The 115,343-nt window shown below is 42.0% G+C and carries 90 protein-coding genes and 1 pseudogene (2 of these 91 only partly in view); 60 read left to right on the top strand and 31 right to left on the bottom strand.

From position 1 onward, the window contains the following. The 4 genes in view from mobC to RT138_RS04195 are tightly spaced (at most 21 nt apart) and all read right to left on the bottom strand, a layout consistent with a single transcriptional unit that may run on beyond the window. Positions 1-1,456: the 5' portion of a conjugal transfer protein MobC gene (gene mobC, locus RT138_RS04210; protein WP_313189673.1), read on the bottom strand. 518 nt of this gene lie to the left of the window's left edge; only the first 1,456 of its 1,974 coding nucleotides appear in the window; its start codon is at positions 1,454-1,456; its stop codon lies beyond the left edge, outside the window. 21 nt (positions 1,457-1,477) lie between these two features. Beyond that, entirely contained in the window at positions 1,478-2,572 is a 1,095-nt protein-coding gene (locus RT138_RS04205) for a relaxase/mobilization nuclease domain-containing protein (protein WP_313189672.1), read from the bottom strand. Then, positions 2,560-2,913, bottom strand: coding sequence for a hypothetical protein (locus RT138_RS04200; RefSeq protein ID WP_313189671.1), 354 nt, complete (start codon positions 2,911-2,913; stop codon positions 2,560-2,562). The genes RT138_RS04205 and RT138_RS04200 overlap by 13 nt, the downstream gene beginning before the upstream one ends. 18 nt (positions 2,914-2,931) lie before the next feature. Then, the gene (locus tag RT138_RS04195) at positions 2,932-3,795 is read right to left on the bottom strand and encodes a toprim domain-containing protein (protein WP_313189670.1); all 864 of its coding nucleotides are present in this window, start codon (positions 3,793-3,795) and stop codon (positions 2,932-2,934) included. Positions 3,796-4,222: 427 nt separating this feature from the next. Between RT138_RS04195 and RT138_RS04190 the strand changes: the two genes are divergently transcribed. From RT138_RS04190 to RT138_RS04125, 15 genes are all read left to right on the top strand, one after another. After that, complete coding sequence (locus RT138_RS04190; RefSeq protein ID WP_313189669.1) at positions 4,223-4,663, top strand: hypothetical protein; 441 nt, start codon at positions 4,223-4,225, stop codon at positions 4,661-4,663. Between the two features lie 191 nt (positions 4,664-4,854). Then, positions 4,855-5,136 carry a DUF4134 domain-containing protein gene (locus tag RT138_RS04185; RefSeq protein WP_313189855.1) on the top strand — a complete coding sequence of 94 codons (282 nt, stop codon included), beginning with the start codon at positions 4,855-4,857 and terminating at the stop codon, positions 5,134-5,136. After that, the gene (locus RT138_RS18850; RefSeq protein ID WP_409529444.1) at positions 5,025-5,471 is read left to right on the top strand and encodes a DUF4133 domain-containing protein; all 447 of its coding nucleotides are present in this window, start codon (positions 5,025-5,027) and stop codon (positions 5,469-5,471) included. The genes RT138_RS04185 and RT138_RS18850 overlap by 112 nt, the downstream gene beginning before the upstream one ends. Next, positions 5,471-7,948, top strand: coding sequence for a TraG family conjugative transposon ATPase (locus tag RT138_RS04180; protein WP_313189854.1), 2,478 nt, complete (start codon positions 5,471-5,473; stop codon positions 7,946-7,948). The genes RT138_RS18850 and RT138_RS04180 overlap by 1 nt, the downstream gene beginning before the upstream one ends. Positions 7,949-7,952: 4 nt before the next feature. Next, on the top strand, positions 7,953-8,645 hold the full coding sequence (locus RT138_RS04175) for a conjugal transfer protein TraI (RefSeq protein ID WP_313189668.1): 693 nt from the start codon (positions 7,953-7,955) through the stop codon (positions 8,643-8,645). Continuing rightward, positions 8,642-9,307 (top strand): hypothetical protein, encoded by a 666-nt coding sequence (locus RT138_RS04170; RefSeq protein ID WP_313189667.1) that lies wholly within the window; start codon positions 8,642-8,644, stop codon positions 9,305-9,307. The genes RT138_RS04175 and RT138_RS04170 overlap by 4 nt, the downstream gene beginning before the upstream one ends. Continuing rightward, positions 9,304-9,954, top strand: coding sequence for a TerB family tellurite resistance protein (locus tag RT138_RS04165; protein WP_313189666.1), 651 nt, complete (start codon positions 9,304-9,306; stop codon positions 9,952-9,954). Before RT138_RS04170 ends, RT138_RS04165 begins: the two co-directional genes overlap by 4 nt. A gap of 12 nt (positions 9,955-9,966) precedes the next feature. After that, positions 9,967-11,166, top strand: a complete 1,200-nt coding sequence (gene traJ, locus RT138_RS04160; protein WP_313189665.1) for a conjugative transposon protein TraJ — start codon at positions 9,967-9,969, stop codon at positions 11,164-11,166. Positions 11,167-11,195: 29 nt separating this feature from the next. Further along, complete coding sequence (gene traK, locus RT138_RS04155) at positions 11,196-11,804, top strand: conjugative transposon protein TraK (protein WP_313189664.1); 609 nt, start codon at positions 11,196-11,198, stop codon at positions 11,802-11,804. 530 nt (positions 11,805-12,334) lie between these two features. Continuing rightward, positions 12,335-13,495 (top strand): conjugative transposon protein TraM, encoded by a 1,161-nt coding sequence (gene traM / locus RT138_RS04150; protein WP_313189663.1) that lies wholly within the window; start codon positions 12,335-12,337, stop codon positions 13,493-13,495. A gap of 21 nt (positions 13,496-13,516) precedes the next feature. Further along, positions 13,517-14,356 carry a conjugative transposon protein TraN gene (gene traN / locus RT138_RS04145; RefSeq protein ID WP_313189662.1) on the top strand — a complete coding sequence of 280 codons (840 nt, stop codon included), beginning with the start codon at positions 13,517-13,519 and terminating at the stop codon, positions 14,354-14,356. A gap of 98 nt (positions 14,357-14,454) precedes the next feature. After that, positions 14,455-15,132 (top strand): hypothetical protein, encoded by a 678-nt coding sequence (locus RT138_RS04140; RefSeq protein ID WP_313189661.1) that lies wholly within the window; start codon positions 14,455-14,457, stop codon positions 15,130-15,132. After that, positions 15,129-15,452, top strand: coding sequence for a hypothetical protein (locus tag RT138_RS04135; RefSeq protein ID WP_313189660.1), 324 nt, complete (start codon positions 15,129-15,131; stop codon positions 15,450-15,452). Before RT138_RS04140 ends, RT138_RS04135 begins: the two co-directional genes overlap by 4 nt. 545 nt (positions 15,453-15,997) lie before the next feature. Continuing rightward, positions 15,998-17,032, top strand: a complete 1,035-nt coding sequence (locus tag RT138_RS04130) for an ATP-binding protein (protein ID WP_313189659.1) — start codon at positions 15,998-16,000, stop codon at positions 17,030-17,032. Positions 17,033-18,297: 1,265 nt separating this feature from the next. After that, positions 18,298-19,596: a hypothetical protein gene (locus RT138_RS04125; protein WP_313189658.1), complete on the top strand. Its 1,299-nt coding sequence runs from the start codon at positions 18,298-18,300 to the stop codon at positions 19,594-19,596. Between the two features lie 89 nt (positions 19,597-19,685). Here RT138_RS04125 and RT138_RS04120 read toward each other — a convergent pair whose 3' ends face one another. From RT138_RS04120 to RT138_RS04110, 3 genes are all read right to left on the bottom strand, one after another. Further along, positions 19,686-19,961 carry a hypothetical protein gene (locus RT138_RS04120; RefSeq protein ID WP_313189657.1) on the bottom strand — a complete coding sequence of 92 codons (276 nt, stop codon included), beginning with the start codon at positions 19,959-19,961 and terminating at the stop codon, positions 19,686-19,688. 394 nt (positions 19,962-20,355) lie between these two features. Beyond that, entirely contained in the window at positions 20,356-20,550 is a 195-nt protein-coding gene (locus RT138_RS04115) for a hypothetical protein (protein ID WP_313189656.1), read from the bottom strand. 1,629 nt (positions 20,551-22,179) lie between these two features. After that, positions 22,180-22,599 carry a nucleoside-diphosphate kinase gene (locus tag RT138_RS04110; RefSeq protein WP_313189655.1) on the bottom strand — a complete coding sequence of 140 codons (420 nt, stop codon included), beginning with the start codon at positions 22,597-22,599 and terminating at the stop codon, positions 22,180-22,182. A gap of 575 nt (positions 22,600-23,174) precedes the next feature. On the opposite strand from RT138_RS04110, the gene RT138_RS04105 reads away from it, so the two are divergent. The 9 genes from RT138_RS04105 to RT138_RS04065 all read left to right on the top strand — a co-directional run bounded on the left by RT138_RS04105 (position 23,175) and on the right by RT138_RS04065 (position 30,172). Beyond that, positions 23,175-23,300, top strand: coding sequence for a hypothetical protein (locus RT138_RS04105; RefSeq protein ID WP_313189654.1), 126 nt, complete (start codon positions 23,175-23,177; stop codon positions 23,298-23,300). Between the two features lie 3 nt (positions 23,301-23,303). Then, entirely contained in the window at positions 23,304-23,549 is a 246-nt protein-coding gene (locus RT138_RS04100) for a hypothetical protein (protein ID WP_313189653.1), read from the top strand. Positions 23,550-23,933: 384 nt separating this feature from the next. Beyond that, complete coding sequence (locus tag RT138_RS04095; protein ID WP_313189652.1) at positions 23,934-24,143, top strand: hypothetical protein; 210 nt, start codon at positions 23,934-23,936, stop codon at positions 24,141-24,143. 208 nt (positions 24,144-24,351) lie between these two features. Then, complete coding sequence (locus RT138_RS04090) at positions 24,352-24,933, top strand: hypothetical protein (RefSeq protein ID WP_313189651.1); 582 nt, start codon at positions 24,352-24,354, stop codon at positions 24,931-24,933. Between the two features lie 154 nt (positions 24,934-25,087). Continuing rightward, entirely contained in the window at positions 25,088-25,615 is a 528-nt protein-coding gene (locus tag RT138_RS04085) for a hypothetical protein (RefSeq protein ID WP_313189650.1), read from the top strand. 146 nt (positions 25,616-25,761) lie between these two features. After that, positions 25,762-26,775: an acyltransferase gene (locus RT138_RS04080; protein ID WP_313189649.1), complete on the top strand. Its 1,014-nt coding sequence runs from the start codon at positions 25,762-25,764 to the stop codon at positions 26,773-26,775. Positions 26,776-26,937: 162 nt separating this feature from the next. Further along, on the top strand, positions 26,938-27,786 hold the full coding sequence (locus RT138_RS04075) for a 4-hydroxy-3-methylbut-2-enyl diphosphate reductase (protein WP_313189648.1): 849 nt from the start codon (positions 26,938-26,940) through the stop codon (positions 27,784-27,786). Positions 27,787-27,879: 93 nt separating this feature from the next. Then, positions 27,880-28,914, top strand: coding sequence for a ferrochelatase (gene hemH, locus RT138_RS04070; protein ID WP_313189647.1), 1,035 nt, complete (start codon positions 27,880-27,882; stop codon positions 28,912-28,914). A 1-nt stretch (position 28,915) separates the two neighbouring features. Continuing rightward, positions 28,916-30,172: a metallophosphoesterase gene (locus tag RT138_RS04065; protein WP_313189646.1), complete on the top strand. Its 1,257-nt coding sequence runs from the start codon at positions 28,916-28,918 to the stop codon at positions 30,170-30,172. 11 nt (positions 30,173-30,183) lie between these two features. Here the strand turns inward: RT138_RS04065 and RT138_RS04060 are convergent, their stop codons facing one another. Next, positions 30,184-30,894: an FCD domain-containing protein gene (locus RT138_RS04060; RefSeq protein ID WP_313189645.1), complete on the bottom strand. Its 711-nt coding sequence runs from the start codon at positions 30,892-30,894 to the stop codon at positions 30,184-30,186. Between the two features lie 127 nt (positions 30,895-31,021). Here RT138_RS04060 and RT138_RS04055 point away from each other — a divergent pair, with 127 nt between their 5' ends. The 17 genes and pseudogenes from RT138_RS04055 to RT138_RS03975 all read left to right on the top strand — a co-directional run bounded on the left by RT138_RS04055 (position 31,022) and on the right by RT138_RS03975 (position 55,080). Then, on the top strand, positions 31,022-31,492 hold the full coding sequence (locus RT138_RS04055; RefSeq protein WP_313189644.1) for a carboxypeptidase-like regulatory domain-containing protein: 471 nt from the start codon (positions 31,022-31,024) through the stop codon (positions 31,490-31,492). 12 nt (positions 31,493-31,504) lie between these two features. Further along, positions 31,505-34,345: pseudogene (locus tag RT138_RS04050) on the top strand (SusC/RagA family TonB-linked outer membrane protein); the annotation flags it as partial. A 10-nt stretch (positions 34,346-34,355) separates the two neighbouring features. Next, on the top strand, positions 34,356-35,927 hold the full coding sequence (locus RT138_RS04045) for a RagB/SusD family nutrient uptake outer membrane protein (protein ID WP_313189643.1): 1,572 nt from the start codon (positions 34,356-34,358) through the stop codon (positions 35,925-35,927). 66 nt (positions 35,928-35,993) lie between these two features. Next, on the top strand, positions 35,994-36,917 hold the full coding sequence (locus RT138_RS04040; protein WP_313189642.1) for a dihydrodipicolinate synthase family protein: 924 nt from the start codon (positions 35,994-35,996) through the stop codon (positions 36,915-36,917). Further along, positions 36,917-38,038 carry a hypothetical protein gene (locus RT138_RS04035; RefSeq protein WP_313189641.1) on the top strand — a complete coding sequence of 374 codons (1,122 nt, stop codon included), beginning with the start codon at positions 36,917-36,919 and terminating at the stop codon, positions 38,036-38,038. The genes RT138_RS04040 and RT138_RS04035 overlap by 1 nt, the downstream gene beginning before the upstream one ends. Before the next feature lie 4 nt (positions 38,039-38,042). After that, the gene (locus RT138_RS04030) at positions 38,043-39,269 is read left to right on the top strand and encodes an MFS transporter (RefSeq protein ID WP_313189640.1); all 1,227 of its coding nucleotides are present in this window, start codon (positions 38,043-38,045) and stop codon (positions 39,267-39,269) included. Next, positions 39,253-41,331, top strand: a complete 2,079-nt coding sequence (locus tag RT138_RS04025) for a GDSL-type esterase/lipase family protein (RefSeq protein ID WP_313189639.1) — start codon at positions 39,253-39,255, stop codon at positions 41,329-41,331. The genes RT138_RS04030 and RT138_RS04025 overlap by 17 nt, the downstream gene beginning before the upstream one ends. Before the next feature lie 6 nt (positions 41,332-41,337). Next, positions 41,338-42,531 (top strand): AGE family epimerase/isomerase, encoded by a 1,194-nt coding sequence (locus RT138_RS04020; RefSeq protein ID WP_313189638.1) that lies wholly within the window; start codon positions 41,338-41,340, stop codon positions 42,529-42,531. Continuing rightward, entirely contained in the window at positions 42,524-44,467 is a 1,944-nt protein-coding gene (locus tag RT138_RS04015) for a family 20 glycosylhydrolase (RefSeq protein WP_313189637.1), read from the top strand. The genes RT138_RS04020 and RT138_RS04015 overlap by 8 nt, the downstream gene beginning before the upstream one ends. A 19-nt stretch (positions 44,468-44,486) precedes the next feature. Continuing rightward, positions 44,487-45,644 (top strand): sialidase family protein, encoded by a 1,158-nt coding sequence (locus tag RT138_RS04010; RefSeq protein ID WP_313189636.1) that lies wholly within the window; start codon positions 44,487-44,489, stop codon positions 45,642-45,644. A gap of 118 nt (positions 45,645-45,762) precedes the next feature. Beyond that, positions 45,763-46,869: a family 43 glycosylhydrolase gene (locus tag RT138_RS04005; protein ID WP_313189635.1), complete on the top strand. Its 1,107-nt coding sequence runs from the start codon at positions 45,763-45,765 to the stop codon at positions 46,867-46,869. 9 nt (positions 46,870-46,878) lie between these two features. Continuing rightward, complete coding sequence (locus RT138_RS04000; RefSeq protein ID WP_313189634.1) at positions 46,879-47,958, top strand: glycoside hydrolase family 43 protein; 1,080 nt, start codon at positions 46,879-46,881, stop codon at positions 47,956-47,958. Positions 47,959-47,998: 40 nt separating this feature from the next. Then, positions 47,999-49,051, top strand: coding sequence for a UDP-glucose--hexose-1-phosphate uridylyltransferase (locus RT138_RS03995; RefSeq protein WP_313189633.1), 1,053 nt, complete (start codon positions 47,999-48,001; stop codon positions 49,049-49,051). After that, on the top strand, positions 49,048-50,205 hold the full coding sequence (galK, locus tag RT138_RS03990) for a galactokinase (protein WP_313189632.1): 1,158 nt from the start codon (positions 49,048-49,050) through the stop codon (positions 50,203-50,205). The genes RT138_RS03995 and galK overlap by 4 nt, the downstream gene beginning before the upstream one ends. Before the next feature lie 19 nt (positions 50,206-50,224). Beyond that, entirely contained in the window at positions 50,225-51,397 is a 1,173-nt protein-coding gene (locus tag RT138_RS03985; protein WP_313189631.1) for an aldose epimerase family protein, read from the top strand. Between the two features lie 5 nt (positions 51,398-51,402). Beyond that, positions 51,403-53,061: a sodium/sugar symporter gene (locus tag RT138_RS03980; RefSeq protein WP_313189630.1), complete on the top strand. Its 1,659-nt coding sequence runs from the start codon at positions 51,403-51,405 to the stop codon at positions 53,059-53,061. A 66-nt stretch (positions 53,062-53,127) separates the two neighbouring features. Continuing rightward, positions 53,128-55,080, top strand: a complete 1,953-nt coding sequence (locus tag RT138_RS03975) for a beta-L-arabinofuranosidase domain-containing protein (protein ID WP_313189629.1) — start codon at positions 53,128-53,130, stop codon at positions 55,078-55,080. Between the two features lie 30 nt (positions 55,081-55,110). Here RT138_RS03975 and RT138_RS03970 read toward each other — a convergent pair whose 3' ends face one another. Next, a complete protein-coding gene (locus RT138_RS03970) occupies positions 55,111-56,298 on the bottom strand; it encodes an aminotransferase class I/II-fold pyridoxal phosphate-dependent enzyme (RefSeq protein ID WP_313189628.1) in 1,188 nt (395 codons plus the stop codon). 113 nt (positions 56,299-56,411) lie between these two features. Here RT138_RS03970 and RT138_RS03965 point away from each other — a divergent pair, with 113 nt between their 5' ends. Continuing rightward, positions 56,412-58,907 carry a M14 family metallopeptidase gene (locus RT138_RS03965; protein ID WP_313189627.1) on the top strand — a complete coding sequence of 832 codons (2,496 nt, stop codon included), beginning with the start codon at positions 56,412-56,414 and terminating at the stop codon, positions 58,905-58,907. A 191-nt stretch (positions 58,908-59,098) separates the two neighbouring features. Here RT138_RS03965 and mfd read toward each other — a convergent pair whose 3' ends face one another. Both mfd and RT138_RS03955 read right to left on the bottom strand, forming a co-directional pair. After that, positions 59,099-62,434, bottom strand: a complete 3,336-nt coding sequence (gene mfd, locus RT138_RS03960) for a transcription-repair coupling factor (protein WP_313189626.1) — start codon at positions 62,432-62,434, stop codon at positions 59,099-59,101. Positions 62,435-62,491: 57 nt separating this feature from the next. After that, positions 62,492-63,046, bottom strand: coding sequence for a hypothetical protein (locus RT138_RS03955; RefSeq protein WP_313189625.1), 555 nt, complete (start codon positions 63,044-63,046; stop codon positions 62,492-62,494). A 162-nt stretch (positions 63,047-63,208) separates the two neighbouring features. Here RT138_RS03955 and RT138_RS03950 point away from each other — a divergent pair, with 162 nt between their 5' ends. Further along, positions 63,209-64,069, top strand: a complete 861-nt coding sequence (locus tag RT138_RS03950; protein ID WP_313189624.1) for a helix-turn-helix transcriptional regulator — start codon at positions 63,209-63,211, stop codon at positions 64,067-64,069. Between the two features lie 125 nt (positions 64,070-64,194). Then, on the top strand, positions 64,195-64,497 hold the full coding sequence (locus tag RT138_RS03945; protein ID WP_313189623.1) for a DUF983 domain-containing protein: 303 nt from the start codon (positions 64,195-64,197) through the stop codon (positions 64,495-64,497). Between the two features lie 172 nt (positions 64,498-64,669). On the opposite strand, the gene galE is transcribed toward RT138_RS03945, so the two are convergent. Both galE and RT138_RS03935 read right to left on the bottom strand, forming a co-directional pair. After that, positions 64,670-65,698 carry a UDP-glucose 4-epimerase GalE gene (gene galE, locus RT138_RS03940; protein WP_313189622.1) on the bottom strand — a complete coding sequence of 343 codons (1,029 nt, stop codon included), beginning with the start codon at positions 65,696-65,698 and terminating at the stop codon, positions 64,670-64,672. Positions 65,699-65,727: 29 nt separating this feature from the next. Then, the gene (locus tag RT138_RS03935; RefSeq protein WP_313189621.1) at positions 65,728-66,675 is read right to left on the bottom strand and encodes a UDP-glucuronic acid decarboxylase family protein; all 948 of its coding nucleotides are present in this window, start codon (positions 66,673-66,675) and stop codon (positions 65,728-65,730) included. Positions 66,676-66,731: 56 nt separating this feature from the next. Here RT138_RS03935 and RT138_RS03930 point away from each other — a divergent pair, with 56 nt between their 5' ends. Then, entirely contained in the window at positions 66,732-67,979 is a 1,248-nt protein-coding gene (locus RT138_RS03930; RefSeq protein WP_313189620.1) for a glycosyltransferase N-terminal domain-containing protein, read from the top strand. Between the two features lie 11 nt (positions 67,980-67,990). On the opposite strand, the gene RT138_RS03925 is transcribed toward RT138_RS03930, so the two are convergent. The 9 genes from RT138_RS03925 to RT138_RS03885 all read right to left on the bottom strand — a co-directional run bounded on the left by RT138_RS03925 (position 67,991) and on the right by RT138_RS03885 (position 83,835). Then, positions 67,991-69,040 carry a ThuA domain-containing protein gene (locus tag RT138_RS03925; protein ID WP_313189619.1) on the bottom strand — a complete coding sequence of 350 codons (1,050 nt, stop codon included), beginning with the start codon at positions 69,038-69,040 and terminating at the stop codon, positions 67,991-67,993. Between the two features lie 23 nt (positions 69,041-69,063). Next, positions 69,064-70,323, bottom strand: coding sequence for an MFS transporter (locus RT138_RS03920; RefSeq protein WP_313189618.1), 1,260 nt, complete (start codon positions 70,321-70,323; stop codon positions 69,064-69,066). A 61-nt stretch (positions 70,324-70,384) separates the two neighbouring features. Further along, positions 70,385-71,239 carry a sugar phosphate isomerase/epimerase family protein gene (locus RT138_RS03915; protein ID WP_313189617.1) on the bottom strand — a complete coding sequence of 285 codons (855 nt, stop codon included), beginning with the start codon at positions 71,237-71,239 and terminating at the stop codon, positions 70,385-70,387. Positions 71,240-71,266: 27 nt separating this feature from the next. Continuing rightward, positions 71,267-74,347: a PVC-type heme-binding CxxCH protein gene (locus RT138_RS03910; RefSeq protein ID WP_313189616.1), complete on the bottom strand. Its 3,081-nt coding sequence runs from the start codon at positions 74,345-74,347 to the stop codon at positions 71,267-71,269. Positions 74,348-75,860: 1,513 nt separating this feature from the next. After that, positions 75,861-76,757, bottom strand: coding sequence for a DUF6528 family protein (locus RT138_RS03905; protein ID WP_313189615.1), 897 nt, complete (start codon positions 76,755-76,757; stop codon positions 75,861-75,863). Between the two features lie 2 nt (positions 76,758-76,759). Further along, positions 76,760-78,511, bottom strand: coding sequence for a RagB/SusD family nutrient uptake outer membrane protein (locus RT138_RS03900; RefSeq protein ID WP_313189614.1), 1,752 nt, complete (start codon positions 78,509-78,511; stop codon positions 76,760-76,762). Positions 78,512-78,522: 11 nt separating this feature from the next. Then, on the bottom strand, positions 78,523-81,945 hold the full coding sequence (locus tag RT138_RS03895; RefSeq protein WP_313189613.1) for a TonB-dependent receptor: 3,423 nt from the start codon (positions 81,943-81,945) through the stop codon (positions 78,523-78,525). Positions 81,946-82,167: 222 nt separating this feature from the next. Next, on the bottom strand, positions 82,168-83,244 hold the full coding sequence (locus RT138_RS03890; protein ID WP_313189612.1) for a FecR domain-containing protein: 1,077 nt from the start codon (positions 83,242-83,244) through the stop codon (positions 82,168-82,170). A 51-nt stretch (positions 83,245-83,295) separates the two neighbouring features. Beyond that, complete coding sequence (locus tag RT138_RS03885; protein ID WP_313189611.1) at positions 83,296-83,835, bottom strand: RNA polymerase sigma factor; 540 nt, start codon at positions 83,833-83,835, stop codon at positions 83,296-83,298. A 406-nt stretch (positions 83,836-84,241) separates the two neighbouring features. Here RT138_RS03885 and RT138_RS03880 point away from each other — a divergent pair, with 406 nt between their 5' ends. Further along, on the top strand, positions 84,242-84,910 hold the full coding sequence (locus RT138_RS03880) for a hypothetical protein (protein ID WP_313189610.1): 669 nt from the start codon (positions 84,242-84,244) through the stop codon (positions 84,908-84,910). A 42-nt stretch (positions 84,911-84,952) separates the two neighbouring features. Here the strand turns inward: RT138_RS03880 and RT138_RS03875 are convergent, their stop codons facing one another. Continuing rightward, positions 84,953-86,401, bottom strand: coding sequence for a glyceraldehyde-3-phosphate dehydrogenase (locus tag RT138_RS03875; protein WP_313189609.1), 1,449 nt, complete (start codon positions 86,399-86,401; stop codon positions 84,953-84,955). Between the two features lie 430 nt (positions 86,402-86,831). On the opposite strand from RT138_RS03875, the gene RT138_RS03870 reads away from it, so the two are divergent. Then, positions 86,832-89,297 carry a glutaminase family protein gene (locus RT138_RS03870; RefSeq protein WP_313189608.1) on the top strand — a complete coding sequence of 822 codons (2,466 nt, stop codon included), beginning with the start codon at positions 86,832-86,834 and terminating at the stop codon, positions 89,295-89,297. 60 nt (positions 89,298-89,357) lie between these two features. On the opposite strand, the gene hemW is transcribed toward RT138_RS03870, so the two are convergent. Both hemW and RT138_RS03860 read right to left on the bottom strand, forming a co-directional pair. Further along, on the bottom strand, positions 89,358-90,485 hold the full coding sequence (gene hemW, locus RT138_RS03865; protein WP_313189607.1) for a radical SAM family heme chaperone HemW: 1,128 nt from the start codon (positions 90,483-90,485) through the stop codon (positions 89,358-89,360). A 35-nt stretch (positions 90,486-90,520) separates the two neighbouring features. Continuing rightward, positions 90,521-90,868, bottom strand: coding sequence for an antitoxin Xre/MbcA/ParS toxin-binding domain-containing protein (locus RT138_RS03860; protein WP_313189853.1), 348 nt, complete (start codon positions 90,866-90,868; stop codon positions 90,521-90,523). Between the two features lie 378 nt (positions 90,869-91,246). On the opposite strand from RT138_RS03860, the gene RT138_RS03855 reads away from it, so the two are divergent. The 4 genes from RT138_RS03855 to RT138_RS03840 all read left to right on the top strand — a co-directional run bounded on the left by RT138_RS03855 (position 91,247) and on the right by RT138_RS03840 (position 97,189). Further along, entirely contained in the window at positions 91,247-91,669 is a 423-nt protein-coding gene (locus tag RT138_RS03855) for a hypothetical protein (protein WP_313189606.1), read from the top strand. A gap of 99 nt (positions 91,670-91,768) precedes the next feature. Further along, positions 91,769-92,335 carry a hypothetical protein gene (locus tag RT138_RS03850; RefSeq protein WP_313189605.1) on the top strand — a complete coding sequence of 189 codons (567 nt, stop codon included), beginning with the start codon at positions 91,769-91,771 and terminating at the stop codon, positions 92,333-92,335. A 381-nt stretch (positions 92,336-92,716) separates the two neighbouring features. Next, complete coding sequence (locus RT138_RS03845) at positions 92,717-95,848, top strand: DUF6493 family protein (protein WP_313189604.1); 3,132 nt, start codon at positions 92,717-92,719, stop codon at positions 95,846-95,848. Between the two features lie 3 nt (positions 95,849-95,851). Beyond that, the gene (locus tag RT138_RS03840; RefSeq protein WP_313189603.1) at positions 95,852-97,189 is read left to right on the top strand and encodes an SWIM zinc finger family protein; all 1,338 of its coding nucleotides are present in this window, start codon (positions 95,852-95,854) and stop codon (positions 97,187-97,189) included. An 85-nt stretch (positions 97,190-97,274) separates the two neighbouring features. Here the strand turns inward: RT138_RS03840 and RT138_RS03835 are convergent, their stop codons facing one another. From RT138_RS03835 to RT138_RS03825, 3 genes are all read right to left on the bottom strand, one after another. Further along, complete coding sequence (locus tag RT138_RS03835; protein WP_313189602.1) at positions 97,275-97,556, bottom strand: transcriptional regulator; 282 nt, start codon at positions 97,554-97,556, stop codon at positions 97,275-97,277. 1 nt (position 97,557) lies between these two features. Then, positions 97,558-97,767, bottom strand: coding sequence for a type II toxin-antitoxin system HigB family toxin (locus tag RT138_RS03830; protein WP_313189852.1), 210 nt, complete (start codon positions 97,765-97,767; stop codon positions 97,558-97,560). Between the two features lie 135 nt (positions 97,768-97,902). Further along, positions 97,903-99,063 carry a VCBS repeat-containing protein gene (locus RT138_RS03825; RefSeq protein WP_313189601.1) on the bottom strand — a complete coding sequence of 387 codons (1,161 nt, stop codon included), beginning with the start codon at positions 99,061-99,063 and terminating at the stop codon, positions 97,903-97,905. 243 nt (positions 99,064-99,306) lie between these two features. On the opposite strand from RT138_RS03825, the gene RT138_RS03820 reads away from it, so the two are divergent. Both RT138_RS03820 and RT138_RS03815 read left to right on the top strand, forming a co-directional pair. Beyond that, entirely contained in the window at positions 99,307-99,858 is a 552-nt protein-coding gene (locus RT138_RS03820) for a hypothetical protein (protein ID WP_313189600.1), read from the top strand. A gap of 1 nt (position 99,859) precedes the next feature. Further along, positions 99,860-100,474: an OmpA family protein gene (locus tag RT138_RS03815; protein WP_313189599.1), complete on the top strand. Its 615-nt coding sequence runs from the start codon at positions 99,860-99,862 to the stop codon at positions 100,472-100,474. A 56-nt stretch (positions 100,475-100,530) separates the two neighbouring features. Here the strand turns inward: RT138_RS03815 and RT138_RS03810 are convergent, their stop codons facing one another. Both RT138_RS03810 and RT138_RS03805 read right to left on the bottom strand, forming a co-directional pair. Further along, on the bottom strand, positions 100,531-102,021 hold the full coding sequence (locus RT138_RS03810) for a SusD/RagB family nutrient-binding outer membrane lipoprotein (protein ID WP_313189598.1): 1,491 nt from the start codon (positions 102,019-102,021) through the stop codon (positions 100,531-100,533). A gap of 3 nt (positions 102,022-102,024) precedes the next feature. Then, positions 102,025-105,246: a SusC/RagA family TonB-linked outer membrane protein gene (locus RT138_RS03805; RefSeq protein ID WP_313189597.1), complete on the bottom strand. Its 3,222-nt coding sequence runs from the start codon at positions 105,244-105,246 to the stop codon at positions 102,025-102,027. A 287-nt stretch (positions 105,247-105,533) separates the two neighbouring features. On the opposite strand from RT138_RS03805, the gene RT138_RS03800 reads away from it, so the two are divergent. The 7 genes from RT138_RS03800 to RT138_RS03770 all read left to right on the top strand — a co-directional run bounded on the left by RT138_RS03800 (position 105,534) and on the right by RT138_RS03770 (position 113,575). Then, positions 105,534-106,022 (top strand): porin family protein, encoded by a 489-nt coding sequence (locus RT138_RS03800; RefSeq protein WP_254528907.1) that lies wholly within the window; start codon positions 105,534-105,536, stop codon positions 106,020-106,022. Between the two features lie 199 nt (positions 106,023-106,221). After that, the gene (locus RT138_RS03795) at positions 106,222-106,641 is read left to right on the top strand and encodes a hypothetical protein (protein WP_254528908.1); all 420 of its coding nucleotides are present in this window, start codon (positions 106,222-106,224) and stop codon (positions 106,639-106,641) included. 57 nt (positions 106,642-106,698) lie between these two features. Further along, positions 106,699-107,769, top strand: a complete 1,071-nt coding sequence (locus RT138_RS03790) for a hypothetical protein (RefSeq protein WP_313189596.1) — start codon at positions 106,699-106,701, stop codon at positions 107,767-107,769. A 37-nt stretch (positions 107,770-107,806) separates the two neighbouring features. Next, positions 107,807-108,361, top strand: coding sequence for a GNAT family N-acetyltransferase (locus RT138_RS03785; RefSeq protein WP_313189595.1), 555 nt, complete (start codon positions 107,807-107,809; stop codon positions 108,359-108,361). Between the two features lie 222 nt (positions 108,362-108,583). After that, complete coding sequence (locus RT138_RS03780; RefSeq protein WP_313189594.1) at positions 108,584-110,839, top strand: GH92 family glycosyl hydrolase; 2,256 nt, start codon at positions 108,584-108,586, stop codon at positions 110,837-110,839. Positions 110,840-111,436: 597 nt separating this feature from the next. Then, positions 111,437-111,958 carry a hypothetical protein gene (locus RT138_RS03775; protein WP_313189593.1) on the top strand — a complete coding sequence of 174 codons (522 nt, stop codon included), beginning with the start codon at positions 111,437-111,439 and terminating at the stop codon, positions 111,956-111,958. Between the two features lie 102 nt (positions 111,959-112,060). Continuing rightward, positions 112,061-113,575 (top strand): arylsulfatase, encoded by a 1,515-nt coding sequence (locus RT138_RS03770; RefSeq protein ID WP_313189592.1) that lies wholly within the window; start codon positions 112,061-112,063, stop codon positions 113,573-113,575. A gap of 213 nt (positions 113,576-113,788) precedes the next feature. Here the strand turns inward: RT138_RS03770 and RT138_RS03765 are convergent, their stop codons facing one another. Further along, a protein-coding gene (locus tag RT138_RS03765) for a M1 family metallopeptidase (protein ID WP_313189591.1) crosses the window boundary here: on the bottom strand, positions 113,789-115,343 show its 3' portion. It continues 314 nt past the right edge of the window; the window shows 1,555 of its 1,869 coding nt (coding positions 315-1,869); the start codon falls outside the window, past its right edge; the stop codon is at positions 113,789-113,791.

The following is a 115,343-nucleotide window of genomic DNA, read 5'->3' as shown; positions in this document are numbered from 1 at the left end:
GGGTCGTGGCCACCCTGTTGCTCCTTGCCGTGGCGATCAGGCTATCGATGTTGTTAAGGTAGATAGTCGGGAACTCATCGAAGATCAGGCTGCACTTTACCATTCCCTTCCTGTTTACCTGTTTGATCAGCCTGTTGACAAAGAGCGAGATCACCGCTCCGTAGATCTGGATCTTCTGCGGGTTGTTTCCCATGCAGACGATCTTTGGGGATTTTGGGTTATTGATGTCCAAGGTGAAATCATTTCCCGAAAGCACGTAGTATAGCTGGGGAGATGAGAGCCTGGCCAGGGCGATCTTGGCCGAGGCGACCTGGCCCTCGAGCTGTTCCATGACGTTGTTCAGGTACGCATTGACAAATGGATTGATAAGGACCTGGATCTCTTCCTGGCTCCTTAGCAGCGAGAAGAGGCGGTCATAGTCCTGCTGCATGAGCTCGATGACGTGCGGAAGGGTGCAGAAGTCCCCGTTCTGGTAACACCGGAGATACCAGATAACTGCCGTAAGGAGGTTAATGGCCGACTCCACGAAGAAATCGCCCTGGCGCTTGACCCATTCCCTGTTGAGCCCCAATAGGATGGTCCTGGCAGATTCCGCGGCATCCGTAATGTCGTTCATGGCCGAAGGTTCCAGCGGATTGCACCTGTGGGTCCTGGAAAGATCGTCAAAATCGATCCTGTAGAAGCTCGTTTTCCTTCCCCCCTTTATCCAGTGGTGATGGGCTATCTTGGAGAGGTCGTCGTACTTAAAGTCGTAGACCAGCATGGTAAATCCCTTTTTGATGTGCTGGGAGATTATGTGGCGGATCACGTAGTATGACTTCCCGGAGCCGGGATTGCCCAGGACCAGCGTTGCCCTGAATGGGTTGATGATGTTGATCCAGCCCCTTCTGATCCGGTCCCGCATACGGTACTCGTAGGGCAGGTTGATTGAAAATTCATTTTCCAGAAGGACCTCCTGCTGGGGGAATGTCTGGTTCTGAAGGTTGAAGATGTCCTGGTCACCTAACTTTGTCCAGAGGATCCTGGCCAGGATCGCCATTCCCCTTATCACTGCTAGGACGCCACCCGAGCACAGGGCGTAGTAGGTCATCAGGACAAGGGAACCGAAGGGCAGCAGACGGAAAAGCAGGCCACTGGAGAAAAAAAGCCCCGTCCCGCTGACCAACCAGGTCAGGGCACCAGCTGTTCTGAATTCCCTGGCTTTCTTCCCCCTGGTACCGGCCATGGAGATCAGGAGGAACATCATGCAGAAATACTTGCTGCGGTTAAAACTGTCCAGGACCCCGGTGCTGGCAATGGCGTGGAGGATCCGGTCGGTCAGGTACGAGCTTATCCCGAGCTGGTTGAACCAATGGTAGCCTGTATGGTAGAAGTGTACGGTCAATAGGATCATGGCTATGAATCGGCACATGTCCGATATCTTTTTCAATGCCTGTGTATTTTCGGTATTGTTCATGACGGTTTGAATAGAGGGCACTCAGAACTTAGGTGCCAAATGCGGAAATATTTGAAGGTCTGTTGATGATTTTTTCCGGGAAGCATGGCCCAAATGCAGGTTTTTGAGCTCAAAGTCGAGGTCCAGTCGCTTTTCATGCACGGCACATCTGAGCTGGTGGTCTAGGACTACGGTCTCGGTGCAACCAATGTCCCTGCTGGGCATTTCGATCAGTTCAATCCCCTGGTTGAGGAGCCGGTCGGCGTAATCGATCGCCCTGTTTGTGGAGTTCGCAGGTACCAGTTGGAGGATGGCCCGGATACGGGAGCGGGCCGTGGCTTCCCGGGGCCCGTCCACTTGGCCCTGCCGGACAGCAAAACAGAGATCCGGGGACAGCTTGCCCTCGGGGATCCCTTTGCTGATTGTCCCCTTGCATCCGTCGGTAAGGTAGTAGACAAGTCCCCTTTTTGGATGACCGGCATTGGTCTTTGGACCAAGGGCCAGGATATTGAACGGCCTGAGAAGGGCATTCCATTCCGTGATGTCGGTAACGCTGTAAGTTGCCTGCAGGTAAAGCAAGATGTCCCTAAGGCTCTTTTTCAGAGGCTGACATGTTTGTGTGAGCGCTTTTATGGGCATGGGGCGTTCTTTTCTGGATAAGTGCGGTTCCTGTGCTGCGACCAGTCCAAACTCCGATTCCAGCCTGTTTGCTGCTGGGAAGGAAAGCCGCTGGCCCAAACGGTGGGTATAGATCTGGCTCCCGTCGCTCCTTATGTTTGTTGATACGATGTGGAGGTGAGGATGATAGGTATCGCTGTGCCGGTACACCAGAAATGGCTGTTCCCCAAAACCGATCAGCTCCATGTATCGTTCAGAGATCGACCCGAACTGGGAACTCGATAGCTTTGCATCCAGGGGGTGAAAGCCGAGTACCGCATGAAGGCAGGGGAGCTTGATGTTTGCATTGAGCGTGCAACGTCCGACCAGGTAGGAAGCCTTTTGCCGACAGGTGAGTTCCCCGGCCGAGAGGGGCATGTTACCGGCAAGGATGCACTCTGCGATCCCCTTGGAAACCTTGTTCTCATGATAGTCGATCAACCTTGAGACCTTGGCAATGTCATAGGTCAGGGCAACCATAGCGAGAGCAGTTTTTTTATCAGGGAGGTCTGTTCTTCCATTATCCTGGTCATTTGCTCCAAGGTTTCCATTGGTACAGTGACCGACCTGTCCCTCAGTGCATGTTCCAGATCGCCCCTGATCAGTACGAGGCATTTCCTGTTCCGGGAGAGCTCCTCCAGGATATCATCCTGAGAACGGTTCCGTACGGTGGTGACTATTTTTTTGGAATATAGCCTCTTTCTTATGTAGAGGGCCATGTTAGGACAGGTGCTGTTCTCTTTCTGGCGCTGTAAATCAAGAAATTCTTTATTGGTGAAATTTAGGGTAATCGACCTGTTGCGTAGCTCTTTTGTTTTCATTGGGCTTGATTTATTGGGTTATCGTGTCAATCTGCGGGAATGTGCGCGGCTATTTGCCTTTCCGACGTTCATGGACCATTCATTGAGGTCCTTGTGATTTTGGTAGAGCATACTCTGGTCTTGGTAGCGCTTGTCCAAGGATAGGGCGTACCTGGTCAGCTCGATACCTGTTCTGTCGCGGTCAAGGTAGAGGGAGATCTTCCGATGGGACTCCATTTTCTCTCTTGCCCTTTCGAAGAACGATACGGAGTTCAGTACCAGAAAGTCGGCCTTGGACTCATCGTGGTCTGGATGGAGCGTCCTAAAGGTCAGGAAATCCATAAAGCCCTCAAAGACCAGTATTTCATTTCTTCCGGTTCCAAGGCTCGAGATGTCCTTGGGTGAATTGCTCAGTTTATAGTGCGGACTCCGGATCTCAAAGCCACCTGCGTCATTGGGGAATCCTATACCAAGGTAGCCCGCCCCTGCAATCTCATAGCTGATCTCACGGCAGTACAGATCGGCTATGTGAAGGGAGATCCTACGGTCGTGGATATATCGCATCAGTGAGTCTGACCTCAGGGAACGCTGACCGACTATCGTGATCCTGTTCTCCGGTTTGTGGTCTTTCTTGGGATAGGCCCGCTCGGAAGATACAACCACTGCCGAACCGTTCCTGAACCCCTCCAGAAATTCACCTACGCTGCACCCTTGGTATAAGATCGCGAAATCTATCAGGTTCCCCCCTTTTCCCAGTCCATGGTCGTACCATCTGTTGATCTTGCGGTTCACCTTAAAGGACGGAAGGGTTTCCTGGCGCAGAGGGGAAAGGTACCAGAAATCATTGTTCCTTACCTTTGTGGGCTCATGTCCAAGGTTCGCAAGGTAGGTCACTATGTCCATCTCCCGGATCTCCTCTAGGGAAACTCCGTTCTTACTATTTTCCATATCCACGTTTTTAATACCAATTGCATGCTCGTTCGGTTTAAAGATAGTCAGGTAGCTCCCAGAAAAACGACCCTACAAAAAATCAGGGGTAGGATCACCCCAGCCCTGACCGGTCGGTCCATCGGGCGAGACAAGGGGGCTCGAATTTGTAACGGACCCCACGGCAGGCCTGGACAGGTTGTGGTACCCCCTCATTCAGGCTGAGGGGCCCGGTCTGGACCCAAAGCTCAAAGATCGCTTGCCGGCGAAAAGGGGTACGGAATAGGTACAGGTAAATGTTGTACTTGTGCCAGTATCTTTTGTCCCCCAATTTTGTTGGAGTAATGGCTGTGCACCCCAAGACGGTGACAGCCTGATCCGTTAACCTAAAACATGAATAAATATGCTAGAAAAGGTGTCCTGGACGCAGATCCTGCTTCCACTCTCAATTACCCTGATCATTTATTATAGCTGGGTGCTATCGAGCCTATACGGGAAGAGATTAATAAAACTAATGAATCCCGAAGATGGCCCTTCAAGTTTCGAAAAGGAAAGTTACCAGACCCTGCGTGCCCCATTGAAGCAAGAGTCGGCAAGGGAAGATGGGCCCAAGGGTACCGAGGAATTCCTCGAACAATTGCGGCTCTACCTAGAACCCTATAGAAATGCTGAGCTGGACCTTGCCGAACAATGGCCAATCCTGAGGGAAGTTATGGCAAAGTACAATCCCTCAGGTGACAGTGTGAGGGATAAGGAATTGATGCGATCGCTTTTCACAGAGCTTCACAGGTTTGGGGTCCAGGTACCCGAAAGTATCTTCCAAGAGAGGATCGGTAAGTCCTAACACAAGCCGAAAGCTGGCCAGCGCTCCCGGATCCTGCACGGTGATACCACCTCAACAATACCCTATTTCAGGTACCGCGGGACCGCCGGCCAACCTTTCAGTAAACTTATAAAATTAACATTCTCATGAATAAATCGATAAAAGTGGTCAACCGGACAATGGCCCGCAAAGGGCAGCTTATCGGGGCAGTGATGGTCGCGGTAAGCTTCCTTCTCCCAAAGATCTGCTCCGGCCAGGATGGCAATGCGGGAATAGAGGCTGCAAATTCGCAGGTCAGGAGCTATTTCAACGCAGGAACCCAGCTCATGTATGCCGTAGGTGCGATTTTGGGACTCATCGGAGCAGTAAAGGTTTTCCAGAAATGGAACAATGGGGATCCCGATACCGGAAAGGTTGCCGCCGCATGGTTCGGGAGCTGTGTGTTCCTTGTGGTGGTTACAACGGTCATCGAGTCATTCTTTGGAATCAGCTGACCATGGGAAATTCAGTATACCGCATACATCGGGACCTCAACAAGCCCATTGAGTTCCATGGGCTCACCCCTCAGTACATCGGGCTGCTCGTGCTGGGCCTGTCCTTCATCACCGCCATTTTCCTGGTCTCCTACTATTCAGGGGTATCCAGAATCTACGGGATCTCAGGCCTAATTCTGCTAGGTACAGCCTGGGCGGTCCAGGTCCAGAGGTGGGAAAACAGATATGGCCAATATGGACTGTTGAAGTCATACGCCCGCAGAAAGCTGCCCAGATCGGTCCGCTTGAGGGGCAGGGGTATCTTTACCTTCTTAAAATCTAGGGAGGGGCGGTGATGGACGTAGAATTCCAAAGGGTGTTCCCTTTGATGGACGTGGAACATGATTGCATAATCAGTAAGAGGGGGGACGTCACCCTTGTCTTTCGTGCCAGTTTGCCCGAGATCTTCAGTTTGTCGGACGGGGATTTCGAAACTTTCCACCAAAGCTGGATCAGTGCCCTGAAGACCCTGCCACAGGGCAGCATTGTTCATAAGCAGGATTGGTTCGAAGGAAAATATTACCAGGCAGACATCTCCGAAGCCGATGGGAGTTTCCTGGACCGGGCAAGTGAGCGGTACTTTAATGAGAGGCCCTACCTTGACCACCAGTGCTATATCATGTTGACCAAATCCCCCGCTTCCAGGAAAGGGGCTAACAGTCTGTTCTCGAGCTTGGTCAGGGGAGATCTGGTTCCCGCAGAGACCATTCAGATAGAAGGTTATAGGGATTTCTTCGGAGCATGCGGGCAGTTCAAGAGGATCTTGGAGGATTCCGGCCTGGTTTACCTTGAACGGATGACCGGCGATGAGCTGAGGAGCTCCCGAGACCGAGCGGGCCTGATTGAACGTTATATCGGCCTGGGCGATTCCCAGGGGAAACCCGCTCTCAGGGACATCGATTTTTCCGATGGGATCCAGGTTGGCGACCGTCATTGCCAATTGTTTACCCTGAGCGATGCCCATGATCTCCCCCAGCTCTGCGGTAGCAGGATCGACTACGAAAAGTACTCCACTGACAGCACGCGCTTCAGCGTAGGATTCGCTTCCCCTTTGGGGCAGCTTCTGGGGTGTGACCATGTCTATAACCAGTACATTTTCGTTTCAGACGAACAGAAGGTTCTCAAGAGGCTGGAGAGAAAGCGTCTGAGACTACAGTCGCTTTCTGCATATAGCCGGGCAAACAGGGCCGCCAGGGACGCTGCCGAGGATTTCCTGAACGAGGCCATCACCCACCAGCGGCTGCCGGTAAGGGCGCATTTCAATGTGCTTGCCTGGACGAACCAGCCTAAGGACCTGCCTTCGATCAAGAACAAGGTTTCCTCTGCCATGGCAAAGATGGATGCCACCTGCAAGGAGGAATCCGTGGGAGCCCCGCAGATCTTCTGGGCCGGGATACCTGGGAATTCAGCTGACCTGCCAATGAACGATACCTTTGAGACCTTTGCCGAACATGCTAGCTGTTTCCTAAACCTGGAAAGCAGCAGTGAAACCTCGCTGAGCCCAACGGGAATACGCCTCGCAGACCGCCTTACGGGAAGGCCGGTCCATGTAGATATCTCCGATGAGCCCATCCTTAAGGGGATCTGTACAAACCGAAATAAGTTCATCCTTGGGCCAACGGGGAGCGGTAAGTCATTTTTTACCAACCATATGCTGCGAAGCTACCACCAACAGGGTAGCCACGTGGTCCTGGTGGACGTAGGGCACAGTTACCGTGGTTTATGCCAAATGGCCGGGGGAAGGTACTTTACCTATAGCGAACAGGAGCCTATACGCTTCAATCCTTTTTTCCTGGGGCAGGGTGACAGCCTTGATACCGAGAAAAAGGAAAGTATCAAGACCTTGCTGCTTGCCCTATGGAAAAAGGACGACGAATCATTCAGGCGATCGGAATACGTCGCCCTTTCCAATGCAATCTCGGGCTATTTTGGCTTTCTGGGCTCCGAGCCCGAGGTCTGGCCTTGTTTTGACAGTTTCTATGAATATCTCAGGGACCTCTACGCCCCCTCCCTGCAGGTTGATGGGGTCAGACCGAGCGATTTTGACATAGCTAACTTTCTATACGTGCTCAGGCCTTTCTATAAAGGAGGGGAATTTGACTATCTTCTCAATTCACCTGAAGCCCTTAACCTGCTCGAGGAAAGGTTCATAGTCTTTGAACTTGACAACATAAAGGATCACCCCATCCTTTTTCCAGTGGTCACCATCATCATTATGGAGGTCTTCATCGCCAAGATGAGGAAGGTGAAGGGGGTCCGCAAGATCATCCTTATCGAGGAGGCGTGGAAGGCACTCATGAAAGAAGGGTTCGCCCAATATATCAAGTACCTTTTCAAGACGGTTCGCAAATTCTTCGGGGAGGCGGTTGTGGTAACCCAGGATATCGAGGATATCATCTCATCCCCGGTGGTCAGGCAGACCATCATCAACAACAGCGATTGCAAGATCCTGATGGACCAGCGAAAGTTCCTCAACAGGTTTGAACATATCCAGAAGCTACTGGGCCTTACCGAAAAGGAAAAGGCCATGGTGCTCTCGATAAACCGTGACACCGATCCCGAGCAGAAGTACAAGGAGGTCTTTATTTCCCTTGGCGGAGTCCACTCAAGGGTATACAGGAACCAGGTTTCCCTGGAGGAATACCTCTGCTATACCACTGAAGAGGCAGAACGGGTCAAATTAATGGAATACACCGTCCTGAATGACGGGGACCTTACCCGGGGAATTGCAGAAATGGCCCGGGACATCCGTAACGGAACACTAAAAATATGATGAAATGAAAAGACATGCAATAAGATTGATTGCCATTGCAGGCATGATACTGGCGCAGGTGCCACTTCAGCGCGCAAATGCGCAGTTCGCCCTTGCAGAGGTGATTCGGGCAGGGATCAAGCGAGTGGTACGTGCCGTGGACCTTAGGGTACAGAGGCTGCAGAACCGGACCGTCTGGTTGCAGAATGCGCAAAAGGTCCTGGAGAATTCCCTGAGCAAGCTAAGACTCCAGGAAATATCAGAATGGACACAGAAACAGACCGAGCAATATCGGGACCGTTACCAGCAGTTCAGCCAAGTCAGGTCCGCAATCTCCGATATCCAGGAGGTCCGCCAGATCGTAAAGGTCCAACTGGGGCTGGTCAGGGAATATCAGAGGGTTTGGGACCTGTTGCAAGGGGACCCGGTTTTCAGCCCCCATGAATTAGAACATATGGAGATGGTTTATGCAGGTATCCTGGGACAAAGCATCGCTAATATTGATCAGATACGCCTTGTAATGGCGTCATTCCAACTTTCCATGGCAGATGGGCAGCGAATGAAGCTGATCGGCAAGGCAAGCCGTGCGATATATTCAAACTATGGGGAACTGGTGACCTTCAACAGGCAGAACCTGGTCCTAAAGGCCCAGCGTGCGGGGGAAAGGAACCAGATCGAGAGCGTCAGAAAACTATATAATCCAGAAAGGTCCCGATGAAAGTAATAAAAATCGCAATGTCGATGCTGGCCATGCTATTCCTGCTGGCCAACTCAGGCCAATGCCAGGCCTTGAGGGAATGGGTGCACCAAAAGAAGACCCAGAAGCAATACCTCGTCGAGCAGATAGCCGCCCAACAGGCCTATTTAGATCTCCTGGGAGAGGGGACTCGGGTGATACGGGCAGGATGGGGGGCTATCCAGCTCTTCAAGACTGGGGAAATTGACCTTCACGCACTGTTCTTGGGTTCACTTGACAGGGTAAGCCCGCACCTCCGGGGAAATACGTTGATCACTGAGATCCTTTCCATGCAGTACATTATCATAGAACACCATGGAATGGTCGGGAACCTGCTCAGGTCGAGCGATTGGCTTCCCGGACCAGAGAGCAGGTCCGTGGCCAGGGCCTATTCAGGACTGCTGTTGGACTGTGCCGGACTGATAGAGCACCTGGCGGACCTGCTGGGAAACGACCGTCTTCAGATGGACGATTTCCAACGGATGGACCGGATCCAGAAGCTCCACGGCCAGATGAAGGGGCTCTTTGCCCTTTCCAAGGGATGGCTGGACGATTCCCTTGCTATCACAAGTATTCGGAAAAGCCTCCGCACGGATTTGAGCTCCAGCTATAATATTTTTGGACACCAAGGAACAGAAAAATGAAAATATTTAAACTCCTTTTGCTTACCTCGCTCTGCCTGGCCATGCCTGGCCAGAGACTGCTCGGGCAGAGTGCAGAGGTCTCGCAATTGCTCCTAAACGTTGAGAAATTGACCCAAATGAAGAAAATTCTCTCGCAGATGAAGCAAAGCTACCAGATACTCTCCACGGGCTACGGGGTGGTCAGGGACCTCTCCAAAGGGAACTTTGACCTCCACAGGGTCTTTCTTCAGGGGCTCATGGAAGCCAGCCCCTTGGTCAGGAGGTACCATAAGGTTGAAAAGGTCATTGGTCTACAGGTCCAGTTGGTCTCCCTTTGCAAAAGTTCACTGCAGAGGTTCCGAAATTCAGGGAGCTTTTCGGTTGAGGAACTCCGGTATCTGTCCTCGGTCCAGCAGAAAGTCCTCAAGGAATCCCTGGTAAACCTGCAGGAGCTGACAGTTCTGGTCCTGGACGGCCAGGTACAGATGAACGACGGTGAGAGACTCCTTGCCATCGATGACATCCACCTAAGGATGGAGGGGAACGTTGGTTTCCTCCGGGGTTTCCTAGGCTCAGCCGACATGCTCAGGAACCAGCGGGCCCAACAGAAAAGTGGCCTGGGCCACCTAGAAAGATTTTACAGACGGGAAAGTGCCGATCCGTCATAAACGATTTAGACGATGAAAATAGACATTAGGTATGGAATGATTTGCTTGCCGCTACTTGGGCCCTTGCGGGCCTCTGGACAGGATCATTCCGAGACATTCAGGAGTTTCCAGCTCGTCCTGGAGCGGCTATATGAGGAAATGGTGCCGATGTGCTCTAGCCTTATCGGGGTGGGGCAGGGGCTCGCTGGATTTGCCGCTCTATGGTACATTTCCTATAGGGTCTGGAAACATATTTCGGTAGCCGAGGCAATAGATTTCTTTCCGCTGTTCCGCCCATTTGTCATTGGTTTTTGCATTTCCATCTTCCCATCGGTGATGGGACTGGTGAACGGGGTGCTATCCCCCGTGGTCAGGGTCACCTCGTCCATGGTCGGAGACTCCAACCAGGCCATATCCGAGCTCCTCAGGCAAAAAAGGGAAGCACTGGAACGGACTGAACTATTCCAGATCTACGTTGGCCACGACGGAGAAGGGGACAGGGAAAAATGGTACCGATACACGAACCAGGGCGCAGATCCGGGATCTGAAGGTTTCTGGGAAGGGCTTGGCAATGACTATAAGTTCGCCATGTCCAAGGCAGCCTACAACTTCAGAAATTCCATCAAGGAGTGGATGAGCGAGGTGCTCTCCGTTCTATTCCAGGCGGCCGCACTCTGCATAGATTGCCTCAGGACCTTCCAACTGATTGTCCTGTCGGTACTTGGGCCGATCGTGCTGGGGCTGTCCGTCTTTGACGGGTTCCAACACAGTCTGGTCATCTGGCTTGCCAGGTACATAAACATTTACCTATGGCTGCCTGTGGCCAATATTTTTGGGAGCCTGATCGGGAAGATCCAGCAGAACATGATAATGTTGGACATTTCCCAGATCGAAGAGGGCGGATATACATTTTTCTCGCCAACGGACACTGCCTACCTTATCTTCCTGATCATGGGGATAGTGGGATACTTCGCCGTTCCAAGCATTTCCAACTATATCGTCAATGCATCGGAAAACGGTGCCTTTGTAAGGAACGTGACCAATATCTTCCTGAGTTCGGCGAGCAGCCTTCCCGCCAAGATGGTCCAAGGGGCAGCAATGGCAGGCGATGCCATGGGAGATTCATCCGCAAGGAACACAAGTACCATGGCCCAAAGGTCCCAAAGTGAACCGTACTTCAAGGATGCTGGCCAAACGGGCTTTAGGGGAGATAAATTGAAGGGAAATCATTAACTACCAAACAGTTAGCAATGTTTAGAAAAATGAAAAATATCGATTCTGCCTTTCGCACCCTCCGGGTCTTTACGATTCTGATCGTCCTGGTCAGTAGCGGCCTGTGCTGCCTGAGCCTGTACTGGAGCTTCCGCTCGATCAGTAGGCAGCAGCAAACGGTCTATGTGATAGGGAACGGCCAGGCCTTTTTGGCCAGCTCCTCCTCACGGAAGGAAAACCTTTCGGCAGAGGCCAGGGACCACGTACAGAGGTTCCACGAGCTGTTCTTCACACTGGATCCAGACGAGGCATCCATCCGAGAGAACACGACCAGGGCCCTTTACCTGGCCGACCAGAGTGCAAAGAAAGTTTATGACAACCTCAGGGAAAGGGATTTCTATTCCCAGCTGGTCGCCGCCAACGTTAACCAGAGCCTCAAGGTGGACAGCATTGAGGTCGACCTGTCGGAATATCCGTACCGGTTCCGCTTCCATGGTACCCAGCTGATCACCAGGCCGACCACCCAGACCACCCGCAACCTGTTTTGTCAGGGGATGTTAAGGGAAGTATCCAGGAGCGAGAATAATTCCCATGGGCTCCTGATCGAAAGGTGGGAGATCCTTGATAACCGGGATCTTCGGACACGTAACCGAAAATAAGTTAAAATGCAAAAGAGAAAAGCATATAACCCATTGACGCTCCAAAGGATCTGGGCATCAGCGATGCATAGGGCGACAGATAGGTTCTCCAAACGGACCTGGACTGTCTGCCTGTACATCTTTATGGTGGTCGGGAGCGCAGCGTGCCTCACACAGATCTACCTTGCGGTCAGGTCCACCGGGGGGCCGCGGATTTCCAGGCCAGGGCCCATGGAACTGCCCGTAGTCCAGCAGGATAGCTCCAGAAAGCGGGCCCGGCGGAAACCTGAGGCAGAGGTCCACCGAAAGAAAGAAACAGACAGTCTTGAAGATATAGGGAACAGGGCTGTGCGACCAAAAAGAGACATAGATCCTGGATAAGGGATCAAGATATTAACGGAACAAAAAGAAAAGACATGCATACAAGCACTCTAAAGAATAGCAAACATGCCCGGGGAAGGTTCCTCCTGCTCGCGCCAGTGTTTACCATACCTTTTTTAATCCTTATGTTTTGGAAATTGGGCGTCGGAAAAGACCAAACCCCAATGCCTATGAAAGAAGGACAATCAGGTTTCCCCAGCGGACTTCCCGAGGTGGGAGGTCCAGTAGGGGGAAACCTCAATAAACTGGAACATTACGAAAAGGCTGAACGTGACTCCCAAAAGCTCAGGGAGCTCAAAAAGAACGACCCGTACTACCTTGGAAAACCCGACCCCCTTGGTTCCCCCGAGCAGGGGCTGGACTTTCTGGATGCGGCAACAACGGGCGAGTTCTCCCCGGATGGAAGGGATCCAGGCGATCTGCTTTCCAAGGAGATCCTTGGGAAGCTTTCCGAACTCCAGGAAGAACTTGGTGCTCCTACAACCCGGAACGAAGTTCACGGCAGCTCGATTTCCGTGACCGGGCAACGGGATGGGGCCCCACCGCAAATGGAATTCCGGCAAATGCTGGACGTCCATAACGCCCATCTGGACTCTCTCTCCCGGGATCCTGTCCAGGACAGGGAAATTTCGCAGCTCAACACCATGCTCGACAAGGTCCTGGACATCCAGTATCCCGAGCGGTTGAGGTCCCGGGCCCTTCTGCATGAGAGCCGGGGGAAGGATAGCGTATTATCCGTTGAGCCTTCTTCGGGGCGGGAAGAAATTTCGGTCCTTGGAGGTCCGCAACACGCGACGGACACCTTCCGGAGGGCGGTCAGGTTCTATTCGGTCAATGACAGTGGGGAACTTCAAAAAGCGAAAGTCCCAATCATTGCTGCCTCCCATGGTAGGCAGGAGCTTACTGATGGCTCCCAAGTCAAGCTGCACCTTTTGGAAAAGGTAAACATTGCCGGCCATGATGCCCCAAAGGGAACCCCGGTTTTCGACTTGGTGAGGTTTTCAGCACAGCGGATGGAGATCAGGGTCAAGCACATCAGGATCGGTAGGGCCATTTTGCCGATAGAGATGCAGGTACATGATCTGGACGGCATGCAGGGAGTGAATGTCCCAGGGAACCTGTTGGGAGAGGGCCTCAATGAAACTGCAGAAAGGTCCATACAGGAAATAGGGATGTCATCACTGGAACCATCCTGGGAGGCCCGGGCGGCAACCCTTGGGCTGCAGGCCGCAAGAAAAATAGCGACAAAGAGAATGAAGGTGAAAAAGGTGGTCATTCCCGCTGATTACCGCGTGCTTCTATTCGACAAAAAAAACAGTACTAATAACTAACCCCATAAAACAGAAACTATCATGGATAAATTACCAAAGATCATCTTAATATGGATATGTCTGCTGGACTCGTTCCTTGGGGCAAAGGGACAGTCCGCTCCAGAGCCCCAGAGCATAAGGGTCAGCAAATATATGACCACGAACCTCATATTCCCCATTCCTATCCTGAGCGTAGACCTGGGAAACCCCGGTCTCATCGCCCAGAGGGCAAGTGGTGTGCAGAACGTCCTGCAGGTCAAGGCCGCCAGCAGAGAGCTTAGACAAACCAACCTCACCGTGATCACCCAGGACGGGAAGTTACATTCTTTCCTGGCGAGCTATTCGGAACTTGCCGACCCGATCAACCTGACCGTCCAGGAGGGGGCGCCGGGCCAGTCTCCGGTCCGCTCGATCAAGAAGGGAAAAAGGGTTCCCCCGCCCGAGGTAACCCATGGGATGGAGTGGGTGCGCAAGACGGAACTTACTCCCTTTCGGCTGACCAAAAAATCAAATGGGATAAGCTTTGTCCTTGACGGTATCTTTATCCAAGGGAGCAGGATGTACCTCCGGTTCCGCCTCCACAACGAATCCCATATCCCCTTCCATATTGACCAGCTCAGGTTCTCCCTGAAGGATAACAGAACGGCAAAAAGGACAGCGGTCCAGGAACTTGAAATAATTCCCGAATATATGGTTGAAGGGCCCCCCACGGTGATCGAACACATAAGGAATACAGTGGTGGTCTCCCTTCCCAGTTTTACAATTCCCAGGGGCAGGCACCTGCTGGTGGAACTCAGGGAACGTTCCGGAGGACGGGATCTGGAGCTAAAGGTAAGGAACAGCCACGTCCTGAAGACCCGGCCTGTTCCAATCATTCAGTAAAAAACAAGATCATGAACATACAAAACTATGAATACCTCAAAGATCAGCTCTTCTATTCTGGCTTCGGCCACAAGCTTGAAGATATACTTCGATCCAAGATGGCAAAGGGGAAACAGGAGTTCCAGTTGCAGTTCAAGACACAGATAGATTCTGAAAATGTAAAGGCTGAGCTGTACTTTTCCAAGAGTAAGAAGACGGACATGTACTTCTTCAATTCCTACAGGGTCGAACTCCCACAGAAAGAATCCAGGCTTTTTGTTTCAAGGAAGTTCCATGTCAATGGAAACGACAGGTTTACCCTTAAGGAGGCGTATAACCTACTCAATGGCAGGTCCGTGCACAAAAACATTTCCAATGTCCAAGGGAATCCCTATACTGCATGGTTCCAGTTGGATTCCAAGACATTGGACATCCATGGCAACCACAAGATGCTCCAGTTTCACGAGAACTATGGTTATGACCTTGAAAAGCAATTGCAGCGTTTTCCGATAATGGAAATTAGGGACGATTTGAACAAAAAAAGGATATTGGATTCACTGCGCAGGGGAAACCGCCAGCTGGTAACTTTTTTCCTAAGTTCCGGACCGGAAAAACTCTACCTGGAGGCATTGCCAAGGTTCAAGGCAGTATGCATCTACAATGACCAGGGGATCCGCCAGGAATTCATTGACGATCGGACAAAGCTGGACCAGAAACCGAGCGCCAAGAAACAGGAACAACAGCGGCAGATCCAGATCAAAAGTAATCGAGGTGGGAGCGGGAGGCACAGTCTATGAGGCCGGAAACATTTTATGCCCTGGCCAATGTACTGCCCGGTTTCTTTGAAGCCATGGACAGAGATCCCAGGCTATCAAGCACACACGTTTCACTGTATTTCTCCCTGATAAGGCAGTGGGCAAACTCACAATTCAGGGGTTGCATAAAGATTTATGCCAAACAGGGAGCCCAGAAGGCCAAGATCTCGACTGTGAGCTATACCAGGTGCCTGAAGGACCTACATGCATTCGGATATCTGCATTATGTGCCATCCTATAACAGTGCTATAGCAAGTTCGATCTACCTTTCTATGATGGAAATAAAAAGACATCAGGAGTGAAGGTGACACATTTAGACTGTTTTATATGTGCATGGATGGTTAACTAATTGTTATATACGAAAATATGAAGGGGGTTATATTTTTCATTAAACTTTATTTGGATTGCCTTGACAGTTGCCGGCAGCAAACTTTTGGTGTGATGTCGTTTATCCATCTAACCATTAACCGCATCATTCTAGAGGATTGAAAGGCAAATAGAAGTGTGTTCGGCAAACACGCTTATAAAAAACCGAAAATACAGGGATCGATAATTGGTTCACCACATTTTTAGTCACTGTCTGAGCAATCCCGATAGTTTGAAGGAGTATTATCATCTCGGGAAAACAATCCGCGGAGTCGGTTTTACCTTGTCCGTTTAAAAGTAAGTATGTATCTTTTTTTTATAATCTAAAATACCTGGAGAAAACAAACATTACTGGATTCCTGGTTTTTCATTCCTCTCTGAAAATTTTGCGCTATGGCCTTAATTGGGCCTTTGTAAGTAATTTAGAAGTTTTGGAAATCAGTAAAGTTACTTAATTTAAGGTTTTCACAATACAAATTATATGGGAATTTTGGAAGGCAACAGTTTATTGAGGAACACCATCGATAGTTCACTGGACATGATACAGGTATTCCAATGCGTAAGGGGAACTGACGGAAAGATCGAAGATTTCAAATGGATACTGAACAACAAAGCTTCAGAGGCAGTTTATGGTGATGTCATAGGTAAGAGCCTTTTAAAGCTCAACCCAGGAGTATTGGAGGCGGGTATATTTGACATCTTCCGGGAAGTGGTGAGGACGGGTTTAGCGCAAACAAATCTCCACCATTACGTTCATGAACAGTTTGATGGCTGGTACCACCAATCAGTCGTCAGGCAGGGTGACGGGGTAACGACCTGCACCAAAGACGTTACCAAAATGGTACTCGCCCAGAAAAAGATAATTGATTTGGAGAAGGATCGGCACAGGGAAGTTCTCCATCTCACGCTGCTAAAAGTTCAAGAGGAGAGATCGAGGCTTTCGGAAGTCCTTCACAACGAAATAGGTCAATTGCTGTACGCAGCCAGCCTACAGCTCTCCAGTCTGGACCCTGAAATGGAGAGGAAGGATTTCGTGGGGAACCGCCTAAAGCTTGAGAAGCTATTGGCTCTTATGGTCAAGGAGGTAAGGGAACTCTCGCACGACCTTTCGCACCTACCACTTGAAGAGCTTGGTCTAAAGGGGGCCATTGAGAAATTTTTGTCGAGGTTCCCCGATAGGCAAAGGTTCAAGTTCCGATACCTTGGCAGAAAATCCAGAGGGAACAGTCTCCAGGAAAATTTGACTTACAAGATCGTCCAGGAGCTGTTGCTGAATGTCGCCAAACATTCCTGCTGTAGCCACTGTACCCTTCTAATGCGGGTTTCGCAAGCGGGTATTTTTGTACAATTACGGGACAATGGGAGGGGATTCGATCCCACTTCCACAGTACCCAAGGGAATTGGGCTTTCCTGGGTCCGAAACAATGTGGAGAATTTAGGTGGAGAAATACTTGTGGAATCCCACAAGGGAAAGAGTACTGTTGTAAAACTCAGGATCCCGTACCCGAGCACCTGATAGGAAAAAACGGCACCGGGCCCGATGGCGGACGTGGGTCCGGCAAGGTTTATCCCACCCCTCGGGGACTTATAGGAATGGATGCTTTTATGGGCTCAAGGCTTGGTTTAGACGCTTTTTGAGAAAATTAGAACATTAAACGCAATGAAGTGTTCATTCAAATAAGTGGAATAGTGGTCTGTGCTACATCTCCGACTATTCTGAGATATATTGAATAGGAAGACGGGGAAGGTTCCACAAAAAGGGTCACACCATCAGAAACATCCGGCACCGGAAAAAGCTCGACAGGGCATTATTTCCCGATAATTCAGGAGAATCCTTTAGGATAGGCGCGTCCAGGTGGCAACTAACTTAAAATACTGTTAATGAGAAATCAGCGCTATTCAACTATGTTGAGGTTAGGGCAGCTCCGCGATAGAAAGTACGTGAAGCTTTCCCGAATAGATATCCAAGGTATCACATCCAGGGTACTTCAGACTGCAGAGGAAACCTTATTGCATGTACCACTTCCCTTCGCAGACCTACTCATACGGGTGGCCCCGAATCTTGGGGGTGACCGTCCTATAAAGATTGACCCAGGTAACGGAAATTCAGCCAAGGTAGAAATACCAGGCATCCTTGGCAAGTATATCGTAGAGATGGAATTTTTGAGTGGCACTGCGCTGCACATACACTGTAAGGTTAACTTCACACCGAAAAATAACATTTCCGGGATGGAGGTCCATCCCGAATTGACTTTTCTGGAAAAGGGCAGATGGATTCCACTTGGGTCCTATAGGATCATCTTGGAGCAGCGACAGCTCAGGTCCGGGGCCTGCTTTTTTGAAATAGGTGATGGACAGGCCACTGCTCTCTATTTCCAGGACCTCGGTCGGCTCTGTCCCTTTGCAGAAGACACTCGCACCTCCCTTTCGGAATGTGTGAAGGTGTTTTGGCCAGAGGTAGGACTGCACCTTCGTACCTCTGCGGATTGCCCCCTGACAAGAGGGAAACAGTATGTCCTGAGCGATTTTCACCTTGTTGTGGAAGCTGGGGAAAGAGGTCAGGGAGACAATTTTGCCTCCTCGAGGTTCATATCAGGTCTGGCAAGAATCTACCCCATGCTGCTTAAACCCAAGGATCGCCCAGTGAATTACTTTACAATTGCACAACACTGCCTCAGGACCTTGACGGAAAACCACGGATGCTGGCAACAGGTCGGGAAGAACCCCTATCTGAATGCATACCTGAACGACTACGGGAACCCTCCGGAGAGCATGGTCCAGATGGCACTTTTACCGGCATTAGCCAAATATGGCAACAGGTTTGCCTCGACGAAGGCCATCCGGATAACCAGTGAACTGCTGGAAGGAATCCTGAATTTCTATAACGAGAAAACGGGTACACTGGAACGCTGGCTGCCTAAAAAGGCGCACCAACTCAGTCCTTCCGAGGAACAGAAGAAGGCCCGGGTGATGGATTCCTGGTATCTTCATCATCCCCTGTTGCAGCTAGGCTCCATGCTGGAAAGCAGCCATCTGGAAAAGGAATACAGAGACCTATTTTTTGCATCAGTGGCATTCTGTAAAAAAGTTGCTGCAAAATACAGGTATGACTGGCCGGTTTTTTATGACCTTGATACACTTATGACCGTAAAGGATGAAACTGTACCGGGCGAAGGCGGTGAAAAGGATGTTGCAGGTCTCTATGCCATGGTCATGCTAAAGGCATACAGGCTCAGTGGCCTCCAAAAATACCTGCATGAGGCAAGGAGGGCTGCCGATTCACTTTCTAGCTATGGAACCGACCTGATCTATCAAGCCAACAACACTGCCATTGCAGCGGAGGCGCTCTTAGAGCTATGGCATGTCTTTGGTGAAGGTAAGTATCTTGAATTGGCCGAACTGTGCTTAGGAAACCTTATCAGAAATTGCGGTATATGGGATAGGCAGTACGGCAACTCTAAGGAGGTACAGACATTTTTCTCCCTTTTCCCTCTTACTGATGCGCCATATTCGGCCATTTTTGAAGAACAGGAATGCGTTTTGTCCTTTCTTCGAATTTTGAGGTTCTGCCATGGAAGACCCAACGCAATTGCCGAATCGACCCAGGTACTAATGGCCGAATACATTAAGTACGCAATCCAGCGCATTCCGTATTATTTCCCGCCGCTAATTCCCGAGGATATACTTTGCAAAGATCCTAAGACCGGGTTTTTAGACAGCACTTCCTGGGTACCCGTCGAGGACATCGGAGACGGTTGGAAACCCATAGGGGGCGTTGGGCAGGAAGTCTACGGAATGGGGGCCGTCTTCAACCTCACCGATTCTTTCACAGTAGACCTTTTAGGGATTGGACAATTTATATTTTTAAGCTATCCATATGTGGAACTGGAACGTGGGCAGGCCCAGATTTCCCTAATGGTCCTGGGATCTGGCGACTTTGAATTCCAGTACAGGTTTCATGGTATAGGAAAGGACCGTTATGAAATTATTTTTGAGGATGGGCATTCTGTGACCCATTCCGGCAAGACAAGGACATACAGAGCTAGGGGAGGACAGAGAATCAGTATCCTTAAAAAATAGGGAAAGAAGTGCACGGTCTTATCTTGCCGAACGTCCGGATAGGGTGCACAAATATCACCATCTAGCATTTATATAGATGGAAGGGGTTATCACTTGCCGGAATCGCGGAAATAGACTGAAAATAGGTGTTCAAGCCCGACCAATGCATTAACGTGATTTTCTGGGAGATCCCTTTGGGTCAGCAGTATCTCTTGGCCATGCGATCGTACCTGTGCTGCTATAAAATATTCCGAGGAATTACTATAGGCTCCTATTCCTATCACCTTTCCCTGATAGGAGACATAATGATATTCGATATCGGATGACCCACCATTTACTAAAACGTAGGTCAGACCCTCTTCCATTTTTAGTTCCTCTATTTTCATTTTATTAAGTTTATTTACGAATTCCAATTCCCGGGAGGGGGCGGTTCCCCATTACCGAAGTGGTTTGAGAATTCCCTAAAATTTTTTCTTAATTTCCTCGACGGCATATATGAAGTACATGAGGTTTGCATCGGCTTTAGTTTTGTCTCTCATGAGATTTTTCTCCACCGAGGTTTATAAATTTTGGATTTCGTTCCATCCTCAAATTGGACGAAAGCAGACATAGTGTACAATTTTCTAAAGGATATCCTCGATAGGGCCTGCCTTCAGCTTATTCGATTTACCCATCCTTAAATCGGCTGAGGTGAAGAGCCTATAAATTCTCTTGGCGTAAGAGCCATCCAGCAAATAAATTATCCTATATATTAATTTGGTGCCCTATCCCCGAAACTCGTTATTTACTTCGAGGTGTGCCATTGCTCTCTTTATTCTTAGGATGGAACTTTTTAGGGATGTTTGATTCCTCTCCCTTTGGCAGAAAGGGGGGTACTGCACCTGAATCATTGCTAGCATCTATCGGTTGCATATCCTTGCTAGGTGTCCTCTCATTCTGAGGCAAATTATTTTTTTTGTTGTTATCTGATTTCATCTCCTTCGAAATTTAGTTTTTAGTTCTGAACAACTGAATGTAAATAAAGTTCTTCTCCAATTGACTTTTTCAGAGTTATTAAATAACATAAAAATAGGTTCCTATCTCTTTGGAAAAATGGTTTCCACCTATCAATTTTGGTTGTCCATACCATGCATATTACCCCACTGGAAGCTCATGGAATTGGATGATATTTCTTTGGTACCGTTGCAACAGCTAAGCTTCTACCATCAAGTTATGTTTATGGGGAAAGAATTTAAACGGATGTTCGCCGCGATTTTCGGGAAAACAGGTGTGCTAATTATAAACATTCCCCTATGCTTTTTCAGCAAAAAAAGGTATTTCCAGGAGTATAGATTTTGTCAAAGAAATTAAGATGATAATAAATTCTAGGAACCTGAATCTAACAGGGGAACTATTTTCAGGCACAAGGTATAAAAATTGTCCTGGGTAAAAACCATGTGAAAATATTTTGTACAAATACAAGGATTATACAGACTGAATCGGGAAACAATTTATAGTTATTCTATTATAAGCTACGTTGAGAACCTTGAATAGTGATTTTTTTAGAAGTTCCAGTGATATTTATTGACCCATCAATTGCAGAGTCCCATCTGGTGCCCTAGTCCATAACATTTGATTTGAACACGAAAATACAATTATATGGCAAATAGCTGGGAAAGGGAATACATTTTATTGATTCAGTAGGCGAATTCTAATTAGAGTTCCAGAGGCAAATCTATTTTCGTTGTGATCACATTGCTGCTTGCCATCTTGGCAAATTACTTTTAGGTCGTTCCTCACTTTTCTGATAGGGTACATAAAATCTGTCATCTCTTTCATCTTTTTTAACTGGCATAGTAATAAATTCCCCGCTTACATATACTTTGGGCCATATTTCATCTCCATTTATAATAAATAAGTATTTGGAAACTGTTTAACAATCGCTGAAACCATTGCTCGAATTTTTGGTGAATTCTATTCAGTGCTTACGATTTGCAATATGAAGGCTAAAATATGGTACAAACAGAGCCCTTGCTCAATGTTTTCAACGAGAATTTAGTTAAGTATAAGGGATGATGGAAAAGTGGACCTTCTCATAACCATTACTGCAAGGTTCAGATGAATATGATTGTTGCGGATAGATATCTTGGCTTCCCTTGGTGAAATGATAGCATGGGGAGTGGATGGTAAGAGATTTACCTTGGATTTATGTTTCACACAAGTCCGTGGTGCAGATTTAACGTAGATGCGGCAATCCATTTGAACCTTTGTACATTTAGCGGAATGAAACATAAATTTTTGCTCAATCCTGCAAGGTACATGATAGCATGGGGAAGGAGGTTTGTGGGGATAAGATAAGAAGGAGAATGTTCATGATTGTTACGTATTTGAAATCCATGCCTAACCTAATTCAACAAAGTTGTAAAAATTGAACCGCCTCCCACAAAATCTTAATTAAAGTGGAAAGAGCTATGTCTATAAAAGGATCCAAATAGTCGAAGTCTTAGAGAATGATGTCAAAACACCTCTTTATTTCTGGTTCAAGTAAAATCCTTGTTACTTGCTTTAGTGACAAGGATTTATGGAGATAAATTGCGAGCCAGTGTTTCCGACGTTGGTTTCCAGTTAGAACCTCTCGAACTGCGAGAAGAAGAAGTTGCCTTCAATTTCAGCGTTTTCGTCAGAGTCAGATCCATGGACAGCGTTAGCTTCGATAGAGTCAGCGTATTTGTTACGGATAGTTCCTTCAGCAGCTTTAGCAGGATCAGTAGCACCGATTAAGGTACGGAAATCTTCAACAGCGTTCTCTTTTTCCAATATTGCTGCCACGATTGGTCCTGAAGTCATGAATTTTACTAGATCCCCATAGAAAGGACGATCTTTGTGTACAGCATAAAAGTTGCCTGCATTTACTTCGCTCAGTTGAATGTACTTCATTGCAACGATTTTGAAACCGCCAGCGATAATATCATTCAAGATACCACCAGTGTGACCATTTGCTACCGCATCTGGCTTAATCATTGTGAATGTTCTGTTTGTAGCCATTTTACTCTAAAATTTTTGCAAAGGTAATAAAATAGTATTAAGTAATTATTATTTAGTGATTAGACTTATAGGCGGGCATAAATAGAGTAGATCGTTTTTTACTTTTCTCCTTACTGATATGAATTATTTATTAAAATGGAATGTTTGAAAAAAATAGAACTTTTTAATAGCCTTGAAGTGATTCAAGATCCAAAAGCATTGATTTTTTGCTGATCACAGAAAGATGTAAGAACATACAAATTAAAACCAAATATAATTATGAAATATCTGTTATTAATATTATTGTTGAGTTGTAATAATCAAGAGAAGGTTTGTTTTTTGACCTCGAAGAATACTAAAATAGAAGGGATGATTGTTAAAACTGTTTTTAAACATTTAGAGGTATATTCTTTTTTGAAAAAAAGTGTAATAATCCTAAATATAAACAAAATTGATAATAATTATGGAATAAAGGCTACAGGAGCCGAAAAAGAAGAATTAAGATGGTACCTCGAAGGTACAGTGCCCATAAATTTTATAAGAAAACTAAAGATAATGAGTCATTTGATTTTTTAATTCCTTACAAACATAAAAAAGTGAAAAATAAGGGGGAGATAGCAGATGAGCCTGAAATATTTGAACCCATGGTCTGGGTTTATTTGTACCATGATGATAAGTTTGAGTTATTGATCAATGAAATGGCATTGCCTCTTTTGAATTAACTATTGGATTCTTATTTATTTATTTATACCGATGTTGGCAGACCTATTAACGCACTTAGGGAAATTAGTAGAGAGGTTTATGAAGATAATTCAAAAGATGGAATTAGAAGTGGGAAGGTTGATCCGTCATTGTTAGGAACTGATTGCAATTGCCATGCTCTATCTTTAGTTGGAGGGAATATTGTTATTGAAGATGGATCCGAAAATGCTGATGCAATAAATGCTATCCTTAATGACGATGGCTATTAAAAGTCTAATTGTGGTTTAGGATGGAAACGGTAATATAAGTCACTGTTTATTTAAAAGGAGTTTATTGGACTATTAAGGGGGCATGGTGAAGAGCTTCCAACCCTGAATTTTAATTATGCAACTGCAATGGCAGGTAATGTTAATATGAACAAAAGTTATTTTTATAGAAATTCAGGAGATAGTCGTGTCAATACTAAATTAGGGACTACTCCCAAAGATTAATGACAATAAGCAAAGATCAAATAAAGATATCATGGATAAAAATGGGTTGAATAGTTTAGAGGAATTATTGAATACGATTTTGTATAGAAAACAAAATTAAAATATTCTTAACGGCTTGTTTTTTTTATCTGTAATTTTTGCAATGGGCAGCCAAGTGAAAAAATGTTTGGTAAAGTAGGAAATGCCTACATAAACCTCTTGTTTATTAGGGGACAAGATACAGTTGACATTAATCTTTATGAAGGGTTTGAAAAGAAATTATCTAATAAAGAAAAACTTCAATTGATTGAGTGTTTGTTAAAGTTTGAAGGCGACACCCCAAGACCTGGTGGTATGGTCTATCCAGTTTATTATGGAACCAGTGCTATTTAAGATTCTCACCTAAATATCAAACATAGGCTTCCGCTACGTGAAAATATTCATAATTATCCCAACTGGACAGATGTAGGACTGTCAGGTTTCAAAACGACAGAACGATCATTAAAAAATTCCGATAAGCCACTGGCAGAAATTTCCGAAAAATATTTTCTTTAAGCTGTTTTCAAAGTATAACAAGTTCGAACAAAAAAATATATAAGATATGACGGTAGTAAAATACATTGAATTAAAACATATTATAGTTATTCTTTTTTGGATGTTATTTTTTTTTAATGGGTGTTTAGTTTTAACTGAAGCAAATGCCCAAGAGAAACAAATTCAATTTAAAAAATATGTGTTTAAAGATAAATTGGAGTCAAACTTATTTCTTCAAGAACTTCAAAGATCAAAAAAAACAGAAAAAAATGATTATATAATTGTTAATTACAATAGCTCAAAAAAGCAATTAAAAATAGCTGTAATGGATCGTTACGAATTCAGTAAAAGTATGTTTTTATTTAAGGACATTGTAGTAGGAGTATCCATGTTCGATTGTAAAACGTTTGGATTTTTAGGTGATTCAGAAGAATTTCTACAAAGTACCAATCAGTTTATAAAGGTTGGTGATTATAATAATTATTATAAACAAATTGAAAGGAGTAGATTGAGATCGGCTAAGGAACAGGGGTTGATTTATTTTCCTACAAACAGCGATCCTTATTCTTTATTTTACAGATTTGATAATGAATCTTTAATTTATTTGGATGCAAACATGATATCTGTATTTGATAATGAATGGATGTAGATAAAAAAAAACGAGTTGCCACAATCATTTGCTACCAGGAAATCTAGAAATTCTGATTGAATAGTTTCAACCCTATGAATAGTCGGATAGGTCTTTGCCAAAATGGGCTCGAGAGGCAACTAATGCTTTAATAGAATAAATATATATAATAAGGATGAAAGCAAGTGAATTTGTTGAAGGTCTGAAACGTATCAGTGTAAGAAAGGACTTGTTGAAAAAACAAGGTGTTACAGACCAATTTATTGAGCATAGAAAAAGATCTTATCTTGCAGCTTATAAAGGAGGGGGGAGTGTTTCTCAATGCCCGTTAGTAGAGTTGGCAGAGAATTATGATTGTTCTAATCTTGAAATTGGCATGATTAGATTTGATGAACGAATTGAAGAGAAAGGAAGATTTGTGTTCTTTGGTAGATTTGAAGTTGACAATCTTGTAATAGATATTACTTCTGGCAGTGTGATCATGCTAGAATGTGGCCTGGATCATGTTCTTTATGATTGTGCTCAGAATGATTCGAGTTTTTTGGAAGCGATTCTAAACACAGCTGTTTTTCTTGAAAGAAGATCCGTTGAAGATGGTCTGTACGAGAATGAAGAGTTAAATAATCAGATGGCTGAAGAGTTTGGCGATATTGCTGGGGGCGAGAAGTATTATGATTTCTATAAGATGATGTTGGGTGTTTGATAATCACATAATGTTTTCTGTCTAAGTACACAAAGAAGTTTTTATTTTATGGCCTACACATTTTGACAGACTTTATAAACGAACCTTGCCAAAGGGAAGTTACCCGCACTCCAAAATTGTGGTTGTTGAGACAAAATGTAAAGATTTTGAGACCCCTAGCTAATTCCCTTAAGCTAATAAAGTATATCTTGGGTCTGATCACTATCTTGCGCTTCTATTTATGGAAACACCTCCAACCCGCTGCTCAGCAGCAAAACCTTAGTACTTCAAAAGTTCATTTTGCTTCCTTGGATGGCCTCCGTGGGATTGCTGCCATCAGTGTAGTCCTATTTCATTTTATGGAGATTGCTGCCCCTGATTACAAGGATAATTTTGTCGCACACAGTTACCTAGCCGTTGATTTCTTCTTCTGTCTTTCGGGATTCGTGATTGCTTACTCCTATGATGATAAATTGGGTAAGATGGGTTTGAAGACCTTTTTTAAGAGAAGGTTGATTCGCCTGCATCCCTTAGTGGTCATAGGTGCGATCATCGGTTTTCTTGCTTTTGTGTTTGATCCATTCGGTAACCTCAAAGATTCCTTTTCCACTACGCAGATCGTTCTGATGTTGTTGAGCGCCTGTTTTATGATTCCCTATGCCATTGTACCGCAGCGATACAATAATCTGTTCCATTATAACCCGCCGACCTGGTCGCTGTTCTGGGAATACGTTGCCAATATCGTCTATGCCTTCTTCCTGGTCCGAGCCAAAAAACCTGTTCTGTGGATATTGTTTGTGGTCTCAGCCGCATTATTGTTTTGGGAGGCAGATCGGTCAAAATATTTAGGTTTTGGCTTTGGTGGGGATAATTTTTGGTCGGGAGTTATTCGATTGTTTTTCGCCTTTACAGCGGGGGTATTGGTATATAGGCTAAATATTCGATTAAAGCGAACTTTTCCCTTCTGGTTGTTGGCTATCCTGTTAGCTGCAGTCTTTTTTATTCCATTTTCTTGGGAAACAAGTCCTATCATCGATCCAATGATCGTGGTGTTTTATTTTCCCGTCCTGATCATTCTCGGAACTGGCCAAAAGGCAAAGGATGCCAAGACCAAAGGAGTTTGTAATTGGTTGGGGGAGCTTTCATATCCATTATATATGGTTCACTATCCATTTATTTAGTTGTTCCTGAGTTATGTGGAGCAGTACAAACCAAACGGGACCCAGATGAGTTATATCATTGTTGTCGGAATGCTTTTGCTGATTTTATTTAGTTATTTGGTTGCGGAGTATATTGACAAACCTATTAGAAAAATGTTAAGTAAAAATCTCTAACTTTGTACTATGTCTAAGAATCTGCAAGTAACGATAGATAAGGACTCGGGCTTTTGCTTTGGAGTTGTTTATGCGATTGATATGGCAGAAGAAATCCTGGATCAGGATGGCTATCTGTATTGTCTAGGTGATATCGTACACAATGATGAGGAGGTCGCGAGGCTGAAAGCAAAAGGTTTGCGTATTATCTCCCATGATGAATTGCCAGGCTTGCAGAACGAGAAGGTTCTGATCCGTGCCCATGGTGAAGCTCCGGAAACTTATAAGACGGCATTGGAGAACAATATTACCTTGATCGATGCATCTTGTCCTGTGGTTTTGAAATTGCAGAACCGTATCAAAACTTCACATGATGATAATGAGAAGATCTTGATTTTCGGAAAGCATGGACATGCCGAAGTTATCGGATTACAGGGACAGACCAACAATGAAGCGCTCGTGTTCCAAGATATCGATGAGCTTGATGCGGTTGAATTACCAGCTAAATTTACCCTTTACAGTCAGACCACCAAGAGTGTTGATCGTTTCTATGCGATCAAGGAAGAGCTTATCAAAAGAGGTTATGAGGTAAAGGCCAATGATACCATCTGTAGACAAGTGTCCAATCGATATGAGGATTTGGGGACATTCGCCGGGCAGTATGACAAGATCATCTTTGTTTCGGGAAAGAAATCTTCGAACGGGAAAGTACTTTTTGATGTTTGTAAACAGGTCAACCCAAACACCTACTTTATTTCAGATCCGGAGGAATTGGATGCCCAAACATTCGCAGACAATGATACCATCGGTATCTGCGGAGCTACATCGACTCCAATGTGGTTAATGAAGAAAGTAAAGGAAACCATCGAATCCTATTAATCGTCATTTCAATTTAAAATTCATTGATTCAGGCCATTGAAATCTACCATTGCGCCTGTATTGCTATAAATATTGCCTAATTTTGTGTTTAGTATGAGTAAAAAAGCTAAAAAGGGTGTATTGTTGGTCCAGTTGGGTACCCCTAAATCACCGACTACCGGTGAAGTAAAGAAATACCTGACAGAGTTTTTAATGGATCCACGTGTGATGGATATTCCTTTTGTTTCAAGAACCTTGTTGGTCAAGGGAATTATTGTTCCTAAAAGAGCTTCAAAATCTGCTCATACCTATTCTACCATCTGGAGTGAGGAAACCGGATCCCCTTTAATGTACTACAGTGAATTGCAGCAGCAGATGCTGCAGCAGGAACTCGGTGATGAATATCATGTGGAATTGGCCATGCGTTATCAGGAACCTTCGATTCCCAATGCACTGAAGAATCTGGAAAGCATGTTCTTGGATTCCATTATTGTCATCCCGCTTTTCCCGCAATATGCATCGGCGACAACCGGTTCGGTAATCGACCGTGTCATGGAATTGATGCGCAGTTGGCAATACTTTCCGAAGGTTAGTTTCGTTAGTAGTTATTGCGACAATCCTTTAATGGTAGACGTTATCGCAGAACATGCGCATAAACATGACTTGAGCGAATATGATCATTTCCTGTTCAGTTACCATGGACTGCCAGTTCGACAGTTAGGAAAAGTGGATCCTAAGGGCGAATTGAAGTGTCCTGATTTTGGGTGCGATTCTTGCAAGAAAGAATTGAACTCCTATTGCTATTTGTCGCAATGTTATGCAACCACGCGTGCAATCGTAGAAAAGTTGAATATACCTGAGGAGAAATATACGGTTTGTTTTCAGTCACGACTAGGGAAGACGCCTTGGATTCAGCCATATACTTCAGATACACTGCATAATTTAGCAAAAGAAGGGAAGAAAAAACTCTTGGTGTTCAGTCCGGCATTTGTTGCCGATTGTATTGAAACGTTGGATGAGATACAGGTTGAATACGCCAATGAGTTTAAAGAAATGGGCGGAGAAGAGGTCCACATGGTGGAGAGCCTGAACGGCAACCCGAAGTGGATCGAAGCCTTGAAACGAATGGTGTTGGAAAACGGAAATTAAGATGTTAAAATTAAATGCAGTAATATTATTCTTATTAGACTTCTACATATTTTTTGCGCTAAGGGCAACGAATATTAGATTTATCAAGACAAGGTGGTTTACCATCCTATGGTGGGGCTATTCACTGTCTTTGCTGGTAGGATTATTTATTTCATTTCAATATAACATTCCGCTTTCTATCCGTTCCATAATATTAGTAGCCTTTTTCCTGACTGCCGTCAGCAAGTTTGTCTATGCTATCGTCTTGATCGTCGATGATTTACGAAGAGGGGGGATTTGGGTCGGACGTCTATTCTCTAGGGGCAAAGGCAAGGATCTGGAAGAAAGGATTGAGACTTTAGAAGAGCCATTGCCAGAGGTACCCAAAAAAGGGATATCCCGTTCAGATTTCCTGTTAAAATCGGGGATCATCGTGGCTGCCCTTCCCATGGTTCCGTTGGCTTGGGGCGTTATTTCCACTGCTTATGATTACCGGGTTAGACGCCAGAAATTGGTGCTTCCGAACCTACCGAAGGAATTCCATGGAATGACGATCGGACAGATTTCGGATGTACACTCGGGCTCTTTCTATAATAAAAAAGCCGTTATGGGCGGCGTTGAGCTTTTATTGGCGCAAAAACCAGATGCCATCTTCTTTACAGGCGACCTGGTGAACAATGTAGCCTCTGAAATGCGTGACTACCAAGATATCTTTGCCCATGTCAAAGCGGACCTCGGGGTTTATTCTACCTTAGGAAACCATGATTATGGCGATTATTACTTTGGTCCCGGGGATTCGCCAGCTAAACGTAAAAACCTGCAAGATTTGATCGAAACCCATAAAGTGATGGGTTGGGATCTTTTGATGGATGAGAACCGTACCTTGAAAATAGGTAACGAAGAGATCTCCATCGTCGGAGTGCAGAACTGGGGTACAGGTCGATTCCCCAAAAAAGGAAATCTTCCGAAAGCCTTGGTAGGTACAGAAGATAAGGCAGTTAAATTATTATTGTCGCATGACCCATCTCATTGGCGTGCACAGGTATTGGAAACCGATGTGGACGTTATGTTTGCAGGCCATACCCATGGAATGCAATTTGGGGTCCGCGGTGAAAACTTCCAATGGAGCCCAGCGAAATATATCTATAAAGAATGGGCGGGTCTCTATAAACAGGGAGCCTCTCAACTTTATGTCAATACAGGATATGGTTTCTTGGGTTACCCAGGGCGTGTCGGTATTGCGCCTGAAATCACCATTTTTGAACTGGTTAAAGGGTAATTGCCAATTTCTTAACCAAGAATCCTTGCAAAATGATTGTTTAGGTGTTTTCTGATAGCTTCTCGATAGGCTTCAGCATCCCTTAATTTCAATACCTGAACCAATTCTTTGTGCGAGATGAAATCTCCCTTCATGATGTCTTTTTCCAATAAGCCGCTTTGATGTACATACTGGAAAATAGGAAATAGCATTTCCTGCAATTCCAATAGGATCTTGTTATTGGAAATCTTGTACAGCTTCCCGTGAAAACGGATCTCATCCTCTACATGCCAAGGATTAGCGGTATCACCGGAAACTATTTCGTTCGCTATCTTTTCCAGCTCAACAATATCCTCATCGGTGATATTATTGACAATAAAATCAGCCATACCTACTTCTAGGGCCAATCTCATTTCAAACATATCCTTCAAGGTTTCATTATCTAAGATAGAAGGGTGGAATACCTTTCTCAATGAACCCAAGACATCGGGATTTCTAAGTACGGCACCTTTATGCTTGATGGATTCGATCAAACCAATGGTCTTAAGCCTTAATAGGGCCTCCCTAACAACTGTCCTGCTCACACCTAGGCTATCCGCCAAATCCAATTCCTTAGGCAATACATCGCCCACGTTCAATTTATTGTCCTGAATAAATTGAATAATCCTTTCTTCCGCTTTATCGACAAGGCTCGAGGTGTCAATACTGCCTAATTTTTCCATTGAAGGGTTCTGCTGATCCATAGGTTTGCTATGAAGGTTTAATTTAATGTTACAATATTATTAAAAAAATGTTTGGTTGTAAAACATTATGTATTACATTTGAATAATTATTATGTATAACATAATCCAATTTAATTATTCATCTATTATGAAAAACCTATATGATCAATCTTTGCGGAGGGTCCTCTTGTTGGCCTTTTTGTGCTGCCTCAACCTCGCAGCATTTTCGCAAACTGCTTTAAATGGAACGGTTACAGACCCAGAAGGTAATCAACTTGTAGGGGTGACAGTTTCCAATCAAACCCAAGGACATGTTACAAAGACCGATGAACAGGGAGAATTTAGCGTGCAAGCTAAAGTATCGGATGTCATAGCATTTTCTTCAATCGGATATCAATCACACAAACTAACCTTAGCGAACCTAGGTTCGGTAAGAATTTCATTAAACCCAACTGGAGAAGATCTGGAAGAAGTCGTGGTTTTAGGCTATGGTAGCATTAAGAAATCAAACCTGACGGGTTCTGTGTCCAGATTGGACAAGCGCGTTTTAGAGACTGGAGTTCGTTCTAACCCAGCATCGGCATTGGCAGGAACCATTCCTGGGCTACGCGTTCAATAGACTTCTGGTCGTCCGGGTTCAGTTCCAAACATCGTATTGCGTGGAGGAACAACCTATGGGGGCGGAGGATCCCCGTTGGTGATCGTGGATGGTTTGATCCGTTCGGGTTTCTCCGATATCAACCAAGATGACATTGAGTCCATCGACGTATTAAAGGATGCATCTGCCACGGCTATTTATGGTGCTAGAGCATCAAACGGGGTGGTATTGATTACCACAAAACGTGGTAAAGATGGCGTGTCCAATATTTCGCTGAAATCTAAGATCGGGGTCAATTCCTTGAATATTCCTTTTGAGTTCTTGGATGCCAAGGATTATTTGTACTGGTCCAGAAAAGGGGTGCAGACCTCTGGCATGTACCAACCAAACCAGTTGAACCAATTGACCTCAGTGGGTCCTTTTGGTACTGGAAACAAGTATAAGGATGATCAAGGCAATATTTTGGATGGAAACAAGGTGAGCAATGCCGTTTGGAGTACCATGTACTTGGATGATTCCAACAGGGAATTATTGGGCCAAGGGTACCAAACCATGATCGATCCTGTTACAGGGAAAGAATTGATCTATAAAGATTTTGATTATACCGATTATGCCTTGCGCAAAAATGCCTTGACCCAAGATTATAACCTTGCCGTACAGGGGGGAAATGATAAGAGTAAATACTATGCAAGTTTGGGTAAATACTATGAGCAAGGTGTACCAATAGGAACCAATTATGATCGTTTGACCTTTATCCTAAATGGTGATTACAAGATCAAACCTTGGATTACTTCCAATTCAGGCTTGAATTTCGCCAATACCAAATGGAGAGATGCCATCAATGGGGAAGGCAATTATATGACCCGTGCTCTGGGAGCTCCTCCAACCATGCGTGGCTTTAACGCAAATGGAGACCTTTTGGTTGGCCGTGACTGGCAAGATGGTAACCCGGCGGTAAACAATGATCGTTTTATCCGCAATAACCAAAACCAGAAATTTACGATGTCCCAAGCTTTTGTCATTGACCTTTATGAAGGCTTGAGCTTGAGAACAAGTGGTAACTGGTTTATCAACCAAACCAATAATGAATCCTTCAATAGGGATTATTTAGCCAGTCCGGGTAACTGGGTGCGAACTCGTAACTCATCGGCAAGCTATGACAAGATTTTGAACCAAACCTATAATGCGGTTTTAAACTATAAAAACACCTTTGGCGAGAAACATAATTTTGATGCCATGGCAGGATGGGAATTCTTTGATTCCTACAATACTGGGTTTTCAGCATCGGGTTCAGGTGCACCATCAGATGACTTCATGGATCTAGGTTTGACCAGTACGGAAGCAAACCGTCGTGGTATCGATTCTTACCATGTCCGTAATAGGATCACTTCCTTCTTCGGACGTTTGAACTATGATTATGACCAACGCTATCTCATGACCTTGACCTTGCGTCGTGATGGCTATTCAAACCTATTGAATAATCGTTGGGGAACTTTCCCAGGGGTGTCATTAGGTTGGAACCTCCATAATGAAGACTTCTTCGCAAATATTATGGGCGCTGACCAGGTGATCAACACCTTAAAATTAAGGGCTAGTTATGGTGCGAATGGAAATATTGGCGGCATTGGAGCTTATGCTTTGCAAGGGGTATATAACTCTTCGACCTATAATCCCAATGGATCCCTACTCTATAAACACAATTACGACAACCAAGTTGGATTTTTAATGACGGATCTAGCCGTGCCTAACCTGAAATGGGAGAGTTTGATTACCAAAGAAGTAGGGTTAGAAACCAGATTGTTAAATAGGTTAGATCTATCGGTATCCTATTATCATAGAACGACTTCGGATAAAATCGCAACCTTGTTATTGCCAGCGTCAGCAGGATTTACTTCCATTACGACCAATAATGGTGACATGCAAAACCAAGGGGTAGAGATTGACTTAAATTACCAAGCGATCCGTGCGAATGACTTTACCCTGAGCTTCAACTGGAATACAGCCTACAACAAGAACAAGATCTTAAAGCTGCCATATAATGGGGTTGAGGACAACCGTCAGAATGGTTTCCAAGTCTATAACCCAAGTACCATGGAATTAGAATGGGTTGGAGGCCTACAAGAAGGACAGGATCCGAATGTGGCTTATGCATACGAGGCCTTGGGCATTATCCGTACTCAACAGGACCTGGATAATTATGCACTGCAGTTAAAGGATTTGATCGGAGCGAGAACCTTGGTGCATCCTGATGTGTTCAATGCGATGACCGCTTCAGAGAAAGCCCTGCATTATCCATTGGCCTTAGGGGACGTGATGTGGAGAGATGTCAATAATGATGGTATCATCAATTCCTACGATAGGGTTTACATGGGGAATACCGTACCACGTTGGACTGGTGGATTTGGTCTTTATTCCACTTACAAGGATTTTTCCTTGAGTGCAAGATTTGACTATGCCTTGGGCTATGTTGCCTATGATGGACCAAGAGCTTGGTTCTTGGGGATGATGCAAGGAACGTTCAATACAACCACGGAAGTATTGGATACCTATACGCCTGAAAACACAAATGCAAAATACCCAACCTATTACTGGGCGGACCAATTGTTCAAGAACAATACCAGTCGAGAAAGTAGCATGTTCTACAATAAAGGTAATTATTTGGCCTTCCGGGAGATTTCCTTGGCATATCGTTTACCAAGGTCTTTGGCGAACAAGATCAAGATGGAAGATTTAAGTGTTTCAGTAACCGGGCAGAACCTTCAATACTGGACAGCCAATACCCTGTTCTCTGCGGAAAGTGGGTCGATTGGACAGGGAGGGGGTGGTTACCCACTGCCAAGAACGGTCATTTTTGGTCTTCAATTAACCTTTTAAAACTTAAGTCATGAAAAAGATATTAATAGCCTTAGCAATAGCGGCAACGAGCATAACATTTTCTTCTTGTAGCAAGATGGAATTGGATTTAACCCCAGAAGATTATTTCGCAAGTGGATCTTTCTGGAAAACACCGGATCAAGTAAAAGGAGCAATGGTTGGTATCCATAGCCAATTAAGGAATGCGCAGCAAACCTTATGGAGTTTTGGAGAGTTAAGAGGTGGAACGCTGAGGGATGGGACCAGTTTTACAGGGACTGCATCCCTAAATTCGAGTTCGATCATTATCCAAGATGTGCGTGAAAGCAGTCCTGGTTTTAGCAGCTGGGCCAACCTTTATGGACAGATTTTCCAGATCAATAACTTTATATTCCAAGTGGAATCGGCAACTTACCTGTCAGATGCGGAGAAAGGATATTATTTAGGACAGGCCTATGGATTGCGTGCTTTCTATTATTTCAATCTGTTCCGAACATGGGGAAGGGTTCCCTTGGTTGCAGAAGCGAAGGTAGCCAATCAGGCACCTAGCTCAGCTGAAGAGTTATACACTGCCCGTAGTAAAACGGAAAAAGAAACCTTAGACTTTATTAAAGCGGACGTTGAAAAATCAGTTTCTAGTTTCAACAATGACTATAATACCTTAAGCCAAAAAGCGCAGTGGTCCTTGGCTGCGTCACAGATGTTGAAAACGGAGGTGTATCTATGGTCGGCCAAGGTAAAGATTGACGGGAATGCTCCGGCAAGTACTGCTCAAGATCTGCAGACTGCAAAAGCTGCGGTAGAGGCCGTAATACCAAAATTCACCCTAGTCAATGATTATGCGAATGTCTTTGCGACGGCAAGTTCAGCAGCCAATAAAGGAAATTCGGAAACCATTTTTACCTTAAGGTACCAATATGGTGAAGCGACCAGTTTCTTCAATAACTTTCTGTATGCACAGAGTGATGATATTTCAGGCTATGTAGATGATAAAGGGGAGGCCATTCCTGCAGATCCTTTGAAAATTTCCAATACGGGCATTATCCGTTATGAATACAAATATGGCCTATATCAACTGTATGAAGCAGCAGATAGCAGAGCCAATGCAACTTTCTTAAACTTTAACAAGGGCGATGTGCATGCAGTGGTACTCCGTAAATTCTTGGGTACTATTGTGGAAGGCGTACGAAGCTATTCAGATGACTATCCGATTTACCGCTTAGCCGATGCTTATCTGTTATTGGCAGAAATCAAGAATAAATTGGGGCAAGATCCGACTAATGAAATCATGTTGGTGCGAAACAGGGCTTATAAAGGTTCGGCTCCACAATTTGTTAACGGAGGGTTTGAAGCCAATGAGCTTGCCATTTTTTATGAGAGGAGCAAGGAGTTTGTTTCCGAGGGTAAGCGTTGGTATGATCTACGCCGCATGCAAGATGCCTCAGGAACGCCATTGGTTTTCCGTAAGGACCTGAATTTGGTCGGGGTGTTGGACAACAATGATTCCCAAAAACATAAAATTCTTTGGCCTATTGACCTAGGAACGCTATCAGCGGATCCGAAGTTAGAGGGAGACCAAAATCCTGGATATTCAGGAACTTAATGTTAAATTTAATATAAACCTATCCTGCCTAGCAGGATAGGCTATCTAGTTTTTAATAATTTGTATATGCTAACAAACAAAATTGAAGGATTAATTGCTGCTCCATTTACGGCATTTGATCCAAACGGTGAACTGAACCTAGACCTGATCCCTGCTTATTATCAGTCGCTTAAAAAGAATAATGTGAAAGGAGCTTTTATCTGTGGCTCGACTGGTGAGGGGGTATCCTTGACCTTTGATGAAAAAGTGCAGGTTCTGAAGGCCTGGACAGCATTGACAAAAGCAGATCCAGATTTCGCCCTGATTATGTTTTTAGGCGGTACGAATGTCAAGGAATGTAAGCAATTGGCAGTGATCTCGCAGCAAGAAGGAGCAGATGCCATTTCCTTTACTTCCCCTTATTATTTTAAACCTGCAAATGTGCAGCAATTAGCGAAATGCTGTCAAGAAATAGCAGCTGCTGCACCAAATACTGCATTTTATTATTACCATATTCCAGTGCTTACAGGTGGAAACTACAATATGATCGATCTATTGGAAGCTGTGGATAATATGATCCCAACCTTCAAAGGCATCAAATATACGCATGAAGATTTTATGGATTTCTTGTCTTGTTTGAATTATAAAAATGGGAAGTACGATATGCTTTGGGGGCGTGATGAAAACATGTTGTCTTCCTTGGTGTTAGGAACAAAAGGTGCGGTAGGTAGTACCTACAATTATGCGGCTCCATTATACAATGATCTGATAGCGGCATATAATCAGGGCAATTTTGAAGAAGCGAACAGATTGCAGCAGAAATCCATTGATATGATCCGTCTGTTAGGTAAATATGGAGGTATTGCAACTGGAAAGGCTTACATGAAATTAGTGGATCTGGATTGCGGAGAATTCCGTTTACCGATAGCCAATATGTCAAAAGAGAATTTTGAATTGTTTAAGGCTGATGTTGCGGCATTGGGCTTTGATTCATTTAAGTCAATCAATTAATGCGGATTAAGGCAATATTATCTATGGCGGTTTTAGTGGTTGGTTGCTCTGGTTCGCAGAGCAAATCTGGATTAGTATGGGAAGAAGCAAGTCATTTGCCTGCGATTTCTGGATCAAAAAATATAGGTGTCGCAGGACCAATAGCCGGTATCATTCAGGACAAACTGATTATTGCGGCTGGTGCTAATTTCCCCGATGGCTTGCCTTGGGATGGAGGAAAGAAAGTTTACCATTCTCAAGGATATATCTATTCCATTTCAGGGTCAAGCTTAAAGCTGGATACCATATTTAATCTTGAAGCAGAGATTGCCTATCCTGCCAATCTAAGTCTGCCAAATGCCATCTATATTGCTGGCGGAGAAAATGAAACCGGTCCAATTGATCAAGTTGCCAAATATGAACTATCCGAAAGTGGTAAACTGGAAAAGAAAAACTTAAAACCCTTACCAGTGGCTTTGACCAATGCCGGCTTAGCAGCAGGGAATAATGAAATCTTCTTTATTGGCGGTGAAAATGCAGAATCGGTCTCTGATCAGGTTTATTCCCTGAAATTGGATGATTCAACTGTAAATTGGAAGGAATATATGCAATTGCCCTATCCTTTGAGTCATGCTGTTGTACTTAGCAATGGTAAGGACAAGGTCTATGTCGTTGGGGGAAGGAAGAAAAACCCAAATGCCATCAGTGATATCTATGATGGGCTGTTGGAATTGGACCTAAATACCAAAAGTGTTCGTGAGCTTATTAAGCTACCTAAAGCTTTGGCTGCAGGGACCGGAGTCTATAAAGATGGGAAGATCTATGTTTTCGGAGGGGATGATGGGAGCACGTTTTCAAAGGTAGAAGCGGCTATTGCCAATATTGCCAAGGAAAATGATCCGCAGAAAAAAGAAGTAATGACTCAAGCAAAGAATAAACTTCAGGCAGGACATCCTGGATTCTCGAAAGAGAATTGGGTTTATGATCTGAAGACTGGTTCTTGGTCACAATTGGAGGGAATGGAAACTGAAAGTCCAGTAACCACTACGGCAGTTATAAAAGAAAATCTATTTTTTATTCCATCTGGGGAGGTTCGAGCGGGGGTTCGTACCGATCAGATCCTGGTTGGACAGATAAAATAAACCTATGAAAAACAGTAAAAGATATCCTTGGATCGTTGTAGGCCTGTTATGGTTTGTGGCACTCCTGAATTATATGGACCGCCAGATCTTATCAACCATGCGACCTGCAATGGCCATCGATATTTTGGAATTGGAAAGTGCTGCGGTATTTGGAAACCTGATGGCCGTATTTCTATGGATATATGGTTTTATGAGTCCTGTAGCGGGAATTGTTGCCGATAAGTGGAACCGGAAATGGTTGATCGTAGGGAGTTTGTTCGTCTGGTCGGCAGTGACCCTCGCGATGGGCTATGCCGATACTTATGAGCAATTGTATGCCTTACGCGCGATTATGGGCGTCAGTGAAGCCTTGTATATTCCGGCGGGACTTTCCTTGATTGCTGATTACCATTCGGATAAATCAAGGTCCTTAGCTGTGGGGATCCACATGACGGGTTTTTATTTTGGTCAGGCATTAGGTGGTTTTGGTGCCACCGTTGCGGCATCTTATTCCTGGCATTATACCTTTATCCTGTTTGGATTGATCGGAATCATCTATTCCGTCGTCCTTATTCTATTTTTACATGAAACGGATCATCGATCTGATGCCAAGAAGTTAGTGGAAAACAAGGTTCCCCTGTTAAAAGGGCTTTCTATGTTGTTTTCCAATATTGCTTTCTGGGTCATCCTATTATATTTTGCTGTCCCTAGTCTTCCGGGCTGGGCTACCAAGAATTGGCTACCTACCTTATTCTCGGAAAACCTGCATATCCCTATGGAAAAAGCAGGTCCCTTGGCGACCATTACCATAGCCCTTTCCTCATTCTTTGGGGTAATCCTTGGAGGAATTATTTCAGATAAATGGATTCAAAAGAATGTGCGCGGTAGGATCTATACCAGCGCCATTGGCTTGGCATTGACCATTCCAGCGGTAATATTGATTGGATATGGTCACAGTGTCTTTGCAATCGTGGCTGCAGGCTTGATGTTTGGTTTCGGTTTTGGGATGTTTGATGCCAATAATATGCCGATCCTCTGTCAGTTTGTGTCTTCGAAATACAGGGCAACGGCCTATGGGATCATGAATATGGTCGGTGTCTTTGCAGGTGCTTATATCACGAAGATTCTTGGTGCCTCTGCAGATGAAGGGCAATTGGGCAGTGACTTTGCTTTGTTGGCGGGAATTGTGTTGATCGTCTTGATCATTCAATTGGCCGTATTAAAACCGAAGGGAAATGAAGCTATCGATTAAAGTACTTTTCTTATTTGTTCTATCGTTCAACTTTCTTTTTGCCCAACAAAAGAAGAGGGTGGCCTGTATTGGTGATTCAGTGACTAAAGGCTCTAATTTAGCCAAAGGGAAAACCTATCCGGATCAATTGCAGCAGTTACTGGGCGAAGGTTATGAAGTACGCAATTTTGGGAGAAATGGTGCAACGCTACTGGAAAAAGGGCATAATCCTTATCTGAAATCAGAGGAACTGGAGGCTGCGCTAGCCTTTAAACCTGATTTGGTTGTCATTAACTTAGGCTTGAATGATACAGATCCAAGAAATTGGCCTAATTACCAAATGGACTTTCAACGGGACTATAATAAACTGATCTCTCTTTTTGAAAACGAAAATCCTAAGGTGGAAGTTTTTGTATGTGAAAATACGCCAATTTTTAGTGGACATCCTCGATTTCTTTCAGGAACTCGAGATTGGTACTGGGATATCAAGAAAGAAATAGGCGCTGTAGCGGTGATACACTTCCACAAACTCATTGATCTCTATCCGCCCTTAGCTTTTCGTATCGATCTATTTGATGATTATCTACATCCATCGGAGCAAGGTGCCGAAATTATTGCAAAGACCATTTTCGATCGAATAGTTCCCGTTAGGAATAAGCTTTCCGTACATGAAAGTATAGGTTCGCATATGGTATTGCAACGGGATCAAACTAATCGAATAAAAGGCAAAGCGAATGCTAAACAGGCTGTATTTATTGAAATGAATGGAGGAACTTACTTATCCCCTGCTAACTCCGAAGGGGAGTGGAGAATTGATATTTATGACATACCTCCTGGGGGGCCATATAAGATGAAAATCTTTACGGATCAGGATACGATATTTTTAGAAGATATTTTGTTTGGCGATGTGTTTTTAGCATCAGGACAGTCCAATATGGCTTTCCCATTAAAGGATGCCAATGGATCAAAAGAATTGATCAAGGAGGCTTCCAAACACAATAATATTCGAATTTTTAAGAACAAGGTTCTTAAGGAAACAAATAATGAAGAGTGGGATGAAGCTACTTTAAAGAAAGTAAATGATCTGGAATACTTCTCTGGGAACTGGGAGAAGCTAACAGCAGAAAATGCCGCCAACTTTTCAGCGATTGCCTACAGTTTTGCAGAAGCATTGGGAAAGGAAACGCAGGTTCCGATTGGCATCATTGAACTTGCCGTTGGCGGTTCGAATACTGAGTCTTGGATTCCGAGAAGAAGCTTGGAGGAAGATCCGCTTTTGGCGACTTATATCCATCAATGGCGTAAATCCGATTTCATCCAAGATTTCTGTAGAAATCGAGCTGAGGTTAACCTGAAGAAATCCATGGTCAAGAACCAAAGACATCCCTATGAACCGGCCTATAATTTTGAAGCTGGGTATAATAAGTGGAATGATGCCTCATTAAAGGGGATTCTATGGTATCAAGGGGAAAGTAATGCCCATAACGTTGAATTGCACGAGCACTTATTCAGGACATTAATAGCTTCTTGGAGAGAGAATTATAAGCCCTTTTTGGGTAAACGGGAAAGGTTGCCATTTTATACGGTTCAGCTTTCCAGTATAGATAGGCCCTCTTGGCCAATATTCAGGGATAGCCAAAGAAAGCTAAGCAATGAATTGAAGGATGTCTATATGGCTGTCAGTTCTGATCTAGGAGATTCCTTGGATGTACACCCTAAGGAGAAGTTAATCATTGGAAAACGATTGGCTAATCTGGTCCTTAAGCATGAATTTGGAAAGGATAATAATTCGGATAGCCCGCAACCTATTTATTCTTATGAAAATGAAGATATACATGAAATAAGGTTCAGTCATGCCAAGCAATTAAAGGTAATGGAATCAAAAGAAGTTACAGGTTTTCAGGCTAAGGATGAAGACGGAAACTTGGTAGATCTCAAGGTCGTGGAAATAAAAGGGAATTCGGTTTTCCTGGAAAATCCTAGAGGTTTAATGGAGATATATTATGGATACAAGCCTTTTTCAAGGGCAAATTTAGTGAATGAGGAAGGAGTGCCTGTTTCCACATTTTCGATTAAAAGATAAAAAAGAATGTACAATAACGAAGAGTTAACTGCATTAGCAGATTTTTATAAAGATCAATTGGTCAATGATACGGTTCCTTTTTGGTTCCCGAGGTCATTTGATCATGAGTTTGGCGGGTACCTATTGATGCGAGATCAAGATGGTTCCCTGATTGATACCGATAAGGCCGTTTGGATACAAGGTCGTGCCTGTTGGTTGCTTTCTACCCTTTATTACACGGTGGAACCTAGGGAAGAATGGTTGGAAGGCGCGCGCTTGGGCTATGAATTTTTGAAAAATAAATGTTTTGATACAGCAGGGAAAATGTATTTCCATGTGGATCAAGCAGGGAACCCAATCCGTATGCGTCGATATTTTTTCTCGGAGACTTTTGCCGTGATTGCGAGTGCTGCTTACGCAAAAGCTTCAGGTGATGAGGAAGCTGCGCAATTAGCCCGTGATCTATTTGGGATATGTTTGGAGTATGCCAGTGGCGAACGGAAAATGGAACCTAAGTTTGAGGAAACTCGACCAAGCCGCGGAATAGGAATCCCGATGATCATGTGCAATACCGCCCAGCAATTAAGGGAGACCATTGGCGACCCTCGATGTGATGATGCGATTACAAATTGGATCCAAGAGATAGAACAGTATTTTGTGAAGGATGATATCCGCTGTGTGATGGAGCAGGTAGCTCCTGATGGTAGTATCATCGATCATATTGATGGAAGGACGCTCAATCCGGGGCATGCCATTGAGGGTGCTTGGTTTATTCTCCATGAAGCTGTCCATAGAAATATGGATGAGAAATTGGTAAACTTAGGATTGCGGATGTTGGATTATATGTGGGAAAGAGGTTGGGATAAGGAATTTGGAGGTATTCTGTATTTTAGGGATGTCTATAATAAACCTGTTCAAGAATATTGGCAGGACATGAAATTTTGGTGGCCGCAGAACGAAGCTATCATTGCTACCTTATTGGCATATCTGATAACCAAGGATGAGAAATATGCTAGCATGCACAAGCAGATCCATGAATATGCCTATAGCCATTTCCATGATAAAGAACATGGGGAATGGTACGGTTATTTACATCGCGATGGGGGAATAGCTCAAACCGCTAAAGGGAACCTATTTAAGGGGCCTTTCCATTTACCTAGGCAAGAATGGTACTGTTGGTCCATTATCAATCAATTTAAGAATAAGGACAATTATGAATAAGATAGGCCATTATATTTTATTGTTATGGAGCTTTTTTGCTGTCGATAGCCTGAACGCTCAGGAGGCTTTGATTCCAATGCCTCAAAATGTGCAGTGGTCGGAAAATAAACTGGACCTGTCCAAAGGGGTTCATCTTGAAATTGGCAAATCCATTGAAAAGAATGAGTTAAGCCTGCTTAAAAATATATTAGAAAGTCAATCGATAAGCATTTCTAAGAATAAGAAATTACCTTCAATTTCATTGAAGATGGTTTTAAGTCTTGAAGGTATACAATCTGATGAGGGGTATACTCTGCATATTGATTCCAAGGGAATCCAAATCCAAGCTTTAGCTAGTAAAGGGATTTTCTATGCGCTACAGACTTTAGGACAATTGGACTTTCATGAGAGGCAAGTAGCCTTAGTGAACATCAAGGACCAACCTGCATATTCCTTTAGGGGATTTCTGTTGGATGTGGGAAGGAATTACCAACCGATGGAGATGTTGAAAGAGCAAATCGATGTGATGGCGAAGTATAAACTCAATGTTTTGCATTTCCATTTCACGGAGGATATTGCATGGCGTTTGGAAAGTAAAAAATACCCTGGTCTAGTCGCTGCAGAAAATATGACGCGCTGGGCTGGTAAATATTACACGGTTGCAGAGTTTCAGGAGTTGATCGATTACTGTCGGGAAAGGCATATTTTATTTTTACCTGAGATTGATATGCCAGGGCATTCAGCTGCATTTGAGCGTTTCTTTAAGGTCAATATGCAGAGTGAAGAAGGCATTGTATACATCAAGGAATTGCTTAAGGAGTTTGCTGATACTTTCCCAACATTAAAGCATTTGCATATAGGAGGTGATGAGGTGAAGATTAGCAACAAAGAGTTTATGCCTGAGATAACCAAATATGTGGAATCATTGGGCTTCAAAACTTATGGTTGGGATCCGGGAAGTAACCTGGAATCATCCACCGTTCGTCAAATGTGGATGGGTGGTCCTAAACCAATAGATCCTGGTTCTAAATTACAGTATTTAGATTCCAAGCATCTCTACATCAACCATATGGATCCTTTGGAAACCGTGACCACCTTATTTTTCAGAAGGTTTGCGGAGCAGGAAAAGGAAAGCTCGCAACTTCCTGGTGCTATTCTTTGTTCATGGCCAGACCGTGCCGTTGAAAAACCTGAGGATATGTTCCTGCAGAGTGCTATCTATCCAGGGATGATAACATTTGCAGAAAGAATATGGCGTGGTGCCGGAGAGCTGGGTTGGAAGGCCTTTCTTCCAAATAAAGAAACAGATTCTTTCCGTGAATTTGCTGCTTTTGAAAAAAGGTTGTTAATCCATCAATCTAAAAATTTTGCAAATCTTCCATTCCCATATCAAAGACAGACTGATATGTTCTGGGACATAATCGGGCCTTTTGATAATAGTGGCGACTTAGCGAAAGAGTTTCCTATAGAAAAGGATCCTTTTGGAGATCAATTCGCAGTTTATAAGAATCAAGTTGGCGGGACCATTGTTTTGAGACATTGGTGGGCTGATATTATTCCGGGCGTTATTGAATCGCCTAAACCTAACAGTACTTTTTATGCAAGAACAAGGATCTGGAGTGATAAAGCCGAAGAAAAGCAATTCTGGATCGGTTTTGCAAACCTTTCGCGTTCTTATGCCAGCGATTCGCCAGCAGAAGGTACATGGGATGACCTGCACAGCCAGGTTTTTGTCAATGGAATAAAAATCCCTGCTCCGAAATGGAATCATCCTGGTCAGAAAGGGGAGCTAGAGGTGCCATTGACGGATGAAGGCTACTCTTTTAGGGAACCCACTAAGATCCAGATGAAGGAAGGATGGAATGAGATATTAATCAAGTTGCCAGTCGGTGATTTTAAGGGCAAGGATTGGCAGAATCCCACAAAATGGATGTTTACTTTTATACCTTATCAATAGAAATCAATACACACTATATATGAAAAAACTATTTTTATCAGTATTTGCCGCATGCTTAATATCAGCAGTTTCAGCTCAGGAAACCGTGGTTTTCCGCTCAGGGGAGGATGGTTATGCCAGCTATAGGATTCCAGCCATTATCAAGAACAAGAATGGAGACCTGATAGCATTCTCGGAAGGTCGCGTGGACCACGCCGGAGATTATGGCAATGTGGATATCGTTTATAAGATCAGTCAGGACCAAGGAAAGACTTGGGGGAAACTGAACGTTGCAGCTGATTATGATAAGCTTCAGGCTGGAAATGTAGCACCGGTGCTCGATATGACAGATCCAGCTTATCCAGCTGGAAGGATATTTCTTTTTTATAATACAGGAAACAACCACGAAGGCGAAGTGAGGAAAGGCAAAGGCTTGCGTGAAGTATGGTACATCACTTCTACGGATGGTGCAAAAACCTGGTCTGAACCCGTGAATATCACGACCCAGACCCATAGACCAAATCAGCCACAGGTTAATTCCGCCTATACCTTTACAGAAGACTGGAGAACTTATGCCAATACGCCTGGACATGGATTTCAGTTTGTGTCAGGCCCAAATAAGGGAAGGATTTACATTGCTGCCAACCACAGTGCTGGAGATCCAAGTGCGCAGGGTAAGGACTGGAATGCACATGCTTTCTATTCGGATGACCATGGAAAGACCTTTAAGTTGAGCCAGAATGTGCCTTATCCAGGTACTAATGAGTCTACCGCTGCTCAGGTTGGAGATAATGAAGTATATATGAGCTCTAGAAACCAGCAGTTGAATCCAAAGCAACGTGTCATTTCTGTTTCCAATGATGGTGGTGAAACCTGGCAGAGTTCTGCTCCAGATCCTAACCTTCCGGATCCGATCAACCAAGGTTCGGTATTGTCTTGGAAGAAAGGAAAGAATTTTGTGCTGGCTCATATCAATCCAGCGGATGAAATGAATAGGGATAACCTGACCTTGAGGCTTTCAAAGGATAAAGGGAAGACCTGGTATTTTACAAAACTGATTGCTAAGGCGCCTGAAGGTTATAAAGGAGCCTATTCAGCCTATTCGGACATCGTCCTGATGAAACCTAAATTGGTCGGTATTCTGTATGAAAAAGACAATTATAAAGACATTGTCTTCCTAACGGAAAAGATTAAATAAAGGAAAACCCTAAGCCCATAAAGCTTAGGGTTTTCTTTTTTTATTCCCTTAATTCTCAGAAAATTCCTGTAAATTGAACTTTATCTACTTGTTTAACCTGTTTAAACTCAATCAAATTATGTTTCTGAAAAGTGTGGTCTATATAAAAACATTGATCAGTGTGCCTACGGTTCGCAATTCAATGCTCATGTCTGTTTTATTACTTTCAGCTTCTGTTCTTGATTCTTGTGCAAGGAAAAACTCGGTGGTTACAGGCCATAAAAATGACACCTATCAGAATCCGGTATTTGAACCTGTGCTCGCTGACCCCACGGTAATCCAAGATCCTAAAACGAAACTATTCTATGCTTATGGCACCCAAGATAATTGGGATGATGGTAAGGGTTCTCGTCTTGTTCCCATCTTGGAGTCCAAGGATATGGTGAACTGGTCCTATGTAGGGCCGGCTTTTGACACTAAACCTAATTGGAAAGAGGCCGGTGGTATTTGGGCTCCAGATATCAATGTTGTAGATGGAAAGTATTACCTCTATTACTCCTTTTCAACTTGGGGCGATAAGAACCCCGGTCTTGGGTTGGCTATTTCGGATTCTCCAAAAGGGCCTTTTATAGATCAAGGGAAATTGCTTGATTCTGAATCTGCCAATGTGCCTAATTCCATTGACCCCTTTTTTATGGAGGATAATGGCAAGAAATATATATTCTGGGGAAGTTTTTCCGATAGTCCTGAACAGGGCACTTTTGCGCTGGAGCTAACCCCTGATGGCAAAAAGGTGTTAAATGGGCAAAAGCATAAAATAGCTGCCGGTGACTATGAAGCAGTGACCATCTATAAGAAAGATGGCTATTTCTATTTCTTGGGTTCTAAGGGTAGTTGCTGTGAGGGCGCAAATAGTAAATATCATGTGCTGACGGCAAGATCCAAGAGTTTGTTGGGACCCTACCTCGACAAAGATGGACGCGATATCAAGGAAAGAAATCATGGCAGCCTAATCTTGGAAGGCTCAGATTCCATAGTTGGCCCTGGGCATACTTCAGGGATCATCAAAGATGCTAAAGGAATGGACTGGATTTTCTACCATGCGATTGATAAGAACAATGGAAAGTTGGGGAATGGAACAAGCAGAAGGATGTTGATGTTGGACCCGCTGAACTGGAAAGATGGGTGGCCATTGATCGGTACAGGGAAACCAGAAAGAAATAAAACTCAAAAACCTATTATTTAATTCTTAGAGATGAACATACGATTATTGCTATTAGGATTGTCATTCCTGTTGTGCCTGCAAGGTAAGGCCCAGGAATTACCAGGAAATCCACTGTCAGTTGCTTTAGGGGATCCTTATATCATCTTTGATGAGCAGAGCGACCTTTATTATTTATATGGAACAGGGGGCACAAAGAACGGTTTTGTGGTTTATTCTTCCAAAGACCTGAAGGATTGGAAAAACGAAGGTGTAATCTACAATAACCAACAGGAAAAATCATGGGGCACCAAAGACTTTTGGGCTCCGGAGGTTTATAAGTGGGATGATAAGTTCTATTTATTCTACAGTGCGCATTGGAAGGAAAACCCAAATAACGAACTTGAAAACTATAAAATCGGCGTTGCGGTATCGGATAAACCAACCGGGCCTTTTGTGGATATAGAATCGCATCCGCTTTTTGATCCTGGCTATCCCATTATTGATGCCAATGTCTATGTAGCGGATGATGGCAAGAAATATCTCTATTATTCCAGATGTTGTTACAAACATCCCGTGGAATCAGATATTGCAGATTGGGCAAAAAAGAATGGCATATATGATGAGATTGAGGAAAGTTGGGTTTACGGAATTGAGTTGAAACCAGATTTGAGTGGGGTAATCGGTAAACCTCGTCTTTTGTTGAAGCCACCTGTGAAAATGGATGATAAGCAGGCAGAATGGGAAAGCCGTTCTGTGCATAATAAGGAAATCAATCGCCGTTGGACCGAAGGGTCCTATCTGTTCAAGCATAATGGTCTTTTTTATATGATGTATTCTGCGAATCATTATGCAGGTCCATATTATGCCGTGGGGTATGCAACATCAGAAAGTCCTTTAGGACCGTTTGTGAAATCGGAGTTTAATCCGGTATTGGAAAAGAACAGCGAAAAGGGAGGTGATGTGACAGGTACGGGTCATAATTCTGTGTTTGTAGGGAAGGACGGCAAAATGTACTGTGTCTACCATGGCAGGACCACCAAAACCGGAAATGACAGGGTTGTTTTTATTGATCCAATAGAAATAGATTCCAAGGGTGTGTTAAAAGTACACGGACCCACTACAATTAATTGATGGAATTTGTATCTTAGGAAAACTAATTTAAGTGCAACCTATGCCCAACTTTGCTATAAATGATGTTCCTCACAGGCGTTTGAACCTGTTGACAGGCGAAAGTATCCTTGTTTCTCCCCATCGCAGTAAACGACCGTGGCAGGGGCAAGTGGAAGATTTACCTGCCGACAGTAGGCCTGAATATGACCCAAATTGTTACCTCTGCCCAAGAAATTCAAGAGCTGATGGAAGTGTAAATCCAGATTACAAAGAGAGTTTTGTGTTCGTGAATGACTTTTCTGCATTATTGAAAGATTCAGAGGAAGGGGAGATGAATGAGGAAGGCCTTTTGGTAGCTGAAACGGAAAGGGGAATATGCAAAGTGATCGCTTTTACGCCGCAGCATGACTTGACCTTACCCGAAATGGATATCCCTGCAATCAGGAAGGTAGTCGATGTGTGGCAAAGTGAATTTGCTTCTTTGGCAGCAAACGATTGGATTAAATACATACAGATCTTTGAAAATAAGGGTTCCATCATGGGCTGTAGCAACCCGCATCCGCATGGACAGATTTGGGCCGAGAGTAAACTTCCCATGGAAATCCAAAAAGAAGAGAAGCAACAAAAGGAATATTTCGAAAAAAATGGTCATTCCTTGCTTTCTGATTACCTCGCCTTGGAACTCAAGAAAAAGGAAAGGATCATTGTTGATAATGATCATTTCGTAGCCTTAGTGCCTTTTTGGGCAGCTTGGCCATTTGAAACCTTGGTCATCAGCAAAAGACAGGTAAAGGACATCAGGGAATTTACCGATGATGAAAAAACCGACCTCGCCAAGACCCTACAAGAACTAACTATCCGTTACGATAATATCTTTTCCACTTCTTTTCCATATTCTGCAGGCATGCATCAAGCTCCTGTAAATAGTGGCAATCAAGATTTTTGGCATTGGCATATGCATTTTTACCCGCCTTTGTTGCGTTCGGCAACAGTAAAGAAATTCATGGTCGGATATGAAATGTTAGCCAATCCACAACGCGATATTACAGCTGAAAAAGCAGCAGAAATAATCAGAAATCAATCCACAGTACATTATAAATCGAATACCAAATGATTGACAGAGACCAAATTAGTGCTAGGTTTAAGGAATTGTATGGAACAGAGCCTACATTAGTTTCGAAATCCCCAGGAAGGATCAATATCATCGGGGAACATACCGACTACAACGAAGGCTTTGTCCTTCCAACTGCCATTGACAAAGCTGTCTATGTGGCGCTTTCCAGACGGGAAGATTCGGAGATTCATCTATACGCTGAAGACTTTAAAGAGAGCTATACCGTTGAATTAGACAAGGTAGCTCCCTCAGATAAAGGTTGGCCTAATTATATTTTAGGCGTGGTCAATCAGTTAAAATCAAGAGGATTGGAACTTTCAGGTTTTAACCTTTATATCGATGGGGATATCCCTGTAGGAGCAGGTTTGTCCTCATCTGCTGCCGTTGAATGTGCAACAGGTTATGGATTGAATAAATTGTTCGGTCTAGGCTTGGATAAAGTCAGCATTGCTAAGATCGGTCAACTCGCCGAGCATACCTATGCTGGCGTAAAGTGTGGAATCATGGATCAATTTGCCTCGGTACTCAGCAAAGCAAACCATGTAGTTCGTCTTGACTGTCGGGATCTCAGTTATACCTATGTCCCTTTGGAATTGGGTGAGTATGAAATCGTATTGTTAAATACCAATGTGAAGCATTCTCTGGCCTCCTCTGCATATAATGATAGAAGGTATTCCTGTGAGCATGCTGTTACCTTGGTCCAAAAGAAACATGCTGATGTGAAGAGCTTAAGAGATGTTGATATAGCCATGTTGGATGAATTGGTCAAGCCGTTTGATCTGGATAGTTATATCAAGGCAAAGTTTGTAGTAGAAGAAAATGAAAGGCTAGCGAAAGCCTGTGCAGCCATGGAAAATGGTGATATCGTAGAAATGGGCAGGCAGATGTTCCGTGCGCATGAAGGTTTGAGCAAGGAATATGAAGTAAGCTGTAAAGAATTGGACTTTCTAGTGGAGAAAGCGAAGGACTTCCCTGAAGTACTTGGAGCGAGAATGATGGGAGGAGGATTCGGTGGCTGTACGATCAATATCGTCAAAAAAGGATTTGGACAGCAGCTCGTTGATGCGCTTGCACCGGCCTATAAAAAAGAGTTTAACCTTGAGCTGACACCTATTTTCGTAAAAACCGATAATGGCTCAGAATTAGTATATTAGAATCAATTATAAACAGAAAATGAAAAGATCAATCCTCAGACTTATGCTTGCGTGCGGCCTATTTACGGCTGTGGCATGTCAGCAAAATAGTAAGCAACAAAGCAGTCAGTCCGCTGATTCCAGCAGCAATGCCGTTGCAACCTTAGACTCCAGTTCTTTCACGGAAAATATCGATGGGAAAGAAGCCAAGCTTTACATGCTAAAGAATGCTTCCGGCGCCAAGGCTTATTTTACGAACTTTGGGGCTAGGATTGTTTCTCTACAGGTTCCGGATAAGAATGGAACGCTGACTGATGTGGTATTGGGATTCAATAAAGCTTCTGATTATAACAACCCTAAAGAACCGTTTTTCGGACCTATCGTTGGACCATTCGGCAACCGTATTGCCAAAGGTAAGTTTACCCTAGATGGGGAGACCTTTACCCTTCCGACCAATAATGGTGCTAATACCCTTCATGGTGGATTAAAAGGAGTTCATTTTGCAAATTGGGAGGTGAAATCTGCCAATGATAAAGCCATTACCTTTGCATATACCCTTCCAGATAAACAAGAAGGTTTTCCTGGTCCAATCCATATCGAGGTGACCTATAGCCTTTCTGACAACAATGAATTGGCCATCGCTTACAAAGCAACCGCTGACAAGAAAACAGTCGTGAACTTTACTAACCATGCTTATTTCAATCTAAACGGTGAAGGTAGTGGAACCATTACGGAACATACCTTAAAGCTATATGCAGATAAATTTACGCCAGTAGATAGCACCTTGATCCCAACTGGAGAGTTGAAGGATGTGAAAGGTACTCCATTCGATTTTACAGTCTCCAAAACTATCGGTAAGGATATCCAACAAGAGGATGAGCAATTGAAATTCGGAAAAGGATATGACCATAATTGGGTGCTTAGCGGAACTAAAGTGGATGGATTAAACCATGCTGCCACACTTAGTGGAGATAAAACAGGGATCGTGATGGATGTGTATACCGAAGAGCCGGGAATTCAGTTCTACAGCGGTAACTTTATGGCAGATAATGTAACCCTTAAAAATGGTGTTAAGGATAGCTTTCGTACTGGTTTATGCTTGGAAACACAACATTTCCCAGATTCCCCAAACCAACCGAACTTTCCTTCAACAACCTTGAAGCCAGGAGATACCTATACAAGCAAATCTATTTATAAGTTTACGACTAATTAATATCAATGGAAACCAAAGACTATATTGTATTCCTGTGTTACTTCATCATTGTTGCAGGATATGGACTTTACATTTATTATAAGAAGAAATCAGCCTCTGGAGACTCCAAGGACTACTTCCTAGCCGAAGGATCTTTGACCTGGTGGGCAATTGGAGCCTCCCTGATCGCGTCCAACATCTCCGCAGAGCAATTCATCGGGATGAGTGGTTCGGGCTTTAAGATCGGTCTTGCCATTGCTACCTATGAGTGGATGGCAGCGGTGACTTTAGTGGTTGTCGCAATCTTCTTTCTTCCGGTCTATCTCAAGAACAAGATCTTTACGATGCCGCAGTTCTTGAATCAGCGGTATAATGGCACTGTCGCCATGATCATGGCTGTTTTCTGGTTGCTATTGTATATCGTGGTCAACTTGACCTCTATCTTATTCTTAGGTGCATTGGCCGTGTCCAGTATATCAGGAATAGATTTCCAGGCCTGTATGATCGGGTTAGCAATTTTCGCTATTTTCATCACGCTAGGGGGAATGAAAGTAATTGGATATACAGATGTTATCCAGGTATTGTTCCTGATCTTAGGTGGATTGGCGACGACTTACCTTGCCTTAAACTTGGTGTCTGACCATTTCGGTGGTGGAGGCGTTTTAGATGGACTGGGAATCGTCCATAACAAAGCCCAAGACCATTTCCATATGATCCTAAAACCAGATAATCCGAATTACATCGACCTTCCTGGTCTTTCCGTTCTGATTGGTGGTATGTGGATAATCAACCTTAATTACTGGGGCTGTAACCAATACATCACACAACGTGCATTAGGAGCGGATCTTCCAACAGCAAGAAACGGTCTGTTATTCGCTGCAGGATTAAAGTTATTGATGCCTTTGATCGTTGTATTGCCAGGTATTGCTGCTTTTGTACTTTACAATGATGGTCTATTCCAACAAGAAATGTTAGCTGGTGGAGAACTGAACCCAGATAGAGCCTATCCGGTGCTATTGAATCTATTGCCAACAGGATTGAAGGGCTTGTCATTTGCGGCCTTGACTGCAGCGGTTGTAGCCTCATTGGCTGGAAAAGCAAACTCTGTGGCAACAATCTTTACCTTGGATATCTATAAAAAGATCTTCGACAAAGATGCTTCTGAAAGGAAATTAGTAAATGTAGGTAAGATTACTATTGTGGTATCCATGATCTTGGCCATCTTTATCGCTCCTTATTTAGGAATTGATAAAAAAGGTGGATTCCAATACATCCAGGAATATACCGGATTTGTTTCTCCGGGGGTATTTGCCATGTTCCTTTTAGGGTTTTTCTGGAAGAAAACGACTTCAAATGCGGCACTATTTGCAACCATCGTTGGTTTCTTGCTGTCGATCGTATTGAAATTCCTTCCAGGTTATATGGATCTTTCATTCTTGGCATCAACAGGATTTGCAATCCCTGTGGATGGCGTTTATGAAATCCCATTCATCGATAGAATTGGTTTCGTATTCATATTCTGTCTTATCGGGATGTACATTATCTCTATGTACGAGCACAAAAAAGGCGTGGTTACACATGGCCTTGAGATTGATGCTACCATGTTCAAAACAAAAACAGGCTTTGCAGTAGGTGCCTTGATTGTTATCGGTATCACCGCTGCGCTTTATACCATATTCTGGTAATAACCAAAGCTAGGAGAGGTATTTTCCTCTTCTAGCTTTTTTCATAATTAACCCAACCCTACCATTATGAGAAGCTTTCTGATTTGTTCAGCGGGACTGTTGTTTTCCGCGAGCCTTTGGGCCCAAAGCCCTTCACAAAAGATTTATCCGATTAATTTTTCGAAGGTTGCCATAGAGGATAACTTCTGGTCGCCCCAATTGGAAAAGGTCGCCAATGCTACTATAGATGCCTGTGTAACCTATACCGAGGACAAAACGGGACGAATCCGGAATTTTGAGAAGGTGGCTCAGGGTTCTGGCAAGCATGAGGGAATCTATTATGATGATTCTGATGTGTATAAAGCGATCGAAGCCATCGCCTATTCCTTGAAGAACTATCCGGATAAAGAATTAGAAGCCAATACAGATGTATGGATCGATAAAATAGCCGCAGCTCAACAGCCTGACGGATATTTAAACACCTATTACACCCTAAATGGCCTTCAGGATCGCTGGAAAGATATGGAAAGGCATGAGGATTATTGTGCTGGTCATCTCATCGAAGCGGGCATAGCCTATTATAATACAACTGGTAAGGATAAATTGCTGAAGGTAGCAACAAAGTTTGCAGACCATATCGACAATTATTTCCGTATTCCCAATAAGCCATGGGTATCCGGTCATGAGGGAATTGAATTGGCCTTGATGAAATTATATCATCATACCAATGAGAAGCGTTATTTGCAATTGGCAGACTGGTTTGTTGAACAGAGAGGGAGGGGACATGGTGTGGGTAAGATCTGGGATGAATGGAAAGACCCTGAATATGCGCAGGATGATATTCCGGTTCGCGATCAAAGAAAAATAACGGGTCATGCCGTACGAGCCATGTATTTATATACAGGGGTTGCGGATATAGCTTCTGAAACAAAGGATGCAGGTTATGTCAAGACCATGGATGCCATTTGGGATGACGTAGTCAACAAGCATTATTATATCACCGGCGGGATTGGAGCTCAAGGTTCCAATGAAGGGTTTGGAAAACCCTATGACCTTCCAAATGAATCCGCCTACTGCGAAACCTGTGCATCCGTAGGGATGGTTTTCTGGAACCAGCGGATGAACATGCTTTCTGCACAGGCAAAATACATCGATGTACTGGAAAGGACGCTGTACAATGCCGCTATCGATGGCATCAGCCTTTCTGGCAATCGCTTCTTCTATGGAAATCCATTGGCTTCCGATGGAAATTACGAACGTAGCGAATGGTTCGGAACCGCCTGCTGTCCATCCAATATCGCAAGGTTGGTATCTTCCTTAGGTTCCTATATCTACAGTCGCTCGGCAACAGACCTCTATGTCAATCTATTCGTTGGCAGTGAAACAACGGTAGACCTAAATAAAAACGAGGTCTTTGTGAAACAGACAGGCAATTATCCTTGGAACGGACAGGTCAGTATAGAGGTAAGTCCTAAGAAAGCGAAGGATTTTGCCGTCTTTGTTCGCATTCCAGGCTGGTTAAAAGAACCCGTTCCAAGTTCATTATATCATTATAAAAACAGCAAAACCAACAATTACACGGTAACTGTCAATGGAAAGCCCGTAAATGCAGCTGTGGAAGATGGATATTTAAAGATCGATAGAAAGTGGAAAAAGGGGGATAAGATTGATATGCAACTGAACATGGAGGTGCAACGCATCGTGTCTTCCGATGAATTGAAGCAGAACCAGAACCGTATTGCCCTACAATATGGTCCTATTGTATATGCCGTGGAAGATGTGGATAATCCGAACGCAAAGAATGGACTGTTCATTCCAGAGAATACCCAGTTTCAAGTGAGCTACAAACCTGATTTATTGGGCGGGACTAATGTTATCCAGTTCAAAGCCCCTGTTGTAGCAATTGATCAGGCAAGCCATCAGGTATTACAACAAGAGAAAGAAATTACGGCAATCCCTTACTTCCTTTGGAACAACAGGGGTAAGAGTGCCATGCAGGTCTGGATACCTGAAAAATTAACATCCGTAAGGATCGACTAAAATAGAAGAAGCGGGTTTTGCCCGCTTCTTCTATTTGATATCCTCGAGAGCATGTTCAAAATCTGCAATCAGATCATCGATATGTTCGATTCCTACAGAAATCCGAAGCATGCCATTGCTTATTCCGGAAACTGATTTTTGTGTTTTATCATGATGTGAACCCCACATGCTGGCTGGGTGGACCACCAAGGATTCTACACCGCCCAAACTGGCTGCATTGGCAAACACCTCCAATTTGTTTATTGCTGATTGCGCATTTTTATAGGCCTCGTCCTCATTAGCTCCCACAACTTCTATACAGAGCATGCCCGTTCCACCGCGCATCTGTTTTTTGACCAAATCATACTGGGGATGTGAAGGAAGCCCCACATATCCGGTATGTTTTACGGCAGGGTGTTTTTCAAAGTATTCCGCCAATGCCAAGGCATTGCTATTTATCTGTTTTACGCGCATGGATAGTGTCTTAAGACCTCTCAAGAGCAACCAAGAGTCAAAAGGACTCAGGGATCCGCCTAGCATCAAGGACCTTTTCCAGACCCTTTCAATAAAGGATTTGCTTCCACAGACCACTCCTGCAGTAAGGTCACTATGTCCTCCCAAATATTTGGTCGCTGAATGAACCACGACATCAATTCCAAACTCCGTAGGCGTTTGATTGATAGGTGAGGCAAAGGTATTGTCAGCCATCGTGGTCAGCTGATGCTTCTTCCCTAGATCAGCGATAAACTTCAGATCGGTGACATCCAAGTTCGGATTCGAAGGCGTTTCAACATAGATCAACTTGGTGTTTGCTTTTATTGCCTTTTCAAAGGCTGTATTGTCTTTCTGGTCCACATGGGTTACTTCCACCCCGTATTCGGTCAAGAAGTCCTTAAAAAAGAGCATAGCTCCAGAATAAAGAGAGTTTTGGGTCACCACATGATCGCCGGCCTTGACTACCGATAATATGGCAGTGCTGATAGCCGCCATCCCTGTTGCCAAAACCAAGGCATCTTCCGTCTTCTCCAAACTTGCCACAATTGCTGCTGCTTGGGAGTTGGTTGGATTGCCATGTCGATGATAAAAATTAGGGTTCTTAGTTTCTGTAGCAGAAATGATATAATTCTTCAAATCTTCATCTGCAAAATAGGTAGATGTCTGATAAATGGGTGTTACAACAGCTTTACTGCTGTTAAATTCCTGGCCTTTATGGATGAGGTCGGTTTCTAAATGAGCCATAGTAGGTTGGGTTTAAAAAATAAAGGACTGAAAATTAAAAAAATAACTTGTAAATACTTAATTTCAGCAACGAATTATTTTAAATTATTAAATCCTAATTAACCTCAAATACTATGAAAAAAATACTGGCCATCCTGGCTTGTTTTATTTCCACACTTTCTTTTGCGCAAATCAAATCTCCCGCCGAATACCTAGGCTATCAAGTGGGAACAAAAGTGACGCCGCATTGGAAGGTTTTGGAATACTATCAGTATGTGGCAGATCAAGTTCCAAATCAAGTAAAAGTGGAATCTTATGGTGAAACACCTGAAGGTAGACCTTTAAAGGTTTTTTATATTTCCTCTGCCCAAAACATCGGAAATCTTGAAAATATCCGAACAAACAACCTCAAGCTTGCCCATGCCATCCAAGGCGAAGGCAGCAGTAGTTCCCCAGCCATTGTCTGGATCAGCAATAACATCCATGGCAATGAAACTTCATCGATCGAAGCATCCATGATGACCCTGTTTGAATTGGTAAATCCCAAAAACAGCAAGACCAAAGGTTGGTTAGATAATACCTTGGTCATCATAGATCCATGTTTGAACCCTGACGGTACTGAACGATATAACAATTGGTACAATGGCACCGTAGGCATCAAGTACAATCCTGAAATCTTTGCTAGAGAGCATCGCGAACCATGGCCAGGCGGTCGATATAATCATTATTATTTCGATATGAACCGCGACTGGGCATGGCAAACACAAAAGGAAAGTACATTCCGTGCGGCGATCTACAATAAATGGTTGCCACATATCCATGCCGATTTCCATGAGCAGGGAATTAACTCTCCGTATTATTTCCCGCCAGCTGCAGAACCTTTCCATGAGGTGATTACGCCTTGGCAACGTGAGTTTCAAACGACCATTGGTAAACATAATGCGAAGTATTTTGATTCCAAAGGTTGGTTATACTTCACTAAGGAACGTTTTGACTTGTTTTACCCTTCCTACGGTGATACCTATCCCATCTATTCCGGAGCTATCGGTATGACCTTTGAAAAAGCTGGTAATGGATCTGCAGGGTTGGGAGTCTATACCGATGAAAAGGATACCCTGACTTTGGTGGACCGAGCTATCCAACATCATGCGTCAGGGATGAACATCGTGGAAGTGGTTTCCCAGAATGCTGCAAAGGTCGTTTCTGAATTCAAGAAATTCGGAGATGATGCCGCTGCAGGTAAACTGTCTTCATATCAAACCTATGTAATCAAGTATGATGCTTCCCGAGATAAGACCATGCGTGCCTTAATTGAACTTTTAGACAAGAATAAAATCAATTATTATTCTTCCTCTGGTTCTGTAAAAGGCTTTGATTACTTCAGCAAAAAAGAACAGAACCATAGCCTGAACGAAAAGGACCTGGTTATCCCTGGCAATCAATCCAAAGCGGCATTGATACGCGTGCTGTTTGAACCTGAAGCGAAATTGACGGATTCCATCACCTACGATATTACCGCCTGGTCCTTACCTTATGTCTATGGCCTACCAGCTATGGCATCTCAGGCAAAAATAAGCAACCTTAATCCGTATCAACTGGAAACCATCAGCAATAGCGTGGGTTCCAATTTTGGTTATGCGGTAAAATGGGATGGCTTCTCGTCTGCCAAATTATTGGCGGCATTATTACGCCATAAGATCACGGTTAAAGTTTCCGATCAGAGCTTCAAGATTGGTTCCGATGAATTTCCAAAAGGATCACTTTTGGTTATGAAAAATGGCAATAAACAGGTGAATGTAGAAAAGATCCTGAAGGAAGAAGCAGATAAGTTACAAGTGAGGATGTATGTTATCCAATCTGGAATCGTAGAAGGCGGAAAAGATTTGGGAAGTTCCGATGTGAAGACCATCAAGGCTCCGAAGGTGATGATGATGGCAGGTGAAGGCCTTAGAGCGACCAATGTGGGCGAGGTATGGCATTTCTTCGATCAACAATTACAGTATCCAATAATCCTGATCAATCCTACTGATTTTGCAAGAGTAGATTGGGATGAAATCGATGTCTTCATTATGCCGAATGGCAATTATTCTTTCCTGAAGGATAAAGCACAGAGCGAGGAATTTGCAAGCTGGATCAGAAAAGGTGGAAAGGTCATTGCATTGGAAAGTGCCGTAAGTCAATTGGCAGCCCAACCATGGTCTGAATTGAAAACGGTAAAACAAGATACTGCTGCAAAAGCAAAACCTAGCCCATTGAAGAAATATGGAGACCGTGAAAGAGGTGCAATGGAAAACTATACCTCTGGAGCCATATTCAAATTGACTTTTGATAACTCGCACCCTTTGATGTTCGGAATTAAAGATTACTTCACCCTGAAACAGGATGACAATCTATTTCAATATTTTGAACAGGGCAAAGGTTGGAATGTGGGCTATATCACTGAAAACTCTAAGATGAGCGGCTTTGTCGGTCATAACCTCAGTAAGAAGCTTAAGAATGGAATGGTCTTCGCGACCCAGAACCTTGGTAGAGGTTCTGTCATCTATTTGACGGACAATGTATTATTCCGTAACTTTTGGGAAAGCGGAAAACTGATCATGGCCAATGCAACCTTCCTAACGGTTGAGTAAAAAATACCCAATGTCGGGGATTGTATCATGTCCTAATGTGCTTTACTTTTGGGTAACAACATTAGGACATTTTATGTATTCGCATTCAAAAAGAAAATCAAAAAGGAAGGATAGATTATTACCCCTATTAAAATTCATTGCTGGATACTTTGTATTCCTGTATAAGATAGCTATTCGCCCTTAAGGCTATATTATCGCATCTGTTTCAACAATTCAATAGCATATTCAATACTGTTTACATTATTGATTGCTATCCGCAATTGGCCTTTGACCTCCTTCATATTGGAGTTGCTGGCATGTTGCTGGACAAAGCCCAAAACCTTTCCAAAACTGTCCGATTGGTAATAACTTGATTTCGGATTGTTTACAAAATAACCCTTCAGCACATGTTTCTTGTAGGATATTTTCTCCAAACCGATTTCCTTGCCCAACCATTGTAATCTAAGGGTATTAAACAGTTCAAAGACCGGCTCAGGTATTGGACCGAATCGGTCAATCAATTCCTTCTCAAATTTCTGTAGCTGCCCTTCATCCTTCAACTTCGAAATATCATTGTACAGATTGTATCGTTCAGAAACGTTGGTCACATATTCATCAGGAATCATGACTTCCAGGTCGGTATCTATCTGCGTGAAGCTCACATATTTTCTGTTTTCTTCATCTGCAAACAGTTCCCCGAACTCATCATCCTTCAATTCCTGCACGGCTTCATCCAAGATCTTGTTGTACATTTCAAAACCGATCTCCGCGATGAATCCCGACTGTTCTGCACCTAGTAGGTTACCGGAACCACGAATATCCAAATCACGCATGGCAACATTGAAGCCCGAACCCAATTCGGAGAACTCTTCAATCGCTGATAAACGTTTATAAGCCTCACTGGTCAGGGTGGACAGTGGTGGACTCAAGAGATAACAGAAGGCCTTCTTATTTGACCTCCCTACACGACCACGCATCTGGTGAAGGTCACTCAAACCAAACATATGGGCCTGATTGATAATAATGGTATTGGCATTAGGTATGTCCAAACCTGCTTCAATAATGGTCGTCGCAATCAACACATCGTATTCATGGTTGATGAACTTCAGCATTACATCTTCCAAGTCATCTCCTTCCAGTTGTCCATGGGCAATTCCAACCCGTGCACCTGGCACCAATTTACGGATCAGCATACCCAACTGCGGTAGATCCGCCACCCGATTATGGATGAAGAAAACCTGTCCGCCACGATCGATCTCGAAGCTAACGGACTCTTGGATCAAACTTTCGTTAAAGACATGTAATTCCGTTTGTACAGGTTGTCTGTTTGGCGGAGGGGTAGAGATAATGCTCAAATCCCGAGCTCCCATCAGGGAGAAGTGTAAGGTCCTTGGAATCGGTGTCGCTGTTAAGGTCAGGGAGTCCACATTGGCCCGCATCACCTTTAGCTTCTCTTTTACTGAAACGCCAAATTTTTGCTCCTCATCGATGATCATCAAGCCTAGATCTTTGAACTTAACATCCTTGCTGACCAAACGATGGGTACCGATAATGATATCTATTTTTCCTTCTTCTAATTTCTTAAGTGTTTCTTTGATCTGCTTGCTGGTTTTGAAACGATTGATATAATCAATGTTTGCCGGCATACCTTTCAATCTTTCAGAGAAAGTACGGTAATGTTGAAGTGCTAAGATGGTCGTTGGTACCAATACAGCAACTTGCTTGCTATCGGCTACCGCCTTAAAAGCTGCTCGGATGGCAACCTCGGTCTTACCAAAACCTACGTCGCCACAGACCAATCTATCCATTGGATGCGGTGATTCCATATCCTTTTTCAGGTCAGCAGTTGCCTTTTCCTGATCGGGGGTATCTTCATAGATAAAGGAGGCTTCCAATTCCCTTTGCAAATAGGTGTCCGGACTGAAAGCATTTCCCGTCTGGGCTTTACGCTTAGCGTAGAGCATGATCAAGTCACGGGCGATATCCTTAACCTTCTTCTTGGTGGTCCTTTTAAGTTTCTCCCAGACATCCGTTCCCAATTTATTCATCTTTGGAACCGTTCCTTCCTTACCAGAATACTTGGATATGCGGTTTAAGGAGTTGATGTTGACATACAGTAAATCATTGTCTGCATAGACCAGACGGATCATTTCCTGGCTCTTGCCATTTACATCTACCTTTTCCAGACCGGCGTATTTACCAACTCCATGGTCAATATGCGTGATGTAATCACCGGGCTTTAGTTCGCTCAATTCCTTCAATGTGATTGCCTGCGAACGTTCATAGCCCTTTCTACGTTTATATTTATAGTAACGATCGAAGATCTGGTGGTCGGTATAACAGGCCACTTTCAACTTGTCATCCCTGAAACCTTCCCTTAGTGCCTTGTAGATAGGGGTAAAGGTTACGGTCTTGTCAAGGTCGTCCAATATGGCATAGATGCGTTCGATCTGTTTGCTGGAATCTGAAAAAATGTAATTATGGATCGCATGTTTTTCATTTTCCTTGAAATTATGGATCAGCAGATTGAAATCCTTATTGAAGGAAGGTTGTGGATGCGTGTCAAAACTGAACTCTTCGTCCGGTTTATAGAAAAATTGCTTCCCAAATTCTACCAATGCATACTCAAAGAGCATGGCATTGAAGTTTTTGTCATCGGTAAAGGTGAATCTCGGATCTACCCAGTCTGGGTTATCCTTGATTTCCTTTTCAGTCAAGGCCTTCCAATATTTAGAGGCTTTTTTATACCCATCCTGAATAATGTCCAAGGTAAACTGAACATCCTTGATCCAGATGATGGAATCCTTCTCTATATATTCCAATAAAGAGATATGATTATTGCTCAGGAACTTCGCTTGAACATTCGGAACAATGGTTACTGAATTGATCTTATTGACGGAAAGTTGAGATTCGATCTCGAAGGTCCGGATACTATCGATTTCATCCCCAAAGAACTCAATCCGATAGGGAAGGTCATTTGAAAAAGAGAATATATCCACTATCCCACCACGGATAGCAAACTGTCCGGGTTCATAAACAAAATCAACGCGTTCAAAATCATATTCATAGAGGAACTCATTGATGAAATCAATGCTCAGTTTGGTCCCCACGCGAATTTCTAGCGTGTTTTTTTCCAGATCCTGTTTATTGATGACCTTTTCCGAGATCGCTTCAGGATAGGTCACCACAATTTTTGGTAATTCTGAATTGCGGTTCAGTGAACTTAGCGTTTCTGCACGTTGCAGCACATTGGCGCTATCCAAGATGGTGAAATCAAAGGCCTTCCTGTAAGATGCCGGGAAGAACAGGATTTGATTATCAAATAAACTTTCCAGGTCACTCAAGAAATAGGATGCCTCTTCATGTGTCGGAAGAATAAAAACATTCAATCGCTTTTCTATCTGATAGCTTGCCGCAGCCAGCATGGCATCGGCTGATCCCACCAATCCCTTGACATGGATCTTCGGTTTGCCGTTCTGGATACTGCTGGTAAATCGCTTGACTTGTTCGGATAGGATGTATTTATCTAATATTTCTTGGATGTTCACGCTAGTATATTTTTGCAAATTTACAAAAATGCTTGGGTAATAGGAATGAATATCAACCTACAAGCTCTGATCGAGCTTATGCTGTGCAGCAAAATCAAGCACATATTCCATTTGCTCTTTCAGGTCAAATTGTAAATCCTCATGCAGATTGTCAAATATCTTTACGACATTTTTTATCCGCCCACTGACATAACTCTGTAATTTGAAAGCAGGGGATAATGCCGATGGACCAAATAGGGAGGGATACCGGTCAAAGGCCTCCTGTAAAATCAAAAGCCTACATTCAACCACTGAAAACTTATCCTTCGTAATTTTCTCATGTTCGTTGATCATGCCACTTGCCTGGCGTAAGGTGCTGTTTAACCCTTTGTAATTGGAATACATGGGCAGGTTTTTCACCTTATTGCTATTGATCTCAAATAGAGATTCCAAGGCATTCTTTAGATCAAATATACGATCCTCCAGATCTGCTTCATCCTCCAAAAGCTCATAGTGCAATTGTTTCAAAAGCATCTTATCCTTATTGATTAACCTGACCAATAACTTGTCTTTTTCCTTCGCCGGTAGATTTAAAACCGCTTCCTTGAGTTCCTGATCCTTGTGTAATGACATAAATAAAGATAAATAATATTACAATTAATACCATTTTAATCTATACCAATGGTATTAATTCTCCCGTTTTTAAGGGTAAAATTAATTCAATAAGTAAATAACACCATTGATGACTGTTTTTATACCATTATCCATGGTAGTTATTGGTTACCTTTGTATTGTATGGGCAAGATACCTGTTTTAGAGCAATGTACAGTATCCTACAAGGAGGATAAAAACTTTTTGGCAGACCGTCTGGAGGTATACCTAGGCAAAAATAATAACCTAGTTTTTCCGCATAGACACAATTTCTACCAGATGTTGTTATTCCTATCCGGAGAGGGCATGCATGAAATTGATTTTAAGCAGTACCCCATTGAAAGGGGACAGGTATATTTTATGGGGCCAGGTCAGGTGCATTCATGGATGTTCGAAGGGAAAATGACTGGTTATATCGTCAATTTCGATATCGACTATTTTAAATCCCTGTTGATCCAGCCTGATTATGTAGAGAATCTAGATTTGTTTTCTTCCTTGAACGAGGGAGTTTTCACACTAGAAGAATATCAGGTCCGCGAGATCTCTGTTCTGTTCGATCAATTGATAGAACTGAGCAGCTTACCTGTAGCAAAAGATCTTAAGCGTTCTTTGCTCCTTTATATCCTGCTGAGGTTTGATCAGGCTTATATCCCTAATTTCCCAGCAAAGAGCATCGACTATCATTTGGTCCTGATCAAGAACTTTATTTCTTTGGTCGACCAAAATTATAAAGAGCTTCATTTGCCTAAGGAATATGCAGAGTTATTGTTTGTAACTCCAAATCACCTCAATTCGGTATGTAAGGAATACTTGGGGACGCAGGCAGGGGAAGTGATCCGGAATAGGATCATGCTGGAAGCCAAACGCTTGCTGATCTTGCCAGACTGGACCATCTCACAGGTGGCCTATGAGTTGAGTTTTAACGATAATTCATATTTTACAAAATTTTTTAAAAAAGTAGAGGGTAAGACCCCCGAAGAATTCAGAAAATCACAATGGACGTAAATATCAATATGGAAACAAAATATACCATACCTTCCGAATTAAAAAGTGCAATAGAAGGAAAGTGCCCAAGATGTAGAACAGGTAATATGTTCGCAGCACCTCTTTTGAGTTTTAAATCTAAGCGAATGTTGGAAAGATGTCCAGCATGTGAATTAAAATTTGAAAAAGAACCGGGCTATTTCTATGTTGCCATGTATGTCAGTTATGCACTTAGTGTTGCCGAATTGGTAACAGCATGTGTATTGACCTATTTTCTGTCCGGTAATTTGGAAAGCCCTTGGCTATATGTCATCGTTGCCCTAGCTGTAACATTGATCATGGCACCATTCAACAACCGCTACTCCAGAATCATCCTATTATACTTGATGACTCCTTCCTTCAAATTCAACCCTAAAATTTTTCAAAGGGTGAAAGAAGAGGGGAAATAGCATTACCCCATAAAAAAGCGGGCTTTTGTTTAACAAAAGCCCGCTTTTTTATGGGGCAGATATGAGATTTTAGATATGAGTATTGAGATAGAAAGGGCGTTAGCATATTTTATAGACATGAGATGTGAGATTTAATATCTCCCATCTCACATCTCACATCTCATATCCCCTTTTACTTAATCGGATTCTCTTTCAAATATTTTTCCCATTCCCAAGCAGAGGACATCATTTCGTCGATTCCTAACTCGGCTTTCCAACCCAGTTCTTTTGTGGATTTAGTGACATCGCCCCAGACTTTTACGATATCACCTTCACGGCGAGGGCCAACCTCGAAGCTTAGTGGCTGTCCGGATGCTTTTTCGAATGCCTTGATGGCCTCTAATACCGAATAACCATTGCCTGTTCCGATGTTGAAAACATCGTAGTTGCCATTAGGGTTACCTTTTTCCAATAATTTGATAGCTGCAACGTGTGCTTTCGCTAAATCCACCACATGGATATAGTCGCGAACCGCTGATCCATCCGGTGTTTCATAATCATCACCAAATACGGTCAGTTTCTCTCTCTTGCCAATTGCTGTTTGTGTTATAAAAGGCAATAAGTTCTGAGGTACACCGATTGGCAATTCACCGATCAGGGCCGAATTATGCGCTCCAACTGGATTGAAGTAACGAAGAGCAACAAATTGATAGTTTGGAGCAGCTTTCGCAGTTTCCTCTAAGATTTCCTCTGCAATCTGTTTGGTATTTCCGTACGGAGAAGTCGCTTTCTTAACAGGAGCACTTTCCGTCACTGGAAGGGTATCTGGTTCTCCATAAACTGTACAGCTCGAAGAGAATACGAAATTGATCGGTTTCTCACGGTAAGCTTCTAGTAAATTGATTAAGGAGAAGAAGTTGTTATGATAGTATTTTAATGGGTTCTGAACCGATTCACCAACTGCTTTTGATGCTGCAAAATGAATAATACCCGTAATATCAGGATTTGCCTTTACAAATTCGTTTACCTTCTCCGTATCACATAGGTCAAATTGATGGAATTCTGGTTTAACACCAATGATTTTTTCAATTTGATCTAAGATCTTGATATTGGAATTTGAAAGATTGTCAACTAAAACAGGCGTATATCCAGCATTGTGCAATTCTACTACGGTGTGTGATCCAATGAATCCGGTTCCTCCGGTGACAAGTATTTTACTCATTTTATTTACAATTATATAGTTGGGTGTTCTTAAAATAATGTTCTATAGTATTCTATTGTTTTCTCAAGTCCTTCTTTTCTTCCAATTTTTGGCTCCCACTGAAGGATCTCCCTAGCCTTGCTAATATCGGGCCGTCTTTTCTTCGGGTCGTCAATAGGAAGCGGTTCAAAGATAATCTTGGACTTACTGTTCGTTAGTTCAATGATCTCATTGGCCATGTCGATCAAGGTCATTTCATCTGGATTACCGATGTTGATTGGTAAATGGTAGTCGCTGAAAAGTAATTTACAGATTCCTTCAACCTGATCCGAAACATAAATAAAGGATCTCGTCTGTTTTCCATCGCCAAAAACCGTTACATCCTTGTTCTGTAAAGCTTGGGAGATAAAGGTCGGCAATGCGCGTCCATCTTCCAGCCTCATCCTGGGACCAAAGGTGTTAAAGATCCTAGCGATACGGGTTTCCAATCCATGGAAATTATGGTAGGCCATGGTCATGGCTTCCTGGAAACGCTTGGCTTCATCATAAACCCCTCTTGGACCAACCGGGTTTACATTTCCCCAATATTCCTCATTCTGGGGGGAGACCAAAGGATCACCATAGACTTCAGAAGTCGAGGCGACCAATATCCGTGCTTGTTTGCTCTTGGCCAATCCCAATAGGTTGTGGGTACCCAATGAACCAACTTTTAGGGTCTGTATGGGAATCTTCAGATAATCAATGGGGCTCGCTGGTGAGGCAAAATGTAATATATAATGTAATTCTCCAGGTACATGGACAAACTTGGAGACATCATGATGGTAGAACTCAAAATTGGACAGATGGAAAAGATGTTCAATATTGCGAAGATCTCCAGTCACGAGGTTGTCCATTCCGATGACATGAAAACCCTGATCAATAAAATGGTCGCAAAGATGGGATCCTAAGAATCCAGCTGCTCCTGTTATTAATATTCGTTTGCGCTTGTTTTCTTGCACAATAGTGAATTTGAAAAGGTTTAAATATCTTTGACGAAGATAAGTAATATTTTAACATGATGCGTTTTCTTTACGACCTGGGGATTTTAATTTATGGCTTGCTTCTTCGCATTTTTGCCTTGTTCAATACCAAGGCGAAGTTGCTGTCTGATGGTCGTAAAGGGCTAATGCAGCATATAGAACAATCGGTTGAAAAAGGGCAGGAATACATTTGGTTTCACTTCGCTTCCTTGGGTGAATTTGAGCAGGGCCGCTCCGTTATGGAACAAATTAAATTGCGCCATCCTAAGGAAAAAATAATTGTAACATTTTTTTCCCCATCCGGTTATGAGATCCGCAAAAACACGGCATTGGCCGATCATGTATTTTATCTTCCCGCAGATACGGCCAGGAATGCTCGCCGCTTTCTTGATATAATCAATCCAAAGTTGGCCATATTCACTAAGTATGAGTATTGGTACCATTACTTTAGGGAACTTGATAAAAGGAATATCAGGTTGTTGATGATCTCGGCCATTTTCAGGGAAAATCAAGTTTTCTTTAAGCAATATGGAGGATTCTTCAGGTCCATTCTCAAAAATGTTTCCTATTTCTTTACCCAGAATGCCGAGAGTGTGAATATGCTTAAGTGGATTGGTATCACGAAAGCAGGATTGGCAGGCGATACTCGATTTGATAGGGTCGTGGAGCTGCCAAAAGAACATAAGGAAATTCCTGAAGCTCATATTTTCGCAGGGAATGAAGATATACTGGTAGCTGGAAGTACCTGGCCAGCTGATGAAGCACTCATAAAAACTTTGCTGGAAAACAATAAGGATTTGAAGGCGATTATTGCGCCACATGAAATCCATCAGGATCATATTGATGCCATGATGAAGTTATTTCCGCATGCCCTGCTGTTCTCAAAATTCCATACCTATACCGATCAACAGATTGCCTCATCCCGACAATTGATCATTGATAATATCGGTATGTTATCCTCTTTGTACCATTACGGTCGAATTGCATACATTGGTGGCGGCTTTGGTGCCGGAATCCATAATACGCTAGAAGCGGCAACCTATGGTATGCCCGTAATCTTTGGACCAAAGTATGAGAAGTTTCAGGAAGCAGTCGACCTTATGGAAATAGGGGCTGGATTCTCTATTTCAAATGAACAGGAATTGCTGGAAGTCTATAATGCATTGTGCATTACTGAAAAGCTGGTGCAAGCCAGCATTGCTGCCAAAAACTATGTTCAACAGCGCTCTGGTGCTACCCAAATCATTATGAAGTACCTGGAAACTGAAAAGTTATTGGGTTAATCGGATCTGTCCTATTGGTAATCTTTAGGATATTTCCCTTTTATATGGGTTCCGAAACCAAACATAATCGGTTTGAAATCACCCACAGGATCCACATTTGAATCTGCCTTGATTTCATTTTCCAAACCAACTGCCCAATAAGAAGCATTTACGATCAATCGTCTTAGGTTTTTATCCAATAAGTCAATGGAAGATCCCATTGTGGTAGTGAATACCTTGCCTTTCTTACCGCCTGGGATTTGGTAATCCTTTGTCCAAGCGACAGGCATGATTGATTTTTTTCTGTTGACAGGGCTTTCTGCGGTCATTCCCAAGGTAGGCTGACCGAATACAAGGATTTCCGACTGTTTTAAGCTGTTTTTGATACCATACACATCGGAAGGCACCCAAATATCCTCAACCCCTAATAGGATTGGGTTTTTGGCATTCACCTGAAGGCCATTTACCAAACCTAATGATCCTTCTGTACCATGGTCTCCATGGTGATTGATCCATGTTTCGCCTAAAACAAATCCGCCAAAACCGCCTTTCCATTCACCTTCTTGGTTGTTGTAACCATAGTGTTTATAGGCACTTTTGGAGTCTTTGCCGAAATTGAAAGCATGGGTTGCAGTACGTAAGCCAATAACTGGTTTTCCGGCTTTAAGGAAATTGTCCACATGTTTCATCTGCTCATCCGGCAGTTCTCTAAATCGACTTGCAATGATCATCAAATCTGCATTTTGCAGATTCTCTAATCCTGGGATATTCTTTTGGTATTCAGGATCTATCTGTTTCGTCTCCGGGTTAATGGCAAAGAGCACGAAAGTTTCAAACCCATGCTTTTGAGTTAGGATTTTCGCCAGCATGGGTAAGCTTTCCTCAGAACGATATTCTTCATCGCCAGAAATCAGCACCACTTTCTTGCCTTTGGCTTGCGCCTTTTCAGGTGTAAAGTGTAACCAATTATTTTGCTGGGCAACACAGTTGCTAAGACCTAAACTGATCGATAGAAAGGCTATCAATACCAGTTTATTGGCCCAAAATGAAAGAATAGAGGTGGTTCTGAGTTGATGTTTCATTATTTCTTTTGAGTATTGTTGAATTAAATGGTCTCTACTTGCGCATTAGATGTTCCCTCTTCAGTTTCCTGATGTCCTTTATAGGTTCTCTTTTGCCAGAAATGGAAGAATAGGAACAGGACAATTAATATAGCTGGGAAAATTGCCAATTTAGCTAAGGTCACCTGACCTACGACCAAATCTAGGTTTTCTATCACTTCACCGGATTGTTGTACGGCAGCTTTTGAATTATCGATCCAACGTCCAATGATTGGTTGGAAGATGGAAGTTGAGAACATCCCTACACCACCGATTACCGACATACCGATCGCACCGCTCAATGGTACACGCTGAGCTGTTGTTGCAATCATGGTAGGCCAGAAGTAACATACTCCGATGGCAAATAAAATGGCTGCTACATAGACCATTCCTCCTGTCGCAACAGAGAATAGGTAAACTCCAATGGTGGCAAAGATGGCTCCACCAAGCAATACGCCCGTTTGGCCCAAAGCTTTGACTACCGGACCGGCAAAGAACCTTCCTACAGCCATTAAACCCGTTACCAAGGCCAAAACTAACATTGGACTGGCACCGCTATTTGCCATGATGATCCCTACCCATTGCTGTGGTCCGAATTCAGAGATAGCCGTTAATGCCATACAGCAGAATAAGAATATAAAGGTCAGCGAGAACATGGCTTTCACATTATTGGAAAGTGAAGTTGCGCTTTCTTCTTTTGGTCTTGGAAAAACTTTTCCGTAAAAAATAATGGCGTATAAAATAGTTGGGATCATGATAACCCACATTTGAGTTTGCCAAGTTGCACCCATTTTTGTCATGGCCAAGGAAATCAAACTACCCAATACAATTCCTCCTGGGAACCACATATGGAACCTGTTCAACATCTTGTCCATTTTCTTGCCTGAATATAGATCCGCAATCAATGGATTACAGGCGGCCTCTGTACAGCCATTACCTAAACCAATAAATAAAGTGGAAATCAATAAGGTGGAATACCCAGTTGCAAAGATGGTCAACAAAATCCCAAGGGTATGGGAAACAAACGCAAAGCGCATAATGTTGCTAGGTCCAATTTTGTAATAGAATATACCTCCAAGAATCATCGAGATCGGGAAGCCGAGAAACCACATGGAATTGATAAATCCCAGTTGTTCTGCAGATAAATTGAAGCTTTCGCCTAACTGAGGTAATATCCCAGCACGAATTGAAAAGGTAAGACCTGTAGTGATTAGGGCTAGACAGCTTCCTAAAAACAAGGCACTAGGGTTAACTTGTTTACTCATAATGTGGTTTATTTGTGGTTAAATTATTTTGTGTTGATTATAAATCAATCAACAAGATAACTTATTTTTTTTCAAAATTCGCTAGATTATTTTTGATAAAATGATAACCATGCTCGGCAATCTCCCATGGATCGGAGTATTCCCGCCATACATTGATGGCATTCGCAAAATCTGGATCTGCCCTCGAAAAAGCCTCAATGGTGTACCAACCTGAATAATTGACTTCGTTCAACGTTTGAAAGACCTCATCCCAATGCACTAATCCCCGACCTGGGGTACCTCTGTCATTTTCACTGATATGGACATGGGCCAAAACCGGAGCTATTTTTTGGATAGAATTTCGAACGCTCTTCTCCTCAATATTGGCATGATGGGTATCATACATGCCTTTTACATGGGGATGGTCGGTCAGGTTAATCAGATATGCCAAATGATCAATACAGCTCGCCAGATAGTTTTCAAAGCGATTTACCGCTTCGGGAGTTAGGGTTATGTCAGCCTGCTGGGCATGGTCACCCGCCGCCCGCAAGGTTTCAGCAGCCCACTGGTATTCCTGGTCTGTAGGTGCTGCCCTTGAAAAATAACCATGGGCAGAGTGAAAGGGTCCGCATAAAATCGTCGAACCCATATCATGTGCCCGATCAATTACCCACTTTATTCTATCTAACCCTCGACTTCTACTTGCCCTGTCCGTCGAGATGGGACTTTCATTTTCACCAAGTGTGGTAACCGCATTGACTTCCAAACCTAGGTCATGTGCATGCCTTGCCAATGCCTTATATTCTTCTTCATCCGGAGAACCTATAAAGACCTCAACACCATCATAACCTATTTTCTTCAAACGGTCTAAGATGGGAAATGCCTTTTCGGTAACTCCTGCTGTCCATGGTAAAATGTTAAATCCTATTTTGTTCATTCTCTATATATCTTTTTATAGTTTATCTTACTTTTCTAATGGATGCTCCTTTAACAGGTCATCCGGTGAATAGAATCCCTTCTTGTCTTTAATGGACTCCCGGATTTCCTTCACTTTAGCTGCAGAGATTGGGTTAGCTTCATTGGTAAATGAGTTTCTGACATAAGTCAATACATCTGCAATTTCCTGATCGTTCAGCATCATGCCAAATGGAGTCATCGGTACCTGACCAGGATATTTTTTGCCGTTCACCTCAATCGGTCCCAAAAGACCATTCAAGGTCAATTTGATCAAGCGATCCTCACTTCCTGTCACCCATTTGCTCGCATTTAATGGAGGGAAACCTGAGGCATCCAATCCTTTGCCGTTAGGTTGATGACAGGTAATACAGAATCCTTCTTTTGCATAGATCACTGCGCCTCGTCTGTATTGTTCCAATGCTGGACCAGTTAGCTTAGTCGCTGTTTTACTGGTTTCGGTTTTCTCCTTAACCGATTTGTTGTTTAGATGCGCAACAGAGGTTAAGTATGCCGGTTTATTCCACTTGTCAAGACTGCTAGTATCGATCGCATTCATCAAATCTATACCTTCGTTAGGGGTCAACCATGATGCTGCGGCAATCAGTTCTAATTTTACACGACCGTTTTCATCTTTTGTTGCCTTGGCCATCAGATCTTTATAATTTTTGATCTTATCGGTATTATATCGGATGGCATGGATGGCAGCTGCCCTCGCATGGTAATCATTTGATTCCAATAGCTTTTGAACCAGGTCTGCATTGATCTTATTGGCTCCCCAAGTTACCCACATGGCTTCCAATAGGTTGTGCAGGTACTTTGGATCTTTTGTGTCCAACTTTTCAGCCCAAGCGATAGCTTTCTTTGCTACTTCATCATTGTCACGCATCCTCAGTTCCGTACGTGTTCTGTAACGGGTTCTGATTTCCGGAAGTTTTAGGTTTTCAAGCAATTCATCAATGGATGCTCCATCAATCTTAGCAGGTTTTACCAATGGTCTGGATGGATAGGTTATCCTATAGATGCGACCATGTACATGGTCACGAAGGGGATCCCTTGCGTTGTGCTGCATATGTCCGATCAGCATATTATGCCAATCTACAATGTATAGAGAGCCATCCGGTGCTATTTCTGCATCTACAGGGCGGAAGTTCTTGTCATCTGACCAAAAGAGGTCCTGCCTGTGTCTTGATTTGTAACCGGTGCCATCATCCTCAAAGGTATGCTGCTTGCCGCCTAAAAAGCCGATCGTATTGTTCAATAGGTAATCTCCTTGAACAGAGTCAGGGAAATGGCTAGAGGAAATAAACTCCAGGCCAGAGGTAGGACGGACACGATGGTTTTCATCAACCAGAGAAAAGGATTTATCATTAGCTTCTCCATATCTTGGCTTCATACTTCCAGGAAGCATCCATCTCACATCTGGTCCGGAAGTTTCCAGATAGATCGTCTGGCCCCATTCGTCTGTAGCAATTCCCCAAGGATTTGGAATGGATACCTGTGCTACGCGTTCCAGTTTTTTGGTCTGCGGAGCATATCTGTAAAAACCGCCATTTACCCCACGTACTGGACCATATGAGGTTTCTACATTGGTATGCAGGAATACGCCTTCAGCCATTAAGATGGCTCCTGATGGATCCATACTGTAGGCACTGTGGGCATGGTGCGTATCATGATCATCAAAGCCACTTAAAATAACTTCTTTATGATCAGCCTTTCCATCATTGTCAGTGTCTTTCAATAAGACTAGATTCTTTCCTTGCGATAGGTAGACTCCTTCAGGAGCAAATTCAAATCCGATCGGTAGGTGTAAGTTGTCTGCAAAGACGGATTGTTTATCGGCTTTGCCATCACCATCGGTATCTTCAAGGATGATGATTTTGTCGTTAGGTTTTCCATCACCTGCTTTGTAATGGGGATAGCTCGGCATGGTTGCCACCCAAAGCCTTCCTTTGGCGTCAAAGGAAATCTGAACAGGATTGGCCAGATCAGGGAATTCCTTTTCCGATGCAAATAGGTCGATCTTATAACCAGGGGCGGTATGGAATTTTGCCAATGCTTCTTCTCCGTATAGGTATCTAGAATTTGGATCCTGTCCAAAATCATAATTTGTTTTCACCTCCGGTAATTTCAGCGTATTCTTATCCATCGCAGCTAGATCATAGGATTCACCTTTTGCAGCTTTCCAGATGGCAGTATCGCGGATATAACCCATCTCGCGAAGTTTCTTGATCTCAAATGGATAGTTTTCCGGGCCAAAAGGATTAAAACGACGACCATATGCATGTACGCCATTCGGAATCTTGAAGTCTTGGGTCCAGATCCAATCTTTCTCCAATACCGCTTTCTTGATCTCCGCTTTGTGGCTTGATGCTTTTCCTTCACCTTTGCCAAAAATGCTGCTCACCAAGTAATCAGCAAATTTCTCATAGGCTTTTTCTGAAAGCTGCGAGCCATCAATGGTTAAATAATCTGCGCTTTGCTCATACCATTTTTGGGTAATATCAAAAACATCCAGAAATGGAACGTTTTTGTCCTTAGCCACCTGTTGCATTGCTGCAGCATAGAGCTGAATGTTCTTGTTGAATTCCTTACCGTCCGGAAGGTCAAATTTATCGGTTAGGTCCTCGAATGCAATTGGAGAGATCAGGACCAAAGTGCTGCCCTTTCCGCCATTGTAATCTTGACTTTTCGTATGGTCAATAAAGGCTGCAATTTCGCCTTTGAAATCTTCAATGCCCTCAGGGCCACGAAAGGATTCATTATAGCCAAAGAATCCCAAGATCACATCTGGTTTCAGTTCGATCAGCCATTCATCTTCTGTAGGGAAGTGTCCTTCGCTGCCTGTATTGATGTCAAATTCTGGATTGAACTTTTCTGCGCCAGGGAATGCCCAAGGCGAGTTCCGAGACGGATGCGGTCTAAAGCCTGGCGTATTGCCCGGACTACAGATATTTCGGATAAATAAATTATAATCCGGAAATCGTGTTTGCAGTTCAGTGTCAAAATCACCATATTCCATCATCCTCGAGCCCAGATTGTTCCCAACAAGTACGATACGGGAATCTTTTTGGATTTTTACTGGCTCCATCGTTGGCTTATGCGTACAACCGAATAGAACTAGAACCAAAGAGATTAAAATAAAATGCCTTAGACGGTTCATATTAATTTTTGTAGTGGTTTAGTTTAGATTTATAAGAACCGATAGCAAAGAATGTACGATTCTGGTTAACTCAAAGATAACTTTATAATTGATTGAGGGTATCCTGTACTGTCCTGTTATATGAAATTTTTACAAAGAAGGGGCGGAAAATGGTCTTCTGCTAAGGGTTTTTTTGGTCATGCTGGGGTTTATCCGAAGTATCTCGGAACAATGCAGAGCTTTAAAATCAATAACAGGCTTTGTAGCATTGGCGAACAGTTTCAAGTGAGGGATTAGGGCGTATTGCAATATCAATAAGTTATGGTTTTTTGGGTCATGCTGAGGTTCATCCGAAGTATCTCGGAGAAATGCAAACATCCAAAATTAAAAATATCATTAATAGCATTGGCGAACACCCCTGCAGAATAGAATGGATAGTTCCGAGACCCTTCGGGAAACCCTCAGGGTGACAAAGAAAGGTTAATGAAAATAAATTAGCTCTTTTATATTTTTAAATATAGAACCCCTTTTGGGGTTCCATTATTTTAGCTGGCATGGCAGGTTAGCCTTGAAGTAGCGCAAAAACGATGTTCAATTAATCGAACTTCGTTTTTGCATTAATCCTATATTGTTTATCATCCATGCTAAAATAATTTATCCCCTATGGGGAAGTATGGTGAATAAAAAATATTCTTCTGGAAAATAAATATAGGTCTAAATACCAAAAAACACAGTTCTAACAAACTAGTCATTGGTACGAAGGAAGAATCTCGGAATACAGCAATCCCATATTTGTTTAAAAACAACAAAAAAATATTGCCTCACTGGATGCATTGGCGTACAGGTCCTTTACCGAAGGTAAAGGATGACAGGGCTTATTAGAGGAGAATCTATTTTTGTTTTTTAGGATTGCTGTCATCTCGAATCGTAAGATGAGAGAACTATTTTTTATTATTTTATCCCCATGTAGGAGATTTGCAGAAAATATTTCACCCCCTTCAGGGGTTTCCAAAAAAACTATCTGTTCAAAGGTAATAGGAAAATGAAGGAGCCCTTTTTATTAAATCTTGTAGGTACGAGAAACGGGTTTCATTCACCCAAATGGGTGAATAATAATTGGATTATATGCGGCGGGCTTATTCAATAAGCCCCTACCGTACTTGTTACCTAGACAGTAAGGTTTTGTTGTGATCTTGGTCAATCCTCTCATCCTCGTTGGGTGAGCCGGTCGAACCCCATCCTGGTTCAAACTATTTTGCTAGGAAATTATTTTGACCATGTTTCTTAGATTTCATTTTGATCTTATTCGAGACACATTCGGAATTTTCGCAATGTGTATCGAATATGTCTCGAATGAGAGTCGGAGGGATGACCAAAAAATTTGACCTAATTAGGTAATAAAAATCCCTACTTCCATACAAAATTAAGGGTGTACTGAAGTAGGGATTACTAATAATTGTGACTATATAGCTTTTCTAACTTTATAGAGTTTTAAGCCTGGAAGTTTAATTGTTTTCATGGGGTTGACCATATAAATGTTCTCAGTCCACCAACTCTCCTCAGCAATAGTGTAAACTAGAGAATTTGTTTTATGAGAATAATTCAAAGATTTTACATCCTTTCTGTCTTTTAATAAGTCGAAGGGGGTAAAAGATTTGATTTTACTGTTAAATAGGAATACAGAATTATGGGTACTTATTAAAAAGTTCTCGTCATCAATTCTAGATAAATCGTGACCACTGTTGTCAGGTATTTCCCAAGAATTAACAAGTTTTAAACTTGGGTTTTCCGTTTTCCAATCTATAAGCTCATATGATTTTAGATGTTTATAGCCCAAAACATACAATAGATTTTCTTTAGCATTCCAAACTACACCATGACCTGAATAAAGGGTGTCTCTAAAAAGAACCTTTTCATTTTTTAGTAAATCATAGAGTTCAATAGAGTTTCCATCCTTATGTGTTGAGTTCGCTACAACAATTCTATTTTTAGGAAGGATATCTGCTGAATGAGCCATTGGAGTCATTGCGTAAAACTCTACTTTTTTGTTTCCAATATTTACTATAATTGTTGCCCCTGATGATGAAGTAACTAAGATCTTTTTATTATTCATGACAGGCTTACAATCATCTAAGCTTTTCAATAAAGGGATATATTCTTTGGGTAAGCCTTCAGAATTTTTTACCTCCCAAGACCATACAATTTCCGTGTGGTTGTCATTTGATTTTGCAGGGTCAATAATGAAAAGCTTATCATCACCACATGCCACTAAAAATCCCTTTTTTAATATTTGCTGCGCATAAATCGTATTTACTGAAAGTAGAAATACAATGAATGTTATGGTTTTTAAGAATTTCATGATTATTTGATTTTTTCCCATCCTTCATTTTGTTTCAGATTCTTGTTAAGTGTAAGTTCCTCAATTGGAATAGGATTTAAGTATTCCCAGCTTTCAAAAGATTTTTTAGGGTTCTTGTAAGGCATTAAACGTCCATTTTCTCCATTAGATAAGGCATTAATTGCCGAAAGTTTGAAGTATTGCACACCTGGAACTTTATTTGCAGGAGCATTATCCGTACTTTTGATGACGTATAAATCTGGTTTGCCATCATTGTCTAAATCTATCAATTGATTGAATGCAGGAATATAAATCCCCATATATTCAACTCTAAATAAATGGCCTTCATTCCATCTTAGTAAATCATCTTTTCTTAGTCCCTCAAATGCTAATTCAACCCTTCTTTCTCTACAAATCTCTAACACATTTGCATCGGTAGTCCTTTTATATCTGTCTAATTGTAGTTTATCCGTTTGCAAAGGGAGGCTAAGTTTTTGAGTAATACCAGCTCTTGACCTTAAAGCATTTACAGTTATGTCCAAATCGGCTTGATTTAGTTCGCCCAAGATGGCTCTTGCTTCAGCATAATTTAATAAGACTTCAGCGTAACGCATTAATATTGCATCACGATTATCACTTCCTTGGTCTTCAATTGGCGCTCCAACACGTTTTGTCACTTGATAACCAGTTCTGTTTTCAGCAAAATCATTTACTGCAATATTGCTGGTGCCAATTCTTATATACCCTGGGAAAACGACAGATTGTTTTAGTCTTAAATCTCTATTTTGAAACTCATCGAAATAACTGATTTGGTCAATATTTCCATTGTTGGATTTATAATAGGAGCTTCCATCAATTTTTGCGTAATCACTAATTAAGGAATGAGTAGCTCCATAATTTCCGTTTGATGTTGAGGTAAATTCTGGAGTATAATAAATAAAGTTCTGGCTTGAAGATCTTGCAAGAATTACCTCAGTAGTAGGAGATGCTGCAAGTTGGAACATCGTTGCATAATCTGATTCAGCTTTTCCAGTATTATATAAGTTGTATTTTTTTGAATCAATCAAAGTTTTAGCTGCATCTTTTGCTGCAATAATAAATTTTTCAGCATCAGGTAGTTTTGCCTCTGTATGATATTTTCTAAACGTCCCTTCAAATAGAGCGATCCTAGATTTAAGTGCTAATGCTGTCCATTTAGAAACTCTATTTTTGCTTGGAACATCTGCTAGATTTGCGATTGCAAAATCTAGGTCTTGCATAACACTATCCATCACTAACGTTCTGGGGTCCCTACCTTTATAAAGCAATTCTTCATCAGAAGTTTTGAGTGGTTCAGAATACCATGGAACATCTCCAAATGCTCTTACTTTTTTAAAGTAAAACCATGCTCTAAAAAACTTTGCGACTGCTAAATTTTTATTTTTTAAGGCAACATCCTCAGTATGTAGATTTACATTTTGAATGAAATAGTTCAGGTTTCTCAATTCTGACCAGCTCCAACCTCCACTTCCTAATGCAGTTGGCATCGTATAATTGGATGTTCTTATAGCAGGAGGAGTGGTGATATGTTCCATATTATCAGAGTTTTTATCATCCTTAATCGCATTGAAATCAAGGTTGTTATAAAATCCGTCTGTGAATGTTTTTAAGCTAGCTTCATTTTTGAATAAGGCTGGGGATTCTGCCACCTGGGTTTCAGGGTATATGTCAAAATGAGATTCACAGGAACTCAGTATAGTTGCAGTAATTGCTAATATTATTAATTTAATTTTCATGTTTTTTGTGTTTAAAATCCAAGTTCAATTCCAAAAGCAAAAGTTCTTTGAATAGGATAAGCTGTACCCATTCCCACGTTTCCTTGATCTGCATCAGGGTCTTTTGATAGCCCTTCAGGATCTAGTGTGTGATGTAGTTTCGTCCATTCAAAAAGGTTTGTGCCTGCAGCGTACAGCCTTAGGTTAGAGATTTTGTTTTTAAATACTTTTGAAGGAATGGAATAACCAATAATCATGTTGCTTAATCTTAAGAATGCCGCATTTTGCAGATACCTAGTTTGTGCCGTCCCCAAATCATTATTTCCTAGGGCGATATAACCTTGTGGTTTAGGGAAATAGGCGTTAGGATTTTCAGGTGTCCATCTATCTTTGACAGCATGATCTAATAAAACTTGATACTTCCTATTATAAGAACTCCAGAATTGTGCGGTTTCAGAAGATGGATAAATATCTCTTTTACCTACACCTTTGAAGAAAGCACTTAGATCAAAACCTCTGTATGCAAAATTTAGGTTAATTCCATATTGGTATCTAGGAGTTGTATTACCAATTATTCTAAAGTCGCCGTGGTCTTCTAAGGTCCAATCACCTTTACTAATAGTCCCATCGCCATTTGAGTCTTCAAATTTTATGGTACCGGCACTTACAAACTGGCGATATCCGTTTGTTTGAAGAATAGCGCTATTTTTCGCTTCTTCATCTGTTTGGAAAAATCCTAAAGTATTAAGCCCCCAAATTTCACCTAATTGTTGACCGACATAATAGTCCCCTAAATAGTTTGTTGGATTATAATATGCGGTAATTTCAGATTTGTAATCTGATAGATTGACATTGATACCATACTGAAATGGGTGGACCCCATTTATTTGGTCTTGCCAACCTAGGGTAATTTCCCATCCTCTGTTTCTTAATGATGCTATGTTTTCTTTAGGGACAGTGGCACCAAATACAGAAGGCAACGAATGATAGGGGGCCAACATATTGTTGGTATTTCTTTGGTAATAATCGAACACTAAGTTTAATCTATCTTTTAAGAATGTTGCATCCAATCCAACATCTACAGTTTTAGAAGTTTCCCAAGTGAAGTTTTCTGATTTTGGGCTAGGAACAGAAGTGTAAGTATATTGTTCTCCATCTAATAAATATGCAGATCTGTTCATGCTCAAAATGGAAAGATAGTCATAAGAACCAATGTTTTGGTTTCCGAGTGCACCAAATGAACCTCTAATTTTAAGGGAATTGATGGTTGATTTTAATGGCGTGAAAAACTCTTCTTCGGATATCTTCCATGCTGCTGAAAGTGAACCGAAAAAGGCACCCCTTCTTTCTTTGCTAAATTTTGAAGTCAGGTTATGCATTCCATTTAATTCCAGTAAGTACTTCTCATTAAAATTATAGTTAGTCCTTAAAAAGATACTTCTATTGGCGTATTTGTCATCATCATCACTAGCTTCGAACAGTCCTGTTGCTAGATTGATGGAATGTTCATCCAAACCTAAGATTGGGTTTTGATGAGCAACAGTTTCATAGTGATTTGTATAATTTTCAAAGGTTAAACCTGTTGTGATATCGAAATTATGTTGCTTAATTGATTTTTTGTAATTGGCGTAAGCATTGACATTGAATGTTTCAGACTCTGTATTACTTTTGTATATTTTTGCAGGCCCAGCATCGGCATAATAGGCTAAAACTGTATTTCTGTTGTTGAAAGAGTGCGATAGGTAAGGTCCAGTATTGTCCCACCAACGGTTTCTATACCAATGGTAATACATGTAAGATAGATCTGCATGTAATGTTAAGCTATTATCTAATAATTTGATGTCTGTTCCAAAAGTATTTAGGAAGCTCGATGTATTTGTCTTGTATTCCGATTGCTTTTCGATGAATTGTCTATAAAAGCCAATATCAGTTGGAACTGTTTTACCATCAATTTCAATCGTTTCTGGTAATAAAGGGTTCGTGTTATCTATAAATCTCCAAGGGTTTGAGCTAAAACCATATAAATATGTATTTGGTATATCATCTCTTCTTAATGTAGCAGAACTCTTACTGAAAATAGTTACATGATCTGAAACTTGGTAGCTATTATTCGAACGGACATTAAAACGATTGATTTTTTCTGGCTTAAATTTTAGGTTTCCTTCTTCGTGATTATAATCTCCACTTAAATAATATTTATACTTGTCTGTCCCCCCTCTTACACTTAAGTTATGGTTTTGTTGCGGAGTGAATTCTCTAAACCATTCTTCGTAATAGTTGATAACTGGTCCACCTAATAGAAGAGTTGCTTTTCCTCCAATGTTTTGTAAATCATATTTAGGCAATGAAGGGTCGTTTGCCACATCAAATGGATATTGTACTTGAGGAGCAGTGTAATAAGTTTGGCCAATATTTCCATTGAACTCTTTTTCTTGAATTTCTAGATAATCGAGGCCTTCATATACTTTTGGGATTCTAGTTGCTTTTCCCCATTTAAAGTTGTTATTGTAGTTTATTTGAGGTTTTCCATCTTTTCCCTCTTTCGTGGTTATTAAAATTACACCGTATGCAGCTCTCGCTCCATATATTGCAGCTGAGGACGCATCCTTTAAGATTGAGATGTTTTCAATGCTTTGAGGAGAAATGTTATTCAATTCAAAAGAACTGATTGGCACTCCATCTAATAAGATTAATGGGGAGCCCCCATTAATTGATGTATTACCACGGATGTTGAAAGAGGCACCTCTACCTGGTTTCCCATCACTGATACCAATGTTTAAATTTGGGACTTGACCAGCTAATGCTTCTCCTAGGTTTGTTGTCTTAAATTTTTCTAACCTTTTGCTGTCAATTTGATCAACGGCACCTGTTAAGTTTGCTTTTTTCTGGGTACCATAACCAACGACGACAACTTCTTCTAATTCAGAGGAAGAAGTAACCATCTGAACATTTAATGTTCGGTTTTGGTTAATTTGAAACTCTTGGTCTGAGTATCCTAGATAACGGAAAACTACCGTTGAATTCTCGGGTACTCTAAGGGTATACCTTCCGTCAGCATCCGTAATTGTATTGATTGTTGAGTTACCGGTTAAAGATATTGTCACCCCTTGTAATGGACCATTAACATCTGTTACGACACCTTTTATTTCGAAATCTGTTTGTTCCTTCTCCGTAATTACTATGGTACCATCAATAATTTTAAAAGAGAGGTTTTTCCCAGTGAATGTTTTATTTAATACCGTATTTACAGAAGCATTTTCAAAATTTATCTGTCTAATCCTTATGTTCTTTAATATCTGCTGGTCATAAAATAAACGTAGTTTACTTTGTTTGGACACTTCTTCAAGGATATGTTCGACACTGGTATTGTTTAGTTTTAAATTGATGTTTTGGGCATTTCCAGATGCAAATGCACCTAATGACATGCACGCTATCATAAATAAGGTTAGCTTCATTGTGAGCAGAATTTTTAAGGAAGGTTCGGCCAATAGAGGACTAACTTTATTCTTCCTTGAAAATGGAGAAAAATAAATCATAAATTTGTAAATGTTTAAGGTTTAATAAATTTGAATTTCAGTTCTAAATGCCTTGAATACAGGGGATGCGCGAACATCCCCTTCTTAGTATTCAAAAACAATTGTGTTTTTATTTCATGTTTTTTGCATAGGCTATTGCGGTTAATGGATAGTAATAATGTTATTCCTTAATTCGAAATTTTTCCCAGTTGATATATTTAATATTTTTAATACAGAGGATAAGTTTTGGTTTTTATCAATGCTTCCTTTAAAGGTGGATTTGTAATTTAGATTATCTAAACCTATAATTTTCACATTATACCAACGTTGAATTTGTAGCATGATTTCTTTTAGGTTGTTGCCATCAAAGAAAAACTCCCCTCTTTGCCATGCCGTGCGAACATTAATATTCGTTTGATCAATATTGATCTTTTCCTTATTGGAAATAGCTTCTTGACCAGGTTTTATAATAGAGCTTGAGACACCATTTGTTACTTTTAAAGAACCTTCAACTAATGTTGTTGCCACTTGGTTTTCGTAAGCATTAACATTAAATGATGTTCCAAGAACTAGAATTTCGGTTTCTCTGGCTTTAATAATAAAGGGCTTGGATGGATTTCTGGCAACTTCAAAGAAGGCTTCCCCTTCTAATTCAACTTTTCTAAAATTTGAATCAAACTTCTGAGGATATTTTAGTTTTGAAGAAGAATTCAACCAAACCTTTGTTCCATCCTCCAAAGTCATTGAATAGGTGGAAGCAATAGGTACTTCCATAGCTATTGAGTCAGAATTATTATTTATGTTCCGATAAGAAGAAGAGTCAGGTAATTGTTCTTTCGTACCGTCCGAAAAACTTAGGATTGCTTGGGTATTTCCAGGGGATAAATCATTTATGATTGAGTCCTTTGTGCTTAATACATTTAGATCTAGCTTACCTTTATCATAACTTTTGACTAAGTAATAACCAGCAAAACAAATACAGATGAAAGCTGCTGCAATCCCAGTAATTAATTTCCAAGGGAAGTTTTTTTGTAATAGAAGCTGCTGACTATTTTCAATATTTTGAAATATTTCTTTGGATAAGGATTCTTGTTCATCAGGTTGCAAATTGATATCGTTTGAATCAAAATCATTATAAAACCAACTGTTTACAAACTCGATTTCTTCATCACTACAATTGCCTTCCTTGTATCGTTTAAGGAGGTCTTGCAGTTGATGCACCTTATCTTTTTCTTTCATATACCTATATAAACTTCAAAAAGTAGATATGGTACCGAAAAAAAGTGAAATTTACTTCACTTTTAGCTTGAGCCTATTTAAAGCTAAAGAAATGTTGTTCTTAACTGTTTGTTCAGAGAGGGTAAGATTAGTTGCAATTTCTTTGATGGGCATTTTCTGGTTCCTACTGAGCTCAAAAACTGTTCTCATTGTTGGAGGCATATTATTAACTTCTTTCTTAATTAATTTGTCAAGTTCTTTAGCCATAAGAAATTCTTCAGAAGTAGGTTCAGTTAGATGTTCAGAATGTTGGGCAAGTAGTAGCAATTGGTTTTGGTATTTTTGGTTTTTGGAGATCCTATCTATTATTTCATTTTTTGCTAAAGTAAATAAATAGGGATACATCGAGTTTTGTATTTCGATATGGTTCCGTCTTAGCCAAAATTTTGTAAGAATTTCTTGTAAGATATCTTGGCTATCTTCCTTAATTTGAATCCGTTTATAAATAAACCTAAATAGAATCTCAGAATATCTATTTACAAGCTCGCAAAACGCGGTTTTGTTATTCTTTTTGATTTCAAGAAATAACTGAAAATCACTTAAGTGTTTCATTGATATTCAAAAGGTAATGTAAACTGTTTTTCAAATTTATAATTGTGTTATTAAGTTACTGTTAATTGATTAAAATTTTCAGTAAATATTAAGTTAAATAAATATATAAGTTCTAAAAGATTATTACCTCTATAAAATAAAATGTCGGTTGCCCATCTCTTTACAATACTTTGGTTGGATAAATAAATCCAATTAGATAATACATTTGGAAGGGGCGGTCATTGTCAAACTTTTGATACCATTGGTTTTTATTTTAATCTCATTACCAAATCGAAGAGCAAATCCTGACCATTTAGGATGATATTATTGACCTTATCCGCTAATTTTGTTCTGATTCTGGTAGATAATGGAATGTTATCATGCCCCGAAATCAACCTTAATTAAAAGTAAACCTCAATAAACCATCATGGAAATCGCTGAAATTCTTTTTGATAGTGCTTATCTCGTTGCGGTATTGACGATGGGGTTTATCCTCTTGATGCGGTCAAATGGCAGGGAACTGGTCAAGCTATTCGGAATTATGGCCTTGATACTAGGATTTGGAGACTCCTTTCACTTGGTTCCCAGGATTTATGCGCTGACCACCGATGGACTGCAAAACCATCGGGCTACATTAGGCTTTGGAACTTTTGTGGCCTCCATTTCCATGACTATTTTTTATGTTATCCTTTACCATATTGCAAAAATTCGATACTCCCTGAAAGATGGGTTTTTGACCTTGTTGGTTTATGGTCTGGCAAGCATACGGATCTTGCTTTGTCTGTGCCCTGATAATAAATGGACTTCCGAAGCCCCATCGTATTCCTGGGAAATATATAGAAATATACCATTTTTGATGTTAGGGATAGTGATCATTATCCTGTTCTGGAGGGAGGCTAGGAAGAATAAGGACAGGGTTTTCCGTTGGATGTGGTTGGCTATTGTGCTAAGCTTTGCCTTTTATCTTCCGGTTGTTATTTGGTCAAGGAGCATTCCAAGTATTGGGGTTTTGATGATCCCGAAGACGATTGCTTATGTTTGGATGGTTGTTATGGGAATGAACCTTTTGAAATCAGAAACGAGATCTGAAAAATAAGAAAGAAAAGGGGCGATTGGATCCAATTGCCCCTTTCGTGTATTAATAATAAGTATATCTCCTTACCCCAGCGATATGTCTTGCCAATCGCATGACTTGGTGAGAATAACCATATTCATTATCATACCATACATAGATAATGGCTGTTTTTCCATCTTCCGAAACGATGTTAGCGGGAGCATCAATAACTGAAGCGGCTGAAGTTCCGATGATATCTGAAGAAACGAGTTCCGAATTGTTGGTATAGCTTATCTGTTCAACCAGGTCACCGTCCAATGCTGCCTTTTTCAGGAGGTCATTCAATTGGGTCAAGGTTGTTTTGTTGTTTAATTCTAAGTTGAGGATTGCCAATGATCCATTTGGTACCGGCACGCGGATGGCATTGGAAGTTAGTTTTCCAGCCAAGGCAGGCAATACTTTCGCCACTGCTGAGCCAGCGCCGGTTTCTGTGATGACCATGTTCAAGGCAGCTGCGCGACCCCTTCTGGATTTCTTGTGCATATTATCGACCAGGTTTTGGTCATTGGTGTAGGAGTGGATGGTCTCAATATGACCCTTGTTGATTCCCAATTCCCTTTCTAAAACGGCCAATACCGGTGAGATAGCATTGGTCGTACAAGATGCTGCCGAGAACAGTTGGTCTTTCTTAGGGTCTGCATCCAATTCATTTACCCCGTAAACAATATTAGGGACGCCCTTACCAGGTGCAGTCAACAATACCATGGATGCTCCTTTTGAAGTCAGATGTCTTGAAAGTTCCTTGTCATCCCTGAAAGCTCCTGTATTGTCAATTACCAATGCATCCTGTATACCATATTTTCCATAGTCAATATCTTCAGGGTTTTTTGCTGAGATAATATATACAGGGATTCCGTTGATGATCAATGCTCCGTTTTCAGCATCAACAGCTACTTCGCCATCAAAGTTGCCGTGAATGGAGTCTTGTCTTAATAGGGAGGCCCTTTTCTCAAGGGTTTTTTCATTTACCTCATCTCTGGTTACAATGGCTCTCAATCTCAATTGTCTGCCTGCTCCAGCTTTGCTGATCAGCTCACGGGCAAGCAGTCTTCCAATCCTTCCGAAACCATAAAGTACGACATCCTTTGGTTGGAAAGGTAAATGTTGATTGGCAGGTTCCAATTCCTTGCGGACAAACTCTTTGATGTCAGCATCCTGGATGCCCTGTTTGCGGATGTTGAGTGCCAATTTCCCGATATCTAACCTAGAAGGATTAAGATCTAGGGCATAGATAACTTCGGCAACCTTTAGGGTTTCCATAATATTCAATTCTACACCGGCATACTCTTTTGTTTCCTGGTGTAAATTCAGAATAAAGCTGACCCTGCGATCGATCAATTGGTTTCTGAAGAGCACGAGTTCAATGGATTGGTTGAACCATAGGTCGCTTACGATTTGGATAAGCTTAACGCATGCATTTTGGTTTGATTTGTAACTTTTGATCTGGTCCTCAAAAGTAGAATTGTGTATCATAATTATTGATTGAAAGAAATTTGACGCAAACTTAGAGCTTTTGTATTGCTTAAAAAATAAAAATTGAAAATATGGCAATTTTAAGCTACTTAAGCTTCGTGCTTTTCATAATTTTTAAAAAATTATAACATCTTATTGTTAATATGACAACTTTGTTCTCGTCGCTGCTAAACGCTTTTTGCTTATTTTATTTATTATTATGCTTTCGGGGAGAAATAATTATTAATCTAGGTTTATTACACATTTTAATGAATTGTAAAGAATTCCTTACAGAAGTTGCTTAAAACGTTTTAGTTACTATCTTTAAGCTAATCGATAAGAGATAATAAACCTTTAATCCAGAATTTTATTTTCATCAAGAGTACCAAGAATTCAATGAATTGAGCTTTTGGACTTCCGATACATTTTTAGAAGATTTTAGACAGCACCTATGATTAATAAAGCAAATGTCCTTGGGGTTTTTATGTTGTTGCTGGCACACTTGCTGCCAGCACAACATATCAAAAATGATTTGAGAGCCCCCGCTTTTCCATTGATTACCCTAGACCCTAATACGAGCGCATGGTCTTATACCAATAATCTATATGATTCCAATCCATCCCATTGGTCAGATAAGAACCTGCCTTTTATGGGAGTATTAAAGGTGGATGGGAAATTTTACCGGTTTATGGGAGCAGAGGATGTAGAGATGCTGACGGTCATTCCAAATGGTGAAGATAAGGCATGGGAAGGGAAGTATACAACGACAGAGCCTGCAAAAAATTGGTTTGCCAAGGATTTTGATGCCGCTAAATGGCAGACTGGAAAAGGTGCTTTTGGAACAACTGAAAATGAATCGCTGAGCAAGACCAATTGGACCACAGACAAGATCTGGGTTCGAAGAGATATTGAACTTGGGGAAGACCTGAACAACAAAAACGTATTTCTGGAATATTCGCATGATGATGACATCAAAATCTATGTGAATGGAATAGAAGTAGTCAATCATGGTGGAACTGGAAAGAATAAACGCGTCAAATTATCGGAGGAGGTAATCAAGACCTTGAAGAAAGGTAAGAATAGCATAGCTGCCTATTGTTTCAATGGTGGTGCAAACGGATTTTTGGATTTTGGATTGCTGGTTGAGCGTAGTGATAAGGCTTTCTTTGCTAATACGGCAAAGCAGATTTCTGTAGATGTACAGCCTATGCAAACGCTATATACCTTCCAATGTGGCGATGTGGAACTGAAAGTGACTTTTACGGCTCCGGTATTTTTAGATAATCTGGAATTGTTGTCTAGGCCGATCAACTATTTGAGCTATGAAATCAAATCTCCACAAGCCAAAGACGTTGAGCTATATTTTGAAGCCTCTCCAAATTGGGCCCTTAATCTTCCGACACAAGAGTCTGTTTCAAGTACCTTTCAAAAAAATGGGATTACTTACCTAAAGACAGGTTCTACTGCCCAAAAGATTTTGGGTAGGACCGGAGACCATGTGAAAAACGACTGGGGGTACTTCTATTTGGCCAGTGAAAGTGCCGGTACTACGGCAAAGGTAGGTTCTAGTACCGCCTTGCGTTCCGCATTTGCCTTAGGTACTGCCAACGATGCAGACCAAAAGGGCGGAGTAAAGCAATTGGCTTTGTACAAGAAATTAAAAGTTAACGGTACATCGAAAGGTAAAATAGCCATTGGTTATGACGATGTATATGCCATTCAATACTTCAATACCAACCTTAGACCTTATTGGAACCGCAAAGAAAATAGCAGCATTGAGCAACAGTTTGAAATTGCCTTTAAGGAGTATGATCAATTGATGGCTGCGAGCAAGAAGTTTGATGATAAATTCATGCAGGAATATCAGCCTTATGGAAAAGAATATGCAGAGCTATGTGCTTTGGCCTATAGGCAATCCATTGCTGCCCATAAACTGGTTGAAGCTCCAAATGGCGACCTCCTTTGGTTGTCTAAAGAAAACGACAGTAATGGCTCAATCGGAACTGTAGACATTACGTATCCTTCATCGCCCCTGTTCTTGATCTATAATCCAGAACTGGCAAAGGGCTTGGCGAACTTTATCTTTTACTATTCAGAGTCTGGAAAATGGCAGAAGCCATTCCCTTCGCATGATATCGGTACCTATCCTGTTGGAAACGGACAGACTTACGGTGGGGATATGCCAATTGAAGAGGGTGGAAATATGTTGATCCTGACTTATGCCATTGCAAGGGCGGAGGGAAATGCTGACTATGCGAATAAGCATTGGAGCACATTGACCACTTGGGCAGATTATTTGGTCGAGAAAGGCCTGGATCCGGAGAACCAGCTATGTACAGATGATTTCGCGGGACATTTTGCCCATAATGCGAACCTTTCTGTCAAGGCTATCATGGGAATTGCATCCTATGGTTATTTAGCGAAGATGTTGGGCCAAGATGAAGTTGGCACTAAATATATTGCGAAAGCTAAGCAAATGGCGAAAGAGTGGGAAGAGATGGCAAAGGATGGCGATCATTACAAGCTTACTTTTGATAAATCAGGAACCTGGAGCCAGAAATACAACATGGTTTGGGACAAGATCTTTGATATGGGGATTTTTGATCCAAAGATCAGGGAGACGGAGATCAAATACTACTTGACCAAGCAGAATAAATACGGGCTTCCATTGGACAGCCGTGAAGCCTATACCAAGACGGATTGGATTTTTTGGACGGCTACCATGGCGGATAAACATGAGGACTTCCTGAAGTTTCTAAAGCCTGTTTATCTGTTTATGAACGAGTCAACGACACGGGTGCCGATGTCGGACTGGATTTGGACGGATCGTCCTGAACGCAGAGGATTTAAGGCAAGAGCGGTTGTAGGTGGGTATTACATAAAACGTTTTGAGGATTTGATTAAAAAAGGAAATTAAGATCAGGTTATATATTAGGTTAATTAGAGAGGGGGGATGCGAAAGCATCCTCCTTTGTTATTAATCGACGATAAATAATTCGGCTGCTATCTGATCCGCCAGTAATTTTCCGGATGGGCTTAAACTGATGATGCCTTCTTCTGAGATCAATACTTCTTGGTTGTGAACATATTCCTCAATGTTCTTGAGGATGCTGCTTAGGTAATCGTTTCCAAATTCCTTTTCCACGTAGTTTTTGTCGATTCCCCATTTGGTCCTTAATGAGGTCATGACATATTCATTGAAGCGGTCATTCTTGCTCAGTTGCTCCGTTTCCAGAGGGAGTTCTTTGGCTAGGATTCCTTTGATGTAGAGTGCATTGTTGGCAATGTTCCAGGATCTGGAAGTTCCGTTGAAGGAATGTGCAGAAGGACCTATGCCTAGGTAGGGTTTCCCTTTCCAGTAATTGCTGTTGTGACGGGCGTAACGATCTGGTTTGGCAAAATTGGAGATTTCATAATGTTCGTATCCTGAGGAAGTAAGCGTATCGATGAGCATGAGCATTTGTTCGGCACTCTGTTCTTCGTTGAGTGCTGGGGTTTTCCCTTTGTTGATAAGATGTGCCAATGCAGTTTTCTTTTCCACTGTCATGGAGTAGGAGGAGATATGCGGGACTTCCAGTTCAATCAGGGATTGCATATTGGATTTCCATTTGCTATTGGTCAATAAGGGGTAACCATAGATCAGGTCGCAGGTAATGTTTTCAAAACCTGCATCCTGCACGCGCATGATCGATGATCTTGCTTCTTCGGAATTATGGGCACGGTTCATCCATTTGAGGTCTTCCTCGAAGAAAGATTGTATGCCTATGCTGAAGCGGTTTATCTCGGTGTTGCGGAGTTCCTGTACTTTCTTTTTATCCAGGTCGTCAGGGTTTGCTTCCAGGGTGATCTCTGCATCGGAACTGATTTCAAAGTATTTGGCGACTTGGCCGATTAAGGCGTCGATTTCCTTTGCTTGGAGGATGGAAGGGGTTCCACCACCAAAGTATAGGGATTCTACTTTTTTGTTCTCGAGGTAGGAGGCACGGAGTTCAATTTCCTGATGCATGGCTTGGAGCAGGTCTTCCTTGTACTTTAGGGAGGTGCTAAAGTGGAAGTCGCAGTAGTGACAAGCTTGTTTGCAGAAAGGGATGTGGAAGTAGAACATGAGGGCAAAGGTAAGGAAATAAGGATAAACAGAAATTAGCAATAAACATTGAACTGAATCCTAGTAATTTCATTTTCGACGACGATAAAACCTAATGAGCTATCTAAGAAATCAAATGGTTTTTTGTTTCCTAAGGCTTTTGAAGGGGTAAAAAGCCAATTTTTAAATTGTTCAGGACTATCAAATACTTCATATCCCAATCCAAATAAGTGGGATATCTCGTAGATTCTTTCTGAGGTTTCTTGATTGTAGATGTTTTTATTCTGCATTTTTCTTTTGGAGCTTGGTAATATTTTTTCAAAATCCTTTTCATCAGCTTCTATATACTTAATAAAATCTTTCCATTCCTTTTTAGTTACTCCTGTTCGGATCTTTTCAATTATAGCTAATTGCTCTGCAGGTGAATCTTTCTACGTTCTAACTAACCAAGTAGGAGAAAGTTTTGTATTTGTTGCTGTTGGAAAAGATGTGGTCTCTTTTATTATGCTTTCGTGTGGTTGGACCTTGTTTTTTGAATTCATAATGTTGGGAAAATCTGCCTTATGCTAATTGTGTTTAATTATCGATAAGTTGTTCATTATTAGTGATAAAACTAATGATTTTCTATTAAGTAATCGATTGTTATTTCTACATAGCTAAGAGCATCAAGTAGATTTTACTAATCCCTCTGCTGTACCTAAATTATATAATTCCGACATCCCAAAGTTTTGTTGCGGTTTTCATATTCTGTTATTTCGGTTATTCATTTTAGGAAATAAAACATGAACAAGCGATTTTACCTATTCATATTATTCTGCTTTGCGGCGGTGCTGACAAGCCTTTTTTCTTGTAAGAAAGATTCAAATAATCCCGAACCAGAAACGGAGGATCCAGGTTATGAGGAATATGCAGGAACGGAGGTTTATATTGCGGGTGACCTAAAAACCCATATCCCCGTTTTATGGAAGAATGGAAAACCTAAACCGATTCTTGATAATGGGAATTCGGGGATGGCCCACCATATAATCGGTTATGGGAATGACCTCTATATTGCTGGGATGACCCAAGAATTTACAGATGCAAATCCTTCAAACTTTAGATCTGCAATATTCTGGAAAAATGAGGAGAGGGTCATTATCGATAAGGTAAATGATACGGAGTTAAAACAAATACATAGAGCAGCCAATGGGGATATTTATGTATAAGGATATAGGTACGGCGTTGATCCGACTTGGGATACCATCTGGAAAAATGGGGAGATCTATAAATTGGAACCTGCAGGGATACGCTGGACGATAAGCAATATGCTGACTATTGGCAATGATTTTTATGTGGCTGGAAACATACAAGAAAAAGGAAGCTCGCATGCCGTAGTATGGAAGAATGGGAAGATTTTTAAACATTATCCTAATAAATCCTCTATTGAAATTGGGACTAATGGGACAGATTTATTCAATTACGTTTATTTTACGGAGGATCCGCAAACCAAGAAGAAAAGCTATAAGGTTTATAAAAACTCCAGCTTGTTTTATTGTATTAACCTAACGGATACGGAATGGAAATTTGCATCAAACAGGGTCATATTTCAAGAGGGGGATAATAGCTATGTGGCTTGGGCAATTAGTTCGAAGAACATTACAGGGCTGAATGATGTAAGGGTTTGGAAGAATGGGAAGCCAATGGATATTAAAATTAAAGATGTCTTCATTCCCACCGCTTTGTATGTGAAAGGGAATGATGTCTATTTGGCTACCCTTAAAGAGGATGAGGCCTTTGACCTAAAGCCTGAGCTATTTAAGAACAATCAGTTGATGCCGATGGATTTTGAGGGCAACAATAGGGCGAGATTTAATTCCATCTACGTAAAATAGTGAAATTATGAACTTAGGTTCATTTTAACTGATTGTAGGACCGGTAAATTTGCTTACCAGGAGGGTAATAAGCAGAAGAATAATTCTATACATCCTAAAAATTGAGAAGGGGGTTTAAGTGTTGTCATTGAAAGTTACCTGCTCGGGAATGTCCTGATTGTAAAAGGAAAGAAGGGATAAGGGCTTTCCATGGATTTCTGTCATTGATTTATATTAATCAAGCAGCTATTGTCTTTTTATTTTATTCCTAAATTATTTTCTTCGTTTTGAAGGAAGGGAACGGATTTTTCTTTTAATTTTATAATGGCCATACTTTATGGAAAAAAATGAAATATCATCATCTTATTCCGTATTTAAATCTTAACTAATAACAAGAAATCTATGTTCAAGCATCTAAAATATATTGACGGCAATTCAGATAAGTTTTGGGAAATTGAAACCTCAGGGGCTAGCCATACCGTTACCTACGGTAGAAATGGAAAGGATGGAGAATCGAAGACCAAGTATTTTGATTCTGAAGAAGCTTGTTTAAAAGATGCGGAGAAGTTAATCAATGAGAAGACCAAAAAAGGCTATTCAGAAGATGGAACTGTTAACCTGGAGAAGCAGTCGGCTAAAGATGGCAAGCCAGCCGTGAAATCTGCTAATCAGCAACAGAAAGAGGAATTGATCAATGAGTTCCGAGATTTGGTTAAAAGAGCAAATGTAGATGGAATCGTCCCTTTTTTGGAAAAGCATGCAAGTGGGAATTTAGAGTTGCTCAGGAAGGAATTAAAGGATATAAAAAAGTACTATATGACCTATGTGGATCTTGCTAAAGAGCCTCAGTTCAGATCTCAGAATTCTGGTGATTGGGAGTATCGGGCAAATAGGATCCAACAGTTCGTCATTAAACTGCTCGCTCTAGGGCTGGTAAACCAAACCGAAGCAAACTCCTGGTTTGAGCTGGTGGAGTTATTGAATGAGGCCAAAAATCCAAAGATGCTGCAGGTTTTGGAATATGCGAAGCCGACCTGGATAGTTGAATTCTTATTGACACAGATTAGAAGGAACAATTGGATAAAGGTGAAATATTGGAATTTGAGGATGTATGAAGAGAAGGGGTTAGTTTCATTTAACCCTGAGCTCTATGCCTTGACAATCCCTGACTTCTATGAAAATTATCCTACCGATATCAATGAAGAAATGTTGGAGGAGTTTTGTTCTGATCCGATCGTTTTGCAACGCGATATCCCTTTGGTATTTGAATATGAAACCGGTATTCAAGGGATTAACTATAATTATGACCATAAAACCGGAACCAGTATTTCTCTTTGGAAAACAATCTTTGAGAAGTTGGTAAAGGATGGAAAGTACAGTAAGGAGTTCGTTCTGAATGGTGCCCTTGAGGTGCAGACCAAAAATTGGAACCCTAACCTGAAGACCTTTTTTAGGGAGCTGATCTTGAATATAAAACCTGAAGATGATCTGTTGTTGAAAGAGCAACATGCTATACTTCCATTGTTCCATGCTGAACAAACTGGCGCAATAAATTTTGCAATCAACATCCTTAAACCTTTATTGGATCATAAGGATTTTGATATCCAGGAATTCCTGACCTGGATAGAACCTGTTTTCATGCGTGTGGATATGAAAGGTGGGATTAAGACTTTGATCATTCAATTGGATAAATTGTTGAAAAAGAGGCCTGAGTTGAGTGATCGGATTTCTGCAATTGTTGCTGATACTTTTATGGTTCCTGACCTCCAATTGCAGGAGCGTGCTGCAAAGTTTCTATTGAAACATCAGCAACAAGTCTCTGAACCTGTTCAGGAAAAACTGTCGATGTACAGGGAACAGATGTTAGGGGCTACATCTAATGATCTTAAGGAGTTAATAGGAGAAGAAGCTAACTATTATTCTGAAGATGATATCCTAGCTAGCTTGGCGGGCGAGGACCATGAAAACTACAAATATGAGCCAGTAGCGGCAGAAAAGTTGGTTGAAGAAATCAAGGTGCCTTCTGACTGGAATGATATCCTGTTTCTGCTAGGACAATTTATCCATAGTAAGGATCATTTGGATATGGAAATCTTTTTGAATGCATGGACTTTGCACGTAAAGGATTTTCCAGATGATTATAAAAAACAATTGGAGCCCTACATCAATAAGTTGAAGAATTATTATGATGATAGTGCTTTCATTGGAATCTTTTCTGAGGTTTTTATTAATTATTTCCATCGACCGGCTAAAAACTACATATTCAATAACAACTATTATTCTAAAAGTAAGACGGTCATGTTATTGAATCTCTTATTGGTAACTCTTCAAAACCGATGGAGATCTGGAACGGCATTGCCTCTTCTGTCATTGCCGACGCATAAGCCTTATTGGATCGATCCATCTGTCCTATTAGATAGGATACTACTGCATGAGGAGATGCGAGAAGATATAAATATCGTAGACCTGAGTATTGCACTGAGCCGTACCGTTCGTGAAAACTTGTCTGATGTTGAAGGCAAGATTGATAGGCTGGAGCATGAACAGCTTAGAGAGATCCTTCGTTATGCCTTAGGCTTTGATAAACAGATGTCCCTAGGCAAAAAGAATTGGTTTTCTAAATTGATGGGTAAAACGGAAGGGAAGGACGATTGGTTAGGATTATGGGCAACCGTGGCTAGGACGCATTATCCTGATGCAGTTTTTGAGGAATTTGATGCAACGGTTTTAAAGACGGCCCCTTTTGCCGTAAAACCCTTTGAAATGGAGATTAAGGTTGAGCCGTATATTGTGCAACAAATGAATTGGAGGATCAATAAAAAGGAAGATGTTTTTATTGGGAACCAATTGCAATATGACTTTCCGCCTAATGGAAAGTTCCCAGAAACCTTTTTATATGCATTGGATTTATTCAATCGCGTAAATGATCAATATTACTCCAGTTATATTCATGCTTTGGATGTGCCTTTTGTGTGCAGTATAACGCCTCAAAATACGGAAGCTACCTGTATGTTTTATACCGTTCAACATAATCTCATGGCTGAATGGAGTGATAAATCTAGCAAACCGCTCTTGGAACAAATGTTTTATCCTTTCTTCAAAATGAATGAATATGCCATTTGGTATTTAGCAACAAACTTTTATAACAAGGATAAAGCGGTGCGAGGAACTGTCGTAGAGCTGTTGATTCAGCTGATCGAACAAAATAGATTACCAACGGAAGCATTAGGAAAAAAACTTATGTTACTATTGAATAGTGATTATGGACCGATAGGACGAATGGCGGAAATATTAGAACAATGCAAGGACATTTCTTCTAAACACAATCAAGCAATCCTGCAAATACTGAGTAATGCCTTTGAAGCTGTAAAGGTAAAGGATAAAATGCCAACCAACTTCAAGAAATTAGTGGAGCTGTTCTATGACCTTCAACATAAGTGCAATTGGCAGTTGAGTGAAATACTGAAGGAATCGATGCAGAAATTGGAAGGATATAAATCCCTTCAACCAATCTTAAAGAAAATATTGAAATAGATTATGGCAAATGTAGATTTAGATATTGCGTATCAAACGAATTCAGTATTGACCCAGAAGTCAGGGATTCAACAATTAGTACTGTCGCACCAAGCGGAGCTTAAGGAAGTAAATGATGTTCCTTGTTTCTTTTGGGGTAGTTTGACGGATCCGCTAACTACTGCTAAATGTTTGATGACCCTTTCCAAAGTGGTTAGGTCCAGTTTTGGACCTATCCCTCCAAGCCTGCGTGACCCTATTGTTTCAGCAGGTACGGATCAGATCCGCTTTGAGGGATTCTCTTCCTGTAATGGCGTCTATGCAAGACTGGATCTATTGGAGGATGCCATTGATGGTGAATTCCTAGCCAGCGGTACCACGAATGTAGATTTTAACGAACCTATGTTGAACGCATTGAATGCTGTTCGGAAAACAGAAAAAATGGTCTTAGGAGTAGGCAGTAAGGAAGTATCGATCAGTACAAATAAGGGAAAGGTAGTGGAGAAGAAAGTTCGATTGCCAGAACGTTGGATAAAGGGATTGACCTCGGTGCAGTTGTATTTGGCTGGTATGGAGGAGAAATTTAGATTGAACAAGGTTCAGGTCATCCAATTATTCCAAGCTATCCCGAAAGGGAATGTGAAAGGGGAGTTCTTTCTTACCAAACGTGCTAATCGATTTGTACTGAGTCCGCTTGCCAGCCCTGATTCGGTTCGAATTGGAGGGGTTCAACGTTTGAGGCTCCTGGAAGGTGTTTTGCCGTACATAGAAAGCATGGTGGTTTATCAAGAGCAAGGAGCTGAGAGCTGTTCAGTTGTCGCTGATTTTAAGAACATGCGATTGACCTTGTCACTGTCGCCTGATAATTATAGGGGCTTTTCTGGAGAAGGAAATGTATTGGAGAATATGGTTCAATCCGTTCCTGATGAATGGGTTTTAGGGATTAACACCTTGTTGAAATCTAATGAGCTTTTCGACCCTACCATGCTATCTATTGAACATGATGTAGATTTTGGAACGATGGATAGCTTGACTGCCTCGCTCTCCTCCATTGGTCTTTTGGGGTATGACCTGAGTAGCCATCAACATTACTATAGGAGACTGCCCTTTAAGATGGAGAGAATTCTTTCCTTGAACCCTAGGTTGAAAAACGCCAAAAAGTTATTGGAGCATTCAAGTGTTCAAATTGTCAAATCTTCCGAGAACTATATTGAAGCCAGGGTCGAGGGCTCAGGAGTTCAGCATACAGTCATCATACAAAATGAACAAGGTAGATGTACCTGTGATTGGTTTACAAATCACCAAGGAAAGCGCGGTGTCTGTAAGCATATATTGGCTGTAAAGATGTTGAATAAAGGGTAGTTTATTTATCGGGGACTAAATCATATTCTTTGATTAGTAAACCTGCTGGAATATGTAATTCTTTTGAAAACGCTCTTATGTAATTTTAAGACAGGGGTCTCTTATAATTTAATATTTTACTTATCAACCCTTTATTGGTTACCTGGAGGTCTTTTTGTTTGAGTCCGAACTCTTTCATTCTAATTTTGATTATCTCAATAGGATCAATATCATCAAAATGGTAATTGGTTTCTTCGAAGTCTGAGATGAGTTTTACCAGCAGTCTCTTTTCTTTATCTTCATCGGTTCCTTGTTTAGAATATTTCAATTCTTCAAAACGAGAAATTGCTCTGTTATATTCCTTTTCATTCTCTATAATAAACCACATTTTAAACCTCCTTTACATTAACCTTTTCATATTCGCTGTGGGTTCCAATAAACCTAATGTCAACGTATTTATCCAAATAATCTACTTCAATAAATAATCTATACTTATTTCCCACTATCTTAAATCTTGCTCTGTTTGCAGGTATAATTTTAGCTTTTGGGAAATCTTCAACCACATCAGCTGACTTTGTCCAATTAGCTAATTTTACAATTGAAACCTAAATATTAATTGATTTTGAGCTGTCTGCATGTTTTCTTTTGAAGTCGTGTAACTTCTTTAATTTCAATATAATTATGCATCACGAAAAAAGCTAGAAGTTGTCGAATTGACAACTTTAATTTATTTTCTACCTATTTCCTTCATTATAGAAAATATACAGTCCATCCTTCCCCGCGACTATCACATCTTTTCTGCCTGAGTTCCTGAGATCAGTCACTGAAAAATAAATCCCTGCACCTTTTCCTTGATCCAAGGGGCCATAACTAATGATGTTTTTCGTAAATGACTTGCCATTCCATTTGAAATAATATAATCCCACAGGATCATTTGCACCCGGATCTTTTCCATTGTGCGCTCTATATCGCTTTCCGGTGATGAGTTCTTCTTCTCCGTCGCCATCAATGTCAACCCATTCCATGGTATGGTATTGTGAATTGTTCAGGTCAATTGGGTGTTCTATCCACTCACGTTTGCCATTAGAAGCAATCTTTTGTTCATACCAATGAAGGCCGTAGGAATGCCCTTGTCCGACGATAAGGTCGTTTTTTCCATCCTTGTTGATATCCAGCAGCAATACGGGAATGCTCGCATCTCCAAAATCAAACTCCTGATGTAGTGTCCATTTCCCTTTAGGGTCAGCAGGAGCCTCATGCCAACCATTGTTAACAATGATATCCATCCGTTTATCGCCATTTACATCCCCAAAGCCCATTCCATGTCCTTGCGTTGGGGCGACATCTATTTTGCTGAATTTTCCAGTTCCTTTGCCATTCGCGTCGGTAATCAACTTATAGTACTTCAAGGGATGTCCAGGATTGTTGGGAATGATCTCTAGAGAGCCATCACCATCAAGGTCAAAACCCCTTGCGGTTTCAATATTGCCGGTAGAATCAATGCTATGTTTCTTCCAGGCTGTATTGTCTCCCGGGTTCTCCATCCAGTATAGTGTTCCAGCAAACCAACCTCCGGTGATATAGTCCATTTTTCCATCTCCATTGACATCCATTGGGATATGCATAAACTCATCCCAATATTCGTCGACACGCTTTACTTCGGCAATAAAATGTCTTTGCACATAATCTGGCCCCTCATACCAAAAAGCTCCTGATACTAAATCTGGCTTTCCATCTCCGTTGACATCGAACACCCCGACAGATTCATAGGTCTCCGAAGAAACCTTCACTTTCTTAAAGTGAACAGGTCCGACAGGGTTGGCCTTTTTCTGGTCCTGGCCAGAGGCGGATAGAATAAATCCTAGGCTTAAAATGGTTAAAAGGGTTAGTCGCATAATTTCAAGTTAAGAAACTAGCATAATTAATCCATCATGTAGTGTCATGGTTTTTTAAGACTGGCCTATTGCGTTCTCGGTTAAACCCCTATTTAATAGATTAGCAAGGTCTTCCGGTCCAAAAAGGAAGATGATAAATCCATTTGTTTTATTCCTGGAAAATCAAACATTTTATCCTTTGGTATAAAAATTGATTTGTGATTTATAACACCAACTATAAATTACATTTAAAAAGAACTCACTATGAATTACAAATTAATTATTGCCATGGGAATGGGAGTGTTATTGACGGCTTCATGTTCCAACTCGAACCAAGATAAATCCAACGAACAGAATGACAAGGATACTGTTGTTCAGGTTGTGCCTGAAACCAAAGTGGTCGTTGAGGAAGTAGAAAAAACTGATTCAGCACAAACTTCGCCTGCTGCCATAGCGTCCAAACAAGTTAATGATGGAACCTTGAGCGTTACGAAGGCGAGTATTGTCGGCAGCATCCTAAATGTTGAGTTAAGGTTAGACAACACAGATAAAAAGGTAATAAACATCAACTTTCCTGGAGAAAACATTTATTACATCGATGATGCCACGGCTAAAAAGAACAGTCTGTTAAAGGATGACGCCGGTAAATTCATGTTCACTCCAACCAAGGAAGAAGGTAAAAAGCTTTGGTACTTAGGTTCAGATAAGATGGTATTGATAAACTTAAAGTTTGCTGTTCCATCTCCTGAAACCAAAACCATTAGTTTGACCCTTAGTGATTACGGTAGCTTTGATGCCCTGCCAATAACCAGGTAATATGAGAAAAATAGAAATATTATATGCTCTGTCTTTCTTGGTTCTCGCCGCATCCTGTAATTCGGATACAAAGAAAGAAGAGCCTAAAAACTCTACCGAATTGATTGCCACTGAGGATTCCATTGAAGATAATGTCGAAACTGGAGATACCTTAACGGCAACTCGCGAGACAGTTAATCCGGATAACAATACTTTAACAGCCACTGGCAGTGGCCTCAGCGCTGAACAGAGCAACCTCAATGTAGATGCTCAGCTCGCCGCTGATCAGCTCTTTGATTTCAATAAATCAACACTGAAGCCTGAAGCTGAGGAGATGTTGACCCAGCTAGCTACAAACCTTGAGTCAATGGGTGATGAAAGCGTAAGGATAACCGGACACACAGATTCCAAAGGGGACAACAGCTACAATAAAAAACTCTCCTTAGATAGAGCCAATGCGGTCAAGGATTGGTTGGTCAATAAAGGGTTAAAAAACCAGATCATTACCGAAGGAAAAGGAGAAGAGGAGCCCATTGCTGAGAATACCACGAGCGATGGAAAAGATAATGAAGAAGGTAGAGCGAAGAACCGACGGGTAGAGGTGAAATACCTAGGTACACAAAGTATCAGTAAATAAAATAAAGAAAGGCCGGAAATCAGATCTCCGGCCTTTTCTATGATTAATTTAGAGTATTATTTTAACCACCAAGGTTTTGCTGTAATCACATCCGAACCGGAAAACTGACTGGCTATTGCAGCAGCCACGTTGGTGGCATTGGAGTTGTATTCCGCTTGAGGGTACATCCATCTATATGCAAAATGGTTTGGGTTAGCTTTTGCAAAACTTGGATACCCAGTTCTCAAATGGTCATAATATGCCGACCAGCTTCCTTGATGGAAAGAACGAAGGTATTTCTGCATCAAGATCCGCTCAAGCTTCTGTTCCACTGTGCTTACTGAAGATAGCTTTACGGTGTTTTGAGCCAAGTAGTTTGTAGCAATGGCTTCATTTACATAACTTCCAAGTCCTTTCGCATAGGTTTCATAGAACTTGAAACCAGCCTTTACGCCTTCGTTATAGTAGTTGTCGGCATTGCCAGAGATCCATCCTCTCACAGCTGCTTCAGCTAGGATTAACTGTTGCTCACTGTAGCCCAACAATACCGAGGGTTCGTTGGTGGGGTCTTTCGTAAAGCGATCGGCAACCTTTGAAACATTACCATTTGTCGCTTTCTTGTTAACCTCATCATAAGGTCTGATCGGGTTACCACCTTCGTATGCCGTGAAATCGTTAACTGCCTTACCAGCTTTTGCGGCATTAGGAGTCCTAGTGAACAAGACGAATAAACGAGCATCTTTCAGGTCTTGCAATCTTTTGATATAGGTTGAATCCACATACATGCCCGAACCATAGCTACTCGAATTGAACTCTGGATAACGGTTTCCGATCTGGTCTAAGTACACTAATTTAGCATCATCAGAGCCCGAAGTGAACAAAGGTTCACTGCTTACGATCTGACTGAACTTAGCCTTCGGAGCAATATCGCCATCGGCTACTTTTGGAGACAAGGTCATCAAAATCTTCAGTCTGAAGGCATTCACCAATTTACGCCATTGAGAAGCCGTTCCTCCATAGATAATATCTCCATCGATCCTGTTCTCAATTTTTGAAAGCAAGGTGTTAGCTTCTTCCAGCTCTTTTAAAATCCCTACGAATACATCCTTTTGGCTATCGTATTTCGGCGTATAGTTATTTTCTTTTTCACCTTTCAATGCATCCGAATACGGAACATCACCAAAAGTCATCGTCAGGTTAAAGAAATAATAGGCTCTGAAGAATTTTCCCAAGGCAATATAGTCTTGCAGATTTCTCTTTTCAGCTTCTTCTATCATTTTGGTAACATCGCGAAGTTGGCCATAGGCATCAAAGTCGCCACGTTGCCAGGCATAGATCTGATTGGAGTTCTCACCATCAGTCTGCACAATCATTTTTAGGGCATAAAGAGGCCCCGTGCCTTTAAAAGCATTGAACGCCTGCCACTGTATTTTTGTCAACAAAAACTGTGGGTGAGTTGTAGACGATTCGTTGGGGTTGATATTGATCTCTTCCAATTTTCGGCAGGAAGAATTCAAGCTCACGAACAGAGCAAGAAATCCCAATATGATGATATGTTTGATTTTCATTGTTTAGAATTTAAAGTTTAAGGATGCCCCGATGTAGCGTGCAGATGGATCTTGCAGGTTGTTGTCATCACCATAGTCAGGATCCAGGAACGGAATGTTTTGCCACATCAATAAGTTGTAACCAAATACCGTTGCATTGATTGACTTCACCTTTGAGGTTTTGATGAATTTATTGAGGTCATAACCCACCGACAAGCGGCGTAATTTTACAAATGAACGATCAAAAGTGTTTGCAAAGAATTTGCTCTCATCTTCAGTTACCCTTGCTTGGTATGGGTAGATCTGACTCCAAGTTTGCCAGCTCACTGCCTGTGTGTTTTTCTCGTAGGTACGTGTATCGGAAACCACGTTTCCATTTACATCCCTTACCAGTTCACCACCCGTTACGATTACACCTTCAGGTACATAAACATATTTTCCAGCAGTATATTCTGCATCTCTATATTTGGTAGAAGATGGATGTTTACCACCCCACCACATTTTCTCATGAGTAACAGAATTGATCAGACCGCCAATAGATCCATCAATATCTAGGTTCAATGAAAACCCATGAAGATTGAATCTGTTCTGGAAACCAAATCTCCAATTTGGATCTAGGTGTCCTACGTTTTTGGCATAACTATCACGGATAGGCATTCTTGTGTCATTGTTCAAGATAACTTGGCCATCAGCTGATTTCTGCCAAATAGTTGCATAATAAGCATCAGCACGGTCGCCAACCATATAGTTTCCGAATTTCTCAGAACCATGTATCGCAGCGAATTTTTTCACCTGTCTGCTCCAGTTTACCGAGAAGTCCCAGCTGAAGTTCTCGTTCTTGATCGGGTAGATGTTCAACATTAACTCTAAACCCTGTGTCCTGAAGTCCAATACATTGGATTTTCTCAACGGGAATCCAGAAGCCTGAGAGATCGCTAAATCCCTAATCTGGAATTCATCATAAACATTATAGTAGGTCGCTTCTGCGCTTACTTTATTGTTTAAGAAAGATAGCGCCAAACCAGCCTCGAAAGCGGTCGACTGTTCCGGTAAAATTGCAGGATTTGAAAGTACGTCCCTATAGGATACAGATGGCGTAGACCCATAGGTCAAGTTCTTTCCATAGGTCAAATAGGTACTATATGGATCCAAATCGTTCGATACCTGTGCTAAGGATGAATATACCTTCAGGTAGTCGATCCCAGCCGGCAGCTTAAAGTAATCCGATAGGATAGAACTTAAAGATACTGCAGGGTAGAAGTATGAATTGTTTCCTTGTGGCAAGGATGAAGACCAGTCATTTCTTCCAGAGAAGTTGATGTAGGTCGATTTAAATAAATCCACGTTCACCGATCCATATACCGAGCGGGTTACCTTTTCAGAATTGAAGGTCGTTGCTGAAGCTGGACCTTGGGTATTTGCCAAACTGTAAAGATTTGGAACGATCAAACCATCTGTTGCCAGATAGGAATTGTTCAAGGAACGTTGGTAAACCGAAGAACCAGCATTGACGCTGATACCAAAGTTTTCGCCAAATTCCTCATGGTAAGTTGCCAGAACGTCTGCATCAAAATCAATTCTCTTGTTGTTCCATACTTTATAGTCCCCATTTCTTGAATCACCATAGTTCATGTACGATTTCGGACTTTGCATGTTTTCAAATGATGAATTCTGTCTTGCCGAAGCACGTCCCTGAACCGTAAAGTTTGGTGATACCTGCCAGTTCAAGGTCGATTGACCTTGCAGTACGTCACGGTTATGTTGTTGGTTTAGTTCGTTGGCTGCAAAATAAGGGTTGTTGTACCAAGCATAGTTATAGTTCGCTTGGCGGAATCCTTCCTGACCAGGAACATAATAGTGCTGACTTAAATCCTTACCGTTTACATCATTACCCATCCATAACAAGATCGTGTACATGTGGTTTTTCGGTCCATAGCCATATCTTGGATAGTTTGGAGAATACACCTTGTTATAAGATAGATTCACGTCCAATTTTAAAGATGGATTGAACATATAGGAGGTATTCATGGTCGCGCCACCAGATTGTAACTGCGAATTAGGAACCTGACCCTGTTGGATAGCATATTTACCGGTAAAGAATACGGCGGCTTTTTGTCCCTTGTATGCAATACTTACGTTATTATCATTGACAAAACCTGTTCTCAGGAAATCCTGAAGGTTATTATGGCTCACAAAATCCATCGGTACACGCTCGTACAATGAACGGTCATCATAGATGGTACCTTTCACGTCGCCCCACCATGGAATGATTTCGCCAGTTTGTTTATTTTTGATTGGGCTGTTCCATTGCGGTACTTTCACACCTGCATTCAGCTTTGGTCCCCATGTCATATCTCCATCCGAGATACCACCGTCGGCACCATCCCAGAATTCATATTTGCCATTCGATCCCGAACCGTATTCAGTCTGTGTTTCAGGGAATACCGTGAAACCTGCAGTCATCATGTTCGTCGTGGTGAAGCTTACTTCCAATCCATCTTCCTTGGCTGTCTTGGTCGTGATCAAGATGGCTCCATCTCTACCTCTAGATCCATATAGGGTAGAAGCTGCGGTACCTTTCAGTACGTTGATGTTGGCAATGTTCTCGCTTGGGATATCGAAGAAATCCGTTTCAACCACGATACCATCGATGACGATGATCGGATTCTTGCCACGAAGGGAGAAATTAGGTTTTTGGAAAATACCTGTAGGGTTGGTGACGGTCAATCCGGCAACCTGTCCTGACAGGGCATTTCCGATATTCATGGTTTTAGATTGATCCAACACCTCCGTTTTCACTTCCTGTGTTGCATAACCTAACTTACGTTTCTGTTGCTTGATACCGATTGCGGTTACTACGACCTCCTCCAATGCCGATTCATCCTTCAACATGGTGATATTGATCGGAGATCCTGAATAGGTAATGGTTTGAGTAACATAACCGAGAGAGGTAAATTCCAATACATCGCCCTGTTTTGCGTCAATTTGGAATGAACCATCTAGTTTGCTTGCAGTACTTAGCTTGTTGGTTAGGTTTCGGATTGTGGTACCAACTAATACTTCGTTGGCTTCGTTTTTTATCTTACCAGTAGCTTGGGTCTGGAAGGATAAGCTGGTGGAAGTTTCATAGAAAAGGGCTTCATCAATGCTACTTGCAGAAGCGGATTTTCCAATGAGTGCACAGCATAAGAGGGCATAGCCAATTTTGCTGTATTTCCGAAAATTTCGGACGGTTAATAAATCCATAAATACTATTTAGATTAATAATAGAACCCCTGTTCCATTTATTTCTGCAAAAGAAGCAAAGCAATTTTAAGTGAGTTTTAAATAAATGTTAACTTATTAGTTATAATTTATTAATTAATTGTGAACTAAAATTGGAGAAGGCTAACATTTTCTTTAAATAAAAAATATTAACCTATGGTTGTTTAAACATGTAGTTTTTGAGGAATTAGATGGACGGCAAAATATGCAAATGATGGAACGATTTTTGAAACCTGCCTGAAAAAATCAATCACATAAAACTATTTCAAATGAAAAAATTAGTATTTGCTGCCTCCATTTTAATGTTAAGTTTTGGCGCTAAAGCGCAGAGTCCAGGTCAATTCAAGATCGGAGCCAACATTGGACTTCCGGTTGGCGATGTTGCTGATGTATCCTCATTTACAGCCGGTGTTGATGCGGCGTATTTATGGAATGTTGGCGAAAAGTTCCAAGTAGGTCCTACCGTTGGATTCCAGAACTATTTCTTGAAGTCGGATTATAAAGATGCGGGCTTTACAGATTTCAACTACATCCCTTTGGCTGCATCTGGACAGTATTCTATCGTTCCTGAATTCTTCATCGGAGCTGATCTAGGATATGCTCTGACTACTTCAGGCGGTGAAGACGCTGGAGGTTTCTACTATATGCCGAAAATTGGTTACCAACAACAGAAATGGGAACTCTTCGGCGGTTACCGTGCCGTAAATAATGATGTAAATTTCGGAGCTATTAACCTTGGTTTTAACTTCAAGTTTTAATAATTAGACATTTGTGGAATACCGGCAAAACCTTTGGTTTTGCCGGCTTTCTTTTTGCCCAAATCTTCCTACCCAGCACTGCAATTCCTTGCAGAATCTCATCAATAACCTTATTATATTATTGTTAACTTATTGCTATTCCTGAAAATATTAATAAATTTAGTCTATATTTTATCCAAACTTATTAACACTAGATACTATGAGTAATATCAAAGAGAGAGTACTATTGATTGCCGAATCAAAGGGGATACACAAAGTCGAGTTTTTTAAAGGATTGGGTCTTTCCTATGCAAATTTTAAGGGCGTACAAAAAAACTCCGCCCTAGGCTCCGATGCAATAGCCACTATTCTATCTAGCTATGCCGATATTTCTCCTGAATGGTTAGTCTCTGGTGCCGGCGAGATGTTGAGAGAGGATAATCATCAACTTCATGAAGTCGCCATTACCCTTCCTTCTAAAATCGATAAACCTATCGATAACGGAACCTTGTCCGCCGCCCTGGAAAAAGTAATCAGCGCTCAACAGTCTACCATTCAATCACAAGAAATAACGATTGCAGCACTAACAGCAAGGATTGACCAATTGGAAAAAAAGAAGAAAAACAAGAAAAAACGTTAATGCATTTTCAATAAAATTTCCCTCCCGGAAAGCTGATGTTTTTCTTATCTTTTCTGTATGAAACTGCTATTAATTTTATGTGCTTTCCTGCTTCCTAATATCCTTTTTGCGCAAGTCAGTAGAAACCTAATGGCATTCTACAATGCTGATTCTACCTTGCTGGGCTATCAAGATCGGCAAGGAAAAGTTATCGTTCCACTCTCCCTACGGCCGGTAAGTAGGATCCCAAGTTCTTTTGACAATATCATTTCGGTAACAGAGGTCAACGATCAGGAAGAATATCGTTACTATTTCCTGACCAAGACCGGAAGAAAGGTCGGACAGGATAGTCTTTTTTATTATGATAATCTCCCCGATTGCGAGAGTGAGGGCTTTATCCGTTTCTATGATCAAGCAAATGACCTGGTAGGGATGCTAAATGCCGAAGGAGGAATTCAAATTCCTGCTATCTATAATGGCCTAGGGCGTGTCAAAAATGGAATGATTCCAGCCTTAAAGGGAGCACAGAGGAAAAGGGATAGCCCAGATGATGAACATTCCTATTTTGTGGGCGGAAAAAGTATGTTGATCGATACGAATAATCAGGTCCTTATTGAGGATTTTCCATACAATGATAACCTGAATTTTTACCAAGTGAGTATCAATGGTTCTCTGCCTGAAGATGGAACATGGGAAAAATTTAAGGGGAAAAATGGAGATACTTATGCTTTTATGGACTATGAAAAAGAGTTTGAACAGCTTTTTTCTAAATTATTTTCCAAAGAAATAACCGTAGAACAGTTGATCTCCCACTCCTATGACAGCATCGCCTATTGGCAGGAAGACCAAAATAAATGGATGTTTGAGGAAAGTCCTAAATACATCAACCGTCAAGGTGATATAATAAAGGAACTGTTCGAGTCTGTCATCAACGGATCGAAAAAATACAACATCTCTAAATCCAGCTTAAATTATTTCATATTTGAAGGCGAGTCCTATAGTAAGTATCTCGATCAGTGTGGTGATGCATTGGATGCAAAATATCCGGTCATATCCCTGTCCTTTTACGACGAATTTCCATATGTATCAAAAACAGTTGAGTTTCTCCGGACGGATGAGGGATACAAGCTCATCTTAGTCAATTTTTAGATTAATCTTTATCTTAGGGCAAAAAATTATTTTAACAATGAATATTAGAAGAGGATTACAGCAGGATTCGGAGCAAATTGCAAGTTATTTATTGTTGGCGATGGAAGAGATTGCCTACCGTTTTATCGGACAAAGAGACAAGCATCAAGCTTTACATTTTTTGACAGAATTGGTAAAACAAGAAGGTAATCAATATTCCTATAATAATAATTGGGTCATCGAAGAGGCGGGAGAAGTTGTGGCTACTGCCCTAGTTTACGATGGGGCAAAATTGCATGAATTAAGAAAACCTGTTGCCCAATATGTAGAATCCCAATTCCAACGTGACTTCAACCCTGAAGATGAAACCCAAGCGGGCGAGTTCTATATTGATTGCATCGGCGTCAATCCCAATCAACAAGGTAAAGGTCTAGGGTCGAAAATTATTGAATTCCTGATCGGGGAGTATGTTACCAAGGAGAAGACGGTATTAGGGTTGCTTGTCGATGATGATAACCCGAAAGCTAAAAAACTATATGAACGTCTAGGCTTCCAAGTGGTCGGCGAAAAATGGTTGATGGGAAAACATCTGGAACATATGCAGATTAAATAATCACTCAAAATTATTGGAAACGCCCATGCCCCTGCATCGGCGTTTTTTTATGGCTTATTATTCCCTAAATAATTAGCTAAAACCTTTTTACTACCTATCTTTTTTGTAAATTTTTTTATTAAATTTGATAGTGGACCTGTTGTAAACCAATCAATCTAATGCTTATTTCGAAGTCGGTATAACAGTAAACGGTGTTTTTTCAGATTACATTACTAGATCACTATGTTCAAGAGTCAAATTCCGCGAATAGGGAAAATATGGAGCAAAGGGAAGAGCTTTGCAGCCATGGCATTGATTTTTATCTCTGCAACCCAAGCCCAGGCCCAAAAGTCAGAGGTAGATTATGTCAACCCTTATATGGGAAATATTTCCCACCTGTTGGTGCCCACCTACCCAACCGTTCATTTACCAAATTCCCTGTTGCGTGTCTATCCTGAAAGGGCTGACTATACCTCGGACCGCATCAAAGGCCTACCTTTGATCGTCACCAGTCACCGCGGAAGCTCTGCTTTTAACCTGAGCCCAATTGTCTCGGGAACACGAGATTTAAAACCGGTATTGAACTATAGCTACGATCAAGAAATCATCAATCCATATCGCTATTCCGTTTATTTGGATGAAGACAATATTCAGGTTGACTTTGCTGTTTCCCATCAGGCCGCAATCTATGAATTGGGCTTTGAAAAATCAGGACAGCCACAACTGATCTTCAATTCCCGCAAGGGCGATGTGAAATGGGATGGAAACGGTGTTTCTGGAAGTCAGGACATCGGCAACAATACAAAAGTCTACATCTATGCAGAATTTGACCAAAAACCGACCGAGGTTGGAAGCTTAAACAATGGTCAGGTTAGCAAGTCCACTGAAGCTTCAGGCGATCAGGCGAATTTAGTCCTGACATTCCCAACAGCGGCCAAGACTTTAAAGGTACGTTATGGTATTTCCTTTATCGATGCTGCCCAGGCTAAAGCAAACCTCAGCCGTGAAATCAAGAACTTCGATTTGGCAAAGGTGAAGGCGGATGGAAAAGCCACCTGGAATAAGGCCCTCGGCAAATTGAAGGTGGAAGGGAAAAATGAAAATGATAAGAACATCTTCTATACTTCCCTGTACAGAACCTATGAAAGACCGGTCAATATTTCTGAAGATGGGCGCTACTTCAGTGCCTTTGATGGCAAGGTGCATTCAGATGAGGGAGTCCCATTCTTTACAGATGACTGGATTTGGGATTCATATCGTGCCCACCATCCACTCAATGTCTTGATCGATACCAAGAAGGAAGGCAATATCCTGCAATCATTCGTTCGCATGTCTGAACAGATGCCTAACTTCTGGTTGCCTACCTTCCCGGAGATTACGGGCGATAGCCGCAGAATGAACTCCAACCATGGGGTGGCAGCTCTTTTAGATGCTTATGAGAAGGGTGTTCGTTCATTCAATGTAGAAGAGGCTTATCGTGCCGCAAAAGGAGCGATTACCGAAAAGACCTTGGCCCCATGGTCAGGTAAACCTGCCGGAAAGATGGACCAATTTTTCTTTGAAAAAGGGTATATCCCAGCTCTGCATCCTGGTGAAAAGGAAACCTATCCAGAGGTACATAGTTTCGAGCGCCGTCAACCAGTGGCTGTTACTCTAGGAACTTCATATGACCTTTGGTGTTTGGCGCAACTGGCTAAGCATTTAGGCAAGACAGAAGACTATGAGAAATTTATGAAGCAGTCTTTCAATTATAGAAACCTGTTCAACCAAGAGACGAAATTCTTCCATCCGAAAGATGAAAAAGGCCAATTCTTGGAACCTTTTGATTATGTTTTTTCAGGAGGTCAGGGTGCTAGGGAATATTATGGTGAGAACAATGCCTGGATTTACCGCTGGGACGTACAGCACAATATCCCTGACTTGATTAATCTGATGGGCGGGAATGAACAATTCGTGAACTACCTAGATGAAATGTTCGTGCAGCCTTTGGGCAAGTCTAAGTTTGATTTTTACCAACAGTTACCCGATCACACCGGAAATGTTGGACAATTCTCGATGGCAAATGAACCCTCGCTACATATCCCATATTTGTACAATTATGCAGGGCAACCATGGAAGACTCAAAAAAGGATCAAAACCTTGATCAAGCAATGGTTCCGAAATGACCTAATGGGCGTTCCTGGAGATGAGGATGGCGGTGGACTATCGTCTTTCGTGGTCTTCTCACAACTTGGATTCTATCCGGTTACACCAGGTTCTGGGCTGTATAGCATAGGGTCACCTTTCTTTGAAAAGGCCGTGGTCCAACTGGAAAATGGAAAGACCTTTACTGTCCTTGCCAAAAATGCTTCAGATAGATTTAAATATATACAGTCCGCTAAATTGAATGGGAAACCCTTGAATAAAGCCGAGATTTCCCATAAACAAATATTAGAGGGCGGAGTCCTAGAATTCGTCATGGGCGATAAAGCCAATAGAAACTGGGGAACTGGTTATTAATAAAAAATTAGAAAAAACTGGAAGGCTGCCCGTTATCGGGCAGCCTTCTTTATGTTAAAGTATTTTATGCTGAGCTTTTTTCCTTAATCCTTTCATTTTTCTATATCTGGGTCACAATCTTCTAGGGGGTCCTCAAGCCAAACATTCATCCTTCCGAAGGAAGTCCTTTAGCCTCCGGCTCATTTCCTTGGCGGAAAAATGGATAGAATGCCGATGCCCTGTGCGATGGGATTGCTAAAATAATTCTGCCCTTCTAGGGCAGTTTATCGCAAAAAACATCCTTTCCGTTGTCATTCTGACGAAGGAAGAATCTCGGAACTGTACAATCCATAATTCCATTGGCGAACAGGTCATCCATCTTCGATGGACGATGACAGGCAAGTTTTGAGGCATTTACGTACAGATTCTTCACTAATCGTTCAGAATTGGAAGCCTCCTGAGAGGGATTCAGAGCGCAGCGAAGAATGTATTGTTTTATTTTTTTGGATGCTCATCCTTTCAAAATCGTAAGATGAGAAAACCATTTCAAATGAAGGTCGGAACCTTCCGAGACCCTTCGGGCAGGCCCTCAGAGTGACACGAAATGGGTATGGAAAAATGTTACACAACCATTGGGGGGTTATCCGCAGGTCGATCCGATTTTTCTATAAAGATTCCACCCCTTCCAGAGGTTTTCAACAAACTTCATCCTTCCGCAGGAAGCCCTTTAGCCTCCGGCTCATTTCCAGTGGCGGAAAAATGGATAGAATGCCGTCGACCTGTGCGATGGGATTGGCCTTGGAATGCTTTCAGAAGATCATCCCATCAAAAGGGATGATCTTTTGGAAGATATTCCCGACAACAAGGCATTCTATTCATGTGCGGATGATTGTGCGAAAAGCCACCTTAAATGGGCCGAAGCGTTTACGGATTCGAGTTGTTTCTGGTATCCGTGAGCTCCTTCGTCGGTTTGGTTACTTTTGCGCTTCAAAAGTAACAATGAGATCGGTAATCCTTAAATGGACCGAAGCGTTACGGATTCGAGTTGGTTTTGGCATGTGTGAGCTCCTTCGTCGGTTTTGGTTAATTTGGGCACCAAAAGTAACGAAGGATCTGTGTTTTGTTTTCTTTCTTCATTAAAAGAAGGTGCCTCATCACGGGCAGCCTTCTTTATTTGATCCCTTTCCCGCCCATTTCAATAAAATCAGTATATTCGGGTATATTCTAAACCCAATCATTTCTATGAAAACCCTTTTGTTAAAGCTCAATCAAGCTTTATTCTTGCTATTATTCCTTCCATTATTAAGTTTCGGCCAACAGAAACCGAATGTTGTGATGATCTATGCAGATGACTTAGGCTATGGTGATTTGAGTGCTTATGGCGCTAGCAAGATCCACACGCCACACATAGATGCCTTGGCTAATCAAGGGGTCAGGTTTACCAATGGACATTCCTCCGCTGCAACCTGTACACCTTCCAGATACTCCCTGATGACAGGGAAATACCCATTCCGAAAAACCGGAACAGGCGTATTGCCCGGAGATGCTGCCCTGATTATCGATCAAGGGCAGATGACCTTGCCAGAGCTCTTTAGACAACAAGGCTATGAAACAGCAATAATCGGGAAATGGCATTTAGGCTTAGGCTCTCAGGTTGAAAAGAACTGGAATGAAAGTATAAAACCAGGACCATTGGAAGTTGGCTACAATTATTCCTATATCTTTCCGGCCACTGCTGATCGAGTCCCAACCGTTTTCTTGGAAGGGCATCGTGTGGTAGGGGTGGATCCAAATGACCCAATTGAGGTTTCCTATAAACAGAAGATCGGGAATGAACCGACAGGGCTTGAAAATCCGGAACTATTGAAAATGAAAGCAAGTCCCAACCATGGACATAACCAAACCATTATCAATGGAATTGGAAGAATAGGCTGGATGACAGGCGGCATGCAGGCCAGATGGGTGGATGAGGAAGTAACCATGACCTTTGCGGATAAGACCGTCCAATATATCCGTGAAAACGCCAAGAAGCCATTCTTCTTGAGTTACCATGCAACCGAACCCCATGTCCCAAGAATGCCTTCTACCATGTTCAAGGGGAAGAGTGGCTTAGGTTACAGGGGCGATGCGATCCTACAATTGGACCATACCGTAGGTGAGATCGTCCAGGCATTAAAGGATAAGGGTATCTATGAAAACACGATCATTATCTTTACCAGTGATAATGGGGCGGTATTGGACGATGGCTATGTAGACGGAGCGGTGACCCAGCTGAATGGACACAATCCTTTTGGACCCTACAGAGGAGGTAAATATTCGGCATTTGAAGGCGGTACCCGTGTTCCCTTTATCATTAGCTGGCCAAAGGGAATCAAGAAGCAGCAGGTATCGGACGCTTTAGTCTGTCAGATGGATCTTCTTTCCAGTTTTGCCAATTTCTTTAAAAAACCACTGTCCAATCAAGACGAATTGGATAGTGAGAATATCTGGAATGCATTTATCGGGAAAGATAAAAAAGGGAGAGATTTCCTGGTGCAATCTGCAGGAACCTTCTCCATTACAAAAGAAAATTTGAAATACATCAAGCCAAGCAAGGGGAGAGCCTTCAATGAACTGACCGGAACCGAGCTAGGCAATCATCCCGAAGACCAATTATATGATCTGTCAAAAGATCCGGAAGAAAAAGATAATATCGCTAAACAAAATCCAAAAGCAGTCGCGGAGTTAAAGGAACTGTTGGAAAAAGTACTGAAATAAAATTTCCGGATCCTGAAATCTGAAAATTTTGGCAGGGACTTCGAGATTCGTTTTAGTCTTGTTCGAGACATATTCGGAAAATTCGGAATGTGCCTCGAATGAGGTTAAAACAAGGTCAATGAAAAGTTTCTAATAAACTGACCATGGAAATTAAACAAAAAGGCTGTTCCCCATCAGGAGGAACAGCCTTTTTCCATGTTAGATTTTTAATATTTATAAACCGTAGGCATTGTCATCATAATTGATGTCTGCAAGCCTTTGGGTAGGGTCAATCCAAGCCTTTTTCACTTTCTTGGAAACTGGAACCGAATAAGTTGGTTTTGTCCAGAACCAATCCGTAAGAACGGTACGCTTTACGCCTTGGTAGATCTCATATTGCTCAGCCGGTTTTTCACCGCGCATCTCACGTAATGGGATGTAGAAAAGTTCCTTGCTTCCATCTTCATATTCTACCATTAGGTCGATAGGCATAGCCAAGTTCGATTTATTTTGGATTTCAATGCTGTTTTCAGAAACATTGGCAATGGCATAGTCAATCGTTCTCGTAGTATTGATAAACAAGTTAAAATACCATTTCAAATTGATTCCAGAGGTCTCTTCCGCTACCCTTTTAAAGTCATTTGGAGTTGGGTGTTTGAATTTCCAGATATCATAGAAGTTCAAGAAGGTCTTTTGCAGGTTTTGCTTTCCAATAATATAGCCCATCTGTTCTGCCAATACTCCACCTTTACTATAGGCTTCTATGCTATAGGCAAAGTTGGTATTGTAATAGTCTGCTAATAGACTCATTGGTTCCTCTTTTCCAGATTTAGCCAAGCGATAGTAAGAGTTATAGGCTGAACCGATAGGATTAAGTGCTCTTGCTTTAGGTTTTTCAAACAGTTCAGTGTATGCCAGTTCTTCAATATAGCTGGTGAATCCTTCATCCATCCACTCATCGACTGTTTCATTCACGCCAAACAACTGTTGGTACCAGGAGTGCGCTGCTTCATGGAAGATAACGCCCACCAATCCCTTCAGGTTTCTGCCACCAGTGATCAAGGTTGCAGTTCCATATTCCATTCCACCATCACCACCCTGCACGATCGAGTAAGTTTTCCAAGGATAGGCACCGAAGTTCTCACTGGTAAAATCAAAGAATTCAGTAGCTAAGCCTAATGCTGTTTTCCAATTATCCTTTACCTCTTGGTCAGTCGGTAGGTAAATGGTATAGATAGTAGTTCCCAATTTTGTTTTGGCAGAATCCACTTCAAATTTAGGGTCTGCAGCCCAAGCAAAATCATGGATATTCTCGGCTTTATAATGCCAAGAAGCCTTGTTGTTTTTGGTTTTGATCTTGGCATTTTTTACATAGCCCTTAACTTCTGAAGGGTTCTGTAATTTTCCAGAAGAACCGATTACATAATCTTTGTTGATATGGATGGTAACATCGAAATTTCCGAAAGGGGCAATAAATTCACGGCCAATGTATTCGTCCAGATGCCAGCCGAATTCATCGAATTGAGCCATTTTAGGATACCATTGGGTCATGGAGAATGCTACGCCTTCTTTTGAATTACGACCGCTCCTACGGATCTGCTCAGGAACCTGAGCCTGCCATGTCAAGTCAAACTCTACCGTACTGCCATCTTTGATCGCTGTAGGCAAGGTCACTTCGAGGATGGTACCATCTTCTTTGAAGGTTACATCCGTGCCATTATATTTTACCGATTTTATTTTTTGAAATCCGATCTGTTCTGGTGTCAGGGCAGAAATACGGCTTTGACGA

Origin of the sequence: Sphingobacterium sp., from assembly GCF_032065005.1 — a bacterium.
Classification (GTDB): Bacteria; Bacteroidota; Bacteroidia; order Sphingobacteriales; family Sphingobacteriaceae; genus Sphingobacterium.
Note: the sequence above shows the minus strand (reverse complement) of the source record. Positions and strands in the feature narration are given on the sequence as shown.

Bases quoted from the DNA above. Each gene is read 5' to 3' on its own strand.
- RT138_RS03920 (WP_313189618.1), bottom strand. From the start codon at position 70,323: ATGAGTAAACAAGTTAACCCTAGTGCCTTGTTTTTAGGAAGCTGTCTA.
- galK (WP_313189632.1), top strand. From the start codon at position 49,048: ATGATTGACAGAGACCAAATTAGTGCTAGGTTTAAGGAATTGTATGGA.
- RT138_RS03985 (WP_313189631.1), top strand. From the start codon at position 50,225: ATGAAAAGATCAATCCTCAGACTTATGCTTGCGTGCGGCCTATTTACG.
- RT138_RS04065 (WP_313189646.1), top strand. From the start codon at position 28,916: ATGTTAAAATTAAATGCAGTAATATTATTCTTATTAGACTTCTACATA.
- RT138_RS03950 (WP_313189624.1), top strand. From the start codon at position 63,209: ATGGGCAAGATACCTGTTTTAGAGCAATGTACAGTATCCTACAAGGAG.
- RT138_RS03955 (WP_313189625.1), bottom strand. From the start codon at position 63,046: ATGTCATTACACAAGGATCAGGAACTCAAGGAAGCGGTTTTAAATCTA.
- traN (WP_313189662.1), top strand. From the start codon at position 13,517: ATGGATAAATTACCAAAGATCATCTTAATATGGATATGTCTGCTGGAC.
- RT138_RS04005 (WP_313189635.1), top strand. From the start codon at position 45,763: ATGTTTCTGAAAAGTGTGGTCTATATAAAAACATTGATCAGTGTGCCT.
- RT138_RS03795 (WP_254528908.1), top strand. From the start codon at position 106,222: ATGAGTAATATCAAAGAGAGAGTACTATTGATTGCCGAATCAAAGGGG.
- RT138_RS03785 (WP_313189595.1), top strand. From the start codon at position 107,807: ATGAATATTAGAAGAGGATTACAGCAGGATTCGGAGCAAATTGCAAGT.
- RT138_RS04115 (WP_313189656.1), bottom strand. From the start codon at position 20,550: ATGAAATCAGATAACAACAAAAAAAATAATTTGCCTCAGAATGAGAGG.
- RT138_RS04060 (WP_313189645.1), bottom strand. From the start codon at position 30,894: ATGGATCAGCAGAACCCTTCAATGGAAAAATTAGGCAGTATTGACACC.
- hemH (WP_313189647.1), top strand. From the start codon at position 27,880: ATGAGTAAAAAAGCTAAAAAGGGTGTATTGTTGGTCCAGTTGGGTACC.
- RT138_RS04165 (WP_313189666.1), top strand. From the start codon at position 9,304: ATGAAAATATTTAAACTCCTTTTGCTTACCTCGCTCTGCCTGGCCATG.
- RT138_RS04015 (WP_313189637.1), top strand. From the start codon at position 42,524: ATGAATAAGATAGGCCATTATATTTTATTGTTATGGAGCTTTTTTGCT.
- RT138_RS04200 (WP_313189671.1), bottom strand. From the start codon at position 2,913: ATGAAAACAAAAGAGCTACGCAACAGGTCGATTACCCTAAATTTCACC.
- RT138_RS03975 (WP_313189629.1), top strand. From the start codon at position 53,128: ATGAGAAGCTTTCTGATTTGTTCAGCGGGACTGTTGTTTTCCGCGAGC.
- galE (WP_313189622.1), bottom strand. From the start codon at position 65,698: ATGAGTAAAATACTTGTCACCGGAGGAACCGGATTCATTGGATCACAC.
- RT138_RS03995 (WP_313189633.1), top strand. From the start codon at position 47,999: ATGCCCAACTTTGCTATAAATGATGTTCCTCACAGGCGTTTGAACCTG.
- RT138_RS03845 (WP_313189604.1), top strand. From the start codon at position 92,717: ATGTTCAAGCATCTAAAATATATTGACGGCAATTCAGATAAGTTTTGG.
- RT138_RS04030 (WP_313189640.1), top strand. From the start codon at position 38,043: ATGAAAAACAGTAAAAGATATCCTTGGATCGTTGTAGGCCTGTTATGG.
- RT138_RS04095 (WP_313189652.1), top strand. From the start codon at position 23,934: ATGTTTGGTAAAGTAGGAAATGCCTACATAAACCTCTTGTTTATTAGG.
- RT138_RS03925 (WP_313189619.1), bottom strand. From the start codon at position 69,040: ATGAAACATCAACTCAGAACCACCTCTATTCTTTCATTTTGGGCCAAT.
- hemW (WP_313189607.1), bottom strand. From the start codon at position 90,485: ATGTTCTACTTCCACATCCCTTTCTGCAAACAAGCTTGTCACTACTGC.
- RT138_RS04130 (WP_313189659.1), top strand. From the start codon at position 15,998: ATGGGAATTTTGGAAGGCAACAGTTTATTGAGGAACACCATCGATAGT.
- RT138_RS03895 (WP_313189613.1), bottom strand. From the start codon at position 81,945: ATGAAGCTAACCTTATTTATGATAGCGTGCATGTCATTAGGTGCATTT.
- RT138_RS03775 (WP_313189593.1), top strand. From the start codon at position 111,437: ATGTTACACAACCATTGGGGGGTTATCCGCAGGTCGATCCGATTTTTC.
- traK (WP_313189664.1), top strand. From the start codon at position 11,196: ATGAAAAATATCGATTCTGCCTTTCGCACCCTCCGGGTCTTTACGATT.
- RT138_RS03910 (WP_313189616.1), bottom strand. From the start codon at position 74,347: ATGGAGCCAGTAAAAATCCAAAAAGATTCCCGTATCGTACTTGTTGGG.
- RT138_RS03780 (WP_313189594.1), top strand. From the start codon at position 108,584: ATGTTCAAGAGTCAAATTCCGCGAATAGGGAAAATATGGAGCAAAGGG.
- RT138_RS03805 (WP_313189597.1), bottom strand. From the start codon at position 105,246: ATGGATTTATTAACCGTCCGAAATTTTCGGAAATACAGCAAAATTGGC.
- RT138_RS03970 (WP_313189628.1), bottom strand. From the start codon at position 56,298: ATGGCTCATTTAGAAACCGACCTCATCCATAAAGGCCAGGAATTTAAC.
- RT138_RS04045 (WP_313189643.1), top strand. From the start codon at position 34,356: ATGAAAAAGATATTAATAGCCTTAGCAATAGCGGCAACGAGCATAACA.
- RT138_RS03800 (WP_254528907.1), top strand. From the start codon at position 105,534: ATGAAAAAATTAGTATTTGCTGCCTCCATTTTAATGTTAAGTTTTGGC.
- RT138_RS03855 (WP_313189606.1), top strand. From the start codon at position 91,247: ATGAACAAGCGATTTTACCTATTCATATTATTCTGCTTTGCGGCGGTG.
- RT138_RS03840 (WP_313189603.1), top strand. From the start codon at position 95,852: ATGGCAAATGTAGATTTAGATATTGCGTATCAAACGAATTCAGTATTG.
- RT138_RS04085 (WP_313189650.1), top strand. From the start codon at position 25,088: ATGAAAGCAAGTGAATTTGTTGAAGGTCTGAAACGTATCAGTGTAAGA.
- RT138_RS03825 (WP_313189601.1), bottom strand. From the start codon at position 99,063: ATGCGACTAACCCTTTTAACCATTTTAAGCCTAGGATTTATTCTATCC.
- RT138_RS03905 (WP_313189615.1), bottom strand. From the start codon at position 76,757: ATGAAATTCTTAAAAACCATAACATTCATTGTATTTCTACTTTCAGTA.
- RT138_RS03945 (WP_313189623.1), top strand. From the start codon at position 64,195: ATGTTGGAAAGATGTCCAGCATGTGAATTAAAATTTGAAAAAGAACCG.
- RT138_RS03900 (WP_313189614.1), bottom strand. From the start codon at position 78,511: ATGAAAATTAAATTAATAATATTAGCAATTACTGCAACTATACTGAGT.
- RT138_RS04140 (WP_313189661.1), top strand. From the start codon at position 14,455: ATGGCAAAGGGGAAACAGGAGTTCCAGTTGCAGTTCAAGACACAGATA.
- RT138_RS03835 (WP_313189602.1), bottom strand. From the start codon at position 97,556: ATGTGGTTTATTATAGAGAATGAAAAGGAATATAACAGAGCAATTTCT.
- traM (WP_313189663.1), top strand. From the start codon at position 12,335: ATGAAAGAAGGACAATCAGGTTTCCCCAGCGGACTTCCCGAGGTGGGA.
- RT138_RS04025 (WP_313189639.1), top strand. From the start codon at position 39,253: ATGAAGCTATCGATTAAAGTACTTTTCTTATTTGTTCTATCGTTCAAC.
- RT138_RS04090 (WP_313189651.1), top strand. From the start codon at position 24,352: ATGACGGTAGTAAAATACATTGAATTAAAACATATTATAGTTATTCTT.
- RT138_RS03815 (WP_313189599.1), top strand. From the start codon at position 99,860: ATGAGAAAAATAGAAATATTATATGCTCTGTCTTTCTTGGTTCTCGCC.
- RT138_RS03875 (WP_313189609.1), bottom strand. From the start codon at position 86,401: ATGATACACAATTCTACTTTTGAGGACCAGATCAAAAGTTACAAATCA.
- RT138_RS04180 (WP_313189854.1), top strand. From the start codon at position 5,471: ATGGACGTAGAATTCCAAAGGGTGTTCCCTTTGATGGACGTGGAACAT.
- RT138_RS04205 (WP_313189672.1), bottom strand. From the start codon at position 2,572: ATGGTTGCCCTGACCTATGACATTGCCAAGGTCTCAAGGTTGATCGAC.
- RT138_RS04195 (WP_313189670.1), bottom strand. From the start codon at position 3,795: ATGGACATAGTGACCTACCTTGCGAACCTTGGACATGAGCCCACAAAG.
- RT138_RS03965 (WP_313189627.1), top strand. From the start codon at position 56,412: ATGAAAAAAATACTGGCCATCCTGGCTTGTTTTATTTCCACACTTTCT.
- RT138_RS03850 (WP_313189605.1), top strand. From the start codon at position 91,769: ATGCTGACTATTGGCAATGATTTTTATGTGGCTGGAAACATACAAGAA.
- RT138_RS03915 (WP_313189617.1), bottom strand. From the start codon at position 71,239: ATGAACAAAATAGGATTTAACATTTTACCATGGACAGCAGGAGTTACC.
- RT138_RS04190 (WP_313189669.1), top strand. From the start codon at position 4,223: ATGCTAGAAAAGGTGTCCTGGACGCAGATCCTGCTTCCACTCTCAATT.
- RT138_RS04055 (WP_313189644.1), top strand. From the start codon at position 31,022: ATGAAAAACCTATATGATCAATCTTTGCGGAGGGTCCTCTTGTTGGCC.
- RT138_RS03880 (WP_313189610.1), top strand. From the start codon at position 84,242: ATGGAAATCGCTGAAATTCTTTTTGATAGTGCTTATCTCGTTGCGGTA.
- RT138_RS04040 (WP_313189642.1), top strand. From the start codon at position 35,994: ATGCTAACAAACAAAATTGAAGGATTAATTGCTGCTCCATTTACGGCA.
- RT138_RS18850 (WP_409529444.1), top strand. From the start codon at position 5,025: ATGGAACAATGGGGATCCCGATACCGGAAAGGTTGCCGCCGCATGGTT.
- RT138_RS04125 (WP_313189658.1), top strand. From the start codon at position 18,298: ATGGCACTTTTACCGGCATTAGCCAAATATGGCAACAGGTTTGCCTCG.
- RT138_RS04075 (WP_313189648.1), top strand. From the start codon at position 26,938: ATGTCTAAGAATCTGCAAGTAACGATAGATAAGGACTCGGGCTTTTGC.
- RT138_RS04175 (WP_313189668.1), top strand. From the start codon at position 7,953: ATGAAAAGACATGCAATAAGATTGATTGCCATTGCAGGCATGATACTG.
- RT138_RS03930 (WP_313189620.1), top strand. From the start codon at position 66,732: ATGATGCGTTTTCTTTACGACCTGGGGATTTTAATTTATGGCTTGCTT.
- RT138_RS03890 (WP_313189612.1), bottom strand. From the start codon at position 83,244: ATGAAAGAAAAAGATAAGGTGCATCAACTGCAAGACCTCCTTAAACGA.
- RT138_RS03810 (WP_313189598.1), bottom strand. From the start codon at position 102,021: ATGAAAATCAAACATATCATCATATTGGGATTTCTTGCTCTGTTCGTG.
- RT138_RS03870 (WP_313189608.1), top strand. From the start codon at position 86,832: ATGATTAATAAAGCAAATGTCCTTGGGGTTTTTATGTTGTTGCTGGCA.
- RT138_RS04135 (WP_313189660.1), top strand. From the start codon at position 15,129: ATGAGGCCGGAAACATTTTATGCCCTGGCCAATGTACTGCCCGGTTTC.
- traJ (WP_313189665.1), top strand. From the start codon at position 9,967: ATGAAAATAGACATTAGGTATGGAATGATTTGCTTGCCGCTACTTGGG.
- RT138_RS04185 (WP_313189855.1), top strand. From the start codon at position 4,855: ATGGTCGCGGTAAGCTTCCTTCTCCCAAAGATCTGCTCCGGCCAGGAT.
- RT138_RS04170 (WP_313189667.1), top strand. From the start codon at position 8,642: ATGAAAGTAATAAAAATCGCAATGTCGATGCTGGCCATGCTATTCCTG.
- RT138_RS04120 (WP_313189657.1), bottom strand. From the start codon at position 19,961: ATGAAAATAGAGGAACTAAAAATGGAAGAGGGTCTGACCTACGTTTTA.
- RT138_RS03820 (WP_313189600.1), top strand. From the start codon at position 99,307: ATGAATTACAAATTAATTATTGCCATGGGAATGGGAGTGTTATTGACG.
- RT138_RS03790 (WP_313189596.1), top strand. From the start codon at position 106,699: ATGAAACTGCTATTAATTTTATGTGCTTTCCTGCTTCCTAATATCCTT.
- RT138_RS03980 (WP_313189630.1), top strand. From the start codon at position 51,403: ATGGAAACCAAAGACTATATTGTATTCCTGTGTTACTTCATCATTGTT.
- RT138_RS04010 (WP_313189636.1), top strand. From the start codon at position 44,487: ATGAAAAAACTATTTTTATCAGTATTTGCCGCATGCTTAATATCAGCA.
- RT138_RS04020 (WP_313189638.1), top strand. From the start codon at position 41,338: ATGTACAATAACGAAGAGTTAACTGCATTAGCAGATTTTTATAAAGAT.
- RT138_RS03770 (WP_313189592.1), top strand. From the start codon at position 112,061: ATGAAAACCCTTTTGTTAAAGCTCAATCAAGCTTTATTCTTGCTATTA.
- RT138_RS03885 (WP_313189611.1), bottom strand. From the start codon at position 83,835: ATGAAACACTTAAGTGATTTTCAGTTATTTCTTGAAATCAAAAAGAAT.
- RT138_RS04110 (WP_313189655.1), bottom strand. From the start codon at position 22,599: ATGGCTACAAACAGAACATTCACAATGATTAAGCCAGATGCGGTAGCA.
- RT138_RS04035 (WP_313189641.1), top strand. From the start codon at position 36,917: ATGCGGATTAAGGCAATATTATCTATGGCGGTTTTAGTGGTTGGTTGC.
- RT138_RS04000 (WP_313189634.1), top strand. From the start codon at position 46,879: ATGAACATACGATTATTGCTATTAGGATTGTCATTCCTGTTGTGCCTG.